The organism is Nostoc sp. CHAB 5836 (genome assembly GCF_020829445.1).
Taxonomy (GTDB): domain Bacteria; phylum Cyanobacteriota; class Cyanobacteriia; order Cyanobacteriales; family Nostocaceae; genus Nostoc.
This window is the reverse complement of the sequence record NZ_JAIVFV010000007.1, coordinates 1-83,779: the sequence shown is the minus strand read 5'-3', so window position 1 is coordinate 83,779 and position 83,779 is coordinate 1. Positions and strand designations below refer to the sequence as shown.

At 41.0% G+C, this 83,779-nt stretch carries 47 protein-coding genes; 25 read left to right on the top strand and 22 right to left on the bottom strand.

All coding sequences use genetic code 11. From position 1 onward, the window contains the following. The coding region (locus LC605_RS02825) for a DUF547 domain-containing protein (RefSeq protein ID WP_229546060.1) at positions 1–696 on the top strand (696 nt) is incomplete at its 5' end. On the opposite strand, the gene LC605_RS02820 is transcribed toward LC605_RS02825, so the two are convergent. The 4 genes from LC605_RS02820 to LC605_RS02805 form a co-directional block, all read right to left on the bottom strand. Next, complete coding sequence (locus LC605_RS02820) at positions 681–1,436, bottom strand: TIGR04283 family arsenosugar biosynthesis glycosyltransferase (RefSeq protein WP_229546059.1); 756 nt, start codon at positions 1,434–1,436, stop codon at positions 681–683. The genes LC605_RS02825 and LC605_RS02820 overlap by 16 nt on opposite strands. A 138-nt stretch (positions 1,437–1,574) precedes the next feature. Continuing rightward, on the bottom strand, positions 1,575–2,036 hold the full coding sequence (locus tag LC605_RS02815; protein ID WP_229546058.1) for a rhodanese-like domain-containing protein: 462 nt from the start codon (positions 2,034–2,036) through the stop codon (positions 1,575–1,577). 248 nt (positions 2,037–2,284) lie between these two features. After that, positions 2,285–2,773, bottom strand: coding sequence for a hypothetical protein (locus LC605_RS02810; protein WP_229546057.1), 489 nt, complete (start codon positions 2,771–2,773; stop codon positions 2,285–2,287). A 44-nt stretch (positions 2,774–2,817) separates the two neighbouring features. Further along, on the bottom strand, positions 2,818–3,846 hold the full coding sequence (locus tag LC605_RS02805) for a hypothetical protein (protein WP_229546056.1): 1,029 nt from the start codon (positions 3,844–3,846) through the stop codon (positions 2,818–2,820). Between the two features lie 897 nt (positions 3,847–4,743). Here LC605_RS02805 and LC605_RS02800 point away from each other — a divergent pair. Continuing rightward, the gene (locus tag LC605_RS02800) at positions 4,744–5,331 is read left to right on the top strand and encodes a Uma2 family endonuclease (protein ID WP_229546055.1); all 588 of its coding nucleotides are present in this window, start codon (positions 4,744–4,746) and stop codon (positions 5,329–5,331) included. Between the two features lie 228 nt (positions 5,332–5,559). Here the strand turns inward: LC605_RS02800 and LC605_RS02795 are convergent, their stop codons facing one another. Then, on the bottom strand, positions 5,560–5,925 hold the full coding sequence (locus tag LC605_RS02795; RefSeq protein WP_229546054.1) for a hypothetical protein: 366 nt from the start codon (positions 5,923–5,925) through the stop codon (positions 5,560–5,562). Positions 5,926–6,131: 206 nt separating this feature from the next. Between LC605_RS02795 and LC605_RS02790 the strand changes: the two genes are divergently transcribed. Continuing rightward, positions 6,132–6,995 carry an Rpn family recombination-promoting nuclease/putative transposase gene (locus tag LC605_RS02790; protein ID WP_229546053.1) on the top strand — a complete coding sequence of 288 codons (864 nt, stop codon included), beginning with the start codon at positions 6,132–6,134 and terminating at the stop codon, positions 6,993–6,995. On the opposite strand, the gene LC605_RS02785 is transcribed toward LC605_RS02790, so the two are convergent. The 10 genes from LC605_RS02785 to LC605_RS02740 all read right to left on the bottom strand — a co-directional run bounded on the left by LC605_RS02785 (position 6,968) and on the right by LC605_RS02740 (position 24,261). Next, complete coding sequence (locus LC605_RS02785) at positions 6,968–9,631, bottom strand: CHAT domain-containing protein (RefSeq protein WP_369010347.1); 2,664 nt, start codon at positions 9,629–9,631, stop codon at positions 6,968–6,970. The two genes, LC605_RS02790 and LC605_RS02785, sit on opposite strands and share 28 nt — an antisense overlap. Positions 9,632–9,661: 30 nt before the next feature. Further along, positions 9,662–12,736 (bottom strand): S-layer family protein, encoded by a 3,075-nt coding sequence (locus LC605_RS02780; protein WP_229546052.1) that lies wholly within the window; start codon positions 12,734–12,736, stop codon positions 9,662–9,664. A 123-nt stretch (positions 12,737–12,859) separates the two neighbouring features. Further along, positions 12,860–15,814: an S-layer family protein gene (locus LC605_RS02775; RefSeq protein ID WP_229546051.1), complete on the bottom strand. Its 2,955-nt coding sequence runs from the start codon at positions 15,812–15,814 to the stop codon at positions 12,860–12,862. A 200-nt stretch (positions 15,815–16,014) separates the two neighbouring features. Further along, positions 16,015–17,517: an HlyD family efflux transporter periplasmic adaptor subunit gene (locus LC605_RS02770; RefSeq protein WP_229546050.1), complete on the bottom strand. Its 1,503-nt coding sequence runs from the start codon at positions 17,515–17,517 to the stop codon at positions 16,015–16,017. 87 nt (positions 17,518–17,604) lie between these two features. Further along, entirely contained in the window at positions 17,605–19,824 is a 2,220-nt protein-coding gene (locus LC605_RS02765) for a peptidase domain-containing ABC transporter (protein ID WP_229546049.1), read from the bottom strand. A gap of 243 nt (positions 19,825–20,067) precedes the next feature. Beyond that, positions 20,068–20,499 (bottom strand): hypothetical protein, encoded by a 432-nt coding sequence (locus LC605_RS02760; RefSeq protein WP_229546048.1) that lies wholly within the window; start codon positions 20,497–20,499, stop codon positions 20,068–20,070. 535 nt (positions 20,500–21,034) lie between these two features. After that, the gene (locus LC605_RS02755; RefSeq protein ID WP_229546047.1) at positions 21,035–21,253 is read right to left on the bottom strand and encodes a hypothetical protein; all 219 of its coding nucleotides are present in this window, start codon (positions 21,251–21,253) and stop codon (positions 21,035–21,037) included. A 229-nt stretch (positions 21,254–21,482) separates the two neighbouring features. Further along, positions 21,483–22,151: a DUF3105 domain-containing protein gene (locus LC605_RS02750; protein ID WP_229546046.1), complete on the bottom strand. Its 669-nt coding sequence runs from the start codon at positions 22,149–22,151 to the stop codon at positions 21,483–21,485. A gap of 889 nt (positions 22,152–23,040) precedes the next feature. Continuing rightward, positions 23,041–23,427, bottom strand: coding sequence for a DUF4189 domain-containing protein (locus tag LC605_RS02745; RefSeq protein WP_229546045.1), 387 nt, complete (start codon positions 23,425–23,427; stop codon positions 23,041–23,043). Between the two features lie 552 nt (positions 23,428–23,979). Then, entirely contained in the window at positions 23,980–24,261 is a 282-nt protein-coding gene (locus LC605_RS02740) for a hypothetical protein (RefSeq protein ID WP_229546044.1), read from the bottom strand. Positions 24,262–24,585: 324 nt separating this feature from the next. Between LC605_RS02740 and LC605_RS02735 the strand changes: the two genes are divergently transcribed. The 10 genes from LC605_RS02735 (at position 24,586) to LC605_RS02690 (ending at position 39,088) form a co-directional block, all read left to right on the top strand. Next, complete coding sequence (locus LC605_RS02735; RefSeq protein ID WP_229546043.1) at positions 24,586–25,785, top strand: sigma-70 family RNA polymerase sigma factor; 1,200 nt, start codon at positions 24,586–24,588, stop codon at positions 25,783–25,785. 58 nt (positions 25,786–25,843) lie between these two features. Continuing rightward, a complete protein-coding gene (locus tag LC605_RS02730) occupies positions 25,844–26,995 on the top strand; it encodes a DUF1822 family protein (RefSeq protein WP_229546042.1) in 1,152 nt (383 codons plus the stop codon). A gap of 625 nt (positions 26,996–27,620) precedes the next feature. Continuing rightward, the gene (locus tag LC605_RS02725) at positions 27,621–30,002 is read left to right on the top strand and encodes a CHASE2 domain-containing protein (RefSeq protein ID WP_229546041.1); all 2,382 of its coding nucleotides are present in this window, start codon (positions 27,621–27,623) and stop codon (positions 30,000–30,002) included. 57 nt (positions 30,003–30,059) lie between these two features. Next, entirely contained in the window at positions 30,060–30,908 is an 849-nt protein-coding gene (locus LC605_RS02720) for a DUF928 domain-containing protein (protein ID WP_229546040.1), read from the top strand. A gap of 606 nt (positions 30,909–31,514) precedes the next feature. After that, on the top strand, positions 31,515–31,649 hold the full coding sequence (locus tag LC605_RS02715) for a microviridin/marinostatin family tricyclic proteinase inhibitor (protein WP_229546039.1): 135 nt from the start codon (positions 31,515–31,517) through the stop codon (positions 31,647–31,649). 262 nt (positions 31,650–31,911) lie between these two features. Continuing rightward, positions 31,912–32,904, top strand: a complete 993-nt coding sequence (locus LC605_RS02710) for an MvdC family ATP-grasp ribosomal peptide maturase (protein WP_229546038.1) — start codon at positions 31,912–31,914, stop codon at positions 32,902–32,904. A 78-nt stretch (positions 32,905–32,982) separates the two neighbouring features. Then, positions 32,983–33,960 carry an MvdD family ATP-grasp ribosomal peptide maturase gene (locus LC605_RS02705; protein WP_229546037.1) on the top strand — a complete coding sequence of 326 codons (978 nt, stop codon included), beginning with the start codon at positions 32,983–32,985 and terminating at the stop codon, positions 33,958–33,960. Between the two features lie 221 nt (positions 33,961–34,181). Next, positions 34,182–36,278: a patatin-like phospholipase family protein gene (locus tag LC605_RS02700; RefSeq protein ID WP_229546036.1), complete on the top strand. Its 2,097-nt coding sequence runs from the start codon at positions 34,182–34,184 to the stop codon at positions 36,276–36,278. Positions 36,279–36,406: 128 nt separating this feature from the next. Then, positions 36,407–36,811 (top strand): hypothetical protein, encoded by a 405-nt coding sequence (locus LC605_RS02695; RefSeq protein ID WP_229546035.1) that lies wholly within the window; start codon positions 36,407–36,409, stop codon positions 36,809–36,811. 258 nt (positions 36,812–37,069) lie between these two features. Then, complete coding sequence (locus tag LC605_RS02690; RefSeq protein WP_229546034.1) at positions 37,070–39,088, top strand: ABC transporter ATP-binding protein/permease; 2,019 nt, start codon at positions 37,070–37,072, stop codon at positions 39,086–39,088. A 47-nt stretch (positions 39,089–39,135) separates the two neighbouring features. Here the strand turns inward: LC605_RS02690 and LC605_RS02685 are convergent, their stop codons facing one another. Next, a complete protein-coding gene (locus tag LC605_RS02685) occupies positions 39,136–40,548 on the bottom strand; it encodes an AAA-like domain-containing protein (RefSeq protein ID WP_229546033.1) in 1,413 nt (470 codons plus the stop codon). A 1,605-nt stretch (positions 40,549–42,153) separates the two neighbouring features. Between LC605_RS02685 and LC605_RS02680 the strand changes: the two genes are divergently transcribed. The 3 genes from LC605_RS02680 to LC605_RS02670 all read left to right on the top strand — a co-directional run bounded on the left by LC605_RS02680 (position 42,154) and on the right by LC605_RS02670 (position 47,005). Beyond that, a complete protein-coding gene (locus LC605_RS02680; RefSeq protein ID WP_306426839.1) occupies positions 42,154–43,326 on the top strand; it encodes a sigma-70 family RNA polymerase sigma factor in 1,173 nt (390 codons plus the stop codon). A gap of 19 nt (positions 43,327–43,345) precedes the next feature. Next, positions 43,346–44,530 carry a DUF1822 family protein gene (locus LC605_RS02675; RefSeq protein WP_229546031.1) on the top strand — a complete coding sequence of 395 codons (1,185 nt, stop codon included), beginning with the start codon at positions 43,346–43,348 and terminating at the stop codon, positions 44,528–44,530. 66 nt (positions 44,531–44,596) lie between these two features. Continuing rightward, a complete protein-coding gene (locus tag LC605_RS02670) occupies positions 44,597–47,005 on the top strand; it encodes a CHASE2 domain-containing protein (RefSeq protein WP_229546030.1) in 2,409 nt (802 codons plus the stop codon). Between the two features lie 49 nt (positions 47,006–47,054). On the opposite strand, the gene LC605_RS02665 is transcribed toward LC605_RS02670, so the two are convergent. From LC605_RS02665 to LC605_RS02650, 4 genes are all read right to left on the bottom strand, one after another. Next, on the bottom strand, positions 47,055–48,557 hold the full coding sequence (locus LC605_RS02665; protein WP_229546029.1) for an HlyD family efflux transporter periplasmic adaptor subunit: 1,503 nt from the start codon (positions 48,555–48,557) through the stop codon (positions 47,055–47,057). Between the two features lie 416 nt (positions 48,558–48,973). Then, positions 48,974–51,166: a peptidase domain-containing ABC transporter gene (locus LC605_RS02660; protein WP_229546028.1), complete on the bottom strand. Its 2,193-nt coding sequence runs from the start codon at positions 51,164–51,166 to the stop codon at positions 48,974–48,976. Positions 51,167–51,417: 251 nt separating this feature from the next. Then, a complete protein-coding gene (locus tag LC605_RS02655; protein WP_229546027.1) occupies positions 51,418–51,783 on the bottom strand; it encodes a beta/gamma crystallin-related protein in 366 nt (121 codons plus the stop codon). 592 nt (positions 51,784–52,375) lie between these two features. Further along, entirely contained in the window at positions 52,376–52,720 is a 345-nt protein-coding gene (locus LC605_RS02650; RefSeq protein WP_229546026.1) for a beta/gamma crystallin-related protein, read from the bottom strand. A 617-nt stretch (positions 52,721–53,337) separates the two neighbouring features. Between LC605_RS02650 and LC605_RS02645 the strand changes: the two genes are divergently transcribed. Further along, positions 53,338–57,498: a filamentous hemagglutinin N-terminal domain-containing protein gene (locus LC605_RS02645; protein WP_229546025.1), complete on the top strand. Its 4,161-nt coding sequence runs from the start codon at positions 53,338–53,340 to the stop codon at positions 57,496–57,498. Then, positions 57,464–60,088 (top strand): CHAT domain-containing protein, encoded by a 2,625-nt coding sequence (locus LC605_RS02640; RefSeq protein WP_229546024.1) that lies wholly within the window; start codon positions 57,464–57,466, stop codon positions 60,086–60,088. The genes LC605_RS02645 and LC605_RS02640 overlap by 35 nt, the downstream gene beginning before the upstream one ends. 188 nt (positions 60,089–60,276) lie before the next feature. Here the strand turns inward: LC605_RS02640 and LC605_RS02635 are convergent, their stop codons facing one another. Continuing rightward, positions 60,277–61,110 (bottom strand): DUF928 domain-containing protein, encoded by an 834-nt coding sequence (locus LC605_RS02635; protein ID WP_229546023.1) that lies wholly within the window; start codon positions 61,108–61,110, stop codon positions 60,277–60,279. Between the two features lie 674 nt (positions 61,111–61,784). Here LC605_RS02635 and LC605_RS02630 point away from each other — a divergent pair. The 4 genes from LC605_RS02630 to LC605_RS02615 all read left to right on the top strand — a co-directional run bounded on the left by LC605_RS02630 (position 61,785) and on the right by LC605_RS02615 (position 66,939). Then, positions 61,785–62,408, top strand: coding sequence for a DUF3859 domain-containing protein (locus tag LC605_RS02630; protein WP_229546022.1), 624 nt, complete (start codon positions 61,785–61,787; stop codon positions 62,406–62,408). Position 62,409: 1 nt separating this feature from the next. Continuing rightward, complete coding sequence (locus LC605_RS02625) at positions 62,410–64,248, top strand: asparagine synthetase B (protein ID WP_229546021.1); 1,839 nt, start codon at positions 62,410–62,412, stop codon at positions 64,246–64,248. Next, positions 64,236–65,489, top strand: coding sequence for a decarboxylase (locus LC605_RS02620; protein ID WP_229546020.1), 1,254 nt, complete (start codon positions 64,236–64,238; stop codon positions 65,487–65,489). The genes LC605_RS02625 and LC605_RS02620 overlap by 13 nt, the downstream gene beginning before the upstream one ends. 523 nt (positions 65,490–66,012) lie before the next feature. Then, positions 66,013–66,939: a hypothetical protein gene (locus LC605_RS02615; protein ID WP_229546019.1), complete on the top strand. Its 927-nt coding sequence runs from the start codon at positions 66,013–66,015 to the stop codon at positions 66,937–66,939. Here the strand turns inward: LC605_RS02615 and LC605_RS02610 are convergent. Continuing rightward, positions 66,936–68,693 (bottom strand): asparagine synthetase B, encoded by a 1,758-nt coding sequence (locus LC605_RS02610; protein WP_229546018.1) that lies wholly within the window; start codon positions 68,691–68,693, stop codon positions 66,936–66,938. The genes LC605_RS02615 and LC605_RS02610 overlap by 4 nt on opposite strands. 36 nt (positions 68,694–68,729) lie before the next feature. Here LC605_RS02610 and LC605_RS02605 point away from each other — a divergent pair, with 36 nt between their 5' ends. The 3 genes from LC605_RS02605 to LC605_RS02595 all read left to right on the top strand — a co-directional run. Next, positions 68,730–69,053: an amidase family protein gene (locus tag LC605_RS02605; RefSeq protein WP_229546017.1), complete on the top strand. Its 324-nt coding sequence runs from the start codon at positions 68,730–68,732 to the stop codon at positions 69,051–69,053. A gap of 515 nt (positions 69,054–69,568) precedes the next feature. Further along, on the top strand, positions 69,569–77,632 hold the full coding sequence (locus LC605_RS02600; RefSeq protein WP_229546016.1) for a type I polyketide synthase: 8,064 nt from the start codon (positions 69,569–69,571) through the stop codon (positions 77,630–77,632). Positions 77,633–77,699: 67 nt separating this feature from the next. After that, positions 77,700–83,779, top strand: a 6,080-nt coding sequence (locus LC605_RS02595; protein WP_229546015.1) for a type I polyketide synthase, incomplete at its 3' end; no start/stop codon positions are given.

Genomic DNA, 83,779 nt, shown 5'->3' with positions numbered 1-83,779 from the left:
GATTTTGAACCTTGGGATAGGTTATTGCGTCAGTATGTTGATCAACAGGGTCGTGTAGACTATATTGCTTGGAAAACAGAGCAACCATCTGCGATCGCAGATTGGTTGTCAAGTCCAAAAAATCTGGCTTTGACATCTGATTGCAACACTTTTGAGCAATTGGCATTGTGGATTAACCTTTACAATGCGTTCACCATTTCGGCAATTTTGGAGAGATACCCGTTTGAGTCAATTCGCCCGAGAATCTTAGGCATTCCCAACTGGCTGACTTTTTTGTGGTTCTTTCAACGTCGTGGTTATTATATATTTGGCGAACGTTACAGTTTAGCCCAAATAGAGAACTCTATTCTGCGGGAAAAATTACAGGAGCCACAAATTCATTTTGCAATTGTCTGTGCTTCGGTTGGTTGCCCGTTACTGCGTGCTGGTGCTTATTTTCCTCAACAAGTTACTCAGCAGTTAGATGAAGACACCCGTCGCTTCATTAACAATCCGGAAAAAGTCCGTTATGAATCAGAGAGTAAAACACTCTACTGTAGCAAAATCTTCAAATGGTATCGTCAAGACTTTCTCAAGGTTACATCCTCGATTCCAGAATATATCCGCTCCTACCTAGAAACAGACCTGCCAATGAATGCCTCAACGCCGATTTCCTATCTTTACTATGACTGGAGCCTAAATCAGCGAATATCTTGATAAAATTGTTTGAGATAATTTGCATCAACGCCAATCCCCCACAAAAAACCGATATAAAGGTAAATTGCGGTTGCTTTGCAGCTACCCCATTTTGCGACGCGGCGATCTGAAGAGTGAACAATACGGTTCACCTGATAAATACGTCCTTTTTTAAGCAATCTCAAGCATAAATCTCCATCCTCCATAATTGGCAATGCTTCATTAAATCCGTCGCAATCCCAAAAGTTAGTGCGACGACAAAACATTACCTGATCTCCAAACAACAGACGCAATCCTCGAAAAAACAGGTGAGGCTTAAATAACAGTGGTGCGTAGTAGGTTTTTAGATAGTTATGCACAGAGATGCCCCAGCGAGTCGTTTGAGATCCACTCATCAGAGAAATGAACCCCCCACAGGCAATGGTTGGTTCTGCTAGCGTTTGCTCTATTACGGTGATTAGGTCATCCGGTACCCAAGTGTCTGCATGAAGAAAGCAAAGAATCTCTCCAGTTGCAGCCGATGCACCGTAATTCATCTGAATAGAACGCCCACGCTGCTCAGATGAGAGAACTTGTACAGATAGCGACTGATTGAATGACCCAAACCATTGCTTTGCAACTGCGACTGTCTCATCTTCGCTGCCACCATCTACAACTATCACTTCCTTTGCGGGTGGATTAAGTAGAGTCAGTTGGCGCAATGTACGCCCTAAGCTAACTGCTTCGTTTAAAGTAGGAATGACAATCGAAACTTGAGACATGCAGCAGGAGTAGTTTTATCGTTGCTTTTATTGTACTTGCTCAATGTTGATAGGCTTTAGTAATCGAGAAAAATCGGAACATCTGAGCCACTTTTGGATCACGAATTTGATCCTAGTACTTACGCATTTACTTAAAATTTACCACTCCTGAGCATGGTGAGTAGCTTTTAGCAGTTTTCCCCATATTGCATTATAAGGATGTACAAGTTGCGTCGGATGCTTGTCTTGAAAGATTGGCCTCCCTTCATTTGCCCACTGAAAAATCCCACCGCTTAAGTTATAAATGCACTTCATCCCGGCTTCATTAAGCTGTTGGGCTAATTTTGCGCTCCGGTAGCCAACAGCACAGTACACAACAATTGGTCTATCTTTTGAAATTGTTGAAAGTGTTGCTAGGTCAGGTGTTAAACGATCTATACGCACTGCTGTTTCGATATGGCTTACCCCATACTCTGCTTGACTTCGTGCATCTAGCAGTAATGGCCGTGGCTTTGCAGAATCTAATAGTAATTGAGCTAATTGGTTGCAATTAATTTTCTCGACAGTAGGAAACTGAAATCTGATCAGAAGTTTAAGAAAGTTAAACGTGAGTGATTGCACTTGTGAAAATATGGATAATTTTGATTTTTAAGCCTGGAGAGTGGAACCTGATAACAATAATATCTTTCCAGATAAGTAAGTTGGCGCGAAAAAATCAAAGTATGTTACGAAACGTAAATAGCCTTAAAATCTTTACTAGTGACCAATGACAAAGGACAAATGACAGCCTTAGCCAGTTAGCTTTAATTGCGCCGACCTACTTACTGCTCGGTTTGATGACGTCATCTGAGTTGTCAAAGCCGCTAACATTATTGCTGTATAAAGCCGAACGAGGCGTAATATGTATAATCGGTAGAGACCAAGGACAGTTTGCTCCAGATAAAGTCATCATAGAGTCCAGGGTTGACGGATGTATCAACACGTAACCTAACTGTGATTGAGAAAAGCCCTTTTGCTGTACCAGGCTTGACTTCAATTTCTTTGCGATTGTTATCCACTGAAGTAAAACGTCCTTGAACGATAACCCGCTCTACCGAATGAAATTGCTGATTAGGGTCGGGTTCATAGATGATTACAGTAATCGCGTGACCAGGATAACCATTGTAAGTGTTCAAATCTTCGGTTTCCAAAACCAATTTGAACGGCTTGTCATCCGTCTTGCTTGGGTCTGACCGATATATAGTGATTGGGAATTCAGCACAAATCCCTGAGTAGTGAGCATCACCGTAAATGCCTGGTTCGTCACCCAGGTGTATGCGACCTTGCCAAATAAGTTCCTGTTGCGGATTAACAGCCATAAAATTCTCCTTTTGACGTTAACCTATCACCGATGTATAGAGAGTTAATCATTTTTATTTGACGATAACTTTTTCTGACAGGCGTCAATCTTGAAGAATGTTCTGTTTGGGTCATAGAAATTTACTGCCCCAATTGTGCAAGAAAAAGGTTTGCTAATTGCAAGACCGAAGAAAGTTGTTGAACCGGTATCTGGGTTGCCGTCAGTAGGATCTATGCGTCGAAGCACTGTACCTGTTTGCGGATCAATCTCAGCAATAAAACCCTGTTGTCCGCCACCAACGATGTCACCACCCCCGACCCAAAGATCACCTTGTTGATCAAACAGAAGATTACCAGCACTTAAGACTTTGGCTACAAACACACCGTCGCGATCAAAATTGAGTGGCACTTGTGTTTGGATTGCCCGATTAATGTCCCTGCGCGAGAAACGCCGAATCTCTCCTGTCCGGGTTCGATTTGGATCAGAACCAATTCCAGTATAAATGTTGCCGTGACGGTCAACCCCCACTCCAGATGAAGCACCAGGAATGTTATCAATGACAGTCTGAACTTTCTTAGTTTTCAGGTTAAGGCGTTCAACGGCAGAGCGTGAGAAACTCGCCTCACCTCGATTGATGAATAGCTCTTGTGGACGCCGAAAATCGCCAGCAGCATGAAACGGGATTAGTGCTACTGACTTTGCTTGACCACCAGTCCTGGGTAAGAGAAAGATACTGCCGTTAAACGGCTGATTAGGAAATTTAGAACCCCCGGCTCCTGTACCCAAAATGAAAAAGCTTCCATCCAGACCAGTGGCGACAAAGGCAGGGTCACTGCCACCACGAAACTCAGGTGGAAGATTTCCGATCAGGTCAAAGTTTGAACTATTCTGTTGTGTCTGAATTTTGACTTCAGTACCAGTAAAAATGACTAATCTGCCATCAGGAATAAAGTCAAATGCCGTAAAAAACGACCCAGATTCCGGAGGTGGTAAGGTAATATTCTGTGCGTTGGCTTTAGAAACAGGTAACAACACTATCTCTATGATTAAAGCCCCTAGACTTAGCATTCGGATAAAATTGTGAAGCATCATTTGAACTTTCTGTTTGTAAGTTTGGTTTACTGACTAAGCATTATTGATTGAGCCGCCGTTTTTCTTGTGTCTAAGGCCCAAACCCGCTCCCAGACCAGAGCCAAAAATGATGTTTCTCGGCTATCAGTGAAATTTTAGGCGATCGCAGATCAAAAACGGTCAATTCAACTTATGGCCTCTAGAATGGAGCATTTTTTTCGAGAATATCGCCTAAGTCTGATTGTGTAAGGGTTAATCGGGCATACATTATTTACTCAGGTCAAGTTAATAGCTTTATGCAACTCCTGTTTAAACTTTACAAAACTACATAATCAAGCCAGTTTTGGCATCAGCTTAAGAAACAAACAATAATTAGCGCTCAGTAGTTTTACTATTGCCTAGTTTTTAACAGCGATCGCCTACTTTATCAAAATTGGGGCATCAAACAATCATAAGAACTCTTGCATAAATATTTTGTGGTATGATTAGGGGTTATTCTAATTTCAGTTTTTGGTAAGAGTTTATAAATTGTTTCGAGCAAGTATTATCAGGCGATTCATCGTAAATTATCAAACCCTTAATTATAAGTAAGTCGGTGAAAATAAATCAAACTATGTGACGAAACGTAAACAGGCTTGAAACCCTTACCAAGGACGAATGACAAAGGACAAATGACAGCCATCACCAGTTATCTTTAATTGCGCCGACCTATTTATCACAAAAGACTTTTGCAAGAGTTCTATTTAGCGATCGCACAACATTGTTGACTGTAAATGAGCTTTTAATATTCGTGAATGAGCCTTTGAGCTTGATTGAAGCTAACAGTGTGGTAGGCTCAAGCCTCGATTGAATGGGCAATAGCCAATGGATACAGATGGTAAACTGGAAAGTACATAACAGTTAAATCGGTGACGTCCCATGAACGTTGTCACACCAAAGCGATTCACTATTGACGAATATCATCGGCTGATTGAACTGGAATTTCTCAAAGAGAGCGATCGCATCGAGTTGATTCGCGGAGAACTAATTCAGATGGTAGCCAAAGGCACACCTCACACATTTTGCACAACTCGACTTTGTAGACAACTGGATCGATTGCTAGGCGATCAGGCTGTTGTGCGTTGTCAAGAGCCAATCATACTACCATCAGATAGTGAACCTGAACCAGATGTGGTGATCGCACGAGGAAATGAAACTGACTATCTTCCCCATCATCCCTATCCTGAAGATACTTTTTTAGTGATTGAAATTTCCGACTCAACCCTAAATTACGACCAAACAACAAAGTTAGAAATCTACGCAGAAGCCGGAATTTCTGATTATTGGATTGTCAACTTAAATGTTTGCCAACTTGAGCGTTACAGCCAACCGTATCAAAATGCTCAAGGTGAATTCAATTACCTCAGCAAGCAGATATCTTTGCCACATCAGTCAGTGGCGATTCCTGGATTTGAAGATGTCTTATTAGACTTGAGTAGAATTTTTCCCACGGTTGTAGGTGGTTAGTCGTAGGTTGAGCAAAACCCAACCCAATCTACAAAAAATGGCGAAGGTATTCTTAGAAAAGAGAGCTAATTATTGTGAGAGCGTTGGAAATCAAGATATCTCATTTATCGTACCGGAAAATTCAGCGATCGCTAGATATTGTTGACTTGTAAATGAGTTTTTAATACTTGTGAACGAGCCTTTGGCGTTCTGGAAATTTACTCGTTGAGGTAGGCTCGACAAATTTCTCTATTTTGCCTTTCCTGTAGCAGCTTCCGCCTTAAGAGGATCAACTTCTGTCTTCACCTTTGGGTGTTTCGCGCAGTCTGTAGCAACTTTTGTCTTCACCTTTGGGTGTTTCGCGCAGTCTGTAGCAGCTTCTGCCTCAAGAGTAGTAACTTTTGTCTTCACCTTTGGGTGTTTCGCGCAGTCTGTAGCAACTTCCGCCTTAAGAGTAGTAACTTCTGTCTTCACCTTTGGGTGTTTCGCGCAGTTTGTAGCAGCTTCCGCCTTGACATTGGAACAAACAGACTTAATATTTTGGAGTTTAAATAAGGGCGATCGCTGGCTTCTTTGCAGGATTAGGCGATCGCCTAAATCATGCTTTAATCTCAATTTATCCCGCATTTATAAGTAGAGCGACGAAAATAAAGCTAACTGGTTAAGGCTGTCATTTGTCATTTGTCCTTCGTCATTTGTAAGGGTTTAAGGTGTATTTACGTTTCGTAACGTAGTTTGATTTATTCTTGCCGACTTACTTACAACGCCGATAATTTGGATAATATTAATTACATAAATATCTATATACCTGAGTGTGAACTGTGGCTTTTGATAACGTTTGTAAAATCTTAGCTGAAGAATATCCATCAGAATTTGCACGCTGGCTACTACCAGTAGAACCACAAGAAATCAAAGTATTAAAAACTGAGTTGAGCATCGAACCAATTCGCGCTGACTCCGTGACATTTTTGCAAACAGAAAATCGGATTTTGCACATCGAATTTCAGACTCGAACAAAATCTGCACCTCCTATTCCTTTCCGAATGTTGGATTATTCTGTCAGACTCAAACGGCAATATGATATTCCTGTAACGCAAGTGGTAATTTTCTTGCAAGAAACAGACGACGAAATAGCATTTACAGAAGAATATGTAGACGAAACTACAACCCATCGCTATCGAGTTATCCGCTTATGGGAGCAAGATTCAGCACTATTTCTGAATAATCAAGCATTACTAGCATTAGCACCATTAACACAAACAATCTCACCCCAAGGGTTGTTATCACAGGTTGCCCAAAGGGTTGCTACAATTTCAGATAGAGATATAAGGCAAAATATCGCTGGGTATACAGAGATATTAGCAGGTTTACGGTTTGATAAAAATTTGATTCGTCGATTATTAAGCGAGGACGTTATGCAAGAGTCGGTAATTTATCAAGATATATTACAGAAGGGCAGACAGCAAGAAGCGTTTACAATGATTAATCGTCTGTTTAACCGACGGTTTAACGAAATTGAGCCGCTATTAATTGAACGAGTGCGGGGATTATCTACAGAGCAGTTAGAAAACTTAGCTGAGGCATTATTAGATTTCACGGATGTATCTGATTTAGAAGCTTGGTTGGAGCAACAAGAAAATAATTTGGATAGGCTTTGTCAAAGCCAGTTACCAACCAAAACATAAGGTGCCCAGTAGCCAGGACGACTGTAATTGGGATAATCTTTTAATAATTTTACTTGGGCACGACGCAAGGCTTCAGCCTTTGTCACCTTAGTTTTAACTAACTCATGATAAAATTCACCAATTAAGATCGCAGTAGATTTATCACTGATATGCCACAGTGAAGCCAAGGTACTACGGGCACCAGCTTTTACCGATGTTCCTGCTAGCCCTAGCGTGGCGCGATTGTCACCAGTAGCAGTTTGGCAAGCACTTAAAACCAGCATTTCCAAGACTTCGGAGCGAGTTTCATCCCGACGGCGCAGCAAGCTATCAAATTGTGTAACGTTGATCGGACCATCAGCAGCAAGTATAAAAGTATTCTCAGGACGGGAACTGAATTCACCATGAGTTGCCAGATGTAACACATTAAATGGCACAGCATTAACCTTACTCTCTAGGTTTTTACTGGTGAAGTCCCGATCTAGTAACTGGGTGGTAGATGCGATCGCTTGGGAAATAGAGTGGAATTCTGATTTAATTTCTGGTAGCGGTGGAAATTGCTGTTGAAAGCCTTGTGGTGGTTGCACTAACCCGGCAGCTAGTACATTGAGTTTTGTTTGTGTCAAGGGTTTGAGTGCGAGTAACTGAAGTCCTAAGCTGAGTGCTACAGCGTATTTTTCTACTAGATATTGCTGACCGTCATACAATATAGCCATTGGCACATTTCGCAATATTCCATCCAGTACAAATACAAGGGTTTTGACTCCACTTTCTTTTAAATCTGACTCAATTTCTTTGATTAACCACCCATAGACTTCTTGTGACAGCGCCTGCACTTCCTCAGTCCGATCAGGTTCTAACAGATACTCTCTGAGTTGTCTGAGAATACCTTCTACTTGCTTCTGTGACTTGTTTACTGTATAATTACGCAGTGGGTGGTTAGGAATTTTGACAATCACTTGGAGTTGAGAAGGCAGAATAATGGGATAAATGATTGCAGTTGTGGGATTATCTTTATCTACCACCGTGTCAAGCAAAACAGTTTTGGCATTAATGCAAGCTTCCCGAAAAAAGTCGTTTAATTCCGCTAGTTGCAGTGTTTCAATCATCTGTCTAGCTTTCTCTAGGGTTGGTTCGCTCGGATGAGTTTGCTGGAACTGCAACAATAATTCTACGGACTCTCGATATACAGGTTCTACACTTTCTTTAAAGGAAAACTGGACATCCCGATTCACAACCACTAAGTCACTACGGAGAGTTTGCAACTCACCGATCGCAGTATCATAGCTGGCAATAGCGCCCTCAATGTCTCCCTGCTGTTTTAACAAGCGTCCTAACTGCCAATGCCAACGATAAGCGATATCTGGGGCGTTGATTGTTTGGGCTATGTTCAGTGCCTGTTGGGTGAGGTTCTGGGCTATTGACCATTGTTTAGTTTGCTCGTACACACTACCCAGAGTCCCTTGGGCAAAGCTCTCAGCTCGTTTATCTGCTAAATTTTGAGCTTGTTGCAAGGCTCTGGCGCAGATTTGAGCGATCGCTTTGGGTGTAGTTCCGAATTTCATCAAGCTTTGAGCTAGATTAATCTGCGCATAAATAGTTGTTACAGAAGCAGGTAGTTGTGTCAGTTGAGTTTGGATTTGCGGCAATAGTGTCTGCACAGCGGCTGTTTGTCCCGTGTTCACTAGTAAGTTCAACTGATTAACTTGAGCCTGAACTTTGCTAATCGAGTTAGGAGCGATCGCAGCAGCTTGCTGATAAAACTGTATTGCACCCTTAAAATCTTGCTGTACTTGTGCCGTGTTGCCTAAACTGAATAAAGCCGCGCTGACATCCTGGGGAGAATCCAATTTTTGGGCAATTGACAAACTTTGCTGTAATACCTGACGGGATTGATTCAAATCTCCAGCTAGTTGCAGAGCATTGCCAAAAGACCGTAATTCTACGGCTTTGATAATAGAGTTAGGTTTTGATTGTAACTCCTGCTGCAATTGAGTCAAGATTGTCAAACCCCGACGGTAAAATCCCAAAACTTGCCATGCTTGTGCTTGATTGATGCGATCGCGGGTAATGCCATTGCGATCGCCTAATTGCTTATAGCTGGCTTCCGCACGTTGCCAGGTGTTAAGTGCCTGTTCAGCTTGTCCCAAGTCTAGTTGAATACTACCTTGAATATCTAGAATTGGAGCTAGAACTTGAAGATTTTGGGCAGTAGAAGATTTTTCGAGCAACTTCAAGCTATCCGTAATTGCCTGTTGCGCTGGTGTCAAATTACCCAATTTTTGATATGCCAATGCCAAATTACTTAATGCCACAGCTTGTTGCAATTCATTGCCTTGGCTACCATAACTTTTAACTGCTTGTTGCAAAACTTTAACCGCTTCTGCAAACTGTCCTGCCTCATACAGCACTTTACCCTGTTGCAGCAAGTCTTGTGTTTGTGCAGTCGGATTTTGGATTGAGACTCCAAGAGTTGCGATATGTTGTTTCTCTAAGGTTGCAGCAACAGGAAAAGCAGTAACGCACAAAAAAGCTGTCACCAGAACCAAGAGCATGAAAACAGACAACTTATGGATTTTAAAGGGAAGAGTGAACCATATATTACATCTGTTACATATCTGTTGCCACTGATTATTTTTATAACTCTTGAGTTTCATCGTAATTCCTCCCCCGATTGGAGTAACGAATTATTGACTACAGGACATGGCAGAGGGAATAAAAAAACTTTGCACAGATTGAGCCACAAGTATAATATTACCATTAGCATCGACAATCCATCCTTGAGCTTCTACAATGCGATCGCTAGATTTGGTTATAGATGCAGTAGATAATTTATCCGCGATGGTTGTTGCTTCTGGTGGCAAATCTACCCAACCAGTAATCACTGCTCGTCCCCGCAACGGTTCATTAGGACTTTGGGGTAATCCACCGCGTCCGGTAGCGATAAAACGACTGGCGTTTTGTCGTCCTCTGGGAGTGCAACCTTGGGCAATTTGTCGGGATGCATCTACGAGGTTAGAGGGTAGTTGAATTAAGCCGCGACTGGGGTCAGTATCTGGAGTGTTAATAGTTACCTGACCGTTTAAAGTAGGACTTGTCTGGGAAATTGCCGTGATGCTACTTGGAAGCTTTTGAAGGTCGAGTTGAGCTAGGTCGTTAGTTCCCAGCATTCGTACCAAGTCTTCTCGACTCAGCACTGTCATACCAAAAATACCAGTAGCGTTGATTGTGACTTTGCCACCAGAGCCTTTAAAGGCATTGGCGGTGATGTTGCTATTTTCATTGGGAACGGCGACGATGAAGCCCGATGGGGTATTGATGGTGATATTACCGCCATTTCCTTCTTTTTGGTCAGTGCCAGCAGTAGTGGAGATTTGGCTGGTATGACGTAAGATTAACAGGTCTTGCACGTTCAAGGTGATATCTCCGCCATTGCCTGATGCAGTTATAGCTTGAATACTGCCTTTGTTATCAAGACGAATAGAACGGGCTGTAACTGCTATGTCGCCTGAATTACCCTGTCCTATGCTGCCGGTAGCTAATTCAGCACTGTTAGTTATTGAAAGCAACCCTGTGGTGATGTTGATGTCGCCACCTTTACCCACGCCATCAGGTTCCACAACGCTAAATGCACCGCTAGCAAATTCCATAGCACTCCCGTCAAAAGAAACTGTATAGGGGGCATTGATGGCATTGATATTGATACTACCAGCATTTCCGTTTCCCTTAGTTGCAGCACTCAGTTGAGCGCCATTGGTAACCGAGAGCGATCCAGTGGTGATGTTTATGTCACCACCTTTACCAGTGGCATCAGGCTGCACATTGCTAAATGCAGCGCTCAAGAATCCATCAAAAGCAACGGTATCGCGGGCATTAATATTTACATTGCCAGCATCTCCCTCTCCAGCAGTGCCAGCAATTAGTTCAGCTTCATTGGTGACAGCGAGAGAGCCAGTAGTGATGTTAATGTTGCCACCTTGACCTATGGCTCCTGGTTCTACAAGGCTTAACGCAAAGCTTTTATCAAAAGAAACCGTATCGCGGGCATTGATATTGACACTACCAGCATTTCCCTTTCCAGAGGTGCTGGCACTCAATTGAGCGTCATTAGTAACATAAAGCGACCTAGTAAAGATGTTAATGTTGCCACCCTTACCTACAATTCCCGATTCTACAGTGCTGAATGCAGCACTGGCCAAGCCATTAACTTTCCCATCAAAAGAAACGGTATCGCGGGCATTGATATTGACATTGCCAGCATCTCCCTTTCCAAAGGTGCTGGCACTCAATTGAGCGCCATTAGTAACAGAGAGCGACCCAGTGGTGATGTTAATGTCGCTACCTTTACCCACGCCTCCTGGTTCTACAGTGCTGAATGCATTGCTGTTGATTCCATCAAAAGAAACTGTATCGTGGGTATTAATATTCACACTACCAGCATCTCCTTTTCCAAAGGTGCTGGCAGTGAGTTGAGCACCATTGGTAACAGAGAGTGACCTCGCAGCAATATTGATATTTCCACCTTGTATATTTCCATCCTGTCTACTGGCAGTATCTCCCACGCTGCTAACCGCAAAACCTCCATTGAAGGAGACAATATCATTGGCATTAACAATAATGTTGCCAGCATTCCCCTGCCCTCTGGTAAGGCTTTGCAGTTGAGCGCCATTAGTAACAGAGAGTGACCCTGTGATGATATCTATGTTGCCGCCATTTCCAGTGGCATTTTTAGATAAAGTATTTGCAATTGTACTTGAATCTTCAACTCTAATTTTGTTTACAGCACGGAGCGTAATGTCTCCTGCCCGACTGTCAGTAGAACCTAGTCCTGACACTATCCCTGCTAAAATAAGACTTCCTGCCAAAATATCTATATTTCGGGCATTAATAGCAATACTACCGCTGTTCTCCCCAGGTACATATATCTGGGAACGATTAGTTAAAGACACATCTGCTCGTTCTACTTCATCAGAAAAACTCAAGCTTAACAAGTTGCCATCCACACTCAGCCCAACTGTTCCTACTCCTGCCAATCCTCCTAACTCAACTTGCCCACCAAAAGCATTTAATCTGCCACCATTCATGCTTATGTTGCCACCTATTAACAGCAAGCTTTGACCATCTCCAACACGCAGACCAGATGCATTCACGCTTTCTGTAGGATCTAATCCTGCTGGTGCTACTGAGTTATTTTGAATCGGTGCAGCCGTAATTTGATTGAATAGCAAAGCTGAAGGATTGACCGTCAGTAGTGCAGGAGAATTTGGATTGTTAGCATTGAAAAAACCTTGATTGCCAAATTGAATGGCATTTGCGGTCGTTGCCACAAAAGACCCGCCAATATTCAATTGGCCATTTTTGCCAAAAATAATCCCATTGGGATTAAGTAAAAACAGGTTAGCTATACCCGACGTGCGAATTAATCCATCAATGTTTGAAACTGACTTACCCGTTACCCTGCTAATGATGTTCTGAATATCAAGAGCATTATTAAAGAAAGCAGTGCTTGCAGTGGGAACGGAAAATTCCCCAAAGCTGTGGAATAAATTGTCACCCGCTCTAGTTCCTCCTTCAATAATTCTGGTGTTACCTTCTAGTTTGACGGTGGAATTATTAGGTAGAGTGGCATCGGGAGTAATTTGAGCAAAAGCACAATTTGCCCAAAAAGCGATCGCAATTCCCATCCCCACAGAAACAGCAATTGTTAAATCAATGTTAGTTGGTAACGGGATTGTGGTGATGGTTATTTTAGGCTGTGTCATCGCTTTGGCGATCGCTTCAATGCTTTGGCCTAATTTTATTCTGCCAAGAGTAGTGAAAAGTAATAATTTTTCTGAAGAAATACTTAGATAAATAGAAATTCCTCTCCCGATTGGAGTAACGAATTATTGACTACAGGGCATGGCAGAGGGAATAGAAGAACTTTGCACAGATTGAGCCACAAGAATAACATCACCCTTAGCATCGACAATCCATCCTTGAGCTTCTACAATGCGATCGCTAGATTTGGTCATAGATACAGTAGATAATTTATCCGCGATGGTTGTTGCTTGTGGTGGCAAATCTACCCAACCACTAATCACTGCTCGTCCCCGCAACGGTTCATTAGGACTTTGGGGTAATCCACCGCGTCCGGTGGCGATAAAACGACTAGCGTTTTTTCCTCTTCTGGGAGTGCAACCTTGGGCAATTTGTTGGGATGCATCCACGAGATTAGAGGGGAGTTGAATTAAGCCGCGACTGGGGTCAGTATCTGGACTGTTGATAGTTACTTCCCCGCTCACCCCCAATTCTGAACTCGCTGTAATGTCACTGTTTTCGGTTAGGCGTTTTTGCGGCAAAATACCGAAAATACCGTTGGTTGTAATGTCAACTCTACCACCAATCCCTGTAAAGGCCTTAGCGCTGATATCACTATTTTCGTTGGGAACGGCGACAATAAATCTTGAGTTGATATTGATATTACCGCCATTGCCACCTAATTTGTCTGTACCTGCGTTGGTGGAGATTTGACTGTTGCGACGGAGTAAGAGTAAGTTGCTGTTGAGATTGATGTTACCACCGTTACCAGATGCAGATTCGGCGTTGAGTTTACCTTGGTTATCTAAGGTAATTTCGGGTGAGTTGATTTCGATGTCGCCTGTGATTCCTGAACCTGTGGAACTGACAAATAAGCCACTGTTAGCACCGATATTTCCGACGCTGCCAGGAAATTTAGTAACCCTGTGATTGTAATTAGGGTCACTACCGCTAATAATCACTCTGTCAGTAGCATTGACTGTAATTTTACCTGCACGTCCATTGCTTGAGGTAGTAGTAGTGAGTTGTCCGCCACCTGTTGCTTCAAAGACATTTGCATTCACCCTAATATCGCCACCCTTACTATCATTGTAAGTGCGTGCATCTAATAGAGCACCATCTCGTAACTTCAAGGAACCAGCATCAATGATAATATTTCCGCCATTCCCTTCTGTACCTCTATCCACATAGCTAAAAATCGCACTGGAAAAACTATTTTTCACACCAGCAATATCAACATTTTTCACACCAGCAATATCAACTTCCCCAGAAACTTTCACTTTTACATTCCCCGCATCCCCTTTTCCTGCTGGTTGAGTATAATATGCACCACTAGTAATAGTTATCATTTGAGCGCCATCTTGTACTGAGAGGGAAGCAGCATTTATGTCAATATTGCCACCCTTACCCACACCCCCTGCATCCACTTGGGTTAAGATGGCAGCATTACCTGCAAGGGAAACAGCATCTTTTGCAATCACTGTCACATTCCCCGCATTCCCTCGTCCACGAGTTACGGCAGAAAGTTGAGCGCCATCTCGTAACTTTAAGGAACCAGCATCAATGGTAATATTACCTCCCTTGCCTACTGTACCTATTTCTAGATTGCTGTAAATCCCAGTAGCAGTGAAAATGTTACCAGTATAAACAATATCTGCAATATCTACTTCTTTGGTAACTTTCACATTCACATTCCCCGCATCCCCCCTACCTGCTGGTTGAGTATCATATGCACCACTAGTCGCAGTTACTAGTTGAGCCATATCTCTTAGTGTCAGTGTTGCAGCATTGATGTCGATATTGCCACCCTTACCCACACCCCCTGCTGCTACTTCTGCTGTTATACGAGCATCTGCAACGTAAACGGCATCTTTTGCAGTCACTGTCACATTCCCCCCATTGCCCTGTCCAAAAGTTAAGGCTTCAAGTTGAGCGCCATCACTTAGAGAGAAGTCACCAGAATCGATGCTTATGTTACCCCCATTACCTTTTGCTCCTGGTTGCACTAAATTGCGAATTCTGCTTTTAGAACCTGCAATTTTGATTTCCTCGGTAGCATTTAGCGTAATATCCCCAGCAACAATTTTAGGTGTCCCCAAACCTTTAGCAATACCAGCAGATAGCCCACTTCCTCCCAAAATCTCTAAATTGCGGGCATTGATAGCAATATTACCGCCACCAGCAGCTTCTACATACACACGCGCTTGATTGGTAAGCGATACCGAAGCACGAGTCGCATTAAGAGGAAATTTCAAGCTGAAATTATCCTCATTAAAAAGAAGATTGACATTTCCAGCTGCTGCTAACCCTCCTAATTCAACTCTCCCACCATAAGCATTTAACTGGCCGCCATCCATGCTGACATTACCGCCCACTAGCAGCAAACTTTGACCATCTCCGACTCGTAAACCAAATGCATTAAAACCAGCAGGATCTATTCCTGCTGGTGCGACTGAGTTGTTTTGAATCGGTGCAGCAGCAATTTGATTGAATAGTAAAGCGGAAGGATTAACTGTTAATAATGGGGAAGGAGTCTGAGAATTCGTTGCACTAAATTCCAACCCATTGCCAAATACAAAAGAATTTGCCGTACTTGCCACAAAGGAACCTGCCACATCTAGACGTGCATTATTCCCAAATAAAATCCCATTGGGATTAAGAAAAAACAAATTTGCACCACCATCTACCCCTAAAGTGCCGAGAATATTCGAGATATTACTTCCCGTCACCCGTGTGAGAATATTGGAGATTCCCGTAGGATTGGTAAAATAAGCTCGTTGAGATTCTCCGACATTGAATTCCTGGAAACTATGGAACAGGTTCGCACCGCGAATTGCACCACCATCAATCCGGTCAGCCGGAAGTCCTTTAATATTGACATTGGGAGTAATTATTGAAGAGCGATCGCCCAATGTTCCATCAGGCGTAATCTGGGCTAAAGCGTGATTTTCACAACAAAATATGACATGAGCAAGCACTCCAGTAATGCTAAAAACTCTTAATAAACCTAAGAGCCAATTCCTTTTTCCACAGATTGCCATATCATAACCAGCCTCGCCTGCTTATTTTTTATCTGTGAATATGCAATTAATCACGCCACGGTTTCGAGCCACATCTTCAAATGTTTTCAGCTAACCGTCGTGATAGATTTTCCTACAATTAATTTCAGCAGATATTGTAACTAGATAAGAGTAAAGTTTTTAAAACTTAAAATTAGGTAATGGTTCGCAAAAGAAAAAGGTTACAAATCAGTAATCAACCTCGCCTTACGGAGGAAAAATTGCAGCACAGTTTCTTCACGGGAAATAATATCAACCCTACCCTCCATACCCAATTGAATGTGACACTGGTTTTTCCCTTTACCTAAAACCAAAGTTTCCGGTTCAATAGTCACTTGATAAAAAGCACCAGTTGCAGTAGCTTTTGGGCTAGTAGTCCCATTCATCGATGTATTTGTGCCATTCTTTTGAGGAGCGATCGCATCTGGAGAAATCGTCTGCACTTGACCATTCAGAGTACCATAATCTGGGTAGGGGCAAGCGCTGACTCGCATTTGGACTTTTTGACCAATTTTTAACTTACTTTGATCTTCAGATGCCACGGCAGCTTTCAAAACTTGAGGTGCATCAGTGGGGACAATTTGCAATACTTCCTCGCCAGCACGCACAGTTTGACCTGGGTTTCGCAGATTGAGTTGGGAAATGATACCATCGGCGGTAGCTGCGATCGCAGTTTGAGCTAAATTTATTTTGGCTTGTTTGAGTTCGCTAGTATCACGCTCTAACTGCTTTTCAACTTCAATCCGTTGCTTAACTAAAGCTTGGCGTTCCTTCTCTAATGTTGCTTTGTTACTTTCCCCTCCGGCTTTTTCTTGAGCAATTCGCTCAGTAGCAACAGTTACTGCTGCATTACTTGGATTTACAGCAACTTGGGCGCGTTGTCTTCTGGCAATCACAGCAGATACCGCTTGTTGTAACCGTTCAATTGTCTGTTTTTGCGTCTCCACTGCTGCTTGTTGCGCCTTTACCGCTTGCTCTTGCTGTCTGGCAGATAATTGTGCTTCTTCTAATTGATCTTGAGATAGCGCCCCTTGGTTGGCTACACTCTCATATCGCTTCTGTTTTGACTGGGCTACACCCAAAGCAGCTTCAGCAGCATGGAGATTTGCTTGTGTTGTTTTTAACTGTGCTTCCCCAGCCAGCAATTCTTTTTCAGCAATTTTGACGTTGGCATCAGCTTCTTGAAGTTCAGCAACAGTGGTAAGATTTTTATCTTGATACTCCCGACGGCGGCCGCTCAATTCGGCTTGGGCGCCAGTAATAATCCGGTTAAGGCGGTCAGTTTCAGCTTGAATCTGGATATTAAGGGAACTAATCTGGGCATTAATTTGCACTAGTTGTAACTGAGATTGTTGAATGCTAGTTTGCAATTGGCTTTTTTTGGTTTGCAAACGGGAGTCATCGATAGTTGCGATCGCATCTCCTTTTTTGATAAGTTGATTTTCTTTGACATAAATGTGCATAACCTGACCTTCAGTCGCCGCTTGCACAATTCGCAATTCACCCGCCGGACGCACAACCGCCTGTGCTTGAACTGTAACCTTATACTTACAAATTGCAGCAAGTGGCGCAGCTAATCCGAGAACGCAGAGAATAAACATTCCGCCCCATGTTGTCCAACGAGTAATTGGTGGGAGGAATTCGTTTGTTTGAATTGGGGGGAGAAAATTTGTGTTGCTAACCATGATGTAATATGAATAAACCGCAGAGGCACAGAGAACACGGAGAAAGAGAAAACAGAGATTTTTACAACTGCTAAACGAATTGCTATCTTAATTAATGGTGGCAGTTTTACCGTTACGGTGAACTGGAGAAGATGTCAGCGCCAAGGCATTCTGAGAGGGGAAAATATCATCTAAGAAGTCTAAATGTTCACCAGGTAAAGAGCGCAATTCTTCTGGTGTACCTTGGATTTTTAAGCGTCCTTGTTCTAAAAATACAATTAAATCTGCTCTCTGTATTACCTTGGGACGGTGACTAATTAAAATAGTCGTTTGATTGTGACGATGGGATAAAAGTCTATCTAATACTTGTCTTTCGCTTACTGGGTCGAGTGCGCCTGTGGATTCATCTAAAATTAAGACTGCTGGCTGAGTAACTATGGCTCTGGCTATGGCTAATCTTTGGCGTTGTCCACCGGAAAGATTTGCCCCAAATTCTCCTAAAACAGTTTGATATTTATCAGGGAGTTTGCTAATAAATTCATCTGCACCTGCAATTTGACAAGCTTTGACAATTTCTTCAAAACTAATATGGGGATAGCTAAACTGAAAGTTATCAATAATAGAACGACTCCAAAAGTGGGGTTCTTGAGGAACTAATACCACTTGTTGACGTAGACATTCTAAGGATAGGTCTTGCTGATTATAAAAACCATAACGAATATTGCCAGACTCGACTTTATATAAGCCAGTCAGCAATTTCGCCAGGGTACTTTTACCACAGCCAGATTTGCCAATTAAAGCAATAACTTTACCGCCAGGAATAGTTAAGAAAAAATCTTGTAGGAGGTCAACTCTACCTGCGTGATGAAAGTTAAGTTCAGTGCAAGTAATATCTGCATTCCCAGGAATTTGTGCCCAAGGCTTTTTAAAGTCATTTTCGGATTCTGGAGTAGCATCAATCACTTCTGTCATCCGTTGAAGGACTATCTGGGCTGTGATAAACTCATCTACTAAGCCGATGGCAGCACCTAAGAATCCCAGAAAGTTGCCACTCATGCCGTTATATGCCATTAATTGACCGATTGTTAAGGTGCGATTAATGACTAAATAGCTACCCATCCAAAGGATGCCAATACTAATGAAGGTGGAAAGAATACCAGTAACTGTACTGCTATACAGTCCCAGTTTCATCATACTCCAGCCCAAGTTGGCAAGACGACCATAATTCCCTTGGTATTCTGACCAAGCTTGGGGAGTGGCTTGGGTAGTTTTTAATACTTGAATGCCGCGAAATGTTTCTACCAAAAAACCTTGGTTTTCTGTACCAGAAACAATCAGATTTCGGGTTTTCTGGCGCATCGCGGGTAAGAAAAGCAGGTTAACACCCGTGACAACTATAAATGCAACTATGGAAGCGAGAGTTAGTTCCCAACTGTAAAAGAGCATAAAACCCAAGGAAATTACAGCAATAAAGAATTGACTGGGTAATCCCAGGACAATTTGGGAAACTAAGTTATTGATGGCTTTGACATCGGCAATGCGGCTGACAACTTCTCCACTGCGTCGTCCTTCAAAGTAGGATAGGGGTAAATGTAAGAGTTTGCGTCCGTATTCTAGAATTAGTCCTAATTGCAATCTTTGACCAAAGTGACCAATGAGGTGAGATTGGACTAAACTAATGGCGCTTCTAATTAAGTTCATGGCGATAACGCCAATGGCGACGGTGGTTAGTAGTTGGGTATCACCTCGTACTAAGACATCATCGGTGAGGAGTTGCATCATGAAGGGAGATGCCAAAGAAAGTAGTCCAATGGCGATGTTAATGGCGATCGCTTGGGCGAGAATAGAACGATAAGGCCAAACCCGTTGCAGATATCTTCCCAAACCGCCAATTTTATCTGATTCTTGTTGATAAAAACGACTGTCGTCTGGGGTCAGTAGTAACATGACGCCATTACCCCAACCTACCATTAACTCTTGACGGGTAAGGTAACGAATACCAACACCAGGGTCGGCGATGACGTATTTTTTGCCTTTTTGCCCGTATAATACGACCCAGTGGTAGCCTTTCCAGTGGATAACTGCTGGTAGGGGAGCTTGATCTAATTGGTCGATTAATTCGGGGCTGGCTTTAACTTGGCGGGCGTTGAATCCTAGTACTTCTGCACCCCGCTTCAATCCCAGCAAGGATGTTCCTCTAGAACCTGTACCTACGGCTTCGCGGACGCGGTTGAGGGTAAATGTGCGTCCGTAGTGTTTGGCAATGGTCGCAAGACTTGCTGCACCGCAGTCTTCTTCACTGTGTTGGAGGACTATTTGGTATTTCATTTTCTCGTGTGATGATTGGCGAGAAAATACAATCGAGTCTTGTGACCCGATTGTATTAAGTGTTTATTTTTTCCATTCAGATTTTTGACTGTTTGGGGTATAGTCAAAAGTAGTTGGTAAGAGCGATCGCTTGGCAGTCCCTCAAGACGCACCGATGGCGATCGCTCAAAGATGTCTACCCCACTCTTTACTATTAGGTCTAACTGAGTAGGGACTCCTTAGGATGTCAGACAACCAGTTCAGTTAAGCTTCGTAAAATTCATATCTTCTTCCTGGTGCTAGCTCCTGAGTCTGATTTTGTACCCCTGGTAGCAGTAGACTAAGATCCCAACTTGCTATAGCTATTGGATCTAGACCTAGAAAATCTGAAACTTGCCCTGGGGCAATGGGAAGATTACTGCCAGCGCTAGGATCATCATAGGCTAAGTCATAGAACAAATTGTACTTAGTGCTATTTGTTATTTGAAGAACCGTCGGGTTGGCCGCAACACGCTGGAAATCTCCTTTGAATGCGATAGGCACGCTGGCCCTAGCTGGACCGGCATCTCTAATTAAAACTATATACTTTCCTCCCTCAAGAATTGCTCCTTCTTCGGGAGTTAATTCGGTGAACAGTTGTTCTTGACTAACAACAGAAGAGTTAGAACTAGAGGTCATGCTGTAGATATTTAACATGGTTTTTCTCCTTGTTTAATTAGGTCATGCAGAGATAATTAGGTAACTTTTAAAAAGTTGCATATTTGTGGAATAAATTTGCGGCTGTAACTATGGAAATTTTGTTCTGTATTTGACGAACTTATTCAATGATTCCGCTAGTCCCCAAAGAAAGCATCTTTTTAGTCTTACTTACTAAATCAACTTCTCTGCATATCACTCTCTACGATGACTTTTAGTCTTTATGCACTGAGATCGGAACTATTTTGAAAAAAATTGCAAATCATTATGCATAATAAAATCGGGGCAAATACCCCGATTTTATTATGTGCCTAGCTTTTTAGCTCAGATTTTTGAGTAGTTATGTTAAGCCCAAAATAATAGTTTCCTGGACTTAGTGTGGTGACGTAGCCGCCACGGTTCCAACTTCCTGCTTTTGTGTTAAGAGTGACGTAGCCACCCATATAATCATCGAAAGGGTCTTTGTCGTAAAGTTAAGACTATATCAAGAGCCTTCAATTTGGTCAACTCTTTCTGCGGCTTACTATAGAGCAGTCTAGTCTTTTCGGGAAACTATGGTATTAGGAATACAGCCTAGCTGAGGATTAAGAGGTGGTAACGCTGGTATCCAACCAGGGGGACAGCCAGGATGAGGCAAAGGAAAAAGTAATACTTTTTGCGGTGCTGACTGTCCGCCTCCCACACACTCAGCAGTTTGATTGTCCAGTTCTTCAAATAAATTCAAGTCTTCTACTAAGAGGCTTTTGCTTCTCATTTTTCTAGTCTCCTTTTACTTGAGATTCTGTTTTGCGGGTTTGAACCCCTTCACTTTGGTTATTGGAGTAGTGTTTGCTGATTTATGCACTTGTTCACCGATAATGTTCTCATCCGATAGCTAGCAAAGAAAGTCTTTACGAGGACTTTTAGTGTGTAGGTTGGGTTGAGGAACGAAACCCAACATTTCCGGGGCTGTTTCCTTCCTATCGAGGTATTGAGCAAACTTTTCAGAGCGGACATAGCCCTTGCTGGCACTCAGGGCCACGACTAATGTGCGTATCATAAAATACCTGTACTGCTGTATAACTGTAACGGTCGAGCTTCTGCAAGTAATTCCAAGCAGTCAGTGCAATTGCCGTGTCGAGGTTTAACCGTGGTGTGACGATAATACGTCCGTTAAACTTGCTCAAAGACCGCGCCTGCTGCCATAGCTGAACCAACTCTTGACCTTTAATTTGATTAGGGTTATAGCTAATAATCACACCACCGTGTTCCAAATTGTGTACTAAAAATTCATCAGCAGGTGGATATATGTAGATGCCCCACGGTGCTGGGTACGGGTAATGTGGGCCGGAGGTTGGTGGATTTGAGTTATAGCTGAATAATTTACCTACTTCTATATGTTGTTGCCCCAAATCTGGGAAACGGATTCCGGGTAGTAGAGTACCAGATTTTAGCCCTGGCAACGGTGATTTTAATTTTGTTACTGCAAAAGGTTCGATTAAGCCATTCCACTGTAGTGTGGAATTCCTCATTGAACTAGAAGTTGAAGTAGTACTCGGTTGTGAAGAAGATTCATGAGAACTCCCAGGCAGGTTTCCAAATAGTAGAGTTATGGCGATCGCCAAGACCAGGCGAAATACTAACAAACCTGATTTAGCAAGTTGAATTTTCATATAAAGTCTGCTCAAATGATAGGGGAAAATTTATGTATTTTCAAATCAACTAATCAAAGTCGAATCTTTGGTGTTTGTTGCAAAAAAATTACATTTGCAAACCTCTACTTTATTCTGCAACTTGAGCCATTATTTTTACACAGCATATCGAGTTTTTGTTACAAATGTTTGAAGTTTGTACTGTTACGGTCACGTTAAGTTTTAAGACACACTTTTAGCTTACTTATATGCTGTGCAAAGCTTACCCAAAAACGTGATCCACATTAGCTTTAATGTTAGTAAGGTGCGTTATGGACGTTAGTCCATAACGCACTGAAAATCTAGGATGGTGCGTTAGTTTCGGATATAACACACCCTACTAGCGTGTCAAGGCTAAAATGTTGCAATAAATTTTCTTGTGGAGTGGACATCTTGTCATTAGTGTCAACAAAAGCCTTGAAATAGCTTCACTGTTGGCTTCATCACCCGCCTGGAACTGAAGTTCCAGGCTAACAGTTCAAGTCTACTGAAGTAGACTAAAGATTTTTGCACAATTGAGTCATCTTTTAGATGACTTTCGCTATTCTTCTTGGAACTTCAGTTCCTTGCGGGACATCGGTTTTACGTTAAGTTGACACCAATGACATCTTGTCCGCCCCGGACGGGTGAGACACCCATCCCACAAGAGTTTTTCTAATGCACTATTTAATGCTAGACACGCTACTAAAAAATAGGATTTGGGGTAATTAAATTATTTGTATGCACCCCGTAGCTTCAAAAGCAGGACTGTGTGGAATGGATGAATCAGCTTCGGACAGGCTCGATTGTTTTTGATATTAAGTTGCAGCCTGGTTCGCGGATCTCGTCGTATACAATTGTGGCTTGGTTACAATTGAGATTTTTTGATTGTTTAAGCCTGTATTGTAGTAACTAAATTACAATTGAGACCGTTTTTACTACACTCTTGTAGAGCATTGGCTTCTGCTGCCCCTTTGTCTGTATTCCATGCCCAACCGTAGGCTAAATTGGAGGCTCGCGCTAAAGATGCCCAAGCATTTTGAACCCAAACTGCAACAAAACAGTCTCCTAGTCCAGAAGAACTCTCACATTCTCTCAAAGCTCTGTTCTCAGCAGCAGTGCGGTTGGAGTAGTTGAAAGACCAACCCGCGGCCCCATTGCCTGGGGAATAGGCGATCGCACCAAATTCGTCAGCACCACCACAACAAGCAGCAGATTGTTGCGGAGTTAATTCAGTAAATAGCCGTTCGTTTGTGGTCATTTTGTCGATGGTTAACATGGTTTTTTTCCTTTTTTAACTCATTGATATTCTCTTGAAGCTACGGGGCTGATTGAGTCAGTTTAATTCACCTTGCTTGCACCTTTTTTGTAGTACTTACTAAAACACGATTCACTAATAAACATGAGATTAAGAAACCCAGTTTTAATGTTGTTTACAATCAAATATTCTTTGTTGTAACCCAACGAAATCTGGTTTTTTCCTCATAGTCCTGAATACTGAATCGGTGTTATAGGTGAATCTCTGTCCTAGAATTGTTTACGACGACTTTTAGTCTTTATGCACTCAGATCGGAACTATTTTAAAAAAAATTGCAAATCATTATGCATAAAAAAATCGGAGCAAGTGCCCCGATTTTCTACTGTATTCAGCTTTTTAGCTCAGATTTTTGAGTGGTTAACTCTTTGATCTAAGGAACAGCTAGTCTTAAAACGCAGAGAATAAACATTCCGCCAAAGGTTGTGCATTGCTTTTGTGAAGAGTAGAGAATGAAGGAAATCTTTGGCTCATTCCCTTACTCTTTATTGATTTCAACGGCTGTCCTGACTTAAATTAGAGTATAGCTTGTCCAAGTTTATATCCAGCCTTGGCTCCAATCTTGGTTCCCTTCCAGATGTCAGTGTCCAAACCTAATGCACCACCAATAGCACCAACAGTAGCACCAACAGCGCCTCCGACAACTCCCACAGCAGCGCTACCAACATCTTCCACTACGTCAGTAGCTGTGTCTACGACTTTGTCAACGATGTCGCCAATGCCCCAACCGCCATTGATGGCAGCTGCTTCTTGAGGGATTAATTCAGTGAACAATTGTTCATGCTGATTGTCTTTCATGTTTTTCTCCTTGATTAAAATTGACTTAAGTTTCTTAAAAAGAAGTTTTTCCCCAGGTAGAGGAATAAGTAATGAGGCAGTAATCAAATGCCCCATGCAGAGATAATTGGATAAATTTTAATTCACCTTATTTGCACTTTTTTGTAGTACTTACTAAATGAATCTCTCTGCATATCACTCTTTACGACGACTTTTAATTTTTATGCACTTGGATGAGAAACTTTTGGAAAAATCTGTAAAGTCCTTACGCAGCAAGGAATTAGCTTTTGTCCCTATGGCTGTATAATTGTAATCAGCTATGTTTCAAACAGCGGCAAGTATTCCATGCAACCCCGACAGGGCATTGTTGAAATCTTTTCTACCTTTGTGCAATTTGATGTAGATCAATTTAGTGGTTGGGCAACAGATGCCAAACTGCGACGCAGTATGAAAGTTTGCCTGGAGTCGTCAACTGAGAAATCAGATACCTTTTGGGCACTTTACTGGTATAGAGTTTGGCAGACTGAATCTAGTGCTGTGGCACTTGCACATCTTTCTGCTTATTTACAAGAGGTGTGCTACTGGACTGCCAGAAAATTTGCCCTCAACTTTCCCACGCAGTCGTCTGTAGCAGATTGTTTTCAGCTGGCGATCGCTCATATTAACAAAATCCTCAAAAATTTCAACCCTCAATACAGTTCGCATTTAAAAGCCTATGCAGAATTAACTTTTGAATCGATTATCAAAGATGCACTGCGCTTACATCGGGAAGCAGACATTTGCTCAGACTGGGCATTGCTGCATAAACTCAGCCGCAAACGACTAGTGCAGTCATTACAAAATGCCGGATTTAACGCCGAAAGCATCGAGAGTTATGTTTTAGCCTGGGAATGCTTTAAGGAACTCTACACAGGTGATAATACAAAAATTCGTCAACTGACCAAACCAGATGCTCGGACTTGGGAGGCTATTAGTAATCTTTATAATGCAGAACGTTTCAGCCGATTGAGTTCGCCCACCGCCGCAATCAACCAGCAAACCATAGAAACCTGGGTATTATCTGCTGCTAAAGCTGCACGTACTTTCCTGTATCCTAAGTTGGTTTCCGCAGACGCTCCCCTCAAAGAAGATGAGGGTAATTTATTAGATATATTACCTGTAGATTTGCAAACATCTTTACTAACTGAAATTATTGAGCAGGAAGAAGCTGTGAATATGCGATCGCATCAAGCTCAGTTAAACCAAGTTTTGTCCCAAGCGATCGCTGCACTAGATACTGAGTCCCAAAAAGTACTACAAGCTTACTACGTTCAACAACTGACTCAACAAGAAATTGCTGCACAGCTAGAAATTAAGCAATATACTGTTTCTCGTCGCCTGAGCAGCATGAAAAAGTCATTGCTTCTGACTCTGACGCAATGGAGTCAAAACACCTTGCATATTTCCCCTAAATCCGACGTAGTGGATGCCATAAACACAAGTTTAGAGGAATGGCTTAAAGTTCAATATAGCCATACCCAGATTCAATCAGTAGACAAGAAATAATTTTGTCTCTCCCCTCTCCCTAACACGGTCTTGATATGAAGACATTCTAAAATAATTTATGTTGAACCCACCTGCCCCATTCACTATTGACTCACAGCATTTATATTTGGAAATTACTCAATTTCCAGAAGTGCAAGAACAACCATACTCAACAGCTGGTGCTTGTCAACGTGGGTGGATAAATCAAAAATGCTTGCAAGCATTTTTGCCTTGGTTCCAGGAGGAAATTGCTCCCACCGCCAGAGTTTATCCTAACAGTGCGGCATTGCCGAGTTTTTGGGAAGTAGTCAATGGCACAGCTATTACTTTCGATCGCGATCGCCTGGTATTAATTCCCACCCTGGCGATGGATGACGATGAGTTACGCGTACCGCAAGAATGGGTAGATATACCAGAGTGGGTTGCTGACTATTACATAGCAGTACAAGTTAATCCTGATGATGGCTGGATGAAGATTTTTGGCTACACAACTCATCAAATTCTGAAAACAAAAGGGGTTTACGATGCTGGCGATCGCACTTACAGCTTGGAAAGTGAAGATTTAATTCCAGATATTAATGTGCTGTGGGTTACACGCCAACTTAATCAGCCAGAAGCCTTACGTGCTGAGATTGCACCTTTAGATCCGATTGGCAAAATTCAGGCAGAAAACCTTTTAGAAAGATTGGGCGATCGCGATGTGAAATTCCCACGTTTAGCAGTTCCATTTTCACTCTGGGGTGCGCTCTTGGCACATAGCGGTTGGCGAAAAAAGTTGTATGAACTGCGTCAGGGTTTACTCATACAGTCGTCAATTCCGCAATGGTTACAGACAGGAGTAGCCAATTTAGTTCAACAGTGGGGATGGGAAAAAAGAGAATTCGTTGTGGTAGCTGTCGGAATGCGGAGTGCAGAACCAGTTCTCGGCTTGTCTCGGCAAATAATCATTGCAGAGCAAACATACGAGTTACGCATTTTCCCAAAAAGCGCTTCTGAGGATTATGTTTGGCGTTTTGAATTGCGAAGTACAACTCTTGATGGTCAAATTCCGGCTGGGTTTAAGCTCCGATTACTAACGGAAGACTTACAAGCTTTTGAAAATAATCAAGATACGGCAACAACTGCTGTAGATATGTTGTATTTAGAAGTAATTTTGGAACTAGGAGAAGGATTAGTTTGGGAAATAGAACCCACACCTGAAGACTATGAACGAGAGATTTTGCGGTTTTAAATGTTACCTTCAAAAATCTTCATGTTTAGCCTCTATTATTTACTCTTAAACTGAATTTAACTACACACAGCAACCTATTTAGCAAGCCCTATGTAGCAGGGTGTAAGGGCACGGCAGTGCCCATTGGTGTCAATTTAACGTGAAACCCCCTTGGTGACAACGTTTTGCCCTCACCCCAGCCCCTCTCCCTTGGGGCTACGGTGTACACACAAGTCTTGCCGCAACCAATGAATCTCGCTGTGTGTTCTATCCCGCCTCGGAATCAATTCCGAGTCTCATAGCCCAAGTCCACTGAAAGTGGACTAAATCATTAATTCAGTCCACTTTCAGTGGACTTTCGCTATCAGCCCAGAAATAAATTTCTGGGCGGGATGTCAGTGAGTGTAACAGTTTCACTCTCACAAAAACGTGGGTAGAGGCTTTTGGGTTCTGTGTACACCGTAGCTCCCTTGGGGAGAGGGGAGCTAGACATTCAATTCCCCTTCTCCCAAGGGAGAAGGGGTTAGGGGATGAGGGCGTGAGGGATTTGTAAAACGCCTGTCTGATATAGTTTTCGGCTTAAGTTTACACAAATGATCAGTGCCGTGCCCCTACGGGCATACTCAACATCTAGGGAGAACTAGCTGTGGACAAGTTAATCATCTTAAAGTTAGGGGAGGGAAACTTTGAACAAGGGTTTACCGTGACTCTACAGATTGGCGATGAAAATGTCCGCCCGACTGTGGAAATCACAGGTGAGCTTCCCCCCAACCCAGGAATTCTCCGCGATTATCATCGTTGGCAATCTATTTATCGTAATTTAAAGTTGCCATCTCGTCCCATTGGTCTACCTAAAGAACTTAATCAAGTTCCCAGTCTAGAATACTGCCAGCAGGTGAGTGAGGAATTTAAAGTAAGTTTTAATACTTGGCTTGCTTCCGATTCCTTTCGTTCCATCCGCGAGAAATTGTTAGAAAAACTCATGCTTGCGGATAATATTCGGGTGCTTTTACAAACCAAAGACCTGCGATTACAGAAATTCCCCTGGCATCTTTGGGATTTGCTAGAACGCTATCCCCAGGCGGAAATAGCCCTGAGCGCTCATGCCTACGAACAAGTCAACCTTAACCGCATAGCAACTACATCCGACAAAGTAAAAATCTTAGCGATTTTGGGTAACAGTCAAGGTATTGATACCAAAGCAGACCAGGCGCTACTTAATTTGTTACCCAATACAGATATCACTTTTTTAGTTGAACCACAATGCCTTGACCTTACTGACCAGCTATGGGAGCAGAATTGGCAGATTCTATTTTTCGCCGGACATAGTTCTACCCAGGAAACGAATCAAACAGGAAAAATCTACATCAATCAAACAGAAAGTTTAACAATTAGCCAGTTAAAGTATGCCTTGAAAAAGGCAGTAGAACGAGGTTTACAACTAGCGATTTTCAATTCCTGTGATGGCTTGGGATTGGCATGGGAGTTTGCAGATTTACATATTCCTCAAATTATCGTGATGCGAGAGCCTGTACCCGATCGCGTGGCGCAGCAGTTTTTAAAGTATTTTTTGGAAGCTTTCACGCGGGGAGGCTCTTTGTATTTAGCCGTAAGGGAAGCACGAGAAAGGTTACAGGGACTAGAAAACCAATTTCCCTGCGCTACATGGTTGCCTGTCATCTTTCAAAATCCGGCTGAGATGCCGTTGAATTGGGGGGAATTGTTTAGAAATACACCCAATTCAACGGCATCTTTGTCTCAAACCACGCCTGTTAGAGGAACCACAAATCGGCTTGGCTTCTCATCGATCTTACTGGCGAGCATAGTAGTAACTGGAATATTAATCGGGGTAAGGTATTTGGGTGTGCTGCAACCATTAGAGTTAAGTGCATTTGATCAACTGGTACGCTTGCGTCCTCCTGAAAAACCAGATTCACGCCTACTGATTGTCACTGTGACTGAAGAAGATGTCCAGGCGCAAAAATCGGAAAAACCTCAAGGTTCGTTGTCAGACAAATCACTTGCCCAACTGTTAGAAAAATTAGAGGCATATCAACCACAAGTTATTGGTTTGGATATATACCGAGATTATCCAGTGGATAAGGATTATCCAGCATTGGCAGCAAGGATGCGAAAAAGCGATCGCTTTGTCGGGGTGTGTCAACTCAGCGATTCTCAAGCAGGAAAACCAGGTGTAAAACCACCCCCAGAACTTTCTTCACATAGTCTCGGTTTTAGCGATATTGCCATCGATTCAGATAATGTTGTGCGTCGCCATCTGTTAGCATTAACTCCTGCGCCCTCATCTCCTTGTACTGCGCCCTATGCCTTGAATGTTCAACTTGCGCTGCGTTACCTGTATACGAAAGGAATTCGGTTGCAATTTACCCCTGATGGCGCGTGGCAATTAGGGAAGGTGAAATTTAAACCAATAGAAGCTCATACCGGAGGTTATCAAAGGGTTGATGCTTTGGGACACCAAATTTTATTAAATTATCGTTCTTCTCCTTCACCAGAAGCGATACCTTCGGCAGGCTTCGCCAACGCACCAAGTATGACCTTACAACAAGTGCTAAGGGGTAAGCTAAATGCCAATGCAGTCAAAGATAAAATAGTCATTATTGGCACAACAGCAGAAACTTTTGGTGATTACTGGTTAACTCCCTACATCACTCCTCAAGGAAAATTACAGGCAATACCAGGAGTATTTTTACAAGCCCAAATGGTCAGTCAACTGCTCAGTGCTGCTTTGGACGAAAAACCTCTGTTGTGGACTTGGCCGCTTTGGGGTGAGGTAATTTGGATTTGGGGTTGGTCTTTTTTAGGCGGTTTGTTTACTGCTTATCTGCACCGATTCATTTACTTAACCTTGGCAGGAGGAATAGCGATTCTCAGTTTATACGTTAGCTGTTTTATATTTTTAATTGTATATAGTTGTTGGGTTCCCCTGATTCCTGCTATGTTGGCTTTAGTAGGTAATAGTTTAATAGCTACAACTTACTTAAACATAAAATTTAAAAATTCATAATAACGCCCATTTGAAGCATGAAAATCGCCGTTCAGCAGACAGTAGTTAGGAGGTTTTATGAAAAGCCATTTGCAAAAAATACAATTAATCGCTGCATTGGGAATGACTTTGTTGGGAATTATCGGCTATTCTCCCATGATTTCGATGACACCAGTTGCGGCTACTCCTAAGAAATTTTCGCCTCCTCCGCCTCCTCCAGACAGGGGTGCAGCAGGCGATCGCGGAGGGGCTGCAAGTCGTGGTTGTAGTGTTGGGAATCAATCTATAGTTGCACTTGTACCTGTATACAAAGAGATAGTCAATCAAGGACAAACAGAAGCTATTGCTGTTACTAAAGTTTGGGGACTGACGAATCAGGAATATCCAACTTTTTGGTTTTTTGTCCCCTATCAAAAATCTCTAATTGATTCCATTGAGTTTGTTATCAAAGATGAGTCAAGTAAACAAAGTCAAACTTTTTACCGAACAATAGTAACAATACCAGAAGTACCAGGAATTATTAGCATTCGCTTAAACGCAAATACTCCCTCATTGCAAGTAGACAAGATGTATCACTGGTTTTTCAAGATAAAAGTCATTTGTAATCCACAACAACCTCCAAAACGAGAGTATGTGGAAGGATGGGTGCAACGGGTTAATCCAAATCCTAAATTAGTAGATAGCTTGAAGCAAGCAACTCCTCAGCAACGGCTAAACCTTTATGGCGAGAATGGTATTTGGTACGATGCCTTGACTACTTTGGCTGAATTGCGTCTTAGCAAACCTGAAGATCCAACTCTAGCGATGGAGTGGATGAATTTGCTTAAATCGGTAGATTTAGAGAATTTAGCTAAACAACCCCTTATAAAATGTTGTCAATCTAATACAAAGCAGTTAGGGGTGAAAGGCATCACCGTGCCAAAATAAGCTTGTTATTAATTCCTTTTATTGAGAATCGAAATTTCACTTAGACTCGGTAAAAAAATATGACTGTTTCCACAAATTAGGTAAAAATTTACTCTATTTCAAGGGACAAATTCTCCGTAAAAACCCTTACATGACAGTTAGGGTGCGGAATGTGGGTAATATTGATTACTCAACAGTTATAATTATTGAATAACTTTTTCTTAACTTTCTTAAATTTCTTGAATACCTGAGAATAATTACTACTTAACTGTCTTAACTGACCTTGAAAATATATTTAATTACTGATATATCTGTACAGGGTAAGTGCATCTCAAACCCTATTGACACGGTAGTTTTGGGGTTCACCCAAAGCACAAATAAGTTCAAAATTACTACACTTAGCCAAGGGGTGGGATTGACATTTTTGTCTTTATATGAATTGAAAACATAAAAAACTGTTTGAACCATGTTTTTTCAATCATTTACGACAATTCGTCCGATTTTGAATGAAAAATTGATATTTAGATAAAGCTTTAAGCTTTTTGTCTGTATCAAGAGCTACAAAATTAGATGCCCTTACCCTGTATATCTGTAATGGAAACACCAATTTACTTTAAGGGAAACTCTATGCCTACAAACACAGCCAAAACAGTGGATGTCTTAGCGATACCATTCTTTGCGCGTTTCTTGGAAGAGCAAGCTACTGAAGGAACAGAGGTTCCTTGGACTTACAAGTTTCCTTCAGATTTGGAAGATAAATAATTTATTCTTTTACATCTGAAAATACCTTTATTATCGGAAAGATACCTCGTAATTTGCTGAATTCTAATTTATATAGAGTAGCAGTTATCAAATAACTGAAAATTACTCATAGAAACGCGATCGCTTTCATCTTACCTTGTCCATAACATGGAGGTGATTGCTTTTTCTAGCTACCTAAATTCTTCAAAAAGTTTGGGTTATAGAAAGCAGTTATTTTGCTATTAATTAATAGCTATCCCTAAAATAATTATAAAAAATATCTATGCACCTGTTTCGTGACGTTGTTTTATTAATCACCCACAGTGGTGATTTATTCACAATAGATAGAGTGGCAGAAGCCTTATCAAAAAAAGGGGTGCAACCATTTCGTCTAGATACTGATAAGTTTCCTCTAGAAGTGCAATTAACAGCACATTTTGAGAAGTCTAAAAGCTACCACACTATAGAATGTAACAACTGCTCTATTAGCACAGAGCAGGTGCAAGGTGTATGGATGCGCCGTATTTGGGAACCAAAACTGAGTCAAGAATTAGCGCCAAAGTTCCGAGAAGCTTGCGTTAGAGAATCACTTGCAACTTTAGATGGTTTTTGGGACAGCCTGAAGGCAGCTACGTGGGTAGATAATTTAGAGCGGATAGATTATGCAAGTAACAAGCTGCGTCAACTGCGGATTGCGTCTGAAGTAGGTTTTGTTATTCCCCAGACTCTTGTTACCAACAAAGCCCAAGCAGCACGAGAGTTTTTCGGGCAAGTCAACGGCAAAATGGTAAGCAAGCTCTTAACTACTCTTTCCCGCAGTATGGAAGCTAACTCTTCGTTTTTTCTGTATACCAGCACCGTCAAGGAAGAAGACTTACAAGATGCCGAATCACTGCGCTATTGCCCAATGGTTTTTCAAGAGCAAATTCCAAAGCAACAGGAATTACGGGTAGTGTATGTGAATGGTAATGTATTTGTGGGGGCGCTAAATGCAGATGTGTATGCGGGAGCCAAAGTTGATTGGCGTAAACCAGGTGTTGAGGTTGGCGCATGGCAACACCACCAGCTTCCTGATGAAGTAGTTCGTCGTCTCAAAGCCTTTATGGAGAAATTCGGGCTGTTGTTTGGTTCTTTAGATTTCATCGTCACACCATCAGGGGAATACGTTTTTTTGGAAATCAACCCTCTGGGGGAGTGGGGAATGCTGGAAAAGGATTTAGACTTACCCATTGCAAGTGCGATCGCAGACGCCCTACTTCAAAGAAAGAATGAATAATCAAAAATTCAATATTTGATATTAGCCTGCGGCAAGCCACCCAAAAGGCGTCTACATACTTCACACTTCATACTTTTTATGACCGTATTAATAGTCACGTTTAGTAAAGACAACGAAAGCATTCCTCTAGTCATTAAAGAAATTGAGGCTAGGGGAGAAAAAGCATTTCGGTTTGACACAGACAGATATCCCACCGAAGTCAAGCTAGATATTTACTCCGGCGGTACTAAACGAGTAATTATTACTGATGGCGAACAGAAGCTAGATTTGAGTGAGGTCTCCTCAGTTTGGTATCGGCGGATGCGCTACGGAGAAAAAATCCCCGAATCAATGGACAAGCAATACAGAGATGCGTCAATTAACGAATGTCGCGCCACAGTCAGGGGTATGATTGCCAGCCTTCAGGGATTTCACTTTGATCAAATGTTCAATGTGGATCGGGCTAATAATAAGCAACTACAATTGCAAGTTGCACGAGAAGTTGGTCTTGTAATTCCACATACTCTGACTTCAAACAATCCAGAAAAAGTTAAGCAATTTGCTCAAGAGTGTAGCCAAGGTATAGTTACCAAGATGCTATCTTCCTTTGCTATTTATAATCAGCAGGGACGAGAAAACGTTGTGTTTACCACTCCAGTTACAAATGATGATCTGGAGAATATGGAAGGACTGCGTTTTTGTCCAATGACCTTTCAAGAAAATGTGCCCAAGGCGTTGGAGTTGCGGATAACTGTTGTTGGACACCGCGTATTTACTGCCGCAGTTGATTCCCAAAGCTTGTCAGGATCTACTTATGACTGGCGCAAAGAGGGGAGAGCCTTAGTTAAAAATTGGCACCCCTACGATTTGCCAGAAGATATTGAGAAAAAACTGCTCAAACTGATGGCTTATTTTGGCTTAAACTATGGAGCAATTGATATTATTGTCACCCCCGATGGTCGGCATGTATTCCTCGAAGTTAACCCAGTCGGGGAATTTTTTTGGATGGAGATATATTCACCACACTACCCCATTTCGCGGGCGATCGCAGAAGTATTACTGACCAATAAAAATTAGGAAATTGAGCCTTGTCCTATTTTTCTTATCCTCTATCTATCCTATAAGTACTCAGTTAAAAAACACTTTACAGTAGCGTACTCTAGAAGAAAGTAGCCGATTTTGCGTCTATATCACCTACCACTTTGAAAGTTTTTAGTGAGATTTGCTTTATTAATTTTATTGATATTAAATCCTTGATTTAAAAGCACGAGTTACTGACAGTTGGAGATTAAGCCCTTGTGATCAACCTAGAAAATACACAAACAGTTTTAACATTTGATGGGGTAAATGATTATATAGATTTTGGCAGAAACGATATTGGCGGCATTTTCGCTCAAGGGAGTTCAGCTTTTACGGTTTCAGGATGGGTAAATCCACATGAACTAACAAATAAAGCCACTAGTTACGGAACACGCAATGTATTTTTTGCCCGTTCTTCAGAGAGATTCAGTGATAATTTTGAATTCGGCATCAGTGAAACAGGAAGCCTAGATGTCTACATTGATGAAAGTGTTAGCAAGGGTATCAAAACCTTTGGGCAAGGAGAATTAACTATAGGACAATGGCATTTTTTTGCTATTGTTTTTAATAGTGGTCAACTAGCCGTATATCTTGACGATCATGAATACAACGATTCTCTTAGAGGTTCATCTTTAAACAAAGCCACAAGTTCTATAACTCTGGGAGCAACGTTACACAAACAAGTCTATTTCAAAGGACAATTAGCAAACATTAGCCTTTGGAATTATCCCTGTACTCAAGCACAAATCCAGACTCATCGTTGTGGGCTAATAGTCGGCGATGAGGAAGGATTAGTGGCTTACTGGAAATTAGACGAAGGGCAAGGTACAACTGTCAAAAACCAAACTGGAAAGTCCTATCAAGGAAATTTTCGTGGTAATCCTATTTGGACTTTAGCAGAAATTCCATTTGCAACACAATCATTAAATCCAGTTCCATTTGCAGCAGAGTTATCCAATCAAGAAGATATTCAAGAAGAGATCAAAATTGATACAGCAGTTATTCCCGAAGAAAATATCTCACCACTAACCACAAATTTATTAGCAGCAACAGTATCGTTAGTAAGCAACGATAAAGACGAATCAAAGGAAATTCAACAGACAGAAACAAACAGCGAAGAATCCCAGATTATTCCAGCCGCGATCGCTCTCCAGCCACATTACCAGGAAACCAAAACAGACCAAACCGAAGATCCCGTCAATATCCAACAAGCACAAATATTAACTCAGGAGGAATCGCCAGAAACCATGAATATAAAAGCCCGTCCCAAATATAAAATACTTTCCATTGATGGAGGCGGTATTCGGGGCATTATTCCTGCATTACTCCTATCAGAAATTGAAAGGCGGACACAAAAGCCTATATTCAGCTTGTTTGATTTAATTACTGGCACTTCCAGTGGCGGAATTTTAGCACTTGGACTAACTAAACCACGATTAAGTTCCGATGTATCTGATAACTTGCCAGTAGCTGAATACACTGCTGAGGATCTCCTACAGTTATTTCTTGAGTATGGGGTAGAAATATTTTATGAGCCGTTGTTTGAAAGACTACTTGGCCCATTAGAGGATATATTTCTCCAGCCAAAATACCCTTCTGAAAGCAAAGAAGAAATTTTCAGGAAATATTTTGGTAACGCCCCTATAGAAAATAATCTCAAAGAAGTTTTTGTAACGAGTTACGATATCGAGCAGCGAATTCCGATATTTTTTACAAACCAACTAGAAAAGCAGCAAATAGAATCTAAGAATTTTCAGAAATTATGTGGAGGTTTTTCGCTCCTAGATGCAGCATTAGCAACTAGTGCCACTCCGACTTATTTTGCTCCTCATCGGCTTGTAAACCCCCACAATAGCGGCATCAGCTATACTTTAATCGATGGTGGAGTATTTGCAAATAATCCAGCCCATTTAGCTATTTTAGAAGCACAAATTAGTAGTAAACGAAAAGCACAAAAAGTCCTCAATACAGAAGATATTTTAGTAGTTTCTTTAGGTACAGGTTCGCTGACGAGTGTCCACCCTTATAAAGAAGTCAAAAATTGGGGACTCTTGCAATGGGGAAGACCGCTTTTAAATATTATGTTTGATGCTAGTAGTGAAGTGGTAGCTGGAGAATTAGAACAGTTGTTTGAACCTAGCGATCAAGAAGCTAAAAGTTTTTATTATCGCTTTCAAACATTGTTAGATAGTGAACTAGAAGAAATAGATAATACCAAACTCCAAAATACTCGTCAGCTACAAGCTATAGCCCATCGACTAATATCTCAAAAAAGTCAACAAATCGATGAACTGTGTAGTCTTTTGTTAGGATAAATCAGATTCCTTACATCTTGCACCAGCTAACTGATGCAAGATGTAAGATTTTTAATTTCTTTACAAAAGAAATTAGTAATGACTCTCTTAGTCATGTTTTCACTTTATAAGGATTGTAGGTAAGTACAATGGATGAACTCGTCAAAAAAATTTCTGGTTTAGGCCTTCCTGGCATACTTTTCGTAATAGCAACGGGTGCAGCAGGGGGTAATGTCGCTGCCGTTGTCGCTATGCTTTCAGCGCTGGGCGGGCCTTTCGGACTCTTAGGAGGTTTAGGCTTGCTTGGGCTGGTAGCCGTTCTAGGGGAATATATAGCGGGATTTGGAATTGAAAACATTCTCAAGCTCGTCTATACAGAACGTAGCAAAACTGAATCTGTCAGATTTCTTCTCAAAGAAATTCAAGAATTGCCCATTTCAGATGAGTTAAAACTCAAACTGAAACATCATATTAGCCCAGTAGTCGTTACTGACCCTCACCAAGGCCCTTTTCCGAGAACAGTCGAAATTGTTGATGAGGAACCATTGACTTAGTGCATTCGATTTGATACCCCCTAGCCCTCCGCCAAACTATTTTAGACTTGTGTATGCACGTAGCCTTAAAAAGGGAGGAAATTTAATTAAAGTCCTACTTAAAAAGGGCAATTTAGGGGGATCTACAAATCTCAAATACAACACCGTAAAAGTTTTCAGACATTCTCTAAAAGGAAAAATGGCCTCTGAGTTTAACTTAATTCTCAAAGGCCATTTCAAAATTCCTAGTGTAATTAGTAACGGCTACATTTTTAGAATATGCAAACTCCATCTGTGCGTGAGCAAAATACAATAAATCCTTTTTCAGCCTTGATTCAATTTTGGCAGGATGTGAAAGTAGTTGCCGGGCCTTATTGGTATCCAACAAAAGCAGAAGGAAGAGCATTTTCAGATGTGATTCGCTCATGGGGAATGCTGATTTTCTTAGTATTATTAATAGTCGTAGTTGTCGGTGCAAATGCTGCAAATAGTTACTGGAATCGCTATGTAATTGATATCGTTATTGAACAGAGAGACCTGGATAAATATAATAGTACTTTATGGCTGTCCAGTCTTATTATTGTCGGAATGGTCTTGTTAGTGACTCTTTTGAGATATGTCAGAAAGAAAATAATTCTTGACTGGTACAAATGGCTAAATCTTCATGTTTTAGAAAAATATCTAAGCAATCAAGCTTATTATAAAATCAATTTTAAATCTGATATAGATAATCCAGATCAACGCTTATCCCAAGAAATAGAACCTATTACTAGTATTGGCTTGAAATTTTCATCTTCTTTACTAGAAAAATCTTTAGAAATGGTCAGTGCTTTGATAATTATCTGGATAGTTTCTTCAGACATTGCAATTTATTTAGTTATTTATACAATCGTAGGTAATTTAATAGCTGTTTCCTTGAATCAAGGAATAAATAAAGTTAGTCAAGAAGAACTTGCATTTAAAGCAGATTTTGCATATTGCTTAACTCATGTTCGTAATCACGCTGAATCAATCGCTTTTTTTCAGGGAGAAGATGAAGAATTAAATATAATCCAGCGTCGATTTAATAATGTTTTAAAAACTGCCGAATGCAGACTAAATTTAGAGAGAGGACAAGACGCTTTTGGCAGAGCATATCAGTCTGCCATTAGCGTCTTCTCGATGTTCATTCTTACACCTTTATTTCTTCAGGATCAAATTGATTATGGACAAATTAACCAAGCTAGTTTTGCTTGCTTTATGTTTTCTAATGCTCTGGGAGAACTAATATCTGAGTTTGGGATTTCAGGGCGATTTTCTGGTTATGTAAAGCGTTTAGCAGAGTTTTCAGATGCACTACAGGTTGCTAGTAAACAACCAGAGAACGTTAGTACTATTAAAATTATAGAAGAAGAGCGTTTAGCTTTTGAGAATGTCACTTTACAAACGCCAAATTATGAACAGGTGATTGTTGAAAATTTGTCACTAGCTGTTCAGCCAGGAAAAGGGTTATTGATTGTTGGCCCTAGTGGTAGGGGCAAAAGTTCTTTATTAAGAGCCATTGCTGGTTTGTGGAATGCGGGAACTGGTCGTCTAGTGCGTCCTCCCTTAAAAGAAATATTATTCTTACCCCAACGCCCTTATATCATTTTAGGGACTTTGCGCCAACAGTTGCTCTATCCTCACACAGACAGGAAAATGAGCGATCGCGAACTTGAACACATTTTGCAACAAGTTAACCTGCAACACTTACTTAGCCGCGTAGATGGCTTTGATACAGAAGTTCCTTGGGAAAATATATTGTCGTTAGGAGAACAACAACGCCTCGCTTTTGCACGGCTATTAATTACACATCCTAGTTTCACTATCTTAGATGAAGCAACGAGTGCTTTAGATTTAAATAACGAACGTAATTTATATCAACAGTTACAATCAACGAAAACAACTTTTATCAGCGTTGGTCATAGAGAAAGCTTATTTAATTATCATCAATGGGTATTAGAGCTTTCACAAGAATCTAGTTGGCAACTTGTTTCTATGCCAGATTATCAATTTCAAAAAGGAATTGCTGTTAACCCATCACAAAAGGAGCAAATTACGATAGATATTTACCCGAAAAATGAACTCAAAATAAAACTAGAATCAGCAGCAAGCGCCACAATTATAGGACTTTCTCATAAAGAGCTTCAGACGTTAACTGACTATTCTATTACTACTATTAGAAGCAAGGCTAGTCAAGAAAAGTCTGTGACTACTAAGGATGGTGTAACCTACCGCTATAACAAAAACCCAGAGGTATTGAAATGGGTAATAGATTAAGGCTATATCGCGTTGATTTCTGGAGAGATTCAGGAGCAAGCCGGAAACTAAGCTCCATATAGCTGTTTTGCAAAATAGGCGTGGTAGAGATCGTAACGTGGTAAGACGCGATCGCCCTCAAAGCGAATTAATCCCAAACCTTCAAGCTTGTAAATTTCAATAGGATTAAGAGAAATACCTTGCTTTGCTACCAGAATTTCAGCATAAATCTTTGCCAGTCTAGTATTTTGTTGTAGTTTGATCAACTGTCGCCATAAATGATCGTGGTAGATGCCACCATTGGCCATCGCATCCTCTATTATTTCTTTCAGGGTCATTTCTTGAGAGCAAAGATAGTACAAACTAATCTGAATTAGTGCTGGATGTCCTCCTACTAGTGTCATTAGTTGAGCAAAATCTTTAGCTTTCAACGAGTCTAAACTATATCGCCTAGCTAAATCTTCTACTTGTGGTTGAGTAAAATCGTTTAGACGAATAGGTAGACCAATATTAAAAGGAGAGAGGTTAATATTCATAGAGATGTACTCTTCGGTTGAATAAACCATTACTAACCTCAGCTTTTGCCAGTTCGGATTGTGTCGTGCTTCCTCACACCATGACCGCAACAAAGCAAAAAACTCGTGACAAATGTGAGGATATTCAAAAAAGCGGTCAACTTCATTCAACACTAAAACCACTGGGCTTTGACATTGCTCGAGCAAATAGTTTTCTAAATAGAAGCCGCTACTCAAGTTGTAGCCAATCTCTTCATTCCACTTTTCCTTGAGGTTGGGGTCAATACCTAATTGACTGGCAATTTTCCAGCAAAGACGACGCAACAGTTTATTTAAATCATTTAGACACTCACTATCGAATTGGCAACAATTCAGATTCACCGTCTGATACCCTTGTTTCCGTGCAAAGGCACAAAGCCGCAATACAAGAGAACTTTTACCCATCTGTTTGGGGGATCTAATCCGAATCACGCAGCCACTAGTAGTTACTTCTCGATAAACCTTTCTCTCTAGTGGAGGACGTTCAATATAAAAGTGAGAATCTAAAGGTATGGGGCCATCCGGGTATGACCAAAGATTTTCTATTTGTTCAGTTTGTGTGTGAGATTTTTCGACAAATGAGGTTAATTCGGAACGTTGAGATAAATCTTCTCCTATATTTGCAATAGACAATAACTCAGATGTTTCAGTCTCATTTGCTTTGTTGAGTATGGTATAGTCTTCGCTGCGCAATTCTAGATTAAAAGCGCTAAAGCAGAGTTTTATCGTTTTTTGATCTACACTTTCACTTAAAGACCATAATTTACTCAAAGTTCTAGTAGAAACATGAATGCGCGAGCTTATTTGTTCTAAAGTCAAGTGTTCGCCTTTATTTTCTACTATCTCTACAGAAAGAATTGCTGATTGTAACCGTTTAATTCCTACGGAAGTTAGTACAACTCCACGCTGACGTTTAGTTTTATACATTGATGTCCAGGATATTTATTACAGTTAAGTGTTAAAAGCAACAACTGTTTCTATTTGTATACTGAAAATATAATTTATCGTAGCAATTTTTGATACACTCTTATTTAATTTTTTCCTCAAATCTATTGGAACTCTAATCAACTAAGTTACATTATACTAGCTTGATACTAAACGCTCACATAGGAGTCATATTTGATTTTTGAAAAAATCTCAGTAGTCTTGTAGCCTGTATTAATTAAATCATCTTAAATTTGGCTAATCCAAGCATTTTTTATCACTTGTAAGAAATCCGGGTTTAGTAGTTGCCCTGATAACCCTAAGCCTACATCATCAAGACAATATAAGTAGAGCGGCGTGAATAATTCAAGGTCTGTAGTGAACGCGAGTGCGTCTCGTAGAGAAGACTAAAGTCCTCATTTGAGGGCTGAAGCCCTCACTACGAACTAATTCCAATATTTTTTACATTACTTAACCTAGTTTAATTTATTCACGCCGACTTACTTATGTATTATCCGTCTTTCAATGTCCCAATTAATTAGCGATCGCCTGAAAATTTCCTGACTCATACGCGTTACATTTTTTGTCTACTTTGTCAATACGTAAGTCCTAAAATATTTTAAATATCTATCTGCTTAACTTTCTTAAATTTCTTAACTGATTTCTTAAATATTTTATTGTTTTGTGAACTCCATCAGTTATGATGGCGTGACTTAAAGGCTTGATAAAAAATAGAGTATAGTTTGCACTCAGTACAAATACCCTTTCCTCTGATTCTTAATTGGTAGCAGTGAGATCAGTTTATTCACTGTAGAGAATCAGAGGTTTTTAGCTGAATCTTCTGATTTTTAATTCAATACGCTTGGGTTAAGGCTAAAACTCTGAGTAAAAGTCAGTTTTTTTAACGAACCGCAAACGCGAGTGCGTCTCCCCCTGGGAGAAGGACGCCAACGCGAGTGCGTCTCGTAAGAGTTGGACGCAAAGAGAAGAAAGAAATGCTTAACCCAAGTGTATTGATTTTTAATTGGTAGCAGTGGGATCAGTTTATTTGTTAATCACTGTCAGTAGACCCAAAAGTTCTGCGATCTGCTGCGCTTTTCTATAAATCCCTTGTGAGCAAGCTTTTTGAGACTGAACGGGAAAGTCAGACCTTGATGTATTTTTACCGAATTGGAGAAAGAGTTGAAGCTGAGAAATTGTTATGCTCTGTAAGAGGATGTTTGAAAAGTCGTAAAGTATACTATAAACCCCTCTCCAAACCTCTCCCCGAAGCGGAGAGAGGCTTTGAAACCCCCATTCCCTCGTAGGGAAGGGGGGCTAGGGGGGTTAGGTTTGGGAGGCTTAGATGTTACGAAAAATACTTTTCAAACATCCTCTAAGCTTAGGAATGTTACTGATGTGGGATAATATCTTAAAGATAGGTGATAAATAGGTATGCGTAGATAGTTATCCTTGAGACAAAGCAGCTATGCCGAAGGTAAAGACTTTTAAGCGTTTTAGTTTTCTTTAGATAGTTATATTTATTTGTGCCTATCTACTTAGTTGCTTCAGTCCCATTTCAATTTATATTTTAAATTGCTTATGCGTCCTCGCCAAGAAATTACGGATATGTTCTCAACATTCGTGCAGTTGGAAAGAGGCAGATTCAGCAAATGGTTGACCGATCCGAAACTGTATAGAAATATTCTAAATCACTTAGAGCATTCGTCATTAGCACTTAAATCAGAAAACTTTTGGGCGCTTTACTGGCAGAAGCAGTGGCGTTTTGGCTGCAATAATCTTGCCACAATGCACTTGTTAGCTTATTTACAAGAACCTTGTTATTGGGCGGCTTCAAAAACAGTTGCAAAATTTTTTACTCTCAACCAATACCTGCTCGCTGATTACTTCCAAATGGCGATCGCAGAAGTTGAAACAATTCTTAAAGACTTCAACCCAGAAAAATCTTCTAGCTTAAAAGCTTACGCCATGATGGCAATGCCCAGTCGGCTGAGAGATATTTTACGTCAACGCAGGGAAGCTGATACTTGTACCAATTGGGCATTGTTGCGCAAAGTGAGCAAAAAGCTGCTTAGTGAAGCTCTTAGCGAAGCTGGATTATCACAAAATGCAGTTGCTCAATATCGTTTAGCTTGGACTTGTTTCAACGAACTGTACGTCCAAAATCAACCAGGAAATACCAGTCAGTTACCAGAACCGAATCGTCAACTTTGGGAAGCTATTGCCAACTTATACAACCATAAATGCCAAAACCAAATCACTCAACCTACTCTCGCACGCAACGCACAGACAATTGAACAGTGGTTAACTCAGACAGCTGTCTACGTGCGAGCTTATTTGTTTCCACCTGTGAAATCTCTAAATGCTTTCAAGCAAAATGATGACACGACAGTAACGTTTGAGCTGCCGGACCCATCCTCTGAGGAGCCAATGGCTGATATGATAGCCGAAGAGGATGTCCAAAATCGACAAAACCAAATATCTCGGATGTCTGCTGTATTGTTAAAAGCTTTACAGAATGTGGATGTAAAAACCCAAGAAGTACTTAAGCTTTACTACCAACAAGGACTTACTCAGCAGCAGATTATGCAACAGTTGCAGATGAGTCAGCCTACAGTGTCTCGCAGGCTAGTTAAAGGTAGGGAATCAATACTTGCAGCACTAATTAAGTGGAGCCAGGATTTGAATATTTCTGTTAGTTCCAACCAAATTAAAGATATGAGTTTTGCTTTGGAAGAATGGTTGAGAAACCAGTATGGTGAGTACAACATAAATCTGTAGTTTTCATAAAGTAGTAAAAATGACTTGCGCGTTTGCAGATCCAAGAGAATGGTTGTCAGAGATATCACCAGCAATTCAGGCGCAATCCTGGCAGCAAAGCCAAGTTTATGCCACGCCTAGTAGTCGCTGGTGCGCTTACATAAATCAAATTTGTCTCCATGCCTTCTTGGATTGGATCTCAACTGAAGATTTTCCTAAAGCAAGTGTTTGGTACAGTTTCCCTGGTAAGCCAGCTTTCTGGGAATTTGTCAATGGGACAGCAATTTTGTTAGAGGGGAAGCGAGTCGTGCTAATCCCCAGTGAAGCAATTGATGATACCGAGTTAGAAGTACCTCAGGAATGGGTAGATATTCTTAGTTGGGCAGCAGACTACTATTTAGCAGTGCAAGTCAAACCGGATAGCGAGTGGGTAAGAATTTGGGGTTACACAACCCATGAAGAACTAAAATCTCTGGCTCACTATGACTCAGTGGATAGGACTTATTGTATAGATGCACGGCATTTGACAAAAGATCTGAATGCTTTCTCTTTGAGTTACCAATTTTGCAGAGGAGAAGAGATGAAAGCGGCTGTAGCTCCATTACCACAATTATCCACCGAGCAAGCAAAAAATCTTGTGCAACGGTTAGGCAATGCCTCTTTTCGTTTCTCTAGATTAGCAGTGCCATTTAAAACTTGGGGAGCGCTACTAGAGAATGAGCAATGGCGGCAACGCTTGTACCAACAACGGCAGCAGCCACAATCTTCCCAAGTGCGAGTGAATCTCAGTTTTTGGCTAGAAGGTATATACGATAATGCTTGGGAAGCAATAGAAACATTTTTGCTTTTCAATTCCAACAGTCTAGCTTTTAATTTCAGGAGTAGCTCTGGGTTCGGTGTTGGTAGTATCAAACGAGCCAAGCTGATTGATTTGGGAATGGAAATAGAGTCTCAAAAAGTGGTGCTATTAGTTGCCTTAATACCAGAGGATAACCAACAAGTTAGTATTCGCGTGCAACTGCATCCTGCTAATGAAGAGTTCTATCTACCTGTTAATATCAAGTTAGCTTTACTTTTAGAATCGGAGGAAATCATTCAGCAAGTGCAAGCAAGAGAACAAGATAACTACATACAATTGAAACGCTTTGATGGAGAAGTAGGAGAATGTTTTAGGATCCAAGTTGCTTTTGATAGTTACCAGATTACAGAAAACTTCGTCATTTAGTCATTGGTCATTAGTCGTTAGTCATTAGATAAGGACAAATGACAAACAACAAAGGACAAATAACAAATGAGTAAGCTAGTTATCTTCAGCTTGTTGGGAGGAGACTTAAATCAAGGATTTCCTGTTGTCACGGCTCAACTTTGGCACAATAACCAATTATTTAAAATAACTGGAAGTCTGCCAGCAGTACCAGAACTTTCCGAGATATACAGAAGATGGAAGTTACTCTACGAAGCTGTCCATCAACGTTTGGGCAGCAATCAACGTATAAAAGTGCATTCACAAGATATCACCAATATTTCTGTGAATGATTTCGATGAAGTGTGTCATCAGTTACAAATACATATAAATACTTGGTTGAAATCTGAACCCTTCCAAAATATTGAACGACAGTTAAGAACTCTACTCAGCCGAGATGATGAAATTAGAGTTATTGTTGAAACAAATATAACTTTACTGCATCGGCTACCTTGGCATCTATGGGATTTTTTTGAGCATTATCCTAAAGCTGAATTAGCTTTGAGCAATCATGAGTACGCATTTCCTCATGTTGTGCAAAAATCTACCACAGCTAAAATCAACATTTTAGCAATTCTCGGTAACAGTTTTGGTATTGATATTGATCAAGACCGTTCTTGGTTCCAAGGTTTAACAGATACTGAAACTACATTCCTTGTCGAACCTACACGAAAAGAGCTTGATGAGCAATTGTGGAATCAGAATTGGGATATTCTGTTTTTTGCCGGACATAGCGCTAGTATTGCAGAAGGAGAAATCGGGGAAATTTACATCAATCAGACAGAGAGTTTAATAATTTACCAATTTAAGAATGCACTTAAGACAGCAATTACACGCGGTTTAAAATTGGCAATTTTCAACTCCTGTGATGGCATTGGTTTGGCACGAAATTTAGCTGATTTGAACATTCCCCAAATGATTGTGATGCGGGAAGGGGTACCAGATTTAGTAGCACAGGAGTTTTTGAAAAACTTTCTTGTCGCTTTTGCAGGTGGAAAGCCATTTTATCTGGCTGTGCGAGAAGCGCGGGAAAGACTTCAGGGATTGGAAAATGACTTCCCTTGTGCTAGTTGGTTGCCAGTGATTTGCCAGAATCCTACAACTGTTCCGATAACTTGGCAAGAACTGCGCGGTGGTTGGGGTGACACCGAGACTCGCGGCGAAGTTTCGACTCAGAGCATAATTTCGACCCCAAAGACGAAAAGCACAATTGCAACTCGAAAGTGCAAACTTTGGACTGTACTGCTGAGTACTGCTATTGTGACTCTTTCAACGATAGGTCTGAGATACTTGGGGTTTTTTGAAAAGGCTGAACTGCAAACTTTTAACCAAATGCTACTCCTGCGACCAAAGGAAGATTTAGATCCAAGATTGCTGGTTGTTGAAGTTACCGAAAAAGATATTCAATCCCGACAAGAGATGACCACAGGAGTGAAATCTATTTCGGATAGTACGTTAGCTCAATTACTCAACAAATTACAAAAGTATCAACCACGAGTCATTGGACTGGATATTTATAGAGATTTTGCTGACCCCCGAAATGAATCAAAGCCGATACAACTTGCTACTGAACTGAGCAAAGAAAATATAGTAGTTGCCTGTAAAGGCAGAGATCGTAAACACGATCCCCAAGGTGTTAAACCACCTCTTGGAGTCCCTATAGAACGTCAGGGTTTTAGTGATGCAATCCAAGATCCAGATGGTATCGTGCGTCGCCAAATTATGATGATGGCACAAGAGCCTTCGTCCCTTTGTACAACGCCTTACTCACTCTCGTTACAATTGGCTGCTCGTTATTTATCTTACGAAAATATTCAACCCAATTTAAATGAAGATTATGTACAGTTTGGTTCTAAAGTATTTAAACGCTTAAAGCCTGGTCGGAGTGGTGGCTATCAACAAAGAGTTGACTTAGGTGGAATTCAAATACTTGTCAACTATCGTAATACTGATTATCTAACAGTTTCTCTTGAAGATATATTAAGCGATAAAGTTAATTCCGATTTAGTTAAAAAGAAGGTAGTTATTATTGGAGTGACAGCTAACACTGTCAGCGATACTTGGTCAACTCCCTACAGTACTGCACAGCAAGATTATCAAGAAATATCAGGGGTATTTATACAAGCACAAATGGTTAGCCAAGTTTTGAGCGCAGTTTTAGATCAACGTCCAATTCTTTGGGTTTTGCCTTTTTGGGGCGATATTCTCTGGATATGCGGCTGGTCTGTAGTTGGGAGTCTGATTATTTGGCGCATTCGTTCGCTTTTACATAAAAGATGCACCATTTTTGTGACGGTTGTCACTTTATATGGAGTTTGTGCGATCGCTCTTTTAAAACAAGGGCTATGGTTGCCATTTATTCCTTCTGCCTTTGCCGTGGTTGCAAGCGGTGTTGTTATAGTGTTGATTCAACGCCGTCAGGAATTTTTCACGGTTCCACGACCCTTAGTTGAATAAAATTTTCCTTTATAACTGAAAAATAACGTCAATTTGGTGATTGACGATCTCACAAATCCGTCATTAACCTTGCCTTGCGGAGCAAGAATTGCAGTACAGTTTCTTCGCGGGTAATAATATCAACCCTGCCATCCATACCCAATTGAATTTGACATTTCTTTGTAGTGCGACCTAAAGCAAGTTTCTCTGGCTCAATTGTGACTTCGTAAAAAGCGCCTACAGCAGTTGCTCTGGGGATAGAATTTGTATCAGAGTTTGCATCGTTTTTTTGCGAACTAACAGCATCTGGGGCGATCGCTTTTACTTCCCCTTTGAGAGTACCGTAATCAGGATAAGGACAAGCTGTGACTCGCATTTGCACCTTTTGACCGACTTTTACCTTACCTTTTTCTTCAGAACCGACAGCTGCTTTGATAACTAAAGGTGCATGACTAGGAACAATTTGCACAACTTCTTCCCCAGCCCGGAGAGTTTGACCGGGGTTTCTCAAATTGAGCTTGGAAATAATCCCGTCTGCTGTAGCGGTAATAGTAGTTTGCTTCAGGTCAATTTCAGCTTGCTTAAATTCGCTAGTATCGCGCTCTAATTGTTTTTCGATTTCAATTTTCTGTTTTATAAGTGCTTGAAGTTCTCTTTCTAAGGATGCTTTATTCACTTCCCCAGGGGCTTTTTCTTGAGCAATGCGTTCAGTCGCCATTGCTACCTCTGCATTGCTGGGATTGAGAACTGCTTGAGCGCGATCGCGTCTAGCAATAGCCCCATTAACAGCTTGTTTTAGCCGTTCATTTGTTTTTTCTTGGGCTTTATAAGTGGCTTTTTGCGCCTGTACAGCTTGTTCCTGCTGTTTGACAGCCAGCTGTACTTCTTCTAGTTGGTCGCGGGATAATGCTCCTTGTTTAGCAGCACTTTCATATCGGTTCTGCTTTGATGTCGCGGCTCCTAAAGCAGCCTCAGTAGCGTGGAGATTAGCTAATGCTGATTGTAACTGTGCAAGCCCTGCATATAATTCTTCTTGGGCCATTTTGACATTGGCTGATGCTTCTTGGAGTTCAGCGATACTGGTAATATTTTTGTCTTGATGAGCGCGATCGCGTCCCTGCAATTCAGCTTTAGCAGAGGCGATAGTCCGATTAGTGCGATCGCTTTCGGCTCGAATTTGACTATCTATTGCATTAATTTGCGGAACGGTTTGAATTAGTTGTAACCTAGCTTGTTGAATATTGGTTTGTAGCTGGTTTTTTTTAGTTTGCAGTCGAGAGTCGTCAATAGTGGCAATTTTATCTCCTGTTTGCAGCGTTTGATTTTCTTTGACGTAAATCTGCATTACCTGTCCTTCTGTCGCCGCTTGCACAATTCGCAATTCACCCGCAGGACGGACAACAGCTTGACCTTTGACCGTAACTTTATATTTAACAACCGCAGCCACAGGAACAGCTAACGACAACGCAAACAGGATAAATAGTCCGCCAAATGTAGTCCAACGACTAATTGGTGGGAGAAACTCGTTGTCTTGAACTAATGGTAAAAAATTTTTTTGAGAGTTACTAACCATAAGTGCTGAGTAGATATAAAATACCCAATGAAATCAATTCGCTTTTTCTTAATTCGCAATTAGACTAAGTACATAATTTCACAAGTTCGTAGCGAAAAAAATTTCCTTGATTAAACCTCAATACAGTTCATTTAAGCATTTCCTCCTTCTCCTTCTCTCTGTGTTCTCTGCGCCTCTGTGGTTCGTAAAAAAAGAGTTTCAGCCCTTTTGTGAACCGTATTGGATTAAACCTTTGCGTTCCTCTGCGCTAACCTTTGCGATCCTACCCTGCGGGAAGACGTTCGCGTAGCGTCTCGTAGAGAAGCGCCTATGCGTTTAAATTTCAACCCTCAATTCGCCACGAATTTATGCAAAGTTGTACTAAGCCACCCACAAGGGGCGAGGTTTTGAACCTTCACTTTTTTTATAAACATTAACTAATTCCGAAGAACCAAAGAAGATTTAAACCCATTATTAGAAAAAGGAATTTCATCAATAAAGCTTAAATGCTCTCCAGGATTCTGACGTAATTCTTCGGGAGTTCCTTGAGTTTTTAAGCGTCCATTTTCAAGCAGCACAATCCAATCAGCCCGTTTGATAACTTGAGTCCGGTGGCTAATCATAATTGTGGTTTTGCCTTGACGGTGAGCAAGTAATCTATCCAAAACTTGAGTTTCACTTACTGGGTCAAGAGCGCCTGTGGATTCATCTAAAATTAATACAGGTGGGTCAGTAACAATTGCTCTAGCTATAGCTAATCTCTGTCTTTGTCCGCCAGAAAGATTTGCACCAAATTCGCCCAAAACAGTTTGATATTTATCGGGTAATTTGCTAATGAATTCATCTGCACCAGCAATTTGGCAAGCTTTGACTATGTGTTCAAAACTAATATCAGGATAACTGAAGCGAAAATTATCAACAATCGAACGACTCCAGAAATGAGGTTCTTGGGGAACTAATACGACTTGCTGCCGTAAACATTCTAAAGATAAGTCTTGCTGGTTATATAAACCATAACGAATGTTACCAGATTGGACTTGATATAAACCAGTAATTAATTTCCCAAGAGAGCTTTTACCACAGCCAGATTGACCGATTAAGGCTATTACTTTACCACCAGGGATAGTTAAAGAAAAATTTTCTAACAGGTCAGTTCTACCAGCATGGTGAAAGTTAACTTGAGAACAAATAATATCTGCATTGCCAGAAATTTCTGCCCAAGGTTTTTTAAAGTCATTTTCATCTTCTGGGGTAGCATCTATGACTTCTGTCAAGCGCTGAACGACAATTTGAGCAGTGATAAATTCATCAATTAGCCCGACTACTGACGATAAAAACCCAAGAAAGCTGCCACTCATCCCACTGTACGCCAGCAGTTGACCGATGGATAATGTCTGATTAATCACCAAGCTAGAACCGAACCAGAGTATGCCAATACTCGTCAAATTGGAAAGAATACTAGTGACTGTGCTGCTGTAAAGCCCCAACTTCATAGTATTCCAGCCTAAGTTAGCAATCCGACCAAAATTTGTCTGATATTCTTGCCAAGCTTGTTCTGTAGCTTGGGTGGTTTTGAGAACTTGAACACCGTGAAAGGTTTCGACTAAAAAGCCTTGATTTTCCGTTCCTTTAACGATGAGGCTGCGGGTTTTCTGGCGCAAGGCGGGAAGAAAAAGCAGGTTTACTCCTGTGACAATGATAAAAGCGGCGAGGGAAGCTAGAGTAAGTTCCCAACTATAGAAAAGCATGAAACCCAAGGATACCAGAGCCACAAAAAATTGACTGGGTAAACCAAGGACAATTTGGGAAACTAGATTATTGATGGTATGAACATCTGCAATCCGGCTAACCACTTCCCCACTGCGACGGGCTTCAAAATATGATAGGGGTAAGCGCAACAGTTTTCGCCCGTATTCTAGAATTAGCCCGTATTGCAACCGTTGACCAAAATGACCAATCAGGTGAGATTGTACCAAACCAATGGCATTTTGAATGAGGTTCATGGCTATGACGCCAATTGCCACTGTTGTTAGCAGTTGGGTATCTCCCCGCACTAGTACGTCATCGGTGAGGAGTTGCATCATTAAGGGGGAGGCGAGGGACAATAGCCCGATCGCAAAGTTGATGGCGATCGCCTGAATCAGCAGGTTACGATAGGGTAATATCCGGGCAAAAAAGCGCCCAAAACCGCCAATTTTATCTTCTGCTTGCTCATAGAAGCGGCTGTCGTCTGGCATCAGCAGCAGCATCACACCATCACTCCAACCCGCCATTAACTCTTTTAAGCTGAGATAACGGATACCAAATGCCGGGTCAGAGATAATACATTTTTTCCCTTTTATACCGTAAAATACCACCCAGTGGTAGCCTTTCCAGTGAATGATGGCGGGCAAGGGAACTTCATTTAATTTTTCTAGTAGTTGTGCGGTGGCTTGAACTTGACGAGCATGGAATCCTAGAGTTTCTGCTCCCCGTCTCAAACCTAGTAGTGTGGTTCCCCGCGAACCTGTGCCCACTGCTTCTCGCACGCGGTTGAGGGCAAAGGTGCGTCCGTAGTGTTTGGCAACTGTGGCAAGGCTTGCAGCACCACAGTCTTCTTCACTGTGTTGCAGTACACTGTAGTATTTCATAGTTAAATTACTGAAGTTTTTGATGCCGTAGAGGCAACACAGATCAATACCGATATTCAACTGCCTCAGAATATAGATTTCTGAGGCAGCTTTGCCCTGTAGACAAAAATCACTAGATTTGATGACGCTCTGAATAACCCAACATAGCCTAGACTATGTTGGGTTTCATTTCGTTCCAACCTCCCTACAAAAACTACTCAAAGAATGAGATGGAGTTGTTGGTAATTCCAAAGCGTAACGTCAGTTCGTCATTATCTAATGGTTGCTTGTGCTGAGGAAATGACATCATTATATACCCCTCCGTTTAAACTTGTGAGGTCAGAATATTCTCCTGGTCCCAAAATTATACCTGAACCACTAAAGTTAGCATCTGACCAAAATACCCATTGACCAGAGTAGACTTTAATTGACGATATTTTATCGTTCCAAAAATCACCGACGTAAGGCAAATCATTAGTAACGACACCTGATGTAGTTTTTCCAAAGTTTACATCTTCAAAAAATTCCATTGCTGCTCCACCCTGAATAGCAGCACCCTGCTCAGATGTCAGATCTTGAAAAAGTGGACTAATTTCAATGTTGTTCATACCTGCTCCGTGGTTGTTGATGTTAGACATTGTTTTTCTCCTGAGTTTAAAATTGTGTTTGAACTGAAGGTAATCGCTGGTTTAGCTTTCGCTTCTGATTCTTAATTGGTAGCAGTGACATGAGTTTATTCACTGTTAGGAATCAGAGGTTTTTTAGCTTTCGCTTCTGATTCTTAATTGGTAGCAGTGACATGAGTTTATTCACTATTTGGAGCCGCCGAGAGGACTTTGGATAAGCGCAAAGCAAGGCAGAGTCTTAATTGGCAAGAAAAATAACGTATAAGTCTTGAGCTTTCAATGAAGTTAGCTTAATATATTTTTACCTAATTCCAACTGCATTATTTTTGACAAAAATGCTTAGTTAGTATAAAATTTTTTGTTTCTTGTAAGTCATGCCAGTAGCGAGAAATTTGCTGATATCCTCATTTTGTGAATAAGTTGATTTTGCTGACACCTATACGGGAGCGATGCGATTTTGTTAGATCCGACTTTAATTCTCAGTTACAGAGCCAGATTCCCAATAAAAACAGTTATTTGGCTGCGAACGCACCCCTAAATAGGTGATTTAGCACCTGAATTTTAAGCATGTCACAAAATCGCATTGCTCCCGTGTTAGCTCAACCTATCTAATCCTCCTAAAGGATGTGATTGAATCATTAGGAATTATACCGAGACCAATATTTGCATAACGTCCTCGTCCCAAATCGGCAGAAACACCTCGAAATTGAGAATCTGTGTAGAATCTCCAAACACCCTCGTTGACTACAATCGAGGTAATACGGTCATTTACGCGATCGCCCACATTTCGAGTACCCTGGTTTGTCTGCACTAACAGCCTCCTAAAATTGCTGTCATCGTAGAGTTCCAATGCAGCACCGCCAGAAATAGCAGCAGCAGTTTCATGGGAAAGGTCTTGCACAGCTTCGATGCTGTAAAGGTCTTGGGTTTGGTTGTTGATGTTAGACATTCTTTTTCTCCTGAGTTTCAGATTGTGTTTGAACTGAAGGTAATCGCTGGTTTGCCTTGACTCTGATTCTTAATTGGTAGCAGTGACGTGAGTTTATTCACTGTTAGGAATCAGAGGTTTTTTAGCTTTCGCTTCTGATTCTTAATTGGTAGCAGTGACATGATTTTATTCACTGTCGGGAATCAGAGGTTTTTTAGCTTTGCCTTCTGATTCTTAATTGGTAGCAGTGACATGATTTTATTCACTGTCGGGAATCAGAGGTTTTTTAGCTTTGCCTTCTGATTCTTAATTGGTAGCAGTGACATGAGTTTATTCACTATTTGGAGCCGCCGGGAGGACTTTGGATAAGCGCAAAGCAAGGCAGAGTCTTGATTGGCAAGAAAAATAACGTATAAGTCTTGAGCTTTCAATGACGGTTAGCTTAATATATTTTTACCTAATTCTAACTGCATTATCCTTGACAAAAATGCTTATTTAGTATATGGGTTATTTTTTGTAAGTCATGCCAGTAGCGAGAAATTTGCTGATATCCTCATTTTGTGAATAAGTTGATTTTGCTGACACCTATACTTAATTGAGGCTGACAAGCTAAATTACCTTTTCAATAGGAGAGTGCAATGTCTTTTAGAACTGCGCATTTGGATTGGTTGCAAGGTTTAGGAATTGCGATTGGGAGTGCGATCGCCCTTTATGCAAATAGCGCAGTTGCCCAAATCACCCCAGATGGCACTCTACCAAATAATTCCAACGTCACATTAGAGGGTAATACCAGAATTATTGAGGGTGGAACCACAAGAGGGGGTAATCTGTTCCACAGCTTTGAGCAGTTCTCTGTTCCCAATGGCAGTACTGCTTTCTTCAATAATGCACCCGATATTCAGAACATCCTGACACGAGTCACGGGTAAGTCAATTTCTAATATTGATGGCTTAATTCGTGCTAACGGTACAGCCAACTTATTCCTGCTGAATCCCAATGGTATTGTTTTTGGGCAGAATGCACAGTTAAATATTGGCGGCTCATTTTCTGCAACTACGGCAGGCAGTTTCAAGTTTCCTAATGGCAGTACCTTCAGTGCTACTAATCCCCAAGCACCGCCATTACTGACGGTAAATATTACACCTGGGTTGCAGTATGGAACAAGTCAGCCAGGAGCGACTATTATCAACACCGGAAATTTAGCACCCAAGCAAGACCTGACATTAGTAGCTGACAAACTTGATTTGCAGGGACAGTTAAAAGCAGGCAGAGATTTAACACTGCGAGCTACTGGTACAGTTCGGGTGCGAGACAGTGTGACAACTTTGTTTTTAGCTCAAGCAGGTGGTAATCTCACAATTGAGGGAAATCAAGGAATTGATATTCTAGCGCTAAATCATCCAACGCAAACACCGTTTGTGAGTGGAGACGATTTCAGCTTAATCAGTGATGGAATTATTTCTCTTGATGCTCGTGTTGCCAGTGGTGGGAATTTTTCGCTCAGGAGTGTATCGGGGGAGCTGGCAAACTTTGTGAGCCTTTATGACCCAATAATCAGCAGCAATGGCGATGTGGATGTTGCAGGTAGCTATGCAGGTGCATCTTTGTTAGTTGAAAGCAAGGGTAATATTCGCTTTGGGGGTGATATAAATATTACTAGACCTGATACTGACGGTTTAGTTGTTGGACAAGATACCTCCATAAGCAAGAGTACAGCGTTAATTATGCGTTCTGGGCAGAATACTCTAGCTTATGGGGGTATTAATGATGGCGAAGTACCTGCCTTGAATAGTGGAACTGTGCCAGAGGGAATTACTTTAGGTGGAGATGTTTCCTTACAGCCGTTTAATGGCACTGGGGGGATAGTTAGCTTAACAACAGCATCCGGGGATGTGAGTACTAAAGGAATTACAACTAATGGGGGTGCGATCGCTATTAACAGTGCTGGGGCAATAAAAACCAATGAACAAGACTTGGTTACAATTAATGGCGCGAATAATGGAGGTGACATTAGCTTAAAAGCTACCAACGGCAACATAACTACTAATAACTTGTTCTCTTACTCGCGTTCTAATTCTGGCAATGCGGGAAATGGAGGCAACATCAGCCTTGAAGCTAAAAACGGCAGTATTACTACGGGTAAACTCAACGCAAATACTTTTCAAATCAACTCTGGCAATGGCGGCAAGATTATGCTTCAAGCGGAGGGTGATATTACTACCACAGGAATGAGGTCAGATGGTGGTAAGTTTGGCATAAGCGGGGATATCACCATCAACAGTGACACAGGAACAATTTTGATTAATGGCGGCAAGATTAACAGCGAGAACTATGGAACACTCAAGGGCGGTGATATCAACATCACAGCTACAGCAGGGTCGGTCTTCTTGAGGAATCGCGCTCGACTTTCTGCCAGCACTAGGGGACAAGGGGATGCAGGCAGTGTAAATATATTTGCCCGCGATACCGTCTCATTTGATGATATTAGTGCGGCATCTACAAGCACAGAGACTAACTCCACAGGCAACGGTGGTGATATCAACATCACAGCTACAGCAGGATCGGTCTTCTTGAGGAATGGCGCTCAACTTTCTGCCAACACTAGTGGACAAGGGGATGCAGGGAATGTGGTAATTAATGCACGTGAGAAGGTTTCCTTTGATGGGGCTGTTGCTATTATCTCCCCCAACGGTGCTTTCATACCCTTCCGGAGCGGTGCTTTCAGCAACGTACAACAGACTGGAGTTGGAAAAGGTGGAAATATTCAAATTAGCGCTGATTCTGTATCTGTAACCAATGGCGCTCAACTTTCTACCAGTACCTATGGACAAGCGGATGCAGGCAACAGTGGTGGCATTAGCATTGACACTGGGACGCTCACCGTTGCTCATAATTCTGAACTTAATTCTAGCATTACTCCCGGTGGAAGAGGTCGGGCAGGCGATATTAACATCAAAGCCCGCGATTTAGTTTTATTTGATGGTGGGTTTGCACTTAGCAGGTTGGAAAAAGGAGGCAGTGGTAGCGCAGGTAATATTCGCATTACTACAGATGGGTCTGTCCGGGTGACGGGTATCCCTTCAAGTGTTGCCAAAGACCAGACCGGTCAACTGGTGTCCGCCACTTTTGGAGAGGGGGATGCGGGCAGTATAACGATCAAAGCTGGTAATAACGTCGAGTTTGATGGTAGAGGCAGTGATGCATATACCCTTGTGGCTGGGGATAGGGGAGTGGGCAATGCGGGTAACATCACAATCAATAGTCAATCCCTCGCGGTGAGAAATGGTGCTAGATTGGTTGCTCGCACAGAAAACCGAGGAGATGCAGGCAGCGTCAACATAATTGCAAAGGATTCGGTTTCGCTTAACAATGGGTTCATTGACAGCCTAGTTACAAGAGAAGCAGTCGGCAAAGGTGGTGATATCAACATCAGAGCTGGTTCTCTATCTTTAACCAATGGCGCTAAAATTCAAACCGATACCAGTGGACAAGGGAATGCAGGTAAGATTGAAATTAACGCCTCTGATTTCGTGGGTGTCTCGGGAAGCTCTGGACTATTTACATCTACCGCTTCCAATAGCGGTGGACAAGCGGGTGACATCACGGTGAATGTCCCAGAAATCCAGCTATCTGGCTCCAATAGCGGTCTGTTCGCCCAAACAAGCAGTACAGGTAATGCTGGTAAACTTATTTTGCAACCTCTTGGTAACGAACAAAACTTAAAAGTAAATTTTCAAAGTGGAGCGCAGATATCAGCATCTACCAGTAGTAGCGGTCAAGGTGGAACCTTAACAATAACTGCCCCTGAATCTATTACCCTCACTGGCAATGGCTCAATTATATCCGCTGAAACTACAGGCGCTGGCAATGGCGGAGACTTAACTTTGAGGACAGGAAAATTAGTAGCACGGGATGGGGCGCAAGTTACAGTCAGCAGCGCAAATTCTGGGAAAGCTGGCAACCTAACTGTAGATGCTAACTCTATTTTGCTGGACAACAGGGCGAAAATTAACGCCGATACTCAAGGAGGTGGGGGAAATATCTTTCTCAATTCACCTTTATTATTACTGCGTCATGGTAGCAGTATTACCACTAACGCCAGTGGTAATGATATCACTGCTGGTAACATCACAATTGATGCCAAAAATGGCTTTATCATCGCCGTTCCCAATGAAAATAGCGACATTAGAGCAGATTCCGCTAAGTCCCGTGGCGGGAATGTCACCATCAAAAATATTGCAGGGATCTTTGGCATCCAGTCCCGAAATGAGCCTTCCCCAAACACAAGTGATATTACCGCCACAGGAGCAACGCCTGATTTAAGCGGCAATATAGAAATTACTCGACCTGATGTAAACCCTAGTAATGGTTTAGTCGAACTCTCAATTAATCTAGTTGATGCTTCTAACCAAATTTCCAATGCTTGCACACCTGGAACTCGGCAATTCCAAAATACATTTGTGGCAACAGGACGCGGCGGACTACCCATGAGTCCTACTGAACCATTACAAGATGCAAGTACTGTGTCTACTTGGGTGAAATTAAGACCAGAACCAGAAAACTTCGCAAACACAACAACTCAACCACAATTAACAGCAGTTTCAACTGCTCCCATTCCTGCTACAATTCCAATTGTGGAAGCTTCTGGCTGGGTAATCGATCGCAATGGAAACATAGAACTAGTAGCACAAGTTCCTCAACTCAACCCCCACAGCCCTTGGCAAACACCTGCTGACTGTCCTGTATCTCAGGGAGGTGTCAAATATGGCAAAACTTCAGATGCCAAAGCGAGCCGTTAGATTTGCAGTAACTCCCGTAGTCCTATTTACTCTTGCTATTTTCCTGACTATTATCCCTAGCACATTTGCTAAACAACAAAAGACAAATTCACCAGACGAGTTTCACATCCAAACGAATAAACCCCCAGCAGCAATACTACAGGCACTTCTTGAGCAAGGAGAAGTGTTTTATCAAACTGGACGTTTTACTGAAGCAGTAAATGTTCTACAACAAGCTGCCCGTAGCTATCAACGAGAAAGCAATAACCTCGCACAAGCCGCAGCGCTGACTAACCTATCTCTTGTATACCAGCAACTCGGCTCATGGAAAGAAGCTGATGCAACTATTGACAATAGCTTAAATTTACTCGGCTGGAATAAGATAAATCAAAAGTTAAATCTTAACAATCCAAAATCTGAATTGTTAGAAATTCTGGCACAAACTCTAAATATTCAGAGCGAATTGCAACTAGCACAGGGACAAACTGATGCATCTATAAAAACATCACAACAAGCAGAGCAAATCTGGAAGAAATTAGGTGACAATGCTGGAGTAACGCGCAGCCGGATTAACCAAGGACAAGCTCTACGAGTTGCTGGCTTTTACCGCCGTAGTTTAGATATATTGAATGAAGTATCCCAACAATTAATTTCTCAACCTGACTCAATTATAAAAGTAACAGCCTTGCGATCGCTTGGTAATGTCCAGCAACAATTAGGCGAACTTGAGTCATCCCAGAAAAACTTACAACAAAGCTTAGAAATCGCTCAACGTCTACAACTGCCTCTAGAAATTAGTTTGACGGAATTTAGCCTCGGTAACACTGCTAGGTCGTTAAGTAATATTAAAGAGGCGATCGCTCATTATGAAAATGCTGCCAAAATTGCACCAAACCCTCTAGCCAAAGTTCAAGCCCTGATTAATCAGCTGAGTTTGCTTATCGAAAACGAACGTATCACTGAAGCAAAGTCATTAATACCCATAATCCAATCTCAAGTCCCCAATCTACCTACCAATCAAGCTGGTATTTATGCACGGATCAATTTTGCTCAGACCTTGACTACAATTGGTAACAAAAAAGACATTGCAGAGATTCTGGCAAGTAGCGTTCAGCAAGCCAAAATAATCGGCGATGAACGTGCCGAATCCTATGGACTGGGCAGCTTGGGAGAAGTTTACGAGCAGAACCAACAATTGCAAGAAGCACAGAATTTGACGCAACAAGCATTATTTATGGCTCAAAAAATTGATGCCTCAGATATAGCTTATCGCCTTGAGTGGCAGTTAGGACGCTTACTCAAAGCACAGGGAAATATCCCAGCCGCCATATCTGCTTATGATGTTGCTGTAACAACTCTTCAGTCTCTTCGCAGCGATTTAGTTGCAGTTAATCGAGACGTGCAGTTCAATTTTCGCGATCGCATAGAACCTCTTTATCGGCAGTCTGTAGAACTGATTTTACAAGAGATTGGACAAGGAAAACCAGATTTAGATAAAGCACGACAGCGAATTGAAGCCTTGCAAGTTGCAGAACTCGACAATTTTTTCCGAGAAGCTTGCTTGAGCAATCAATTTGTGGTGTTGGACAAATTAGTAGACCGCGACAACCCGAATACTGCGATTTTCTACCCGATTATTCTAGATAACCATTTAGAAATTATTATCAAACTTCCCAATCAACCGTTGATACATAAAACTTCTAAAGTCAATCGTCAGCAATTAGAGCAAGTTATTACAAAAATACGAGAGACCATAGTCGAACCCGATGCTAATCAGAAATTTAAAGCAGCTTCTCAACAGCTTTATAATTGGTTAATCAAACCAGTTGAAACAGACCTCAAAAATACTAAAGTTAATACTCTAGTCTTTATTCCAGATGGGTTGCTGCGAAATATCCCGATGTCTGCATTGTATGATGGGGCATTGTATTTAGTCCAAAAATACTCTGTAGCTATTAGCCCCGGACTGCAACTATTTACTCCCAAACCTTTAGCACACAAAAAATTAAATGCCCTGGTTGGAGGACTATCACAACCACCCAAAAATGAAAAGTTTGCACCACTTCCCAACGTTTTGGTTGAACTGAAATTAATTCAGGAATCAGGCGTATCGACAACTACATTGTTGGATGAAAATTTTACTAGTACAAATTTAGCAAAAACTATCAACGCTCAAGCTTTTAGAGTTGTTCACTTGGCAACTCACGGGCAATTTAGCTCTAAGGCAAAAGACACTTTTATCTTAGCAGCTGATGGACGCATCAATGTGAGTGAATTAGATAGCTTGCTCAAAAGTAGAGAGCAAAAACGAACAGAGCCAGTTGAATTACTTGTTTTGAGTGCTTGCGAAACAGCAGCAGGAGATAACCGGGCTGCGTTGGGATTAGCAGGAGTTGCCCTGCGTGCTGGTGCGCGGAGTACTTTAGCCTCCTTATGGCAAATTGGTGATAACTCGACAGCTTTGTTCATTGAGGAATTTTACCATCAGTTAGTGATTGGTAAAACTACAGCAGAAGCTTTACGCTTTGCTCAATTAAAATTACTTGAAGCTCCTGAATATAACCGTCCGATGTACTGGGCACCCTACGTTATAGTTGGTAATTGGTTGTAGAAATCTAGGCTTATAGCGGTTCTCGCTTGGGTGCAGTACAGTTTTGACCTCTCTCCAAACCTCTCTCCTAAGAGGAGAGAGGCTTTGAATCTTACTCCTCTTCCCTTGAAGGGAAGGGGCTGGGGGTTAGGTCTGTATTCTATGCAATTGAGAACCGCTATATAGATACTTTACTGGATATGAAATTATTAGCGGGTTGGTAATTTCACTAGAGGCATCGTAGCAATATTACCCAAATTGATGGATTGCAATAAACTTTGCCAATCTTCTTCAACAGATGCATCTCTATAATTAGAAATGCGTATTTGTGTTAGCATATTTAAAGCATCAAACCAAATCCCTTTTTCAGCATAGATTATAATCTTCTGCCGAGGCTCATTTGCGGCTTCTATTTGTTGGATAACACGAGAATCTAAATTAACTCTTTTAATGTTCCCTTCGACATATACAGGAATGCTTGCTGCCTCTTTGTTACAATGTACTTTTAAATACCAACGATATGTCTTATCTACTTGTAACGAAGCAGCAGTATTAGAGAGAGAAATACCAATGACACTTGGCTTTGAAGGTAGGGCGATCGCATTTCTATAAACATCATTTTCGGCGCTATCCTGTAAGCTAAATTCAGCGCTTGAGTTAGACAAATTCTTAGTGTAAGGGATATAAAACCAAAACGTAGGCCGTTCTGAAGTGGTTAGTCCCTCTACAATCCCAACAATTGACTTGTTTTCCTGTTCCCCAACCTTTTGTTCCTCTTGAAATGGTACTAAGGCAGTGAGGGGGGTTGGAACCGCAGGGCAATTATCTCGACTACCCATTCCTGCTCTACGCCCAGATATAGGACTTAATGAAGCAGGTGCTTTTGGCAAAATAAAAACTGGTCGAGAAGTAGGTTGTTGAGGTAAAGTCCTACCTTTGCTTGGTTGCACAGGCTGCTTAGTCGTTGCTAGTTGTTTAGTTTGGCCTATTACCTTTGTTGGATAATAGGTGACGCTGCTCAAGATCAGAGCAATTGTTAGCATCCATTTCATATTCCTAGATGCTAGCAGTATAAACGCATAGATACTCTTAGACATTTTACTCTCCTATTAAAAAGGAAATTTAGCTTGCAATCCTCTATTAACTAGACGTATCAGCACAATCAATTTATGCATAAGCGAGGATATCAACAAATTTCTAGCTACTGATATGACTTGCAAAAAAATAATCCCTGCTCGTAAAACAGACATTTTGTCAAGTATAGTAAGGTTGAAATTAGGTTCAAAAAATTAAGCTAACCGTCATTGAAAACTCAAGACTTATAGCTTTCCTTTTAACCTCTCCCCGTTGGCGTCAGCCTGTCGTCAGACAAGGGTCGAGTGACAGCAACAAAAGTTTTTCCGCTTCCCTCTCCTACAAGGAGAGGGTTAGGGAGAGGTAGGGAAGGGGCTGGGGGTTAGGTCTCATAATTGTGGTTCATTTACCTGAAAATCGCTGTAAAGTTGAAAAAACCGGAAATTGACAAGGAGCAGTTGTAGCTAAACTAGAAGCAAAAATCTTTTTTATGCAAAAAGGCGAGTGGGCGATCGCTATTTTATATCTATAAAAACTCTCCTAGTTATGCTGTGAAGGTATTTCTTTGACACACAACCTCAAACAAAGCTATTTTGGCAGAAAGAAAATTAAACGCTTTTTTATGTAGGAGTGCTGCTTGATCATGAAAGAGAGACTAACTACAGAGCAACTAACGCAGATCATCGCTGAAGTTGGAAACCTGCAAGCACGAAAAGAAGCAGAAATTGAACCTGAACAAGTCAAGCAAATTTTACAGGAATTAGGTTTAGCACCGAATTTGCTAGATGAAGCGCTCGTTCAAGTGCAGCGTCAGCAAGTTTTGAAAGTACAGCAAAAACGTAATCGGACAATTGCTATTGGGGTCATTGCTGCTGTAGCGATGGCGATTATGGGTACTTTATTTACTATTGGACAGCATAATTCTACTCTTGAGCGAGTCTCGACTCAAAGAAACCGAATTACTCTCACCCAAGATGACGGTAGTGACCTCAGAAATATCTCCCGCCAGAACAGTCCAGAAGTCTTTTACCGCGTGACGTTAAAAGATACACCCGTGGGTCAAAAGCTAAATTTAACCTGCAATTGGATTAATCCTAATGGTGAAATTGTCAAGCAAAACCGCTATCAAACCCGTGAAATTGACAAATCGATCTGGGATACTCAGTGTCGTTACATCATCGGTTCTGCATCGACTCCAGGTAAGTGGAAGGCACAAATATTTCTCCAAGATCGCCAACTTAGCGAAACAGAATTTGAAGTGAAATAGTATGGAAAACATTCCGCCGGGTGAAAAGATAAATCAGCCTCAGCAATTTATTGGATATTGGGGTTATGGTTCAGGGCGCGAGTTAGAAGCGCGGTTAAATATTATCAAAACGCTGCACACCACTTCTCACCAATTATTGAATCTCGACTCGCTATCCGAGAATAACTACCCGATTTGGAATGTTGTTTATATTGCTATTTCACAAGAATCAATCTTGCCAATTAATTGTCCAATTCATCATTCAGAAGGAGTAGCAGGTATATCTGCATCTGGAATATCTACTTACTTACACTCTGATAGTTCATTTTTACCTGATGTTTGGGTAAAATTACACCGAAGCGATCGCTTAATTTTAGGACGAGAACCTTTTGGAAAAGTCCCCTTGTATTGGATACAACAAGAACAAGTCATTTGGTTTGCATCGCGTCTGCAACTGCTGTTGAAAGTTGTTGAAAATCTGGAAGTCAACATTCCGGGTTTATACGGTTATTCTTGTTTTTCTTATGTTCCCAATCCCCTAACACCGGTGAATCAAATATTTGCAGTTCCGGCGGGAGAGGAGTTAGTTTGGCAAAGTCAATCTGAGTCACAAAAGCTTTCAACACCAATTTCTCAACCTTTATTACAATGGCGTCAAGCAGGTGTGCAAATAAAAGATGAAACAACGTCCGTCAAAGAACTACAAACTCTGCTTCAACAAGCTGTTGAACGGCAAATTTCTGACTTAAAAGATGAGCCTGTAGGCGTTTTTCTCTCTGGGGGATTAGATTCTTCTGTTGTCGCCGCCTTACTGGTGCAAGCGGGGATAAAGGTGATTGGTTATACCTTGGATTTTGGTAACGCAGGTATTTCTGAATCTCTTTATGCCGAAATTGTCGCCCAACATTTGCAAATTCCTTTAGTAAAAGTTGATGCCAATCCGCATCAAATCCAGAAGGCTTTAATTCCGACTGTACAGGCGCTAGATTTGCCTTTTGGCGATGGCGTGACAGTTCCGTTGTTTCTTTTAGGACAAAGGGCTAGGCAAGATACTAGGGTGATTTTTAACGGCGAAGGTGGCGATCAATTGTTTGCAGGTTGGACGAATAAACCTTTAATAGCAGCAGGGATTTACGAAAGCGAAAATCTCTCTATCCAAGAAAATTTTATCAAACAATATCTCCGCACTTTTCATCGTCTTGGGGGTTACGAGGCTCAAATTTACCAGCCACATATTTATGATCAGATACAAAATTTACATCCAGAAGATTGGATTGCAGAAGCACTTGACCCTGAGTATTGCACAGCTGTCCTGCATCGCTTGCGTCGTGCCAGTTTGATGTTGAAAGGGTCACAAAATATACATCCGCGTGCCACTGCTTTAGGATTTGTTCATGGGTTGTTTGTGCGATCGCCTTTCTGCGATTTACCATTGGCTGAGTGGACGTTTCAAGTATCTGGAGAACTGTGTTTGCAGGGAGTTTGTGAAAAATATATCCTGAAGCGAACCGTAGAAAACTTATTACCTTCAGAAATTGTTTGGCGACAAAAGCGTGGTATGGGAGTTCCTTTAACCTCTTGGTGTTTGAATGAGTTTTGGAATCAGATTGGGAACTGGTTAAATCCTGGTAAACTTCGTTTAGAAAACCGCTTTTCTCCCCATCTTGCAGCACAAATCGCTGGTGGGAAGTTGGGCGCTACTATTCAAGGTCGTCGGATTGGTGAAATTCTCTGGTTGCTGATTATATGGCAACTTTGGCGAGTGTATGTTTTTGGTGAAGAACCGGGTCAAGAATCTTTTGATCATCCATTTTGGATACCACAAAAACTATGGAGATTTCCGAAAACATGGCAAGCTTAGAAACAAGTTATGAGTTAGGAGTTGAAAGTGAGAAATTAAATTATTCATCGAGTTATCTTCCTTTCTCTCAAGAACTTGCTCAAGAGTTACTAAATACTTATGATTCACCTCTCTACATTTACCAAGCTGACATCTTAAATCAAACCATCACACGCATCACCGAGGCTTTTTCTTATCCTCAGACTCAATTTCGCTTTGCTAGTGTTACCAATGGCAATATATCACTACTGCAAATTTTTCGCGCCGCAGGTTGGGGATTACACGCTAATACCCCTGGAGATATTTATCTGGGATTACAAGCAGGTTTTTCACCAGAAAAAATTGTCTACAGTGGGAGTAATTTAAATCGTGTTGAGATGGAACAAGTTTTAAATTGGGGTGTCAGAACTCTCAATTTGGACAGTATTTCTCAGTTGCAACTGTGTTGCGAAGTCTATAAATCTCTTACTCCTTCATTTACACCTCGCTTAGGATTGCGTCTGAACTTACCAGAAATTACTGGTGATAGCCGTATTGGTGTACGTCCAGAAGAATTTGCTGATGCGATCGCAGTTACTCGTCAAGTAGGATTAAAACTTAGTGGGTTGCATTTTTATCGAGGTACAGGTACTAATGCGACAGCAGCCTTTACCAATGTAATTGATCAGGTAATAGCCACAGCAAAACTTTTACCAGATTGGGAATATCTAGATTTTGGCGGTGGTTTTGGCTATCCATATCATCATGATGGTGCAGCTTTTAACTGGGAAACTTTTGGTGCAGATTTGAGCGACCAAATCAGTCGTTTAGGAAGAAGTATTGAGTTAGTTCTTGAACCTGGACGAGCTGCGATCGCTGGATGTGCTACTCTACTTACCAAAGTGGTTTCGGTAAAATGGCAGTCAGAAAAACAAATTATTGGAGTAGATACTACCGTTGCTAATCTCTCTGTTCCCGCAGTACATGGCGGTTATCGAGAAATTGTCGCGTGGAAAGAATCAAAATCCAAAACTTACTTGACAGATGTGTGTGGAAACACAACTTATTCACGAGATTATTTAAGCCGAAACTGTTATTTACCTGCGTTAGCAATTGGCGATATTATCGGTATTTTAGATGTTGGTGCTTATGGTTATGCGATGTCATCACACTTTTTACATCGTCCTAAACCTGCGGAGGTTTTATTAGAAAAAGGTACACATCGCTTGATTCGTTGGCGGGAAGATTACAGTATTTTATTAGCAAATCAGGTGTTGAAATAAGTTTGTCATTTGTTATTCAGAGGAATTTCAGATTTGTTTACGCAAAGTATATAAGTAAGTCAGAGGGAATAAAACGTAAATATGCCCCAAATCCCTACCAATAAGCAATATTTCGAGAGTTAACGACAAGGAGAAAATTACCACTATGAAATGTATTAAATGCGGAACTGATAATAAGCTGAAGAACAGAACAGATAATCAAGGACGGTGTATTGAATGTCAGCATCCGTTTGTCTTTGAACCGACGAGCATGGGTACTGTTAAGATTACTGACCCCTTTTTTGCGAAGGCTATTGCTGACAGTTCCGCGAATAACACTTTGTTTTTTACTTCTAAACAGTTATTTTATTTATTAGATAGTCGTCTTAAAAAGAAACCATTTAATATAATAAGTTTGGGTTGTGGATATCTTTTTTTAAATGTCTGGGCTACACTTCTTTTTGGTTCATTTCTCAGCTTTATATTTGGATCTAATTCCTTGATTATTGTAAATTTAATCTATCAATCATGGGTAATTTTTTATTTGTTTAATAACACTAATTCTAGTAAGCTCAACAATGCTAGTCGTCAGGTAAGTGCTAAAGCTTTACAAAGACTAGGAATTTTTATTCTAATCATAGGAATATTGGTAAGTCTGTTTGTATTTAATTCATTCCCTCTATTTGCCATTGTTGTTTTTCTGGGAATGCTATCTGTATATTTGGGGACTCGACAGTTAGGTAGAATTGGATTAGTAGCACAGGAATTTTTATTTTCTCAATCCGAATTTCAAGATTGGTTAAATCGTTGGGAACAAATCAATGGCTCAATTCTGAAAATTCTTCCTTCCCCACGTCAGCAAATTGCACCTGTAGCAATTAATTCTGATGTGACGGCTTACAGTTTTGATAGGTTAGTAGTTTGCGATAGTGCAGCTATTGCTCAACTACTAATTGCTAATAATTTTCACTTTGAAAATAACTGTGCAATTCTCAGCATTACCGGATATCCTGAAAGCATTTTTAACACCACGATGCAAATGCTGCGCCGCAATCCAGAATTGAAAGTCTATGCCTTGCATGATTGTAGTCCCCAAGGCGTTGGTTTAGTTCACCAACTCCGTACTAGTCCTAATTGGTTCAGGGATAGCAACGTTGCAATTATTGATGTGGGATTATTACCACGTCAGATTATTGCTACGAAGCGGGGAATGTTTATTCAATCTTCTAATGATTCGGCGCAAAAAGCTAAAAAGTTAGCTGGGGAAATTCGTCAGAGTTTATCAGATGAAGAATTAGCATGGCTGGAATCTGGTAATTTTGTGGAATTAGAATCATTTAGTCCTCAAAAATTGATTCAAATTTTGAATCGCGGCATAATTAATAGTTGGACTTTAGATAACGATGACAGCAGCTTGATTTTAGTTGGTGATTCCGGAAATTCTATGTATGTTGTGGAAAGCTTTGGTTAGTTCTGTGATTTTCGATTGACTTGCAACCATATTTCTAAACTAACAAGTAACCACAGTTTTACACCATAGCGATTCCAAGTATCGCCTTGATAGTTTAACCAATTGCGAATTGGTAATTGGTTAAAATAAGGAGCGATCGCTGCATGACGATTCAGCAATAAATCTCTGGCTTGTTGTTGCCAATATTTCTGAAATCCTAACTGTACTGGCACCATCATCCCACTTTTTGGACGATGAATAATGGTATCTGGTAAAATATCTGCGATCGCTTGTTTTAAAACTGCTTTTTCTAACACTCCCAAAAGCTTATACTCTGGAGGAATTGTCATACTTAACTCTACAACTCGCTGATCAAATAAAGGAGAACGACCTTGCAAATCAGCAGATTGAGTCAAGTTACTTACTTTCGTGAGAATTTGGTCAGCACCTTTAAATTTAATATTCATTGCCATCAAACGATTCAGATAGCTGGCTTGGGAATATAAATCTTCTTCAAAAATCCAAGGTGCTGTTTGTATTGCTGTCAAAACTTCTGGTTTTAAAAGTTGCGGTAAGTCAGCAGCGCACTTTTGAAAAGAAATTAAATAAGCTTGTAATGAATCTTGATTCGTGACAGAACCATATAAACTATTAATCAGCATTGGCTGATTTTTGGGGCCACCAAAACAGGGGTCGCCACCTTCACCATTTAAAACTACTTGTACACTTTTTCGGGCTAGTTGTCCTAGCAAAAGATTAGGAATAGTTAATGGGTCGCCAATGGGGTCATCTAAATACACCATTGTTTGGGGTAAACGTTCCCACATATCCGCAAAAGTAATTTCTAAAATGTGATGCTGCGTTTGACAATGAGTTGCAACAAGGCTGGAAAATTCTAACTCATTGGGACATTCAGGGCCAAAATGAATTGAGAAAGTATGGACTGGAGAACTATGGAATTTTGCTGCTAAAGCAGTGATACCACTAGAGTCCAAACCACCTGAAAGAAAGACCCCAACCGATTCGTTTTGTGGTGGTAAATATTCTTGAATAACTTGGTCTAGCAGTTCTCGCAAGCGATCGCCATGCCATACTAAAGGTTGATCTATGGCTGTAATCTGTTCTTGCAACTGCCAATAAGTTTGAACCTTGTTGTCGGGAAATTGTAAAGCGGTTCCAGGTCGCAGTTCCCGCACCTGTTCCCAAAGCGTTCTTTCTCCTGGAACAAAGGCACAACAAAGGTAATCTCGCAAAGCCACCAAATCCAAATCAGAGGAACGATAAGGTGATAAAGTCCTTAATTGAGGTGCAATCCAACGAACCGCACCAGTATTAGTGTAGTAGAGAGTACGGCTACCGATGCGATCGCGAATCAACTGCAACACCTGTTTTTCTCGATCCCAAACCACTAGTGCAAACATTCCCACAAGTTGCTTAAGACTTTCATTACCCCATCGTTCCCAAAGATTAGCAACTAGTTGCAGATAATTTCCTCTAAAGCTATCTGGTTCAATTCCCAACTGTTCTAGCAACTGCACTTGGTTAGTTAACCAAATATCACCAACAACAACAAATTGTTTTCCAGAACTGATTGCTAATTTCTCTGTCATAAATCCAGAAACGGTGCGTGGCAAAATTACCACAAATTTTTCATCTCGCCAAGCTATGTCTTCATAACTTGTATCAACTTCTCCCCAAGCTACACGCCAAGTCGGGTTAGGATTGATGAATAAGTTTTTAGAAGATTTACGGCTTTTAAAGGCATCAAATAGCATGAGGAAATTTTCACGTAATTGCAGTATGAATCATAGATGCAAGCAGATTCTATCCCTAAAACCATCGTACAAGCAAGTCAGCAAATGCAAAGTGGCTTGTTAACTTCAACAGCCTTAGTCAAATATTACCTTGAACGGATTCAAAAGTTAAATCCTATACTCAATGCTTTTATTACTGTTCTAGAACAACAATCTCTAGAAACTGCTGCTCAACTAAGTAAGTTGGCGCGAAAAAACCTAAATATGTTACGAAACGTAAATAGGGTTAAAACCCTTGTAAATGACGAAGGACAAATGACAAATGACAGCCTTAGCCAGTTAGCTACAAAATTAGATGCGCTTACCCTGGTGGCAGACTGAATAACTGCCTACCCCTGATTATTGAGCTGATACTATTGAACGTTGATAAGCAAAGCTGGAAGCACAGATATTCTGACAGTTAAGACAGTTAAGACAGTTAAGACAGTTAAGACAGTTAAGACAATAATTATTTGCTATTTATTGCATAGTTTATATATTGAAATCGTGTTAAAGTAGCAAATGATTATATTATGAAAACAAAAATTGGCAAGATGTAGAGGGTAAAAGTAATGAGACTAATATAGGACTTACGCAACTAGCAGATTATTTTTATTTTGTAGTGAACGCGAGTGCGTCTCGTTGGCGTGGTCACTGAGCGTAGTCGTTGGCGCAGCCTAAGAAGAGAAGTGCAGCCTAAGAAGATAAGAGAGGACTTTAGTTCTCAAAATCAGAGATGAAGCCCTGACGACAAACTAAAAGTTTTAATTTTTTGTGGTACTTGCGTAAGTCCTAAGATTAATATTAGTATTTCGTCAATTAATCATCTATCAATTGCGATTGTAAAAATAAAATCTATGCCTAGTCCCCAGTTCAACAAACTCACCCAAACTCAGTTAGGTAAACAGCTTTTTGACGAGCATAATCAAGTAGAAGCATTGAAAAAATCAATCAGTTTTGGTGGGCAATTAGAAGATATTTTTAAAACTCTACCGGAAGTTTTGGTTGATGCTGCTTGCCATGAGGACAAAGGGATTACATATATAAAAAACGACGAATTTGAATATTTTCAGAGTTATAAAGATTTATATAATGACGCTTTAACCATTTTACGTGGGCTTACTCACCACGGACTAAAGTTGGGAGATAAAGTTATCTTTCAAATTGGTCGAAATCAGGATTTTATCCCGGCACTTTGGGCTTGCTTTTTAGGTGGAATCATCCCTGTACCTCTGACCGTTGCTGCTAATTATGATACAGACAATGCCGCAACTAAAAAACTTTATCATGTCTGGCAGATTTTAGATAAGCCGATAATTTTATCGGATTGCGAACTAATTGTCGAAATAGAAAAATTAGCTACTCAATCTCATTTACAAGGCTTGCGAGTCTTATCAATAGATAATCTAAGAAGTCATCAATACTTATCAAAACCAGAGTCGGTTGTAATTCCTCGGTTGACACCAGAAGATCCGGCGTTGCTGTTATTCACATCTGGTAGCACAGGTCTTCCCAAGGGAGTAATGCTGCATCACCGTAATCTTCTATCCATGTCCGCCGGTACAATGCGGATGAATAATTTTACACAAGCAGAAGTTACGCTTAATTGGATGCCCTTAGATCATGTGGGGGCAATAGTATTTTTAGGAATTATGGCTGTGGATTTGGCTTGCAATCAAATCCATGTACCGATTGAATTAATTTTGCGGCAACCCCTCAAATGGTTAGACCTAATTCAAAAGCATCAAGCTACTATCTCTTGGTCTCCTAACTTTGCATTTTCCTTAATTAATCAACAAGTCGAAGAACTTAATCAGTCTTGTTATAACCTCTCCTCAATGAAGTTTTTAGTGAATGCAGGAGAGCAAGTTTCGGTCAAAACTATTCGCTTATTCTTAGAACTTCTAGAGAAACATCAACTGCAAGATAGAGCAATTAAACCAGCATTTGGGATGACTGAATCTTGTTCTGGCATTACTTGGTCAGCAGGTTTAAATAAAGATGAACTCACCCAAGAGAATAGTTTTATATCTCTGGGGAAACCGATTCCTGGGGCTACTATTCGGATTGTTGATCAAGAAAATTATGTTTTACCAGAAAACGAAATTGGGCGACTCCAGATTAAAGGGTTTTCACTGACTGAAGGATATTATCAAAACCCTGAACTCAACCAAGAAGTTTTTCAAGATGGCGGTTGGTTTACTACGGGAGATTTGGGCTATATCCATAATGGTGAGTTATTTATTACTGGTAGAGAAAAACAAGAAATTATTATTAATGGTATTAACTACTTTGCCCATGAAATTGAAACAAACATAGAAGAATTAGATGGTGTAGCTGTTTCTTATACGGCTGCCTTTGCAGTTTTTGACCAAAACAGAGAAACAGATTTATTAGTTATTACTTTTAGCCCAGAATCAAATAATTTTGAAGAATGGGTAAAACTAGTTAGAGAGATTCGCAGCCATTTAACCCAGAAAATAGGCATCGCGCCGACTTATGTGATTCCCTTAGAAGCTGAACTAGTTGCGAAAACATCGATTGGTAAAGTTCAAAAAGCTAAATTAAAAAAAGACTTTGAGCAGGGATTATTTGCAACTCGTATTCAAGAAATTGATGAGTATTTGGTGAAAGAGAGAAATAAAACCCAAAGCTTACCAAAGTCGGAAAATGAGCGCCAAATTGCAGCAGTTTGGTGTGAAGTATTGCAACTTTCGTCAGTGGGTTTACATGATAACTTCTTTGAATTGGGAGGGCATTCTCTCTACTTAATTCGTGTCCAAAACCTGCTAGAAAAACTTTTTGAGCGTCAGCTACCTATAGCTGAGATGTTTAAAAATTCTACAGTTGCGACATTAGCCAATTTCTTAACTGAAGAATCGAATTCAACCAAAGTTACAGAAGAAAAAAGTCGCCAGCGTGCCGAAAACCGTTCGCTTCGCAGTCATGATACTCATGATATTGCCATTATTGGCATGGCTGGGCGATTTCCGGGGGCTAACAATCTGCAAACTTTTTGGGAAAATCTCAAAAACGGAGTCGAAACAATATCCTTCTTTTCGGAAGAGGAATTATTAGAATCGGGGGTTTCTCCTGAACTGTTTAATCAGCCTAACTACGTCAAAGCCAGACCAATTATCGATAAAGCCGAGTATTTTGATAGCGAATTTTTTGGCTACACAGACCGCGAAGCAGAATTGCTCGACCCTCAGCAACGTTTACTGCTCCAATCTAGCTGGGAATGTTTAGAAAACGCTGGCTATAATTCTCACTTATACCAGGGTGCGATCGCTATGTTTGCTGGGGCAAGCATGAACACCTATTTTATCAATAACTGTTATCCAAATCGCGGTCAATTAGATAGCACTGACGAATTGCAACCCTTCACATTAGATTCGATGGGAGGGTTCCAAACGATGGTGGCTAATGACAAAGACTATTTGACGATGCGGATTTCTTATAAACTAAATCTGCGCGGCCCTAGCGTCAATGTCCAAACAGCTTGTTCCACCGGTTTAGCAGTTGTGCATCTGGCTTGTCAAAGTCTGTTGAGTGGAGAAAGTGACATGGCCTTAGCTGGTGCTGCTTCTGTTAACTCTCCTCAAAAGATTGGTTATTTATATCAAGAAGGTTCGATTATTTCTCCAGATGGGCATTGTCGCGCCTTTGATGCCCAAGCCGATGGTACTATTTTTGGTAGTGGCATCGGGGTTGTTTTACTCAAGAGATTAAAAGACGCTTTAGCAGATAACGATCATATCTATGCTGTCATTAAAGGATCTGCCATGAATAACGATGGTGGCACAAAATTGGGATTCGCAGCACCCAAAGGAGAAGGTCAGACTTCAGTAGCAGCCGAAGCGCTAGCCTTTGCAGGAGTTGAAGCTGATACTATCGGCTTTGTAGAAGCTCATGGTACAGGTACTAGACTCGGAGACCCCATCGAAGTTGATGCACTCGCTAAAGCATATAGCGCTGCTAAACAGGGAGAGTGTGCTTTGGGGTCTGTGAAAACAAATATCGGACATATACAAATTGCTTCTGGTATTGTCGGTTTAATCAAAGCTGCTCTAGCTCTTAAGCATCATATTATTCCCCCGACTTTACATTTCAATATTCCCAATCCCCAAATTGATTTTTCTAAGACTCCTTTTTATGTCAATAGCGAAGCCATACCCTGGACTGCAAAGCAACGAGATGGCAAAGAATTACCTCGACGAGCAGGGGTGAACTCTTTAGGAATTGGTGGTGTGAATGTTCATGTTGTGCTAGAGGAAGCTCCCACCATTATTCCTCAGCAGAATGAGATTAAGCGTACCCAGCATTTACTGACACTTTCTGCCAGAACAGAACAGGCTTTGGTAGATTTAGCCAAAAACTATGCAGAATTTCTCGAAAATCATCCCGAAAGTAATATCTGTAATGTGGTATTCACCGCAAATACTAGTCGAGTTAAATTCTCAAATCGGTTGGCGGTGACTGGCTCTCAAATTAGTGATTTTGTCACCAAATTACGTAGTTTTGTCCAACAAGATGTAGAGTCAGTAATTTCTGCTCAAGTTGATGAAAAGAAGCCTCCTAAAGTTGCCTTTTTGTTCACAGGACAGGGTTCTCAATATCTGGGAATGGCTGAACAACTTTATCAAACCCAGCCAACTTTTCGGCAAACTTTAGATCGATGTGAAACAATATATCAAGAACTAACTGATAAATCTTTACTGCAAGTCATATTTGCTAATTCAGATGTGGATTTAAACCATACATCTTATACGCAACCAGCTTTATTTGTTGTCGAAGTAGCATTAGCTCAATTGTGGCGTTCTTGGGGAATTGAACCTACTGCGATTTTGGGACATAGCTTGGGTGAATATGCTGCTGCTTGTTTTGCCGGAGTTTTTGATATTGAGAGTGGTTTAAAACTTGTTACCAAACGTGCTAACCTGATTGGTGAATTGCCAGCAGAAGATGGCGCGATGGCGGCTATTTTTGTAGATGAAAATTCTATTGTTCAATTTTGCCAGAGCCAAGGAATAAAAATAGCGATTGCAGCTATCAATGGCGAACAACATACAGTAATTTCCGGTGAACGAATAATTATTCAACAAATTTGTGAACACTTTATCAACGAAGGAGTTAAAGTTCGTCAATTAAAGGTTTCTCATGCTTTTCACTCACCATTAATAGAGCCGATATGCGAAGAGTTTAAAATTACTCTCCAGCAAATTTACTTCGCTAAACCTCAAATCCCTATAATCTCTAATCTGACGGGAGAAGTCGCTGATGACAGCATTGTTACTCCTGAGTATTGGATTGAGCATTTGTTGCACACTGTGCAATTTCATCAAGGAGTTTTGTCTCTGCAATCTTTAGGGTGTGATACTTTTATCGAAATCGGCCCGAAACCTGTTTTATTAGGAATTGTCCAGTCATCGATATCTAACTCTTTGATATTACCAAGTCTGCGTTCAGGATTTTCTGACTGGGAGGTTTTATTAGAAAGTGTTGGCCAGCTTTATGTTCGTGGTGCAAATATAGATTGGTTTGGTATTGATAAAGACTATCAACCTAGAAGATGTCCTTTACCAACCTATCCTTTTCAGCAACGCCGACATTGGATTCCTTTAAAGACTCAATTGCAAACTTCTTCAGAGGAATCTGTTGTTGTCAAGATGCTGTCTCAAAAAGATCCAAAAAGCTTGATGCAGACTCTACTAGAAACTGGCAATTATTCGGAAGGGGAAAAACAAACTTTATCGGCAATTGTTCAACAATTAATCAAGCTGCATCATCAAAACACAGATAATTCTAGTTGTGAGAACTTACTTTACCAGATGGAATGGTTGCCTTATGCTTTATCAAACAGGGAATTACAGAATCTAGAAAAATTTCAAATTGATTTAGACTCTTATCTAGGAGAACAAATAAAATCTGCACCAATTACTGGAGTTGCTCTAGCTTTTAGGGAGATGGAAGAACTTAGTGCAGACTTTATTGTTAAAGCTTTAAAAGATTTGAAATTATTTGAAATCAATACTATCTTTTCTCCAGAAAACAGTTTTCGTCAGACTGGAATGAAACAGGAGTATAAATTGCTATGGAATCATTGCTTGAAGATATTGGTAGAAACAGGGCTTCTAGAAAAGCATGGCGATGACTGGAAAATCATCAGTGAACCGCAAGAATCTCACCCTGATTTAACAGTAGATAATTTAATTTTTAAGTACCCAAATGCGCGTGTAGAACTGACACTGTTTAGTCGAGTAGCTGCCAAATTAGCGGACATACTTACAGGAAAAATTTCTCCTTTATCTATCTTATTTCCCCAAGATGAGCAAATTGGAGCCGCGCAGTTTTATAAAGAAACATCTTGGGCAAAAGTTCTCAATCTTGGTATTTCTAAAACAGTTGAGCTTTTATTATCAACTTATTCTCCCTCAGAACCAATCCGCATTCTAGAAATTGGTGCGGGAACTGGAGGAACTACCCATCAACTACTCAAAGCTTGTACTTGTCACCAGATTTCGTACACATTTAGCGATATCTCACCATTCTTTCTTGAGACTGCCAAAGATACCTTTGCTCAGTTTCCCTTCATAGAGTACAAGGTTCTGGATATCGAAAAAGACCCGGAGCTTCAAGGTTTTTTACCCAGTTCTTATGATTTGATTATTGCGGCAAATGTATTACATTCTACGCGGGATTTGCAAAAAGAAACCTTACCTTACATTCGCGGTTTACTGCGTCCTGGAGGACATTTATTACTGTTAGAACTTACCCATCGATCGCGGTGGATTGATTTGATATTTGGTGTGGCTCAAGGTTGGTGGCGGTTTAGCGATGCCTACGGTGACAAGCCACGCAATTTACGACCAGATCATCCCATAATTGCAGCGTCTACCTGGAAATCTATCCTCTTAGAATCTGGCTTTGCTCAAGCTGAATTTGTTTCTCCTGACGAAAAAATCGGTAGTCCTTTATTCCAGCAAAGTATCATTGTTGCCCAAAATGCAGAAAATAATATTTCGGGAGATTGGCTAATTGTTACAGATAGTGAGCAAAATCTGGCGTTAGCGATTCAAGAGCAACTGATAAAATATTCTGGCTCGTGTGCGATCGCCAATCCAGAGCATAGCTTTGAGCTAGACACGTCTTGGCGTGGGATAATTTATCTTGTTAGCGATCGCCACAATCAATCTGGGTCAATTTTATTTAATCGCTGTAGCCGTTTTCTAAATCTTCTCCAGGCGATTAAAAAAATCGCAAATCCTCCGAAATTGTTCCTCGTCACCCTAGGCGGTCAACCATTTGGACTAGAACAACCATCTTTTGTTAATCAGTCTCCCCTTTGGGCTTTGGGGCGCGTTGTGGCGCTAGAAGAACCAGAATTATGGGGGGGAATGATTGACCTTGACCCCCACGCCGATATTACTCAAAATCTTGCGGCTTTACTTCTAGCATTAACAAACTCTGTTACAGAAGATCATCTTCTCTTCCGCAATAATCAAGCTTATGTGGCGCGTCTGGTTCCACAGCAATCTTTACCGACAAAACCAGTTACTATCCAAACTCAGGCGACCTATTTGATTACAGGAGGAATTGGTCATCTAGGATTGCAACTTGCTCACCATTTGGTTGATTTGGGTGCAAAAAATCTCATTTTGACTACCCGCCGTCAATTTCCTTCCCGAACTGAGTGGGGGTCACAAGTAGAATTTTCAGATATTATTCAAAATCTCATTACTTTAGAAGATAAAGGCGCATCTGTGGAAGTTTGTCAAGCAGATGTGGGAGATTTTCAGCAAATGTCTGGCATCTTTGAAACTATCCAAAAAACATCCTATCCGCTACGAGGTATTTTCCATCTGGCTGGAGTATCAGGACGCAAAACGCGATTGAGTGAATGTACTTTAGATGATATTGAAGAGGTTTTTCAAGCCAAAGTTCGGGGTTCCTGGAATTTACATCAATTATCTTTAGAGACGGAATTAGATTATTTTGTGTTTTTCTCTTCCGCAGGTGCAATTTGGGGAGCGAAGGAGCAAGGTTTATACGATGCAGCTAGTCATTTTATGGATGCTTTGGCTCATTCACGTCATCTTCAAGGATTACCAGCTACCACTTTGAATTGGGCTTTATTAGCTGGAAATGGTATAGTTTCTCAAGAGTATGAAGATTGGCTAAAACAAATTGGGATGAAAGAAATTGCTTTAGATAAAGCTTTTCGAGCAATGACTGCTGTTATGGCATCTGGGAAAACGCAAGTTTTATTAGCTGATGTCGATTGGGTTAGGTTCAAAAATATTTATCAATTTCACAGCAATAAGCCTATTTTAGAAAAATTGGGAGAACCCCAAATATCTGTTAAATCTGTTAAAAAATCAAGCTCATCACGCCGTTTTATAGAAGAGGTTCCGCCAGGAGAACGTCGAGAGCATTTGTTTGCATATATTGGAAAGCAAGTTGCTACGATTTTGGGAATCAAGCAGATGCCTGACCCGGATCAAGGATTTTTAGAAATGGGGATTGATTCTCTGCTTTCTATTGAGTTGAAAAATAGATTAGAAAAAGGTTTGGAGGTTTCTTTGTCTGCTTCTTTGATATTTGATTTTCCGAATATTACAAAATTAGGTAATTATTTGGTAGAACAGGTTTTTGATTGGCAGGTGAATGCAGTTGTAGAAGCTGACTTTTCACGTTATGTGGAAAAACAAACGCGAAACCTAACCCCCCAGCCCCCTTCCCTACAAGGGAAGGGGGAGAATTCAAAGCCTCTCTCCTTGCAGGAGAGAGGTTTGGAGAGAGGTTTTCCAGAACCCGTGAAAAGTCAGGTTGTAGAAGCTGCTTCTATTCAGCAAGAGGTTAATCAGGATTTAATTTTGCAGGAACTTGCAGATTTGGAGGCTTTTCTTGGTAATTCGTAATACTTCGACTCCCTTCGACTACGCTCAGGGCAAGTCGCTCAGTACAAGTTCGTAATTCGTAATTAATATGGATATATCAGATAACGATAAGGCTGTCCAAGCTAGGGTATTTAAGGCGCTGAATGAAGCGAGGGAGAGATTAAAGGCTGTTGAAGCTAAACAAAGTGAACCGATCGCAGTTGTTGGTTTGGGTTGTCGTTTTGGTAATAATATTTCTACTCCCCAGGCGTTTTGGTCTTTTCTCAAAGCTGGTGGTAATACGCTGAGGGATATACCGCGCGATCGCTGGAATGTTGATGATTTTTATGATTCAGATCGTGGTAAAGCTGGTAGAATCTACGTGTCTCAAGGCGGTTTTCTCGATGATATCTCGATGTTTGACGCGCAATTTTTCGGGATTGCACCGAGAGAAGCTTTGCATATTGATCCTCAGCAACGGTTACTGTTAGAAGTTGCTTATGAAGCGTTGGAAGATGCGGCGATGGCTGCGCCTAGTTCTAGAGTTGGCAAAACTGGGGTTTTTATTGGAATTACCAATAATGATTATACTCGTCTGATTGCGCCGGGTGGTAATTATAGCACAGTTGGGGCTTATCATATCTCTGGAAATCATCTAAACGCTGCTGCGGGACGCATCTCTTATCTGTTGAATCTGAACGGCCCTAGTTTGGCTGTGGATACGGCTTGTTCTTCTTCGCTGGTGGCGATTCATTTAGCGTGTCGTTCTTTGCGATTTACTGAATGTCGTCAGGCTTTGGTGGGAGGTGTCAACCTGATTCTCACGCCGGAAGTACCCATCGCCTTGTGCAAAAATCAGATGTTAGCTGCTGATGGTAAGTGCAAAACCTTTGACGCCAGCGCTGATGGGTTTGGGATTGGTGAGGGTTGCGGAGTCGTCGTTTTAAAAAGGTTGAGCGAAGCCTTAGAAGATGGCGATCGCATTTGGGCGTTAATTCGGGGAACGGCTGTCAATAATGACGGTGCAAGTGGCGGTTTTACAGTTCCTAATGGCCCTATTCAAACAGATTTAATTCGTGAAGCTCTCAATGATGCACGTTTGAGTGCCGATGTCATTGATTATATCGAGGCTCACGGTACTGGTACAGCTTTGGGAGATCCGATTGAAATTAAAGCGATCGCTGATGCTTTATGTGTCAATCGCTCGAAGTCGCAACCTTTGTTAGTCGGTTCTATCAAAACAAATCTCGGACATCTCGCGGCGGCGGCGGGGATTTCTGGTTTCATCAAGACTGTATTATCTATATATCATTCGGAAATTCCGGCTCATCTGAATTTCCAAAAACCAAATCCTCATATTAATTGGGATAGTTTACCCCTTGATGTGGTGACACAATCTCGTCCTTGGACTGTTAGTAATGGGAAGATAAAAGCGGCTGGAGTTAGTTCTTTTGGAGCGTCGGGAACCAATGCTCATGTAATCTTGAGCGAACCTCCGCAAGTACAATCCTCGACTCAAACAACATCCCCCATACTAATTACCCTCTCTGCTAAAGACGACGAGCGCTTAACCCTCTTAGCTACTCGCTTCCTCAGCGTCTCTGCGTCTCTGCGTGATATCGCCTTTTCTTTAAATACAGGCCGTTTTCATCATAAACAACGACTGGCTTTGTTGGTTTCTAGTGTTGACGCTTTTCGGGAGGGGCTTCGGAATTTCACGCAGAGGCGCAGAGGCGCAGAGGTAGGAGGGGTTATTTGTGGGGAGGCGCAAGGAAATACTAAGGTGGCTTTTCTTTGTGGTGATGAGGGAGTGATATCTCCTGGGGTGGCGGAAGATCCTGTGTTTCGTGAGGCGTTTGCTCGATGCGATCGCTTATTCCAAAATTATTTAAATTTTTCTATTAAAGAGTTACTTGATAAAGATCAAGATATAGATCATCCTCTATATGTGCAACCGACTTTATTTGCTCTGCAATATACTCTTTGTGAACTTTGGAAGTCTTGGGGGATTCGTCCTTCGGCAATTTTAGGTTCTGGTTTGGGTGAGTATGTCGCGGCTCAACAAGCTGGAGTTTTTTCTATTGAAGATGCTGTTAAATTGGTTGCAAGTCACGCTCGTCTGTTGAATCAAAAAGTTGGGGAGGACGGATTTTTAGCTTTTCAAAAAATAGCTGAAGAAGTTTCTTATCATAATCCTCAACTGACTTTAATTTCTCATGGTGAAGTTGTTGGTAGTTCTATTAAAACTGCTGCTTATTGGGTGCAACATCTGCGTCAATCAGATAATGTTGCTAAGGGAATTGCCACTTTGCATCAGATGGGCTATCAAATATTTCTCGAAATGGGAACTCAGCCTAGTCTAATTAATATTGGTCGTCAAAATTTACCTGACAGTGAAATCCTTTGGTTATCTAGTTTAGCTCAAGATGTTAGCAATTATCAGCAAATACAAACTGTTTTAGCAGAACTATATGTAAGAGGAGTAAATATTAATTGGCAAGAATTTCATCGTTATCAACCAGGGCAGAAAATTAGTTTACCAAATTCTCCTTTTATCCGCAAACGCTATTGGGTAACTCCTGTTAATTCTCATAACTATGCACATCCTTTATTAGGCGATCGCTTACCCTCTCCTCTATCTTCTATTCAATATCGAGCTAGTATTAGTCAGAACAATCCAGCGTTTTTAGCTGAACATCAAGTTTTTGATCAAGCTATCTTTCCCGGTGCGGCATTTATTGAAATGGCGTTAGCTGCGGGAGAAGGTAAGGCAGTTAGTCTAAAAAATGTTGAATTTAATAAAGCTTTATTGCTTGGAGATACCGAAAATGTTTTACAATTAGTTATTGATAAAGAACTCTCGAAAAAACAAAGTTTTCACATATATAATCAAGCTGGGAATAATTGGGATGTACTTGTTTTTGGAGAAATTGAGAACTTACAACCAATTAATTTAACTACCCAAAATTTAGAAGAAATAGAAGCGGAATCTCCCGAACAGGTTGACATTAATTCATTCTACGAAAAATACAAAAAATCTGGGGTAAATTACGGTAGTAACTTTCAGCTAATTCATCAACTTCATCGGAGTAAAAATAGGGCGATCGCTCGAATTAAGTTAACAGATAATCTACATTTAGCAGCGAAAAAGTATCATTTTCACCCAGCAATGCTTGACGCTTGTTTTCAGGCGATCGCAGCTATATTATTTGAGCAAGATTCATCTTCAACTTATGTCCCAATCCGCATTGCTAAATTCCAATTTTTCCGCTCTCCAAGTGATAGCATTATCAGTGCAGTTAGATTAACGAAAAGTTACCATAGTTTAATTGTATCGGATATTGATATTTATTCAGAACAAGGTGAATTACTAGCAGCAATTACCGGATTTGAACTCAAATCAGTTCAACGCCAAGAAATTATCCGCCATGCAAGTCAAGCTCAATCTTATATAGAAGAATGGATTCCCCTACCACCATTATTACCCGATGGTAGAGAGTTTTTACTTACTCCCGATATCATTAAAACCCAAGTCCAACTACAGCAATTAGAACAGCAGTTAGCAGATAAATTGCGTCAATATGAACGCTTGCTGGGTGAGATGGAAACTTTAAGCGTCAGTTATGTATGGGAAGGTTTAAAAAAGCTTAACTGGGAACCGAAATTAGGTGAAACTTATCAAGAAGAAACAATTGCGGCTCAAGGTGGAGTCGTTGATTTTTATCGTCCCTTATTATCGCGCTGTTTCAGCATCCTAGCCGAAGAAGGAATTGTTACTCAGCAAAAAGATGGCTGGTTATTAGCAAAAGAACCAATTACATCTTCCTGCCAATCACAAATTCCATACCTTCGCAGCCAATTTCCCGATTACCTTGCAGAAATCAACCTGATAGAACGTTGTGGTTTAGCTTTAGCAGCTGTAATGCGTCGCCAAATAGAGCCATTAGAACTACTATTTCCCCAAGGCGATTTAAATGCGATCGCATCTGTGTATTCTGATGCGGCTGGGGCTAAATTGATGAATGAACTAGTTGCAGAAACTATTAGATGTGCAGTAGCCAACTTACCAACAAATCGCCAGCTAAGAATTTTAGAAATCGGAAGCGGAACCGGATCAGCCACCACAGCAATTTTACCGCATTTAAATAATAGTCAAATTGAGTATGTATTTACCGATATTTCCTCAAGATTTTTAACCAGAGCCAAAGAAAACTTTAGCCATTATCCCTTCATAAAATATCAAACATTAGATATAGAAAAAAACCCGCTTACTCAAGGTTTTCTCCCCAGAAGCTTTGACATTATCATCGCGGCCAACGTCCTCCATGCAACAGCAGACATCGACAAAACCCTCCAACACGTACAATCCCTAAGCGCACCCAACGCCCTACTAATAATATTAGAAAGCACCGGCGCACGTCGTTGGATAGATTTAACCTTCGGCTTAACAGAAGGCTGGTGGTTATGTAGTAAAGATCCCCAACGCAACGGTTATCCTTTACTAAATACAAAACACTGGCAAAACCTACTTACTAATCATGGGTTTGCAGAAACTAATATCATCGAACCAACCAACCCAAAAACACACAACCTCTTAAAACAAACCATAATCATCGCCAAAAACAACCTTCCTCCTCTCTGCGCGACGGACACTTTGCTCAACGGGGGGAACCCCCGCCCGCAAGTGTCCTCCTCTGCGCCTCTGCGTGAATTAATCTTTACTGATTCCAAAGGAATCGCCGAAACTTTAATCCCCCCATTCCAACAAAAAGGAATTACTTGTTCACTCATCTCCCCCCAACAAATTAATCCCGACTTATTCACCCCAGAAACCCGCGAAATAATCTACCTCTGGCCATTACAAGAAATAGAAGGTGAAATATATCAACAAGTAGAAACTCATTGTCAACGCTTCCTATATTTAATTCAGGTATTATTACAACAAGAAAATCCCCCCGCCCTCATCCTCATCACCCAAGGCTCCGTACCAGCAAAACAAGTCACATCTCCAGCACAATCTTCCCTATTAGGAATTGCCTTAAGCCTAATACTAGAACACCCTGAACTAAAATTTCGAGCCATAGATTTAGATCCTAACGAACAAGATGTAGGAGAAAAATTATTCCGAGAAATTTACCACGATACCCAAGAAACCCGCATCGCCTTACGTGGAAATGAACGCTTTGCTCCGCGTTTAGTAGAGCAAAAATTAGCAGAAGGAAACATCAATTTCCGTCAAGATAGCTGTTATCTAATTACTGGTGGTACAGGCGGATTAGGTTTAGCCACCACCCGATGGATGATAGAACGTGGCGCTCGTCATTTAGTATTATGCAGTCGCAGTGGTGCAGAAGCTCTCACCCCTGAAATTATTGCAAATCTGCAATCAATCAACGCAGATATCCAAATCAAAGATGTTGATGTCACAGATGCCGAAAAACTGCACACTATACTACAAGAATGCCGATCGCACTATCCTATGCGGGGAATTTTCCACATCGCCGGCACTTTAGACGATACAACATTACTGCGACTCACACCAGAACGTTTTAACCATGTTCTCGCACCCAAAGTAAAAGGAACTTGGCTACTGCATCAATTAACGCTCAATGATCCTTTAGATTTCTTCGTTTGTTACACCTCTGCTGTATCCCTAATTGGCTCGGCGGGACAAGCTAATGCGGCGGCGGCCAATGCCTTTGAGGATGCCTTTGCCTATTATCGTCATGCACAAAATTTACCTGCAACAGTAATAAATTGGGGGCCGTGGAGCGAAATTGGTGCAGCAGTCGATCGCAATGTTTTAGAAAGATTAGCAGCCAAAGGTTATAATGCGATCGCACCTGATTTAGCACTCAATACTTTAGAAAAAATCTTATTTAACAAGATTGTTCGTGCTGGTGTAATTGCCATTGATTGGCAACGTTTCCCCTACATCAACCAAAGCTTTTATCAAAACTTCTTACCTCACGTAAAAACTAAATCTTCAACTGCATCAAATATTTTAGAACAATGGCAAACATTACCTGTAAAACAGCGTCGAGATTTGCTCATTAACCATATAAGTTTGCGCGTCTCCACTGTATTAGGACTATCAAAAAATGAAGTAGTATCTCCCCAACAAGGCTTTTTTGATATGGGGATGGACTCTCTCACCTCTACAGAACTTCGTAATCTTATCCAAACAGA

Coding starts and splice junctions, on each gene's coding strand:
- LC605_RS02820 (WP_229546059.1), bottom strand. CDS start 1,436: ATGTCTCAAGTTTCGATTGTCATTCCTACTTTAAACGAAGCAGTTAGC.
- LC605_RS02810 (WP_229546057.1), bottom strand. CDS start 2,773: ATGGCTGTTAATCCGCAACAGGAACTTATTTGGCAAGGTCGCATACAC.
- LC605_RS02805 (WP_229546056.1), bottom strand. CDS start 3,846: ATGATGCTTCACAATTTTATCCGAATGCTAAGTCTAGGGGCTTTAATC.
- LC605_RS02800 (WP_229546055.1), top strand. CDS start 4,744: ATGAACGTTGTCACACCAAAGCGATTCACTATTGACGAATATCATCGG.
- LC605_RS02785 (WP_369010347.1), bottom strand. CDS start 9,631: ATGAAACTCAAGAGTTATAAAAATAATCAGTGGCAACAGATATGTAAC.
- LC605_RS02780 (WP_229546052.1), bottom strand. CDS start 12,736: ATGACACAGCCTAAAATAACCATCACCACAATCCCGTTACCAACTAAC.
- LC605_RS02775 (WP_229546051.1), bottom strand. CDS start 15,814: ATGGCAATCTGTGGAAAAAGGAATTGGCTCTTAGGTTTATTAAGAGTT.
- LC605_RS02770 (WP_229546050.1), bottom strand. CDS start 17,517: ATGGTTAGCAACACAAATTTTCTCCCCCCAATTCAAACAAACGAATTC.
- LC605_RS02765 (WP_229546049.1), bottom strand. CDS start 19,824: ATGAAATACCAAATAGTCCTCCAACACAGTGAAGAAGACTGCGGTGCA.
- LC605_RS02760 (WP_229546048.1), bottom strand. CDS start 20,499: ATGTTAAATATCTACAGCATGACCTCTAGTTCTAACTCTTCTGTTGTT.
- LC605_RS02755 (WP_229546047.1), bottom strand. CDS start 21,253: ATGAGAAGCAAAAGCCTCTTAGTAGAAGACTTGAATTTATTTGAAGAA.
- LC605_RS02750 (WP_229546046.1), bottom strand. CDS start 22,151: ATGAAAATTCAACTTGCTAAATCAGGTTTGTTAGTATTTCGCCTGGTC.
- LC605_RS02745 (WP_229546045.1), bottom strand. CDS start 23,427: ATGTTAACCATCGACAAAATGACCACAAACGAACGGCTATTTACTGAA.
- LC605_RS02740 (WP_229546044.1), bottom strand. CDS start 24,261: ATGAAAGACAATCAGCATGAACAATTGTTCACTGAATTAATCCCTCAA.
- LC605_RS02735 (WP_229546043.1), top strand. CDS start 24,586: ATGCAACCCCGACAGGGCATTGTTGAAATCTTTTCTACCTTTGTGCAA.
- LC605_RS02730 (WP_229546042.1), top strand. CDS start 25,844: ATGTTGAACCCACCTGCCCCATTCACTATTGACTCACAGCATTTATAT.
- LC605_RS02720 (WP_229546040.1), top strand. CDS start 30,060: ATGAAAAGCCATTTGCAAAAAATACAATTAATCGCTGCATTGGGAATG.
- LC605_RS02715 (WP_229546039.1), top strand. CDS start 31,515: ATGCCTACAAACACAGCCAAAACAGTGGATGTCTTAGCGATACCATTC.
- LC605_RS02710 (WP_229546038.1), top strand. CDS start 31,912: ATGCACCTGTTTCGTGACGTTGTTTTATTAATCACCCACAGTGGTGAT.
- LC605_RS02705 (WP_229546037.1), top strand. CDS start 32,983: ATGACCGTATTAATAGTCACGTTTAGTAAAGACAACGAAAGCATTCCT.
- LC605_RS02695 (WP_229546035.1), top strand. CDS start 36,407: ATGGATGAACTCGTCAAAAAAATTTCTGGTTTAGGCCTTCCTGGCATA.
- LC605_RS02690 (WP_229546034.1), top strand. CDS start 37,070: ATGCAAACTCCATCTGTGCGTGAGCAAAATACAATAAATCCTTTTTCA.
- LC605_RS02685 (WP_229546033.1), bottom strand. CDS start 40,548: ATGTATAAAACTAAACGTCAGCGTGGAGTTGTACTAACTTCCGTAGGA.
- LC605_RS02680 (WP_306426839.1), top strand. CDS start 42,154: ATGTTCTCAACATTCGTGCAGTTGGAAAGAGGCAGATTCAGCAAATGG.
- LC605_RS02675 (WP_229546031.1), top strand. CDS start 43,346: ATGACTTGCGCGTTTGCAGATCCAAGAGAATGGTTGTCAGAGATATCA.
- LC605_RS02670 (WP_229546030.1), top strand. CDS start 44,597: ATGAGTAAGCTAGTTATCTTCAGCTTGTTGGGAGGAGACTTAAATCAA.
- LC605_RS02665 (WP_229546029.1), bottom strand. CDS start 48,557: ATGGTTAGTAACTCTCAAAAAAATTTTTTACCATTAGTTCAAGACAAC.
- LC605_RS02660 (WP_229546028.1), bottom strand. CDS start 51,166: ATGAAATACTACAGTGTACTGCAACACAGTGAAGAAGACTGTGGTGCT.
- LC605_RS02655 (WP_229546027.1), bottom strand. CDS start 51,783: ATGTCTAACATCAACAACCACGGAGCAGGTATGAACAACATTGAAATT.
- LC605_RS02650 (WP_229546026.1), bottom strand. CDS start 52,720: ATGTCTAACATCAACAACCAAACCCAAGACCTTTACAGCATCGAAGCT.
- LC605_RS02645 (WP_229546025.1), top strand. CDS start 53,338: ATGTCTTTTAGAACTGCGCATTTGGATTGGTTGCAAGGTTTAGGAATT.
- LC605_RS02640 (WP_229546024.1), top strand. CDS start 57,464: ATGGCAAAACTTCAGATGCCAAAGCGAGCCGTTAGATTTGCAGTAACT.
- LC605_RS02635 (WP_229546023.1), bottom strand. CDS start 61,110: ATGCTAACAATTGCTCTGATCTTGAGCAGCGTCACCTATTATCCAACA.
- LC605_RS02630 (WP_229546022.1), top strand. CDS start 61,785: ATGAAAGAGAGACTAACTACAGAGCAACTAACGCAGATCATCGCTGAA.
- LC605_RS02625 (WP_229546021.1), top strand. CDS start 62,410: ATGGAAAACATTCCGCCGGGTGAAAAGATAAATCAGCCTCAGCAATTT.
- LC605_RS02620 (WP_229546020.1), top strand. CDS start 64,236: ATGGCAAGCTTAGAAACAAGTTATGAGTTAGGAGTTGAAAGTGAGAAA.
- LC605_RS02610 (WP_229546018.1), bottom strand. CDS start 68,693: ATGCTATTTGATGCCTTTAAAAGCCGTAAATCTTCTAAAAACTTATTC.
- LC605_RS02605 (WP_229546017.1), top strand. CDS start 68,730: ATGCAAGCAGATTCTATCCCTAAAACCATCGTACAAGCAAGTCAGCAA.
- LC605_RS02600 (WP_229546016.1), top strand. CDS start 69,569: ATGCCTAGTCCCCAGTTCAACAAACTCACCCAAACTCAGTTAGGTAAA.